An 82,708-nucleotide genomic window follows, 5' to 3' on the forward strand; every position below is an offset into this window, starting at 1 on the left:
TTTCGACTGATAATACCGAAAGTCATTCACCCGCAGCATCTGACCTCGTCAACAGCCAAAAGTATGCAACAGATCCCGTTGATGAAGGTCTCTTCCGGCGGATTGGCCGCCTCGTCAAGGGAATAGATGTTCAACTCGGCCTTGATCTCGGCGACGGGGCCTTCGGTTCCACCATCCGCTTCCGGAGAACGTCGCAGCAGCAACCAATGCTCATTGGTCTTGGTTCGAAGCTCGAAATACCCTTCCGGGACTTCCGTCTCATCGTCATTGTGAATGAGAAGGTATTTCCCGCCCTCTCCCTTGTCAGGACCCAAAGCTCCGATATCGGTCACGTATTCAAAGGCAGCATCGTCCAGAAGTCCGAGCAATCCGGGAGGAATGTCGATGACGACCGGACCCTCCGAAACATCAACGTTGGCACCGATGTATATCGTGGTCGTATTCGGCGTCAGCCAGATCGACCGTGCATCCATGAGCGTCTCGGTAATTACGATGTCGTTTGGCCGAGCGCCGACCTCTTCATAGCCCTGAAACATCGCCCGCAAGGAGGCGATTTTCATCCCGTCCAGAAAGGCTGTGGTGGCTCGGATCAAGTCGAGATTGTCGAATACCTTCTCGACGGTCTCCGGCGATGGCATTCCGTCGAAGAATTCCAGTTTGCCCAGCGTCTTCGTCGCAACCTCATCTGGTGTAATGACGCTTTCGGGCACATCAGTGGCGAACTCTGGCGCGGCGTGGACGGTGAAAGCGAAAGCTGCGGTCAGGACCGTTGCGGTAAGTAGTATGCTTTTCACGTGACTTTTCTCCTGACGGAAATCTAAACGGATCAATTGACCTTGATGACGTCGGGCAGCTTCCAACCGCTCTCTATCCAACCTTCCGACGGGCCGTAGAGGCGGAAGAGCAGAAAGAAATCTTCACCAGTCGGTATCCAGTTGCTTTCCATCCCTTCAGGTGCCCGAGGTGCGAAGTAGACATCGACCGAACCATCTTCATTCTTCTGCATATCAGGGAGATCGGGCGTTGCGAGGCCAACCCGTTCGTTGCCTTTAACAAAGCCCTTTGTTTTCATGCTGTAGACGATCACTGACCAGAAATCTTCGGCGGGTGTATCCGCGGGAACATTGAGCTTGTAAGTATCTTTTCCGTTCAGCATGCCGCCCTCGCTGTCGGAAAGTCCGGTCAGATAGAATGTGCCGCCGCCCAGCTTCTTGGGGAGGTAGGTAATCCATGAATAGGAACCGCCAGCACGGTCGTCCACCAGAACCATGTCCTCCGTCACATAAGGAAAGCCCGCTTCGGGCTGACCATCTGCGAAGGCCCAGACGCCCCACTTGCGATCCTCCCAGAGTGAAACGACCGAACGTGTAACAAAATGCTCCTGCATGGTATCATAGGCGCATTGCAGCCCGTCCAGCATTGCAGCCTGCATTTCTTCGCCCGGCTCGAACGGCGCACCCCGAACCATGCCCAAGGACGCGAGCATCCCCATCATCACCTTGTCCTGTTCCAGAACAGGTTCGCGCTGGATCACCGTGTTCATGTCCTCAAAAAAGGTCATGTCATATACGGGCAGTGTGTTGATCGGGTTTTCCTTCACATCAATGAACGTGGTCAGAGACGGGTCTTCGGCCTTTGAAAGAGGATAGACCTGAAGCGTCTGCGCATAGGTTGCCTGATCTTCGCTCGTGCCTCCGTCCTTGGCGACCGGCCTGAACGCGAAATGGACGCCGTAGGTGTTCGATTGATAGACATAATAACCGTCCGTCGGGAGTTCACCTTCATATCCAGGCGGCACGATGAGGTACTTCCCGCCCTCACCCGCATCATCACCGGACGTGCCGACATCGGCCAAAGGAACCTGCCATGCGTTCGTGATTGTCCCGAAGAAAGCAGCTTTGTCGCCAGCGGGTGGTACATCGATGACCACAGGTTCCTCGACCGCGTACCCGCCGCCGAACACATAAGGCGTAACGTCATTGGCCGTCAGAAAGCCGTGCCGACTATCCATCGGTTCGCTCATGTAGGCAATCACGCCATGGTCAGCCCCAGCGTCACGCTGAATCGCCAACTCGATATCGTAAACCCCAACCGCAGGCATCGCCCAGATCGCTGCCTCGCAGGCCCGTCGCACGACGGTATCGCGAGCGATATCCGACATCTCGGCTGCCGCAGGCCCCGAATAGAGCACTGCAACCAGTCCCCCAGCCAGCATATAGTTGACCGAACGGGTCTTCAGTTTCGCTGCCAAAGCCATCGGCGTCTCTCCTTCCTGAACATGTCGCATTGGAGAGTTAGATTGCCAAATCACATGCAAATATGTGTATCATTTCACGACACATTACGGATTCAGTGCGCATATATGCCAATAATTGCCCCGATGATCTCAGCCAAGGCGCTCGGCACCATGCCGCAGTTTGCGATTGAGACATGTGGCCAGAAGCCATTGGAGCGGGCAATGGCACGTGCGGGGCTGCCGCACCATTTTATCGACAAGCGCGAAGGTTACATTCCGAAATACGCTCTCGCGACGTTCATTCATGAGGTCGGTCATGCCGCCGGGCAGGAGAGTATCGGCCTGCTCTGGGCACCGCACCTTACGGTTTTGGATTACGGTGCCTGGGGAGGCTACGTTTTGTCAGCGCCAAATCTTGGGGCCGCTCTGGCACGTACGGCAAAAGCGATCTCTTACCATTCCAGCGCCGACAAGATCGACTTTCAGGTGCGGGGGCCTCGCGCATGGTATGGTTACCGCTTCGGGTTGAAGAAGCACACTGCCTACACCGACATTGCCTTCTCTGCCGTCGGCGTCTTTATGAGTGTGTTCCGGCGGTATCTCGGCTTGGATTGGGTGCCGGAGCGGCTTCTTATCGATACCGAAATGCCTGTCGGCGGACATCAGGCAAACGAGGTTTTCGGATGTCCGGTCCTCTGGAATCAACACGCTCTCGGAATTGTCTTTTTGAGCGATTTGTTGCGATCTCCCGCAACAGATCCGAACCCAGCTATAACGATTGAGGACGTTGCCCGAGAGAGGGCGGGCGGGCCCCCCAGCACACTTTTCGATAAGGTTGCATCCGTGGTTCGACTACAACTCGACGAAGGGTCAATTTCTGTCGAACGAACCGCAAGGAGCCTCGATATCAGTGCGCGAACCTTGCAACGAGGATTGATGTTGGACGGGTGCACATTTCGCGACATCGTAAATCTGTCTCGGATCGACCGTGCAAAGGAATTGCTCCGACATGGCGGCGTGCCAGTTTCTTCCATCGCATTCGACCTTGGGTATTCGACACCTAACAACTTCAGCCGAGCTTTTAAGTCACAAACCGGTCTATCTCCCAGGCAGTACGCGAGGGTACACAACGTTGAAGTCACGTAGTTTGGACAAGTACCTTTGCGTCCCGACAACGATGAATAGAACACTTCAAATTTCTAGCATTGTCTGACCTCAGCACCAATTCACTTTCAAACGGGACCACTGGCACTCAGAACATGCCATTGTCGTGTTTGCTGGTCTTGGGAATGACCTGCAGCACATCCCAGTGCTCAACAATCTTGCCGTTGTCGTCCAGCTGGAAAATGTCGATCCCTGCATACTCAAGGTTGTCTGGCCAGATTTGGCGGCAGTGCAGAACCACCAGATTACCTTCGGCGACCGAGCGTTTAATTTCTACGCGCTTGCCGGGATAATCGCGTGCCATTTCTTCAAAATAGGAAATGAAGCCCTCTTTGCCCGACACAACCTCGGGATTGTGCTGGATATAGTCGTCTCCGACATAGGTCTCAATCGCTTCCCGCGGCTTGCAGTCGTTGAACATCATTTCATAGAACGCTGCGACATTGCTCTTGTTCGCTTCAAGATTTGGCATGGTAACTTCCTCAGAACGGGTAATGCTGATGCGGGTCCTCGATTGTCACCCAGCGAATTGACGTGAATGCATCTACAGCTGCTTTACCACCAAACCGACCATAGCCAGAATCCTTGACACCCCCAAACGGCATCTGGGCCTCATCGCCCACGGTGGGGCCATTGATGTGGCAAATTCCGCTTTCGATCCGATCCGCGACGGACATTGCGCGCTGGATGTCCGAGCCATAGACCGACGCCGAAAGACCATATGCGGTATCGTTGGCGATGCGGATCGCTTCCTCGTCATCCTTTACGCGTATGATCGGTTTTACCGGGCCGAAGCTCTCTTCAGCGTAAACAGTCATGTCGGATGATACGCCGTCGATCAAAGTCGCTTCGACAATCGAACCATTGCGGCCGCCACCCGCGATGACCTTCCCGCCCTTGGCGGTCGCATCTGCAATGATCTTGTCCATTTTCTCGGCGGCCTCAGGAGTGACAAGAGATCCCAGAACAACCTGGTCGCGCGGATTGCCGGCTGGCAGTGCATTTGCCTTTGCAGCGAAGGCCTCAATGAACTTGTCCGCAATGCCCTCATGCACGATGATGCGTTCGGTCGACATGCAAATCTGACCCTGATTCATGAACGCCCCAAAGGCGGCACCGTTGACAGCTCCTTCGATGTCCGCATCATCCAGCACAATCATCGGTGCCTTTCCGCCCAGTTCCAGCAGAACCGGCTTCAGATTCTCGGCAGCCTTCTGCGCAATGATGCGCCCTACGCCGGTTGATCCTGTGAAGTTGATATGGCGAACTTCCGGCGCGGCGATTAACGCGGCGACGATGTCCGCGGCATCTTCCGGTGCGTTGGTGATTACATTCAACACACCATCCGGGAAACCCGCCTGACGGAACGCCTCTCCAATCGCAAGGTGAGTCGCAGGGCACATCTCGGATGCTTTCAAAATCGCGGTGTTGCCACAGGCGATGGCCATTGCGACGGCGCGTGTTCCCAGTATGATTGGCGCATTCCAGGGCGCGATGCCAAGGCAGACCCCCAGGGGTTTGCGTTGTGCCATCGAAAGGGTGCCTGGCTTGTTGGACGGGATGATCTCTCCGGTGATCTGCGTCGTCATCGAAGCCGCCTCGCGCAGCATACCCGCCGCCAGCATACAATTGAATCCGGTCCAGGGGGCGGTTGCACCAGTTTCCTCTGTCGCGGTGGCAATAATCCCGGACGCCATGTCTTCGAGCACATCTGCAGCCTTTAGTAAAAGCTCGCGACGTTCTGCCGGGCTGGTTCTTGACCAGGCGGGAAAGGCTTCACCTGCGGCCTTGGCTGCCGCCTGTGCATCCGCAACTGAAGCCGCAGGAGCAGTGGTTGCGACTTCACCTGTCACCGGGTCGCGCCGCTCGTAGACACGCCCATCCTTTGCGGCGATGTCAGCACCGCCGATCAACATTGAAATTGTCATTTTGAATGCTCCTGAAGCCTTACGAAATTTCGTTAGATGTCGCATCGATATGAGCCCGCATACCTCCGTCGCAGGCTATATTGACACCACGCAGCCACACCGACCCATCGGACAACAAGAATTCAACAACCGGTGCGATGTCCTGAGGCGTTCCCGGGCGATCCATAATTTTCATGTCCTCTTCGGCCCGCTCACCCAGGGTTTCGAGAAAATCGCCAAGGATCGGAGTATCGACAGGCCCGGGGCTGACAGAGTTCATGCGGATACCACGGTCACGCCACGTCCAGCGATTTTCATGGGTCCAGGCCACCAGTGCCTGTTTACTGAAGAAATAGCTATTTTCAGCTGTGATCCCGTTGTTAGCGCAGAAATCGCCAACACCGGCATGATCCAGATTGGCCACCGCCTGAATTTTTGCAACCTCGCTTTCCCAACCAATCCCCGCCAGCGAGGCAAGGTTCACGATCGAGGCGTTGTCGGCGAGGCTGTCAACCAAACCAAGTGTCAGGCGTTTAAGTGCCACCAGATTGACTGCAATCACGACCTCAACCGGTGCGGTCGGTGGCACACCTGCGATGTTTGCCAGCCCGTCGGCTTTTTCGCTCTTCAGCTCTTTGATCAGCGCGTCAAGTGCGGCCTCATCAGTCAGATCTACTTGGTGAAACGCGTCCACTTCGACCATTGGAGTGTTGCGGTCAACACCGATGACTGTTGCACCCTGAGCCTTTAGAACGCGGGCAGTTTCTTCGCCTATACCCGACGCTACGCCGGTGACGATGATTTTCTTTCCTGTCAACATCAGGTTTTCTCCCATTAGGGTTTGCGATTAACGATATATCCGGTAGGGATGGCCTCCCCCGGCAGACGAGGGCCAATCCACCCCCAAAGACCATTCGGCAAGAACAGGGCGAACAGCACCGCAATGGCTCCCAACGCAACGAGGTACCAGGCGCCGTAGGCTCCGAACCAGGTCTCGATTAGGAAGAATAACACCGCGCCGATAATGGCGCCTTCGACCCTGCCCAGACCGCCAACGAGCACCATGAACAGCATGTAAGCAGTCCAGTGCACGCCAAAGAAAGCGCGCGGCTGAAAATTTGAGGCAGATGCCAGCCACAACGCACCCGCGGCCGCCGTGCCAGCAGCTGCAAGCACAAACACGATCCTTTTGGTCCGCATCACATTTACGCCGATGGACCGCGCGCCAAGTTCGTCATCCCGAATGGCGGTAATGGCAGCCCCCATGCGTGACCTCAACAGCACGATCAGTGCAACAAAAATGGTAATCGTCACGGCCAGTGCCAGCCATAACGTGATCGCAGAGCGGGTCTGGATATCATAGACATTCATCTGGATCAGCGAGATCCCTGTTTCGCCCTGAATGAGCGGATCGAGGTTCACACAAAGATGTGCCAGCGATGACAGAACCCACATACCAATTGCGAACTCACCATCTTTCAGAGTGAGCATGAACAGCGACGTTACCCAACCCAACCCGGCCCCAAGAACGATCGATGCCAAAATAGCCAAGTATGGGTCCAAACCTGCGTTCGACAGTCGGATGGTCGTATAAGCGGCAAACCCAAAAAACAGCGTCTGTCCGATCGAGACAAGCCCGGCAAAACCAGCAAGCGCATTCCACATGACGGCCAGAAGGATGTAGACCAAAAGAGCCACGGCGCGACCTGCGCCTCCGACACCCAACACAAAGGGAACAACAGCCATCATAATTGCCGCGATGACGAGCAGCGCCATTGTCATGCGCGCCGTTGGGCCACCGCGCGTAACAGTCAGATGAGAAGAGGTCATGCCGTTACTCCTTTTCGGTTCAGGCCCAATAGGGTTTTGATGTTGAATGATCCTCCACGAAGCCGGATAAATACGGCCGCTAGGAACGCGAGATGCCCACCGATCAGGAATCCTTGCGGGTGGATCATGGCCGCCAGGGATTGTGCAACGGCCAGGATCATGGCGCCTGCCATAACGCGCCACAGCGACCCCAGGCCACCGATTACCACAGCTTCAAAGGCAAACAGCAACTGAGCTGATCCCCCATAGGGTCCCCAGGCGCTGCGCAATCCCATTGCGGTGGCAGCTATCACACCCGTAGCGAGTGCGATTCCAGTCGCAATGGCGGCGGTTCGAGATGTATCAATGCCCAGCAAAGATGCGGTTGCCCGATCCTGACTGACGGCCTGAATGCGATGGCCAAGTGTGGTGTGGCGCAGTATCCACTCCAGCCCTGCAATAACCACAAACGCGGCGATCAGGATGTAGACGCTAAGTTTGCCGATGAAGATGGAACCGGGAAGTTCAAAAGATGCCCAGCTCAGGTCTCCGACCAGCGGCGCCAAAGAAAGACTGTCGGCCCCGAATACCTGAAACATCAAGTTTTCGAGAATGATAGACAATCCAAACGTGGCTAGGATCGGTAAAAGTTCGTCACCTCCGGAAGCGCGCGACAGCACACCGCGGTGCAGGATGATGCCGACACCGAACATGACTACCGCCATGACTACGATCCCGACAGGCAACGGCAGCCCAAAGCTATCGCCAAGAAGCCACAAACCGTAAGCCGCGAGCACGATCAGCGCGCCGTGGGCCAGGTTGATGATGTTCATGACCGAGTACATAAAGGCCAGCCCGGTGGCCAGAACGGCATAGTAACCACCCAGCAGGATGGCAGTGATCAATTGCGAGGTCATTGAGGGCCCCCTTGTTCATGGCCAAAGCTGGCTGACGCGAGCTGTTCCAAGTCGGTGTCATTCGGTTTGGTTTTCAGAGTGACATGGCCTTCGCACATCACGACCAGTTCGTCGGCCAAGGACAGCGCCCTGTTCAGGTCCTGTTCGACAATCAGCAGGGCCAGCCCCATCTCGCGCAGCCTCAGCAATGTCTCATAGGCGAACTCAACGGCAGCCGGAGAAAGGCCCAGTGACACTTCGTCCAGCATGATTGCGACCGGGTCTCCCATCAGGGCGCGCCCGATGGCCACCGCTTGCTGTTCACCACCCGACAGTTTGCCGGCCGGTGACCGGTCCAGTTTGGCAAGGTTGGGAAATGCTTCGTAAATGGCCTCGATGTTCCACGGCCCTTCCCGCGATGTAGACGTGCCCAGCATCAGGTTTTCACGGACGCTCATTTTCGGGAACAGCCTGCGCCCCTCGGGAACAAGTGAAAGACCCGAACGAGCGCGGTGATGGGCTGACAGGTTCGAAACATCCACTCCAAACAGAACCACGCGGCCCGACGCCGCCTTGTGATCACCCGCGACCGAACGCAAAAACGTAGTCTTTCCTGCACCATTGGCGCCAAGCAGGAACATCATTTCACCGGGGCGCACCGAAAGCGACACCCCGTGAACCGCTTTCAACTGTCCATGATTTGCATGGATATCTTGTATCTCAAGGGTACTCATGCGGCGGCTCCGAAATAAGCAACCTGAACTTCTGGCGCATTGACCACTTCCTGCGGATCGCCGTCGGCCAGCACCTGGCCCTCGGCCATACAGACCAGCCGCGTGCAGGTTTCCAGAAGAAGGCGCATGATATGTTCGATCCACACGATAGTTACCCCACGCGCATGGATGGACTTGACCAAAGCAACCAATGCGTCGCCTTCGGTATCGGTCAAACCCCCACCTATCTCATCGAGCAATAAAACCTTGGGATCCGTGGCCAAAGCGCGGCTTAACTCCAACCTTTTGCGATCCAGCAGCCCCAGCGTTTCAGCGGGCCGGTTGGCAACATGGGCCAATCCTGTCTCTTCAAGCACGGCCCAGGCTTCGTCAATCGGATCCTCGGCGTGGGTTGTGCGGCCGTGGTTCACGGCCACCAACACATTTTCGAACACTGTCATATGGCTGAAAGGCTTGGGAACCTGATGGGTTCGCGCCAATCCGCGATGACAGCGCTCAGCAGTGTCGAGTTGGGTGACGTCCTCTCCCATCAGGTACACACGACCACCCGTTGGGAGGAGAGCACCCGTGAGCAGGTTCATATACGTTGTCTTTCCCGCACCGTTTGGGCCGAGAATTCCAACGATCTCACCGCTCTCGAGATTGAGTGAAATGTCGTCAAGCACCTTGTATTCTCCAAAGGACATTGCAATTCCCTCGGAACGTAAAATTGATAAAGAGGACGTCATATCGGGCCTCATGCGTTATAGGGACGCAATTCGCCCGTTACCGGAACATTGGTGTCGGTGGCATTTTCGGTGATCACATAGTCAAAGCTGTGTTTGCCACCTTCAGAAGCCTGCCATTGCGTTCCAATGATTGGACCATTGGCGACGTTTTTAACCGGACCAGAGTTGAAATCGACTACGCCACCGATGCTTTCGGCTCTGAGATTTGGCAGCGCTTCTGCGACCGCGTCCTTATCCTTCGGATTGCCCGCTGCGGTCAGAGCTGCCATGGCAACGTCGATGGCCGACAGTGAGGCACCAAGCTGTTGGGTCCACTGCTTGCCAGAGGCTGCTTCGTAGCCATCGCACAATTCCGCCCCGGTCAGGCCAGTCGTCGGCGAGGTGTAGGGGAAATCACGGTGCCAGTAGCAAGCCGAAGACATGTTGTTGCCCAGGCCGCCAAGTGCCTCGATGTCCGAGGGAAACAGACCAGTCTTGGCAAGTTGCACAATCTTGACCTGACGGTGGAGACCCTGCTGAGCCGCCTGCCTCCAGAATGCGGCGAAATCCGGTGGGATCGGGAAGGTGTTAAAGATCTCCACACCTTCTTCGCGGAACAAACGGATTTGCTGCGAGTAATCGGTCGTTCCGGTTTCATAAGCGCCCGGATCGATGATTGTATAGCCCGCTTCTGCCAGTTTAGGGGCAAGAACTGCTCGAATAGCATTGCCGTCGGCGTCGTTTGGATACATCACGCCAACTTTTTTATTGGTATCCATCAAATCCCATTGGGAAATATAGGCCTGATAAAATTCATCCACACCGAAGCCGAAGTGGTAGGAATACTTGAATGGCGACGGCTCGCCCGGTTGCGCACCACGACCAAAGTACCAGGCCTCCCAGGGCATCACGGTCGAGATGCAGGGCACGCCGGACGCTTCGCAGGCATCGGAAACCGGATTGATGGTTTCTGGCGTGGACACAGCGACCATGATGTCAACGCCATCATTATTGATCAGGTCACGCGCCAGTTGACCTGCGCGGGCCGGGTCTGATTGAGTGTCACGATTGAGAATTTCAACGGCATAGCCCTGGCCATTGATCGTCACGCCCGCGGCCAGAGCCTCGCGCGCCCGTTCTAGTACGTATCCATCAGTCTGGCCAAAACCTGCAAGTGGTCCGGAAACCGGGCTGATAAATCCGACCTTCAGAGATGTTGATGATTGGGCCAGCGCCTGACCTCGGCCCAATGCAAAACTGCCAAAGGCGGCCCCCGCACCCATAAGTAGATTGCGGCGTGAAAGGTCAAAGGTCATTGCTTTTTCTCCCGTTTCCATTGAGATTTCCTGTCAAGGTGAACTCTTGCTGGTGATCCAACGGAGTTCGGTGAATTCGTCCAACGCCCAGCGACCGCCAAAGCGGCCATAACCGCTGGCCTTGACACCGCCGAACGGGGCATGGGGGTTGTCATCGATCGTGGGGCTGTTGATGTGGCAGATGCCGGTCTGAATACGCCTGGCGATGTTTTCCGCGCGTTTGATGTCGCTGCCAAATACTGCCGAAGACAGGCCATATTCACTGTCATTGGCGACAGTAACTGCCTCCAGGTCGTTACGGACGCGCGTCACCGAAAGGATCGGACCAAAAACTTCTTCCTGGTAAAGCCGCATCTCGGGTTCGACATGGTCTACAAGTGCAGGCTCAAAAAAGGCACCACGCGCTTGCCCGCCACCTATCAATGTTGCGCCCTTTCCGATTGCATCGCCTATCAGCCCCGAAAGCCGTTCAGCCGCTGCTATACTGATCACCGGACCAACCTGAGTGGTCTCGTCCGTCGGGTTGCCCAGCTTGAGCGCCCGACGCCCCCGCTCAATCTTTTGAACCAGCTCGTCCGCCACAGCATCGCTGACGACAAGGCGTTCAGTGGACATGCAGACCTGCCCCTGATTGACATATGCGCCCCAAAGCGCTGCTTCTGCCGCGGCATCCAGATCAGCATCGTCCAAAACGATCATCACCGCCTGTCCGCCCAATTCCAGAAGGGAACGTTTGAGATGTTTTGCGCAGAGTTCGGCAACCCGCCGCCCAACCCGCGTTGAGCCTGTGAAGTTCACTCGCCGAACAACCGGTGACGCAATCAATGCCTCTACAATCTCCTCGCTGTCTTCTGGACGGGTCAGCAACACACGTGCAACCTCTTCCGGGATACCGCCTGCCAACAGCGTCTCACCGAGCAATCGAAACGTTCCGGGCGCAAACTCGCTACCTTTCAGCAGAATTGTATTGCCGCACAGCAATGGTGCTGCGATGGCTCTGACACCGAGGATCAGCGGTGCATTCCATGGCGCGATCCCCAGGCAGACCCCGCACGGCACTCTTTCCGCGCGGCTGGAATACCCCCTATTGTCCGGAACTGGTTCCATCTGGTTGAACCTGTCTTGATACGATGCAACTTCGCGCAGGATTTCGGCGGCGAATACCACATTATGGCGCGCCCATTCCGCCGGCATCCCCAGTTCCTCAGCCATCGCAATCCGAAAAAGCTCAGCCTTCTCCTCGATTGCGCCAGCAACTGCCTTCAGCAACTGAGCGCGCGTCTGAATTGTCTGCGTTGACCACACCGGAAAGGCAGAAGCAGCCTGCCCTGCAAACCTGCGGCAGTCATTCGCGGTGACAGCCTGCTCAGCGCTCAACTTCTTTCCCGTCGCCGGGTTGATGTGCTCAATTACCGGTGCGTCTTCGAGGTTGGTTATGGTCGATAATGTGGTCATTTACGCGTTACCGGGTATATCCCGGCCTCCCTTGTCATTCATTATGAGCGAAGTATAATATCATTAAATGTAAATATCTGGGCATTTATTGTGATTTTCTGGCGATATACTGATGATTGAACGATACGCTACCATACAGGAAGAGCCTGAGGCCCTTCATGACCGCATGATTCGCCGCCGATTTCCGGATAGCTGTTGCACCCTGCTGTTTCTTGAGCGCGGACAACTGAATTTTGATGAGGCCGGCACAGGGATCTCAGCACCCGCTCTCTGTTTCTGGCCGCAAAATGATCATACGGCGATCAAGCTTGGCGCCGGTTCCCATGCGTGGATTTTCGGGCTGAGTGACACCATCATTCTGGATGCAATCGGGGCAAGATCGGAATCGGTTCACCTCAGAATGCTGATTGAAAAACCATTTCAGGCGCAATTGTCCGATGTGCGCGTATTGGGGCAGGTTGTGGCACTTTGCGATTGGTTGGTGAGCGAAATCAACAACACCAATAATCAGTCCCCGATGTCCATGGCCGCTTTTCTGAGGTTGATGCTCATCGGAGCATTACGGGTCCACAGCCCGCAGTCACAAAACAACAAGGCCGAGCAAACCGATCTCTTGCGCCGGTTTCGACACCTGGTCGAACTGCACTATCGCGATCATTGGCAGGTCACGACTTATGCCGATGATCTCGGCATCGCGTACGACCGATTGCACCGGATCTGTAAACGCGAGACGGGCCGCAGCCCGGCTGAATTGGTGCATGAACGCCTGACCGCCGAAGCAAAGGCCAGACTGGAAAATTCAGGCTTTCCGCTGAAGAAAATTGCGGAAGATCTGGGTTTCCCGGATGCCAGCCGCTTTAGCCACTTTTTCAAGCGACGCACGGATATGTCCCCAGGCGCCTACCGTGCGATTGTTTCTCGCCCTGATGGGGAAGATCTGGGCGAGCTGCGCCGGGGATTTGCAGACTGGCCTTGAAAACGCCTCTTCGCCTCAGGTCTCCAGTCCCATTCTGTCCAGGGCTTTATTGACTGCAATGCCGAAAACCTGTGCCTGAGGGGAGAGTACCTCGTCAGGCCGGTGCATCAACCCCACCGGGCCGCGCGTGATGGACGTGTCAAAGGGCAATGCCACAAGTTTGCCATCCGCTATTTCGTTGGCGACAACCCCCGCCGATATGATCCAGATCGCGTCAGAATGACGGGTGTAGACCCGGCCAAAAGCACCCGACACGGTTTCAATGCGATTTTCGATGTTTCCTACGCCGTGTGCGATCAGGTACCTTTCCACCAAAGGTCGAATGGCTGATCCTTCGGGAGGATAAATCACTTGCCAATCGCCAATTCGTTTTATGTCCGGAGCAGCAAGCAAGGGGTGCCCTGCACGCACTACAAATTGAACGCGCTCTTCATAAAGCTGAGTAAACGATACACCTTGCATTGTTTCCGGCCGCCCCAAGCGCCCAATCACCAAATCCAAATCTCCGATACGAAGACGCTCCATCAGATACCCATGCGGGCCATCCATGATCCGCAGGGTCGAATTGGGCGCCAACTCTGCAAAATCGGCAGCTACTACCGGCATCAGACGAGCGGCGACGGACGGCAAGGCACCCACCGAAAGCCGGGTCTTGCCTTGCACCCCGACCTGCTCAACCCCGGTCAGACCCTGTTGTAGCGCCGCGAGCGACATTTCTGCAAAATGCAGAAACACCTCACCCTGACGCGTCAGTCCGACGCCTGCACGATTGCGCGTTAACAGAGTCGTTCCCATTATATCCTCAAGTTCCTTTAACGTCTTGGATATGGCTGGCTGGGTCAGAAAAAGCTTCTCAGCCGCAATCTTGAAGCTTCTCTCCCGGCAAATTTCGATGAAACACTGAATGTGACGAAACTTGATACGGCGGTCGATCATTTACTTTCCTCTTTTGGAAACTAAATTCGATTTATCTTCATTTTACTTTGCAATTTCAAGCAATCAATATGCTGCTAAGAACTTTCACGGAGGAAACGATGCGTACTCAGGTCGTCATTATCGGCGGTGGCCCGTCCGGGCTTCTTCTTAGTCAGCTACTACATCGCAAGGGTATCGATACGGTCGTATTGGAGCGGAAAACAAAGGACTATGTTCTGGGCCGTATCCGCGCAGGCATTCTGGAGGTCGGCTTTGTTGATCTGATGCGCGAAGCCGGGGTGGCCGAACGTATGGACAAAGAGTGCTTTGTTCACGACGGCACCGTTATTTCGTACGGCGAGTCACAGTTCAGCATAAACTTCAAGGAATTGACAGGTAGCCATGTCGTTGTTTACGGCCAGACCGAAGTTACGCGCGACCTGTACGAAGCGCGAGAAGCGATGGATGGAAAGATTGTCTTCAACACTGAGGACGTCCGGATTCATCAAGCCGACAGTGATGCACCCTATGTAACCTATGTGGTGGACGGAACCGAACACCACATCGACTGTGACTTTGTCGCCGGGTGCGACGGCTTCCACGGTGTGAGCCGTCAAACCATTCCTCTGACCATCCGCAAGGAGTACGAAAAACTGTACCCATTCGGCTGGCTGGGCGTTCTGTCAGAAACACCTCCGGTTAATCATGAACTGATTTATGCCGGTTCGAACCGTGGTTTCGCCCTGTGCTCAATGCGCAATGACAACCTCAGCAGGTATTACATCCAGTGCTCGCTTTCAGATGCGCCCGAGGATTGGACAGACGCCGCCTTCTGGGAGGAGCTCAAACGGCGAATACCAACTGAGTATGCGGAACAGCTGGTTACAGGACCGTCGATCGAGAAATCCATCGCACCACTACGCTCATTCGTGACCGAGCCGATGCGGTGGGGGCGACTGTTCCTTTGTGGTGACGCTGCCCATATCGTTCCGCCGACTGGGGCCAAAGGGTTGAATACCGCGGCAAGTGACATCCATTATCTCTACAATGGGCTTCTTCAGCATTACGAGGAAGGCGACAGTGAAGGCATTGATCGCTACTCGGAAAAAGCATTGGCGCGCATCTGGAAGGCCGAGCGTTTCAGCTGGTCGACTACCAACTTGCTGCACCGCTTCCCGAAGCAGAACGATTTTGACCTAAAAATGCAACAGGCTGACATCGACTTTCTGAGGGAAAACCGCGAGGCCCAATCGGTATTTGCCCAGAACTATGTGGGGCTGCCCTACTGATGCAGGTTGCGGCGCTGGATAAGGTGCGTCTGCACTGGCGTGAGGATGGTGATCCCGACGGTTTTCCTGTCGTATTCGCTAACTCGCTCGGCACCGATCTTCGGCTTTGGGACAAGGTAATTCCACTCTTGCCGAAAGACCTGCGACTGATCCGCTTTGACAATCGAGGGCATGGCTTGTCGGAATGTCCAGCCGAACCATACACAATGGAAATCCTGGCGGATGACGTGGAGGCATTACTGAGTCATCTTGAAGTCCGGGTTTGCGCCTTCGTTGGCCTGTCGATCGGTGGCATGATCGGGCAAGTGCTCGCTGCGCGACGTCCGGATTTGATCCGCGCACTTGTACTGTCCAACACCGCTGTGAAGATGGGCGAGGCGCAGATTTGGAAGAACCGCATTGCCACAATCAATGAAGATGGCATCGAATCCATAGCCGATCAAATCATGGATCGCTGGTTTTGTCCGGAATTTCGCGCCACGAATGAATTGACCGCCTGGCGAAACATGCTGACCCGAACTCCGATTGCGGGTTATCTGGGATGCTGCCACGCGATAGCGGGTACAGATCTGACGCATTCGACTGCAGGGGTCCGCCTTCCGGCTCTGGGCATCGGTGGGTCAGAAGACGGGGCCAGCCCACCGGACATAGTTCGGGCCACTACTGAGCTGATACCAGGCGCCCGATACGTAGAAATACCGGGAGCGGGGCATTTACCCTGTGTGGAGAAACCCGCTGAATTTGCGAAACATTTGACAACATTCTTGAGGGAGCTTCTGGAATGAGTAACCGATACCAAATAGGTATGTCCGTACGCCGGAGAGTGCTGGGCGACGCGCATGTGGATCAGGCCGAAGCCACCAAGACAGAGTTCGAAGAGCCATTCCAGACTCTAATCACCGAAGGTGCGTGGGGAACGGTCTGGGCAAACGATGGGATCAGCGACCGCGAACGGTCGATGCTTACACTGGCACTGCTGGCGGCTTTGGGAAACTTCGAAGAAATCCCCATGCACATCCGCGCTACGGCAAACACCGGTGCAAGTAAACAGGACGTTTTGGAAGCCTTTCAGCATGTGGCCATCTACGCAGGTGTTCCGCGTGCCAATCACGCGCTGAAACTGGCAAAGCAAACTTATGATGAAATGGAACAAGATTGATGGGGAAGCGCGCTCAGACCCCCAATGATTTAAGAGGAGAGATCCGACCATGTTGAACCCCGGTGAATTCTACCAACGCAACCGCGAGTGGCAGCCGCCCGCTCTGACGCCAGATTACAAAACTTCCGTAGCGCGTTCGCCGAAATATTCGCTGATCAGCCTGCAAAATTCTGCAAGCGAGATCACTGGCCCGGTATTTGGTCACGATGATATCGATCCGATCGACAACGATCTCATCCTGAATTATGCCAAGCCCGGCGAAAGCCCGATCGGCGAGCGGATCATCGTGCATGGCCGCGTACTGGATGAGAATGGCCGCCCAGTCCCGAACACGCTCGTCGAGGCCTGGCAAGCAAATGCCGGCGGAAGATATCGTCACAAGAAAGATACGTACCTTGCCCCAATAGACCCGAATTTCGGGGGCTGCGGCCGGACCCTGACTGACGAAAACGGATACTACTTTTTCCGGACTATCAAGCCCGGTGCCTATCCGTGGCGCAACTGGGTCAACAACTGGCGGCCCGCGCATATCCACATGTCCATTTTCGGCACCGGGTTTGCACAGCGACTGATCACACAGTGCTATTTCGAAGGCGATCCGCTGATCGAAAAATGCCCCATCGTCAACGTCATTCCGGACAAGGCGGCACGTGATCAGTTGGTCGCCGCGCTGGATCTGAACGCGACCATTCCGCTGGACACGATTGCCTACAAGTTCGACGTCGTCTTGCGGGGACGCCGTTCAACACTCTTTGAAAATCGTCTGGAGGGGAACTGATCCATGGTCCAGAAACTTGACTATCTGAAAGAAACTCCGTCGCAGACCGCCGGTCCCTATGTGCATATCGGTCTCGCGCCTGGTGCTGCCGGATTTAAGATCTACGATCAGGAACTTGGCTGGGATATCGCCGGGCCCAACGCCAAAGGTGAACGTATCCGCGTCGAAGGCGTCGTGGTCGACGGCACGGGCTCACCAATCAAGGACGTGCTGATAGAGGCGTGGCAAGCAAATAGTGAAGGCGTTTATGCCCACCCCGAGCATCCCGGCGAAACCGAAGAAGGATTTCGTGGGTGGGGGCGGATTATCACCGACTTTGAAACCGGTGAATGGGGATTTGATACGGTCAAGCCTGGTCAAGTTCCCGGGCGATCGGGCACAGTTATGGCTCCGCATATCAACCTGTGGATCGTGGCACGTGGCATCAATATTGGCCTCAATACACGCCTCTATTTCAGCGACGAAGAAGAAGCGAACGCCAAAGATCCGGTCATCAACCTGATCGAGTGGGAAAATCGCCGACAAACCCTTATTGCTCAGCGCCGCGAAAGGGACGGTCATACTGTCTATCGTTTTGATATTCGCCTGCAGGGCGAAAATGAGACGGTTTTTTTTGACATCTGAGTACCAGGCCTGCCTTACCCTTATCTCCCCGGGGCGGGCCGCCCAAACAGAATAGGTCAGATCCATGACTAAGCCCTGTATTATTTGCGTCGCAATCACCGGCTCGTTGCCCACCAAGGAAAACAACCCAGCCGTTCCGATTTCGATCTCCGAGCAGATCGAAAGCACGCAGGAGGCGTTCGAAGCAGGTGCAAGCATAGTGCACGCCCATGTTCGCAATGATGACCAGACGCCCAGCAGCGACCCGGATAGATTCGCCCGGCTCAAAGAAGGGCTGGAAGAACATTGCCCGGGTATGATCATTCAGTTCTCAACCGGCGGGCGTTCAGGTGCAGGCCGGACACGTGGAGGAATGCTGCCGTTACGCCCCGACATGGCCTCGCTCTCCGTAGGGTCCAACAATTTTCCCACTCGCGTCTATGAGAATCCACCGGATCTGGTCGACTGGCTGGCGGACGAGATGTGTACATACGGGATTACGCCGGAGGTCGAAGCGTTTGACCTTTCTCACATCCTACAAGCCATAAAAATGCATCAGGACGGCAAGCTGTTCGGCAAACTGTATGTGCAGTTCGTAATGGGCGTGAAAAACGCGATGCCAGCCGACAAGGCGGTATTCGACTTTTATGCAAAAACTCTGAAGGACCGCGCACCCGACGCCGACTGGTGTGCCGCCGGAATTGGACCAAACCAGATAGTCCTGAACGAGTGGGCCATAGCCGCCGGAGGCCATACGCGCACCGGCCTTGAAGACAACGTCCGCATCGACCGCAACACTCTGGCACGCTCCAACGCCGACCTGGTAAAGCGTGTCACCGCACTATGTGATAAACATGAGCGGCCTGTCGCCACTTGGCAGCAGGCGAGAGAGATTCTGCGACTTTCAACGCCCGGAGTGTGATCCGATGAGCACCAAAAACATCCTTTGCGCTTATAACGGTGCAGACACTGCGGTCAGTAGCCTGCGCTATGCGATCAGGATTGCCAAGCATCACAATGGCTGGCTGACTGGAATAGTGCGGCACGGGCGACCAGTGTTGGAAACTCGCTTTGGAGGCCAGATCCCAAAAGAAGTCATCGACATCATGCATGAAAATGACGCCAAGCGGATCCGGAAAGTCGCAATAAGTTTTGAACGGGAAACATCGGACTGTGGCATTTCAGAACGCTCAGATTTCATTGAAATCGAGGATGAAATGGATCTGGCTCTTGGAGAAGTCTCGCGCACCTTTGACCTGATCGTTACAGGTGTCCCGGAACGCGAAATGAAAGCGGAACACCTAACGGCTCATCCCGATACGATTGCTTTGAGAAGTGGCAGACCGGTCCTGGTCGTTCCGGACGCTTATGCAAGAGAAGGTCTGGCAGATCACGCACTGGTAGCCTGGGACGGCAAACGCTCTGCCGCCCGGGCGATTGGGGATGCCATGCCAATACTCGAAGAAAAAGCCAGGGTCAGCATACTTTGTGTGGGTAAGTCAGCACCTGCAAACACAGATCAGCTTTTGCGGAACCTCAGTCGCCACGGCATCAATTCGGAGTTACTCACCAGGCCCAAAACCCACTCTGTGGGCCAAACCGTGCTGGACACGGCACGGGAAATCGGCGCACAGTTGATCGTGATGGGTGCCTATGAACATAGCAAATTCTCGCATGACTTGTTCGGCGGTGCGACCACGGATGTGTTGGCTGGCACACACGTGCCGGTTTTCATGTCGCACTAATCAACCATGAGTGACGTGTTTTCACACCCCTGGCTTGGCGGTTTGTTTGATGACCCGCAAACCCGGAAACTTCTGTCTGCAGATGTTCAGTTCAGGCACATGCTGGAAACCGAAGCGGCCTACGCTGACGCGCTCGGACACGTCGGGCGGGTATCTCCAAACGTGGCCAAGCAAACGGCCGATCTTATCAAAGTGCAGCAACCGGATTACTCGGCACTACGCGATGGCACAGCACAGGATGGTGTTGTCGTACCAGCCTTCGTCCATACGCTTCGTGCACAACTGCCACAGGAATACCAAGACGCCCTTCATCACGGCATGACTTCGCAGGATGTGATTGACACCGCATTGGCCCTGACTCTCAAAGACATCTTTCCCCTGTTCGCCTGGCGTATTTCAGATCTGATTGAGTGTCTGAAATCACTGGAAGAATCACAAGGTGCAAGCAGGCTGATGGGCCGCACGAGGATGCAAGCTGCCTTGCCGATCACGGTGGCTGATCGCCTGCGCAGTTGGCGATTGCCGTTTGATGATCACCTGGAACGGCTGAACCAGATGGAACCGAGGGTTTTGAGGTTGCAACTGGGTGGGGCCGTGGGGGATCGCGCGGCGTTAGGGGATAAGGCAGAGGCGATTTCCGCCCATATGGCGGCATCGCTGGGCCTGCGGGAATCTCGGGCCTGCTGGCACAACCGTCGTGACGGTATCGCCGAATTCGCGGGATGGTTGTCGCTGGTTACAGGAAGCCTTGGCAAGATCGGCCAGGACGTTGCTCTGATGGCGCAACAGGGCGTGGACGAAGTGACATTAGAAGGCGGTGGCGGGTCATCGGCTATGCCGCACAAACAGAACCCCGTAACAGCAGAGCTATTGGTTTCGCTTGCACGATTCAATGCGGTTCAGCTTTCGGGCATTCATCAGGCACTGGTCCACGAGCAGGAGCGGTCAGGTGCGGCCTGGTCTCTCGAATGGATGATCCTGCCGCAAATGATTATTTCCACAGGTCGGTCCCTGACGGCTGGAGCCTCATTGACCTCTCAGATATCGCGGCTTGGCAGCCAAGGCTGAGAGAAGAGTATTGCAGCAGTGTGCCATCTTTCGCACGCATATTACCCACATTGCTGGAACCAGCAGGCACGCAATACGCACCGAACCCTTGTACCTCATGCGGGGTAAAGTAGCCGAAATTGGCCAGTCAACATTTGGCACACAGTGTTGAGGAAATTGAGAAAGAGGTACAATGACACGCAGCCGGGATCCATTTCACATTCATCCGGAATTGCGGTCGGCGATAACTGACCCGGAACAATCCTTCTTCCGATCCTTTACTACTGAGGTTCTGGCCAAAAAATCTCAGGAGCTCGGACTGCCACATTGGTGGTACCCGGACGAAGTCCGCGAAGCAAAACGGCTGGAATTCTTGGCCGGCCGAATGGACGACGACCTCTGGGTTTTCACTTATGGATCACTCATGTGGGACCCGGCATTCAAATTCGCTGAAGTGCGAAGGGCGTATTTGCCGAACCATGCACGGAAATTTATTCTCAAGGACATTTACGGAGCGCGAGGCACAACTGAGGCGCCCGGCTTAATGGCCGCCCTGGATAAAGGCTCCGGATGTCATGGGCTTTTGTTCCGAATTGCCCAGGACACTCTTGACGAAGAAACCGCAGCGATCTGGAGACGCGAACAAGTTGGACCTGCATATATTCCAACTTTTATCACTGCACTTGTTGATGACACGGCGATTGAGGCACTCACTTTTTTGGCAGATCATGATGCAGATTTGATCGTGTCAAATATTTCTCGGCAAGATCAGGTTCGCTTCATGGCGACTGGGACGGGATTTGCCGGTTCGAGTGTCGAGTATTTAAGGGGAATTCAGAAGAAATTCGCCCTTCTGGGTATCTATGATGAAGATGTCGAAACCCTTCTTCGCGATGTAGAAGCCCATTTGTCCTTTAACTAAGTCGGCGCTTCGAACTGAGACGTTTTCACCGTCAGAAACGCCGCCCTTCAAACACATTGGTTCCCCCAACTTAAGCCCACCTACATTCGCACAAGGGCATCCAGCACCCGAAATCCACTGGCGCTAAGGTCGTGTTACATCAACCCGAAAGCACGCCCGGCAACCAAAGGGTCAGTGCGGGGAACGCGATCAACACGCCGACCCGCAGAATTTCCGCGCCGAAGAAAGGGAGAACCCCGATAAATGTGTCACGCATCGGAACATCCGGGGATTGAGCGGAAATGATAAAGACATTCATCCCCACAGGTGGTGTGATCAATCCAAGTTCGACCACGATCAGGGCGAGGATACCGAACCAAATCTTCAAATCCTCGGTGTCCATTCCAAAAGGCGACAATTCGGCTGTGGCATAGTCACCGCCATTGATCTCAACCAACACCGGCCAGAAAAACGGAATGGCAAGCAGGATCATCGACAAGCTGTCCATCAAACACCCTAACAATATCAGAGCCAGCAACAACAGAAGAAGGGTCAGCATTGGCGTCAGGGTGGAGTTGGCCATCATTTCGGCCATGGCCTGCGGCACGCCCCCACGCGACATGAAAATCTTGAGCAGCTCCGCCCCCAATAGAATGAGATAGATCATCCCGGCTGTACGGGCGGTTTCCAACAACGCCTCGCGCCCGTCGTTGAGCGTAAACTGACCACGTACCAACCCGAACAGCGTGACCATAACCACACCAACGGCTGCAGCCGGGGTCGGGTTGAACAATCCCAGGTAAATACCACCAATCACCACACCAAACACCAGCCCCACCGGCAACACGTTCAGTGTCGCAGAAATCAGTTCGTCGCGTGAGGCAGCATCGCCTTTCGGGCCGGCTTCGGGTTTGACCAACACATAAATCAGAATAGTCAGAATGAAGAACGCTACCGCAATCAATCCGGGTATCAACGCCGCCATGAACATCGTGACCACGTTGGCCTCAACGATGATTGCATAGATGATCAGCACGACCGAAGGTGGAATCAGGATGCCCAAAACGCCGCCGGCTGCGATTGTCCCGGTACCCAGCGTCGAGGAATAGTTGTACTTCTTCAGTTCCGGTAGCGCGACCCGACCCATAGTTGAAGCGGTTGCCAGTGACGAACCGCAGACTGCTCCGAACCCGGCACAGGCGGCGATGGCTGACATGGCCACACCCCCGCGCATCCATCCAAGCCAGGCATTCGCGGCACGGAACAAATCTGCACTCAAGCCTGAACGTGACGCGATTGCGCCCATCAGCACAAACAGAGGCACAACCGACAGATCATAGATCGAGAATTGCCCGTAAGCGAGATCCTTGAGCTGACTCAGAACGATCATGGGACCGTTCAACAGGGCAATTCCAACGCCACCAACGACGATCATGGCATAGGCAATTGGCATACGAATGGCGATCAGAAACACAAGGGTTCCGAGCCCCATCAAGCCGATAGTAATGCTGTCCATTGTTTCAGACCTCGCTTCGGGTAAGCTTTCGCAGTGCTTCTCCCAGCGTGATCAACGCCGCCAGAAACAAAAGCGCCAAGGATATCAATGCGGGGAGGAACGCCCACCAGATTGGAATTTCCAGGATACCTGTGAATTCCTCATACTCACGATAATCCGAAAGCCCCGCACTCATCCGCCAAATGAGAAGAGCAGCAAACAACAGTGCTATGATTGCAGCCACCACTGACATCAGCGCGACCGACCGGGGACCTGCACGCATCGTAAAGATATCCGCTGACACGTTGGCTCCAACCAACTGGCAATAGGGCAAGAAACAAAATGCTGCTATTGCGGCCCCCATCTCGGTCAGTTCGAAGTCCCCCGGGAAGGGTTTGTTGATTATCATCCCAGTCAGGATTGACCAAGCGTTGACCAGAACCACCCCGACCAAAACCAAGCCGCCAACCAACGCCCAGCCAGTAATCAGGTGGCGCGCAAGGTCCATAGACCTTGCGACACCAGATGTTTGCTTCCCCGACATTGTTCAGTTCGAGGCCATGTTTTCGGACACAAGCGCAACCGCGCGGTCGTAAAGCGCCTGCCCGTCGATGCCTTTTTCGTTCATTTCCGCGATCCAGCGTTCGACCACCGGTTCCATCGCAGTTTCGAACTGAGCCCATTCGGCGTCGCTTAGCTGGATATGTTCGTTGCCGGATTTGGTGGCAATTCCAATCCCGAATTCTTCGGCCCCGTCCCAGATACGACCCACTTCGGCATGCCATTCCGGGCCGGAAGCATCTATGAAAATCTGCTGGATATCGTCGGGCAAGCTCTCCCAGCGATCCTTGTTCATCACAACGGAAAAGGACGTCGTGCCCAGACGTTTCCCGTCCGGTCCTTCGATCTGGTACTGAGTTTGCTCATGCACTTTCAGGGGCGGGATAATTTCAAATGGGATGAGAGCGCCATCAATCACCTTTTTTGACAGCGCCACAGGAATTTCCCCAACCGATGTTTTGACCGGGCTCGCCCCCAGGGATTCAAGAACCCATGCACCGGTTCTGGAAGGAATGCGGATTTTCTTACCGGCCACGTCCGCAGGCGTTCTCACCAGATCCGTTGCCATATGCAAAGCGTTGCCGCCGTGTACATGCTGGAACAAGGCGTGAAGGCCTTTGAAATCCTTGCTCAATTCTTCTGTGTACATCGCCTGCATTGCCTTATTTACAGCGGCGCTATCTCCCTGATGGACGCCCGGCAATTCAAACACTTCAGTGCGTGGAAACGAACCGGCGGCATAGGCATTTACCATCCAAACCATATCCACGACCCCATCACGCGCTTGACGAGGAAGCTGCGGGGGCTTGCCACCAAGGGTCATCGAGGGGAAAATCTCGATTTTTATGCGCCCGTTGGACGCCTCCATGATGCGTTCGGCCCATGGTTCCAGCATTTGAGAATGTGCTGGAGCTTTGGGGCTCAGAAAGTGATGCAATTTGAACTCAAACTCTTCGGCAAAGCTCACTTGTGCTCCGGCGAGTGCAACAAAAATGCCAGTTGCGGCGCCTTTAACAATCCCTGTGAATTTCATTGGACCTCCTCCTTCAAAATTCCAAGAAATGGATTAGCCTGGAACTTGTCGGAGAGTTTAGTTACTGAATGTTGGCATTCAAAATGAATTCTGCGGCTTTTTAGTTTCCGTTATTAGCATGTTTGAGCAGATTGCCTGCTGCCAGACTGGTCCGTTGACAGGGGGTTTGGGACAAATGGCAGTGGGATCTATGAAGAAGCCGCCAATATGTCAGGCAACGCGACATCCGCATCAGTTGGCAGCGATAGCGAGCCTGCCGGCGCCTCGGGGTAATCACGATTGATGCGAATGAACCGGGCGTTTTGGAAATGAGTTCCTATTCTCTCCATTGGCCACCGAACAACGCTGGGTGTATTGAAACCTGCACCGATCTCAACCACCGCCAGCCTCAGGCCATTGACACTCTGCAGCCAGTTGGCGAAGGCCTTTGATTGCGGAACGTAAGGGGTCTCTATAAACCATCCACCCCCTCGCACGTTCATGAACACCGTCCCGCCGCAATTGGGGCACACCGCGAGAGACGATTTGTTTTCAACCTTTTGAGTTTGTCGGTTGACGGATGGCAGCATCGCGTCGACCAGAGGGACCCCATCCCAGGTTTGGTCTGTGCACGGCGTCAGACATTGGAACAATTCATAATCGCCTTGGGGTGTATAGATGCGCGTCGGATCAAATCCATTTTTGTAGAAATACCGGTCGACATTTGAAGTCATGACAAAATAGTCCTTATCGCCAACCAGCTTGAGTAAATCCTGATACGCTTTTGTCTGGCGCGCCCTGTACACGTGGTCCAGAGCAACCGACAGGTAACCCCATTTGAGCGCCTCGTCTTTGAAGGGGTAACCCATCATTTGATATTGATTGCGGGCACCGTACTGCAGCATTCCGGGGAACCGGTTGGCAAATGCAACTTCGTCGGTGTAGTCCAACCCTGCCGCAGCTGACATCCCCGCACCAGCTCCGATCAGTACTGCATCAGAATCCCTTAGCGTTTGCGCGACCATTTCGACGGTATTCAAAGCAGTTCCCATTGTCTCGCTTCCTGCTCGTAAATCCTTGTGGCAGCGTCGCCAAAGGTATTGAAAATCACGTGACTTAGCCCATTGGGGTTCCTGCCGACCCAATCAATCACTGTTGCAAGTGCGATCTTTGCAGCGGCTTGCGCCGGGTATCCGAAGACACCGGTCGAAATACCGCACAAGGCCACCGAACGGGCCCCGGCCTCGGAAGCCAAGGAAAGACAAGACTGATAGCAATCCGCCAATTGGGTTTCTTGTCTTGTCGTCAGTCGCGACCCGGATTGGACAATGGGACCCACTGTATGCAGGACGTATCGGGACGGCAGATTGTACGCGCGCGTTATTTTGGCGACACCGGTCACCTCACCATGCCCCTGCAATTGCATTATCCGATGGCAATCTTCCCTCAGCTGCGGGCCAGCCGCACAATTGATCACGTTGTCGATACAGGCATGGAACGGCTGAAAGCATCCAAGCAATTCCGAATTGGCAGCATTGGTGATGGCATCGACGCGAAGCGTTGTTGTGTCACCGTCCCAAATGCTGATCCGTCCGCTGACATTGGAACCTCCTCCCAATCGCTGCAACGCTTCTGAGCCCGTTACGGTTTTCTTCGACAGCTCGTGCTGAAGCAGCCGGTCAGTCGCATCGAGCAAGTTTGATGGCAAGTTTCCTGGACTGCGAACCGTCAACGCTGCCTGCACCCACCTTCGGCGCTCCTCAACAGACTGAGGAACGGCATATCTTTCAAGAAATCGCGCGGATAGGCTATCGTGCTTAAGGGCATCCACGACATCGTTTAACGCAACGTGTGGATTCCCGGTCGCGGGAACAAACGCTTCGTAAAGGCGTATCTCTTGCTTATAAGCAGACAGTTTCAATTCATAACCCCGGGTGTTTTATGGTGAGCTCAGCAGGCCAGAAAGCCTGCTGAGACTAAGCCGAGCGCTTAGAACTTGCCGTTTTCGTGCGCCATCTCTGATGGAATGTCCGAGATCACGTCCCAATGTTCGACGATTTTGCCGTCCTCAACGCGGAACAGATCGAAAAACGCAGTCGGGGTGCCAGCCAAAGTGCCTTCTGACGCGGTAAAGACAAAGTTGCCTTCGGCAACGACCAGATGGGTTTCATCGTATTTCATGGTGATGCCCTGCTCGGCCCAGGCGGTCAGAGCTGCACCCAAACCATCCAGCCCATCGGCAATCTGGCTATTGTGTTGGGTATAGGTTTCCGTCGAGATGAAGTCGGTGATTTGATCACCTTTGCCATCACGCAGAATCGTGTTTACGAAATCGACTACCAACACTTTGTTTGCTTCGGTCTTATTCAGATCGACGATCTCGACTGCACCATCGGTTTGCGTGTGACCAGACGGGTTGGGTTCGGAAACGGCCGCCAGATTGTCCCAATGCTCGACAACTTTGCCATCCTCTACACGAAACACGTCAAATCCAACCAAAGCATCGGCACCAAAGGCCTGAGCATTGGAATATGTGTTGTGCAGGACGACCAGATCACCCTCTGCCAATACACGGTGCGTGGCTACTTCTATACCGCTTTCTTTCAGACCGGGGATAAAGCCCACAATTGGCGCCGCACCGGTCGGAACCGCTGGGTTGTGCTGGATATATCCCGGCGCAAGAAGCTGCTCGGCGGCCTCGGGATCGAAGTTGGTGAAAATGGCAGCGACGGCGTTCAGGACGATTTCTTTGGGGGTCATTTCCGGTTCCTTTGATTCTCGGTTGCGTTGTTGTGCGCTTTAAGTATCATTTCCGCACCAAGTATCAATTACGCACCAAAAAGGAACCAAGTATGCTCCCGGTAACTGCGACGACCGACGAAGAAGGCAAATTGTGTCCGGTTCGAAATGTCCTCGCCAACGTGACAAGAAAATGGCAGACGTTGCTGCTGCTGGCGCTTGAAGATGGTCCGATGCGTTTTGGCGAGCTAAAACGGATAATTGGGGACATCACCCAAAGAGTGCTGACCGAAAACCTGCGTTCAATGGAGCGCGACGGCTATGTCACACGCATTGTGCATTCCGGACCACCGCTGGCAGTCACTTACGAACTGACTGAATTGGGCAAAGATCTGGTGGATGTCATGAAGCCCCTCGTTTTATGGGCCCAGGACCATTTCGAAAGGGTCGAAGAAGCCCGCGCCATGTATGACGGCTGACAATCACCTGGTTAATAGAAGACGAAACTACGCATCGAAATGCGTCCGATATCGATCGTCTCATTAATAAACACAACGGTGGACCAGGTCAGTGGGGAAGGCTCATGCTTAGCTGCCCCACTTTGGTTTTCGCTTGTTCAGAAAGGCATCAATTCCCTCGGCGGCTTCAGCGCTGTCCCAGGTATCCGCCAGCCGACGGATCGTGTCGTCGATGACTTCCGCGTCGATCCGGGGGCCCAAAGACCGTGCCAGTTGCTTAGCCGAACCTACTGCCTCCGGAGCTACAGACAGATAGGGGGTAACCTGTGCCTCTACCGCCTCGTCCAGCTCCTCCGGTTCAACAACTTCGGCGACAATGCCGATTGTCTTGGCTTCATCCGCGTCAAAAATGCGTGCAGACATGAACACGCGCCGCGCCATGCCCTCTCCCATACGCGATAGTACATATGGTCCGATGGTCGCCGGGATCAGCCCCAATCGCGTTTCGGTCAGCCCGAATTTGGTTGATCTGGTGGCAACGGTTACATCGCAGACACACGCCATTCCAACACCACCCCCGAATACGCCGCCATGAATTCGCCCAACCAGGGGCGTCGGCATCTCATTCAGGGCATTTAACATTTCCGCCAGCTTTCGCGCTTCGCGTATCCTGGTTTCGCGATCCGCTCTAATCTGATCCATCATCCAGCCAAGATCGCCGCCCGCACAGAATATGTCTCCGGCACCGGACAAGACCATGGCACGGTTTTTTGGATCGGAACCGATGGTTTGCGCCAATTCCGTTAACTCCGAAATCATCAATGCGGACAACGCGTTGCGTTTCTCGGGTCGGTTCAAAGCCACATAGACAACACCGCGATCATCAATGCTTAGAGAAAGAGTCTCATAATTGTTCATGTTCCGCTCCTCAGGGATTTCGCAAACTGAGCAACACGTTGCAACCGAACGGCATCGAGCCCTGTTTCGAACCCGCGTTCAGCGACGATTTCCGCGACGTCTTCGGTGGCAACATTGCCTTTGGCACCCGGCGCATAGGGACAACCACCCAATCCACCGACAGAGGCATCAAACACGCGAATCCCCCGATCCAGGCAGACCTCGATATTGTCCAGGGCTCTTCCCTTGGTATCGTGAAAATGCCCTGCCAACCGGTCTGCGGGCACGACCTCGGTCACTCGATCCAACATCAGAGAAACGCTTTCCGGTGTGGCCTGTCCAATCGTGTCGCCCAAGCTGATCTCGGAGCAACCAAGATCGGTCAAAGCCTGCGCTACCAAAGCCGTTCGAGCAGGATCAGTCGGCCCATCATACGGACAGTCCGTCACACAGGACACATAGCCGCGCACTGGAACAGCATGGTCCTGGGCCAACTCCAATACTGAGGCAAACCTTTCAAGGCTTTCGGACACCGAACAATTGATATTCTTTTGACTAAATCCTTCGGAGGCTGACGCAAAGATCGCCACCTCATTTGCCTGAGCACGCAACGCGTCCTTCATCCCGCGTAAATTCGGCGTTAAAACTGCGTAGCTTACGTTGGGTTTCCGATTGATCCCGGCCATCACCTCGAACGCATCAGCCATCTGTGGAACCCACCTAGGACTGACAAAGCTGGTCACTTCGATCTTTTTAAACCCGCAATTGCTGAGCATATCAACCAAACGAACCTTGTCTTTTGTATCGATCTGAGTTTTTTCGTTTTGAAGCCCGTCTCGCGGACCCATTTCGAAGATCGTCACCCTATCACTCATCACGTGCCCCTGGGGTTGATTGATAGCCAAGGAATCTCTGCGCTTCCTGGGCAGTTTCAAAGATGTGAAGTTGCCTTTGGGGGAAAAGCCGTTCACCCAGCTTCACGCGCATGAAAGCAGAGTTCGCGTATCTGGTAACAGTCTGATAATATTCGGATTCAAGCCTCTGAACCATCGCGGCATAGATTTCTTCGATATCCTCATCGATCACCGTGTCATCATAATTGACGATGGCATCGACCGGTCCGGCCAAACCGTCACACAGCTCGACCACGCGCCTGCGTATAGCTTCGACATCGGCTGGCCATTTGATCCGCATTTTGCTGAGGTTGATAAACAATCGTTTACCTTCGCCGTCCAGACCAATTCGCGACGGTAAATCCAAATGCAGAAGTTCCGAACGCAGTTCCATCTGTTCATCCAGAAAAATCCGCGGATCCATTTTCTTAAGATCGCGGATAAGAGGTTCGAAGGCGATATGCGCAAGAACATCCCGTTCCAGATCAATTCCCGGTGCGATCTCGGTCAGAGCGAGTCCGTCCTGATCAAGTTCGAAAACGCAACGTTCGGTCACAAACAGGACCGGTTTGTGTTCTGCCTGCGCGCGCATTCCTGAGAACGTGACCTGTGACACCGCCTGATGGAATTTACGAGCCTTCCCTTCATGAAGAATAGCCAGCTGACCGTTCTCGATGCCAACTTTTAGCCCACCGGCCGTAAAAGTGCCTGCAAATACGACTTTATGTGCGTTCTGAGAGATATTGATAAACCCGCCTGCACCGGCAAGCCTGGAACCAAAGCGCGAAACATTCACATTGCCACTTTCGTCCGCTTCGGCCATTCCCAGAACCGCAAGGTCCAGCCCGCCGCCGTCATAAAAATCGAACTGGTTGTTTTGCGGAATGATCGTGTCGGTGTTGACTGCGGCCCCAAAATCAAGGCCTGAAGCTGGTTCGCCTCCAATCACACCCGGCTCGGCCGTCAAGGTCACGTGCCGCAACAACCCTTCTTCCCGTGCGACGGCGGCCACACCCTCCGGCATACCGATCCCAAGGTTCACGATACCATTGACCGGCAGCTCGAATGCTGCCCGCCGCGCGATAATCTTGCGTACATCCAACGGCACCGGGCTTGCCTCGCCCACCGGCGCCCGAAGCTGACCCGCAAATTGTGGCGAATAGACAGTGGCATAGGTCTGAACGTGGTGTGCCGGCTCCGACACAACCACAGCATCGACCAAGGTCGATGGCAACACAACGTGTCTTGGGTTCAGGGAATTGTCCGCCGCCAAACGTTCGACCTGCACAATCACGACACCGCCCGAATTCCTAACAGCCATCGCTTGTGCCAGGTTGTCGATCGTCAGTGCCTCTCGTTCCATCGAGACATTACCAAGAGAGTCGCTAGTGGTGCCCCGCAACAAAGCGACATTCAGCGGAAGTCCACGGTAAAACAGCAGTTCTTTTCCCGCCAGCGTGACCGGTTCGACAAGGTTTTCGGTGGTTATCTCGTTGATCCGCCCACCGTCCTGTGCCGGATCGACGAACGTGCCCAGTCCAACATGGGTCAGTGTGCCGGGTTTACCCGCCGCGATGTCGCGATACATCTGGCTGATCACGCCTTGCGGAAGATTATACGCCTCAATTCGATTTTCTAGCGCCAGCTGTGCGACCTTGGGGATCAGTCCCCAATGCCCACCGATGACGCGTTTTAGAAGCCCTTCGTGCCCTAACCTGTTCAGACCGCGCGACTGTCCATCGCCCTGCCCGGCTGCAAAAAACAAAGTTAGATCGCGCGGTTCTGCCGTGCTGCAGAACCGGGCCTCAAGCGCGTTCAACAGCTCATCAGGAACACCGATACCGACAAAACCCGATGTGGTCACAGTGTCACCGGACTTGATCAATGCTGCGGCAGCTTGCGCTGTAATAACCTTGTTTACCATGAGTTTCCCCGTATCAGTGCGCGGTCCAGCCCCCGTCAACAGGCAGGGCGGTTCCCGTCATCGACGCGGCGGCTTCGGAACACAGAAATACGGCCAAAGCCCCCAATTCAGTTGTATCGACAAATCGCTTTGTTGGCTGAGCCGCCAACATGACATGCCGGATCACTTCATCCTCGGTAATGCCGCGTGCTGCAGCGGTGGCGGGTATTTGCTTTTCCACCAACGGCGTGCGCACGTAACCGGGACAGATCGCGTTACAGGTTATGCCCTGCTCGGCTACTTCCAATGCCACGGTCTTGGTCAGGCCAACCACACCGTGTTTGGCCGCCACATATGCGGACTTGTAAGGTGACGCGACAAGCCCATGCGCCGATGCGAGGTTTATGATCCTCCCCCAACCGCGCTTTTTCATTCCGGGAAGCGCCGCACGTATTGTGTGAAATGCCGAAGACATGTTGATGGCGATGATCGCATCCCATTTATCCACCGGGAACTCATCCACCGGGGCGACATTCTGTATGCCTGCATTGTTGACCACAATGTCTACAGAGCCGAGCTTGTTTTCTGCACCTGATATCATAGCCTCGATCTGAGCCGGATCGCGCATGTCAGCGCCGTCAAACAGGACGCGCACACCCCATTTGTGTTCCAGATCACGAACCACAGGCTCTGCGAGCGAGGCCGGTTCAATACCGTTCAGCACAATATTGGCCCCGGCCTCGGCAAGGGTTGCCGCGATAGCAAGCCCGATCCCACTGGTCGAGCCAGTTACAATGGCAGTCTTTCCTTTCAACATGTGCTTTTCCTTTTCGATTATCTGCGTGGTGACCACGCAATTTCTTCGTTTCGGGATGCAAGTGTCGGCGCCGCCCGGTCGGGGCATTTCTCTGCGCCCTCCACCCAGAACGGCGAGCGAATGGCCCGCAGCGCACCTTCGGTCGGATGGTCAATGTCCAGAAACAGGCCAACATCCGCCAGGTGGGCGTCCTCGAGAAGATCTGTCAGCGCATTTATTGGTGTGCAGGGAACGTCCAGCCCGCGCAGAACCTCAAGCCAATCAGAGGTTGTTCGTTTGGGCATTTCCTCTGCGACAACCGCATACAGCTTACCGATATTGTCACTGCGTGCCGCGGAATCCTGAACCCACTCGGCAGTTGCCAGCTCTGTTCTTCCAACAAAATTCAGAAAGCTGGCCCAATGTTTTCCATTGTATGGCAGCACACCTATGAACCCATCTTTGGTGGGAAACGGCTTGCGATGTGGTGACAGCAGCCGCTCATACCCTACGCCACCCAATGGTGGACGGAACGTCTCTCCTGCCAGTTGCTCGGACATCAGAAAAGAAACGATACCCTCGAACATCGGTGCTTCGATGAAGCATCCCTGCCCCGTTTTCGCCTGATGCGCGACGCCGGCAAGCACTGCCATCGTCAGATGCATTCCGCCGACCTTGTCGCAGATGATCGTTGGCAGAAATCTGGGTTCATCGTTCTGGTTGCGGTTCAGATGGGCAACGCCGGACGCCGCCTGAATGATGTCATCATAGGCTGGGTGTTCGGCATTGCGTCCGCCACTGCCATACCCTGCGGAAACACAATAGACGAGTTGCGGATGAGCAGCCCGTACTGTTTTCGGATCCAGCCCAAGTCTTTTGGCGGCCCCGGGGCGCATATTGTGCACCAGAACATCGGCATTCGCCAAAAGCGCCATAAACCTTTCCCGATCCTGATCTTCCTTCAGGTTCAGCGAAATCGAACGTTTGTTGCGGTTGTAGTTCAAATACCCCGCGCCCATTCCATCGGAGCGGGCAGGCCTGACATGTCGAAATATATCGCCCGATGGCGGCTCCACTTTTATAACATCGGCCCCGAAATCGCCCAGATACTGTGTGGCCAGAGGACCAAGAACCACAGCCGTCAGGTCCAGAACGCGAACACCTTTGAGAAGATCGTACATGGTTTTCTCCTGACTGATTTAGCTCAGTCCATCAGACCGGGCAGGAACAACGAAATTTGCGGAAACGCGAGCAGCAGGGCCAAAATTATGATCTCGACCAGAATGAACGGAGCTACACCCTTGAAGCACTCGCCTACGGGAACTTTGGTCAGACTTGAGGCCACAAAGATGTTGAGCCCAAGCGGCGGTGTAACCAGTCCTATCTCAACCGTTTTGGTGATGATGATCCCGTACCAGATGCCATCAAACCCGAGCTGTGAAATCAGGGCAAAAGTAACCGGAACGGTCAGCACCAGAATGGCCAGTTGGTCCATTAGCATACCAAGGATAAGGTAAACGAAGACCAGGATGATCATTACTGTCCAGGGCTGCATTCCAGCATCGCGGATCGCATCCAGCAGGTTTTGCGTTGCCTGTGTCAGTGTCAGGAAATAACCAAACATCAATGCGCCAGAGATGATCGCAATGATCATAACAGTCGTGCGCACGGTTTCCGTCAGTGAGGCCAGAAACTCCTTGCCCTGAAGCCGTTGCATCAGGAGGACAATTATCAACGCCGACAAGGAACCGATGGCGCCCACCTCTGTCGGAGTAGCAATGCCACTGTAAAGCGCGCCAATCACGATGGTCATCAGCAGGAAGACAGGCCAAACCGTACGGATCGAGGCAATTGCAGCTGGGCGGTCGAAATTTGGACGTGCGGGGACAGCTTCGGGCTTCAACGCACCCATCACCATGATTGCGGTCGTATATCCAACCACAGTTAGCAATCCCGGCCCGACCCCGGCAATCAGCAACTTGCCAATCGAAACCTCTGTCAGAATACCGTAGATGATCAGAATGATTGAGGGCGGGATCATGATCGCCAGCGTGCCTGAAATGGCGATGACACCCACCGACAGACGATCAGAATATCCAACTTCACGCATGGTCGGGTAGGCTGCCGTGGACATGGTCGCGGTCGAGGCGGTACTGGAGCCGATCACGGCTGCCATGAAGGCGCTCGCCATCACACAGGCGACGGCAAGACCGCCGCGGACACGACCCAGCCACAGATCACAACAAACAACGATATCACGAGCCATACCGGACTTGGCCATGAACTGCGACATCAGCACGAACATCGGTACCGTCAGCAGAACATAGTTCGCACTTTCCTCGTGCAGCACATCGCCCAGAAAACTGGTTACAAGGGCTCCACCCCCCGTAATCCACAACCCAAGTACGGCTGAAGACATCAGCGCGAACGCAATGGGCATTTCCAATACGATCAACAGGATAAGAGCGGCAACGCCGATAAAAATTTCCATGAGTTCCCCTCCCTCTTACAATTCGTCTTCGTGGCTGCCGACGATGACCGGGCGGCCCAGAAATCCATATTGAACGGCGTTGATAAGCAAACGCACCGAAAGCACACCGGCACCGATCGGTACCCAGACTAATGACAACCAGACCGGCCAATCGATGACCCCGAAGATCACGTCACCTTCGTGCAAAGTTTCCATTGTGCGCTTGAAAGACGCCTGCGTCATAAGGGCAAAAACCAACGCGGCGAGAAGGTTGTTCAACGCATAGAGCGGACCTTTCAGCTGCTCTGGCAGAAACCGCGTCGCGACATTGATCCGGATCATCGCCCCATTGCGCTCACCCCAGGACAGGGCCAAGACGCCAACGATAACCATCAGATAATACGTAGTGAAATCAAACTGAAACGTCAGCGGCGACTTGAACGCATAGCGCCCGATGGCATCGCAACTTACCAGGATCATCATCACGAAGACCGAGATCCCGGCGATCCAACTGAGCAAATTCTCAAGTTTTTCAAAGACATTGAGCATCATCAACTCCTCGGTCACGTTGGAAGAAAAAGAGGTGCCGCCCGCGAATAAGCGGCACCAGGTGGGGAGGATCAGTTGCCCTCGGCGGCAGCCACAGCCGCTTCGAATTCAGACACAACCTCAGCTGCATTCAAACCACGGTCTTCCATACGGGCGACCCAGGCGTCTTTGACCGAAGCCATCATTGGTTCGAGCGCCGCAAGCGTTGCGTCGTCGAACTCGTAGACAGCGATTCCGAGATCGCTAAACTCCTGCAGGGCTTCAGCAACCTTGGCGTCCTGATATTCGCCAAGATGCGACACTGTCTCATCCCCGGCCTGGATCAGAGCCTTTTGCTGGTCTTTACTCAGCGCGTTGAATGCGTCGGCGTTCATCACGGCAGTAATTGCAAAAGTCCCGAATGCGCCGTTCGTGCTGGTGGAGCCTATAACTTCCTGAAGATTATATGGTTTCACGCTGCCGGGCGGCAGCAAAGACCCGTCCAGCGTACCCCGCTGAATCCCCAGATAGATATCGGGCGCCGGCAAAGATACTGGCGTGCCCTCGAAAGCTTCGACAGCCAGATTCAGGGTTCCGGATGACCGAATTTTCATGCCCTTCAGATCATCAGTGGAAGAAATCGGGTCACCCGCCAATACCAGTTGGTATGCTGGCAACACTGCCGCAAACAGCGGCACAACGCCATTTTCGTCGAACTCATGGCGCAATGCGCCTTCCTTGACCAACTGCCAGTATGCCTGGCTTCCGGGCAGGGATTCTCCGGTCATGCCTGCAATCATCGACGCACCGTTCAGTGGCATCCGGTCGCTGACATAACCAATACCGACATAGCCGGCCTGAACTGCATTATCCCGAACCTTTTGCAGAATGCCCTTGGCCTTAGCCAGTTGACCTGCCGGGAAGTGGCGGAAATCAACCTCGCCACCTGTCAATTCCTCTGCCCGGTTCATCCAGAACACCATGCCCTCTTTCGAAAGGTAGTGTTCCAGCGGAAAGCTGTCGGCAAAGGAAATTGTCTCAGCTTTTGCCTGTGTCGAGGCCGCAAGAAGCAGGGCCGCTGCCGCAGCCTTGAAAGTGGTTGTGATTTTCATGGTTTCGGGGCCTCCTCACCCCGGGATGTGGATTATGTCATCCGTTGAGGAGCGTCATAGATCGACGCGCGCGCCTTCGCCGTAGGGCGGGCCATAAACGACCATGACGCGAATGGGTTTGTCGCCTTTGGCGACGAAAATGTGCGGCATCTCGGCGGGAAAGAAACAACCCTCACCCTGTCCGATCACACGGGTTGTCTCACCGATGGTAACTTCGGCCTCGCCGTCCAGCATGTAACAGAACTGATCAATCCCCGGATGGAAATGAGGAGTTGCACCCTGACCAGGATCAATGGTGCCGATCACAACTTCCAGATGCTTGGTCCCCTGTTTCGGACCAACCAATCGGCGGTTGACAGTACCAGTATGCCCTGCGGGTTCATACGCTTTGGCGTCACACTCGCGAATAAATAGGTTCGTTACATCAACAGTCATGGTCGCTTGTCCTAAATGGGGTTGAATCATTTGGTTTTCGACGCTGCTCCCGCGCTTAGTCCGGCAGACTGAAGTGCTTGAACAATCTCGTCTGCGGTTTTGTGCAGGCAGTCAGCGAACTCGAGATATCGGCCTTCCATGCGGTAGTTCGGTCCTGCTACGGAAAGACCAAGCTGGCGGCCTTCCACTTCGATAGGGACGCCAATGCCTGTTACGTCTGGTGTGTATTCTGAGAGATTAAGAAAATACCCTTGTGCAATCCCCTCTTTGATCCGTTTTTTCAACGTATCCTGATCGCTGATGGTGTTTTCGCGCAGGTCGACGAAACTAATTCCCTGCAATTCCGCACTCAATTTCTCTTCGCGAAACGTCGACAATATCGCCTTGCCACCGGATGTTGCATATACAGGTCTGCGGCTGCCCACTTCGGCAGAATAACGGATGGATTGCCGGGATTCCGCAACCGCCAGATAAATCACGTCATCTTTTACCCGGGACGCAAGAAGCGCAGTTTCGCCTGTTTCGTACGCCATTTTCCCAAGGAATTCATTGATAAGCGCCGTAACAGGATCGCCGAAAGCAATGGCCTCGCCCGTCGCGAGCAATTTGCGGCTGGGATAGAACCCACCACGCTGACGCACCTCATACAGATACCCTCGAACAGATAGGGTCTCGATCAGATTATGCGTGCTGGATTTAGGCAATCTCAGCGCTTCTGATATTTGCGTCATTGTCATCGGTCTCTTTTCCTGCGCGAACAGCTCTAACAGCGTAAGTAAGTGATCCGCTTGCTTCACAATCATGAACTTTTTTTCACACTCCTGAACTTAGATTTCAAGGTATTTTTTTGTCAGTGATGGTCTTAATGGGAGATTCCCCCGCAATTTCATCCTGATATCTTCGGTATTTTTTTGACTTTCCGCAGCCGAAGTTACCCGCACTGTACGGGATACCAAAGCCGAATCGTCGATTCCCGGTACCTGCTGCGGCTTTGATGGAGCCGGCATCCCCTGATCATCCGTCTGGTAGATTCTAGAGATGAAAGGGGGTCGCCAAGTTATAGACCTTGCTGTCGCTGAACCGTTGAATTCCGGACGCAAACATCTTTGATGGGGGATCTCGCGATTTTGTTCGGATGTATCGCAAACTTTAAGGCTCATTTGGCGAGCATGCGGAATCTGACGTTGTTTCCGCAAAGGGATCTGTTGCACAAGGGCCTCAATAACCGCGCCGAAAACAGCCACCTCCCATTCCAAAAGCGGGAACGGACGATGCAGAGTTTTCGGTCCCCAGGAGGTTTGCAGAGGTTCGTGACAACTCATTCAGCCGTTCGAAATTGCTTCTGTGTCCCCGCACTCCGGCGCTCAGTCATAACAATCCGATATCACCGCCTCGAGGCAATTGATGTCTGGGATGCCGCTAATCGAGCCGCTTGAAATCCGAGCATCAGCATTCCTTGGTAGGCCGGAAGTTAATGTGACAACACCGAAAAATATCTTTCCAGATAATCCGATCGAACCCTTGATTTCGGCTTCGCTGCAGGCTCCTTTCCCACCTTACGCTCATAAAGTGGCAATTATGATCGTCACCTGAGTAATTGCGGGTTCATTCCATCACACTCGATAAGTATCGCTTATCAGATATGATTGCTTTTGCCAAAAAGGGTGCGCAGAATAGCACCCATGACAGCCCCCGCGCCCTATCTGCCCAGCCCCTCCCCGGCCCTCTCAGTCGAAGATCAGAAGGCGTTGACCGATCTGTATGTGCGCGGCACGCCCGCCAACACGCTGCGCGCTTATGAGCGGGATCTGCTCTATATCACGGCTTGGAAATCCGCGCGCTTTGGCACGGCGCTGGACTGGCCGGAATCCGAAGCCATCGCCCTCGCCTTCATCCTCGATCACGCGCGTGACCTGAGCGACGCACTGGAAACGGATATGGCGCGCGAAACCGCAGAAGCGCTAATTGCTCAGGGGCTGCGCAAGTCCCTCATCTGCCCGGCTCCCTCGACACTGGACCGGCGCATAGCATCCTGGCTGGCCTTCCACCGGATGAAGAACCTTGCCAGCCCCTTTGGCACGCCGCAAGTCAAACAGGCTCGGTCCAAAGCCCGCCGCGCCGCCGCTAAGCCCCCGACCCCGAAATCGGCCCACCCGATCACGCGCGACGTGCTCGAGCAGTTGCTGGCCACTTGCCGAGGCAGCCGTCGGGACTGCCGCGACAGGGCCATACTGATGCTGGGCTGGGCTTCCGGCGGGCGCCGCCGGTCGGAACTGACCGGCTTGATGCACGAGGATGTGTCGCTCAAGGAATTTGAGGAAAAAGGTCGGGTCTGGATTTCATTGCTGGAAACCAAGACCACCAGCAAGGGCGACACGCCGCGATTGGTGCTGAAATCCCGCGCCGCACAGGCGCTGGTGCATTGGATCGAAGTGGGCGAGATTCGGGACGGCCCCTTGTTCCGGCCAATCTCCAAGGCCGACCACGTGCTGAGCCGCCGCCTCAGCCCGGATGCGATCTATCAGATCGTCAAACACCGGTTGCAAATGGCTGGGCTGCCGGAGGGTTTTGCCTCACCGCACGGGCTGCGCTCGGGCTTCCTGACCCAGGCCGCACTCGACGGTGCCCCGATCCTGGCCGCCATGCGCCTGTCCCTGCATCGTTCCATGGCCCAAGCACAGAAATATTACGACGATGTGGACATCGCGGATAACCCGGCGACTGATCTATTGGGGTGAGCACATACTGACTTCTTAAAGAATTCCCAGCTTGAGGGAAACTCCGGCTGCTGTGCCTATGTCTTGTTTCCTGTCGCATCCGTTAACGTGGCCAGCGCGGAAACATGTCGCGGCAGGTCGCAGCGGGAATGCAGGATATCAACAATGATCACCGCGTCCGGCTGATCCAGGTAGACCAGGAAGTGCTCTCCCGCCCGTACATATCTGAGATCAGCTGCCTCCTCTACCAATATAGAACAGCTGCGGCTGGCCGCCCTGCCCTCCGTGATGGCCTGACAGCGCGCTATCAGTTCTTGTTCATAAAGATCGGCTTGATGCCGTCCAAACTTGTCGATGGTCCATCGGGCAATTTCCACCAGGCTGGCTTCAGCACGGCGTGTCAGTCGAAAGGGTTTGGTCACGCTTTGGTTCGTGCCCTTACAAAGGCACGACGGATCGCATCCGTACCGCCGCCTTCTGCCAGATCTCCTGCCTGAGCCTGGGCTACGCCCTCCTGCAGGCCTTGTCTGAGAGGCACCAGTCCCGCCTCTTCCCGCTCCAGAAGACGAAGACCGGCGCGCAACGCTTCACTGGCGTTCTGATAGCGACCGGACGCAACCAGGTCCTGCACCAGTTGATCCTGCGTTTCTGTAAGTACGACATTGCGGGTTACCATGGCTTAAGCCTCCTGATTGGCAATATATGCCAACGAAGGTACTTGTTCAACAATTGAAGTTTCCACACCCGGTAGTTTAATCAAGCCGTTCTTATTGCCGGCCTGACAGAGCAAATAAGTGCTCACCGCCGTGGCAGGGTTAACCATCGCCCCTACGCTTTCGCAAATTCCAAACACAGGGCCGACCTCCTTGCCCCGAACACCGCCCATCCGATTACCTTTGATATTCTCGAACAGCAGATGGTCACCATTCAAGGTTCGTGCCGGGACAACCGTGACCGGATCATCCTGTTACTGGGCTGACCTCGGGTAGATGGCAGCATTCGGTGATCGGCGGGATCTTTTTGGGGGATGTGTCGCTGAAGGAATTCAACGAGAATTACATAAATTAATTGTCGCTGCTGGTAGTTGATACCACCCAAAAAGACAAGACTCCACGGTTGGTGCGCAAGGGCCGCGCAGCGAAGCCGTTGGTGCATTGGATCAAAGTGGGTCGGATCGAGGACAACCCCCTGTCTCACTCGGTCTCGAAATCTGGCTGGATGCGGAAACGCCGCCTCAACCTGGACGCCATCGCCCAGATCGTCAAACACCGACTGAAGGTGACAGGACTACGAAGGATTATACCTCACCGCATTGGCTACGTTAGGGTTTCCTGACCCAAGCCGCGCTGGACGGCGCCCCGCCCTGGCAAGTCAGTGAACTTGCCGGCACCTATCAAGAATCCCCACCAATTCGGTTTTTGAGCGGCGTGAGGCTCAACACTCATTTGATTTAGTCATCTGCAACTTGAGCAAACTGAGCGCATTGCAGTATTTCTGACAGGATTTCGCTTGGCTATAAGGACAAAGTGGTCGACGTCAGGAAACCCTCTGAACTGGAACTTCGAAGCCAAACTTTTACTGCAACCATGCAACCTCCAAGCGCCTCTTAAGTACCCAATGGAGACGTGAGTTAACAGCTGTTAACTTCAGAACGCTTGTGCAGGCTTCGTAGCGACCCACAAGTTATTGATTTTTCTCTTGACATGAATCGGAATACGAGTGCCTAAATGTACTCAAGTTGCGCAACCAAACAAAAATGAGCAGGAAAACTGCAACTATGCTACAGACCACACCAATTGCTGCGACGACGCAGTCTCACGTTACACGTGAAATCTCTGATCGTCTACAAGTTGCACTGACGACCCACTTAACTCAGGCGTATTCTCCTGAACTGTCAAAGACCCTCAGACTCTTCAGCGCGACAGAGGTTGCCGACCTGTTTGGCACAACCGGACAGTTCTTGCGAAAGGGCCATGCTGAGGGCTCTCTTCCGGAGCCGGAAGTCAACAAGAACGGCCGTCGCTTTTACTCCGGAGCCGAAATCAAAGCGATGCGCCAGATCCTTGAAGGCAGTTCCAGAAAGCCCGGAAAATACCTTCCCGGCCGTCGCGATGCCGACCAGCTTCAGGTTATTCAACTCATGAACTTCAAGGGTGGCAGTGCAAAATCCACTTCAGCCATTCACCTTTGCCACTATCTTGCGCTTCAAGGTTATCGCGTTCTGGCTATCGACCTTGACCCACAAGGCAGCTTGACCGGATTCTGCGGAATTCAGCCAGAAATCGAGTTTGAGGGGAATTCGATCTATGATGCTCTGCGCTACGAGGACCCGGTCCCGATGTCCGAGTGCATCCGGACCACTTACTTCCCTGGCTTGGATCTTTCCCCCGCTCAGTTGATCCTGTCAGAGTTTGAAACGGAAACCGCTGTCTACGCCCGAAAAGGCGTTCCCTTCTATAATCGACTTGCCAGCGCAATCGAAGAAGTCGAAGCAAACTATGATGTAATCATTATCGATAGCCCTCCTTCATTGGGTTTCTTGACGCTAGCAGGATTGTTTGCGGCAACATCCGTGATCGTGCCGCTGACACCGAGCATGTTGGACGTGGCCTCCACGCAGCAGTTTCTTGAAATGACTTCGGCATACTTGGAAGAGTTTGAGAACTCCGGGATTCCGATTGTCCATGACAATTTCCGGTTCCTCATAACACGGGACGACCCCTCGGATACCCCATCACAGCAAATTGTAAGTCTGATGCGGGCGCTGTTTCAGGATCGGGTGATCGGAGCAACTGCGCTGCGAAGCACGGCGATTGCCGATGCCGCGATGCTGAAAATGACAATGTACGAAGTTGTTCGATCAGAAATGACACGGTCAACCTATGACCGCGCCCGATCAAGCATGGATGCCGTCGGGCACGAAGTCTCAAACATGATTCAAACCGCGTGGGGCCGTTGAAATGGCACTTAAACAAAACAAAACCAGCATGGCTGCAGCGATTGCGGCGGCAGCCGGAAACCCGCCCATTCCGCCTACGAAAACCGAGCGTGCCAATGCCGCGCTTCCACGAGGCACCATAGCTTCCGTCCGTGTTGGCGCCGGCGGAATCCAAGAAATCGATACCTCGCTCATATTGCCTTGGGGTCCAAAGGACAGGCTTGGAGTCGAGTTAACACCTGTTAACTCAAAGGCCGAGCCGAACGTCGATGCGGCTGTTCTAGAACTAGCCGAAAGCATCAATGAAGCAGGCGGCCAACAGGTCCCGGTCCTCTTGCGACCTTCCGAGGAGGTAGATGGTCACTTCGAGGTTATTTATGGCCGCCGTCGCATCCTGGCCTGTCAGCATCTAAACCAGCCTGTACGCGCGCTGGTACGGACTCTCGATGACAAAGAGGCGCTTCAGGCGAAAGGTCTGGAGAACTCTTCTCGTGTTGATCTCAGTTATTATGAGAGGGCTCGGTTCGCCCGCGAAATTCTCAACCAGGGATATGACCGTTCGGAAGCGATCACAGCACTTGCTATATCCAAGAATACGCTGTCGCAATTGGAGCGGATTACCAACGACATTCCTAACGATCTCGGGGATATGATTGGGCCGGCACCTAAGTCTGGTCGCCCGAAATGGACTTCTCTCGCTGAAGCATTGCGAAAGAAGGCAATTACAGCGAATAGTGCAAAGAAAACTCTGGAAAAGCTCAACGCATCTGATTCCGATGATCGATTGAACGGGCTCTTAGGTAGCTTAACTCCTAAGAAAGAAGCACAAGAAATCCGACCGGCACCTGACGTTGTCATCAAGACCAGCAATTCCACTGTGAACATGACGATCAAAAGATCAGGAGAGAATGAATCCTATACGCGTTGGCTTGAGGAAAACCTTGGTCAATTTATTCAGGAATCCTACGAGCGTTTCAAAGAAGGCGCCGAGGAAAAAGCGAGTTAACAACTGTTAACTCTACATGAGGCAACGAGCAAAAGGAGGAAGCAAAAAGAAACCCCCGAAACCTAAGGCTCCGAGGGCTGAAAACCAACTAGTGGTTATAGATTTGACACCTAAACCCTAACAGCCCGCGAATCACGAGACAACAAAAAACGCCTCTGGGTGAACAGGTTTTCTTTGTCTGCTGACAAAAACTAATGAAAACACTAAAAACATTGGCTCCAAATGGAGCAACCATGTCGGAAACGGCAGGGCAGGGGACTTGTACGCCAAAAAAATGGATGCTTCTTCGGGCCGTTGAAGAGGCCAGAGAACCTCTTGGGGTAAAATCCACAACTCTCAATGTCCTGAGAGCGATGATTTCCTTTATGAGTGGGGATCAGATTTCTGCGGATCAGGATGATCATCATATCTGCTTCGCTTCCAACGTAGCGATCGCCAAACGAACTCATGTCAGCGTGCAGACTGTTGAACGCCATATCTCGGCGCTGGTTGAGCTTGGGCTTATCCGTCGCGTCATGAGCGCAAACGGTAAACGTTGGGCACGTCGGAACCGACAGGGCAGGGTGGTCACTGCAACTGGACTGTCCTTGATGCCTTTATCTGAACGGCACTCTGAGCTCATCCAGGAAGCCCAGAGGCACGCTGATCGAGTTCTCGAGTTCACTGTACTCCGCGACAAGGTATCGGCCGCTCTGGCGCACCTCAGAGAGCTCGTAGCAGACGACACCGCGATCTCAGATTTGATGACCACCGTGCGTAATGCTCTGCGTCGCAAACCAGAAGCAAATGTACTAGGCGAACTTCTGGCGGAGATCTCTGTGGAAATCTCCCAGATAAAACAGGCAGACACAGAAAATTTGAGGGCCAATGACCATGAAAATGAGGGGCACAAAGAGGACTCTTTGAATCCGATAGTTAAGAAAGAACAACAATCTCAGATTCTAGTTTCTCCAGATCAAATGGAGCGCAGCTTTCCACGTTTGTGCTTGGAACTTCGCTTTGCCCGGGATCAGTCGCATTGTGACCGACTTATGGACGATATCGCAGAATACCTACGATTTGGTCAGACATGGTATGCTATGAAATCGACATATGGCCCAGCTCTCCGTTTCATGGTGCTCGGATATATTTTTCAACGAGCTGAGAATATAAAATCTCACCAAGCCTATTTGATCTCACTGATCTCGAAAATCGATCGGGGAGATATGCAACCAACCGCATTGTTGACGCATAATTCAAAAATCCGCGGAAGTGCAGGCCATACCCATGATATCTCATCTCGCCCATGAGCTCAGAGCAACAGATGTAGTTCATGCCATCGGTCTATTGTGAACTGAATGCCAATGTATTACATTGTACTACACTGCGGAAACAGGTGATTGCGATGAGTACCAGCCCATATTCAATCCGTCTCGATGAAGACCTGAGAAAGACCCTGGAACGGGAAGCTGCGATCGAAGATCGACCGCCTGCACAACTCGCCGTACGGGCAATTAGAATGATGTTAGAATCCAAAGCCGCTAAACGTGCAGCCATTGATGCGGCTGTTGAAAAAGCAGACCAAGGCAAGTTCATCACGGCAGACGAAATGAATGCCTGGACAGACAGCTGGGATACCGAGAATGAACTTTCGGCTCCGGCAGCAAGCGGGCAATCCAATAGCCAATGAAAATTGTATTTCTCGAAGATATGGCCCGGGACATTCAGTGGTTCCGTTACTACTTCACGTCAGTTTTTCCTGAAGGCAGCGAAAGGGCACGAGCTCAGCTCAAAGCCATTCAGCTTACTCTTGCAGCCAACCCTTATGCAGGTCACCCGAGTGACACACGCCGAGACATACGGGAGCTCTCAGTGCCGCGAACCCCATTCACGCTGATCTATCGTGTAATGCCCACCCAGATAGAAATTCTGCGTCTATGGGATACCCGGCAGGGCGCAGGTTACTGAAACCAGGAGTTTAAATTGGCGGCATCAGGCGGGCAGGGTAGGGGCAAGCAACCGAACCTACTCTGCTGATCGATCGCTAGATTCTGAACAGAGGGCGGAGAGCGGAAGTTCGCTGCAGCCGCACGGGGACTCAGATTGCAGGCAAAAAACAGACCTAAAATTCGCAATACTATGCTTGCTCTACATTGGAGAGAAAGGTCGCTTCGGCAAAGGGCAATCTAAACAACGCGGCATCAAAATACGCTCCCGATCCTCTCACTTGGTGCTCTAAACTGGCTTGGTGATTCAAAAGTTGACGGTGCAAGAATAATGGTATTCGTGGAATTTCCTTGCAGAACTAACAGTACGGTGTTGAGATTGTTTCTGTCATTGGGAGGCTGGTCGGATATTGATTTGGCCAACGCAATTAGATCCACTAGCGACTTTGAGCGACCGCCTCCAACGACGAATTGACGAGTATCGCGCTGTGAATTTCGGCACGACACATAGGGGAGGAAAGAAATTGAAAAATCTGACGACAACGCTGGCGGGATCGCTGATAGCATTTGCGGCTTCGGTAAGTGCGGCCCAAGCTGAGAAGCTGACGTTTTACTGCTCGGCACAGGAAGATTGGTGTCAACTCATGGCGCGCAGTTTCGAGGATGCCACCGGCATAGACGTCAATATGACCCGCAAGTCGTCGGGCGAGACGTTTGCACAAATTCGCGCGGAAAGTTCTAACCCTAAAGGCGATGTATGGTGGGGCGGTACCGGTGATCCCCATTTGCAAGCGGCCGAAGAAGGCCTGACGATGGAATACGTGTCGCCGATGCGTGACCAGCTTCACGACTGGGCGATCTCGCAGGCTGAAAGTGCAGGTAACAAAACCATCGGAATTTATTCAGGCGCACTCGGCTACGGCTACAACTCCGACCTCTTGGCCGAGAACAGTTTGCCTGAGCCTGCATGTTGGAAAGACTTGCTGAAGCCCGAGTATAAAGGGCACGTGCAAATGGCGAACCCGAATTCCTCGGGCACCGCTTATACGACGCTTGCCTCGATGGTTCAGATATTTGGCGAAGACGACGGCTTTGAGTTCATGAAGGGCCTACATTCGAACATCAACCAATATACCAAGTCGGGTTCAGCCCCAATCAAGGCCGCCGGTCGGGGTGAGAACACCATCGGTATCGTATTCATGCATGATGCGGTCAAGCAGGCCGTATCAGGTTTTCCGGTCAAGGTCGTGGCCCCATGCGAAGGCACAGGCTATGAGATCGGCTCGATGTCGATCATTGATGGCGCTCGAAATGAAGAAGAAGCCAAAAAGTTCTATGACTGGGCGCTCAGCCCCGAGGCCCAGAACCTTGCGCTTGAGGTTAACGCCTTTCAGGTTCCCTCCAACAAAAATGCGGAAACCTCTGAAAGCGCGCCTGACATGAGCCAGATCAAGCTGATCGACTATGACTTTAAAAAGTACGGCTCGTCAGATGAACGCAAGCGTCTTTTGCAGAAATGGGACGAAGAGGTCTCTGTGCTGCCTCAGTAAGTGACTGAAACCACGTCAAAAACGAACCACCCGGTTCTGATCTTCTGGATTGTTGCCGGGTGGATCGGTTTCTGTCTGCTGCCATGGTTCATGGTAGAGGATGGCATTTGGTCATTCGTATGGCAGGTCGATGGATATCCGTTCGATGAAGATTATGCGCCCGCCGCTTTTCTGATCGGACAAGGCGAAAAGCTTTGGCTTACGCCGCTTTTGGTCCCGCTTGCGTTGCCTTTGTTGGTATTCGGCAAACCGAAGTCCGATCCGCAATACGCGCGCATCCTGATTTTGGCTGGTGCCTTGGGTTTTGGCTGGTTGATTGCGCAAGGGTTCTCAATTGGCATTCGCGGGTTCAATTTCGAATGGATGAAGGCACTGTTCGGAGAACCAAAGATCCGCCAGTTCGGCATGGGATACGGCGCGATGATCTGCGCCACAGCGTTCCTGTTCCTTTTAACTCAGGGTATTGCGGCGCGCGGCGCCATCAATGGCGACGTTTTCGTCGTCAGCGCAATTGGTGGCGTAATCACCATTGTTACAGTTTTCGTCTTCTTTCCAATTGCGAAGATGTTGTTTGCCGCCTTCGTTACTGAAGATGGTGCCTATTCAGTTTCGGTTTTTGCCTCGAAGTTCTTTGATGACCGACTTTGGGGCTTGGGTTGTTTTGCCGGTGCCAAATGCGGTGCCGCGTGGAACTCTCTGTTTCTTGCAATTCTTGTGGGTTTCATCACGACCGTGCTTGGCCTTTGTTTCGCGCTTGTCGTCACACGGTCGGGATTCCGCTTTAAACGCGGGATGCGCGCGCTGACGGTCTTGCCGATTATTACACCGCCTTTCGTGATTGGTCTGGCACTGATCCTACTGTTTGGGCTTTCCGGGTCGGTCACCAGATTTGTTGCCGAGATCTTTGGCGTGCAGCCGACGCGCTGGCTATACGGTATGCCCGGAGTGCTGATCGCTCAGACGCTGGCATTTACGCCAATCGCCTTTCTGGTCTTGATCGGGGTGGTCGAAGGGGTGTCACCTTCGATGGAGGAGGCCGCCCAAACCCTTCGAGCCAATCGTTGGCAAACCTTCAAAACCGTGTCCCTGCCTCTGATGCGCCCGGGCCTGGCTAATGCTTTTTTGCTGGGGTTCATCGAATCCATGGCCGATTTTGGCAACCCACTTGTCTTGGGCGGAAACTTCGATGTGCTTTCGACTGAGATATTTTTTGCCATCGTCGGTGCGCAGTACGATCAGGGCCGGGCTGCTGTTCTGGCCATGGTGCTTTTGTTCTTCACACTTTCTGCCTTCTATGCGCAGCGCGCGTGGTTGGGGAAAAAGAGCTATACCACCGTTTCCGGCAAGGGCGACGCGGGTGTACATCCCTTGATGCCAAGGGGCCTTGCTATACCGGTTCTGGGCATTGCAATTGCCTGGGCGGTATTCACTGCCGTGGTTTATGGGATGATCATCTACGGAAGTATTGTCGAATTGTGGGGCGTCGATAACTCGCTGACGTTCAAACACTACGTCACAGCCTTCTCGGTCCGCTTCGAGGAAGAGGGTATTCGCTGGACCGGAGCCGCCTGGGACAGTTTCTGGACCACAATCACCATCGCCGGCATTGCCGCGCCGCTGACGGCCGCCGTGGGGTTGGTCACGGCCTATCTGCTGACAAGGCAAAGTTTCGCCGGCAAGAATGCGTTTGAATTCGGAACGATGCTCTCTTTCGCAATTCCCGGCACGGTTATTGGAGTCAGCTATATTCTGGCATTCAACGTGCCCCCGATTGAGATCACTGGCACGGGCGTTATCCTTGTCGTCAGCTTTATCTTCCGCAATATGCCGGTTGGGGTCCGCGCGGGTATCGCGTCGATGTCGCAATTGGACAAATCCCTCGACGAGTCCTCGCTAACGCTTGGTGCGAACTCGTGGCAGACATTCAGGCGCGTGATCCTACCGCTTTTGCGGCCGGCCATCCTGGCTGCGCTGGTCTACAGCTTTGTCCGGGCAATGACGGCGATTTCGGCGGTGATATTCCTCGTTTCCGCCGAGTATGACATGGCTACCAGCTATATTATAGGTCGGGTCGAGAACAACGATTACGGTCTTGCAATCGCGTACTCCACAACGCTGATCTTCGTGATGTTGGCGGCAGTCGGGATGTTACAAATCCTCGTTGGCCGTGTTCAGATCGGGCGACGTACACAACTCGGAGCAGAGAAAACGACATGACCGAAACGACTATTGCAAGTAAGGCCGCGCCTGTTCGTTTCGACGGTGTTTCGAAAGTGTTCGGCAAGGATGTGGTAGCCGTTGATGGCATCGATCTGCACGTCCAAGCGGGCAAACTGGTGACGCTTTTGGGACCCTCAGGCTGCGGTAAAACGACGACGTTACGCATGATCGCAGGTCTGGAAATGGCGACCTCGGGCCGAATTCTGATCGGCGACCGAGACGTGACCAAATTACCCGCTACCGACCGTGACGTGTCGATGGTATTCCAATCCTACGCGCTTTTTCCTCATATGAGCGTGCTAGAAAACGTCATGTATGGGTTGACCTTTTCCGGCTTCGACAAGCGCGAGTCCCGATCGCGCGCGCTGCATGGGTTAGACTTGGTTGGCCTGAAGGGCTTCGACAATCGTTTGCCAAGCGAACTTTCCGGCGGGCAGCAACAGCGCGTTGCCGTCGCTCGTGCATTGGTTTTGGAGCCACAGGTTTTGCTCTTTGACGAACCTCTCTCAAACCTCGATGCGAAACTGCGTCGCCAAGTGCGCGAAGATATCCGTGCCATTCAGCAAGATCTCGGTTTGACCGTCGTCTATGTGACTCACGATCAGGAAGAAGCCCTTGCCGTTTCAGACGAGATTGTCGTCATGCGTAACGCTGCTATCGCTCAGATCGGAACACCGCGTAAACTCTATGATGCGCCGGTTGACCGGTTCGTGGCCGATTTCATTGGTGAGGCTAACCTGATCAATTGCACTATCCTTTCCGTCGAAGGCGGCTTAGCCAAGGTCGAGATCGAGAGCTATCAACACACCCTCCCCTCTCGCGGTCTAACACCAGGACCAGCAACGCTGGCCGTGCGCCCGTCACGGATTTTGATTGGATCTGATACCGGCATCCCGGCCAAAGTTGCCAAGGCGACCTATGTTGGTGTGAGGATGGAGTACACTCTGGCCGGTGCCTTCGGGCAGGTATTTGCTGTGCAGGACGACGTGGACGAACCGCTGGAAATCGGCTCGGAAGTCAAAATGTCTTTTGCCGGACGCGGCCCCGTTCTGTTGCCGGAAGGGTGATGTGGGTAAGCTTTTAGTCGTCTCTCACCCGGAGGTCGTCGTCGAACCGGAGACACCGGTCACCGAATGGGATTTGAGTGAAATTGGCCGCGCCCGAGCTGACACATTTGCACAAAGTAAGACCATGTCGTGCGTGACAGACATATGGTCCAGCACCGAGCGAAAAGCGTCCGAGACAGCGGCTATCCTTGCAAAGCCATTGGGGCTGGTCGCGAAATCCGAACCTGGACTGGGAGAAAACGACCGAAGCACTACCGGATTCCTTCCTCCCTCGATATTCGAGTCCGCCGCTGACACCTTTTTCGGGGCACCCAATTCCAGCTTCCGCGGCTGGGAAACAGCCCATGCTGCTCAATTGCGTATCGTTCGAACAGTCCTGTCAATCGTCAAAAACCACGACGGAAGAGACCTGGCCATTGTAACCCACGGCGCGGTCGGAACACTGCTTTGGTGCCATCTGGCAGGGAAGGAAATTGACCGGCGGTTTGATCAACCTGGGCAGGGCCACTTCTGGCGCGCGGATATTAAGTCCCTTCAACCTGAGTTCGGGTGGCGCCCGATTGCCTGAAAGACGTCATTCGTTCCAAGCGTCGTCGCAGATCATTTTCAAGGTCTCAAACACGGCCGGTGTACCCGCGATCACGCGACCACCGTCCCGGATCATCCCGTCGGCGTCTTGATCCTCGATCTCGCCACCTGCTTCGGCAATCATCAACTGACCGGCTAGGCAATCCCAGGCGTTCATGTGCTCTTCAATGTACCCCAAAAGACGTCCCGCCGCGACATAGGCCAGCGAAAGCGCACCGCTTGCATTGCGATGATAGAGAGCGCCACGTTCGATAAGGGCCGCAATCACCGGAATGACCTTTGATGCTTCGACCCGGTTCGAATAGCCGATTGAGACGGTTCCACTTGCAAGTTCCACTCTTGAGGCAACCTGCATGGCGTGTCCATTCAAAGTGGCACCTTCGCCTCGAACCGCCACGTAAGTTTCACCAACGTTTGGCTCGAAAATCACACCGACCTGCGTCTGACTGTCCGAAACGCCCGCTAAGACAATCGTCCAGGCCGGAATGCCATTGACGAAGTTCGTTGTCCCATCAATCGGATCAATCACCCAGTCAAAACCGCTGGAGCCAGCTTTTTCGGCGTGTTCTTCGCCATAAATCCCATCATCGGGAAAAGAGTTCATGATCTTTTGACGAATGAAGGTTTCGACGTTGCGATCCGCCTCGCTGACCCAGTCCTGCGCGCCCTTTTGATCAATGGCCAAGGTGTCTCTGGCAGCAAAATACTCTAGTGCAAGCGCGCCCGCCTCTTCGGCTACCGCGACGGCGAAGTTTCTTCGTGCAATGATGTTATGCATTGGTCGGCTCACTTCCTGCTGAGTGCATCACCACATCTACGGGAAGGGGTGTCGGAAAACAAAACAGTGTTTGTCAGGTCAAAATCCACCTTCTTCGCGTCAAATGTGTTTCTGTCGGAAGAATATCCTTATTTAAGCACTCATTCACTTCCACACAGTGGAGCCGCACGTTGCTCGTGACCAACGTCGGCTTTCTTTAGAGAACGCTGCATCGCTGCGATTGAAGTTGTAGCGACGGGCCTGTGTGGATGGCTCCTGCATTGCGGAGAACGTAGAATGTGTTCACGGATGAAGTGCCATCCCTCGAAAACACCCCACTCGCACAATCCTTTCTGCGCAGAGTCAGTCGAAGTAGTGCACCAGCGGGTGGGCGGCGCGGAAGATCTCTATCAGCAGATCGATTACTTCGTCGTTAAGCAGCAGAGCGTCTGGCAAATCTTTGCGGCATCCCAGGCCAGCCATTTTCAGATAGGGCGCGGCGGGATCGTTACTTGCAAAGCCTTCCGGCACAGTACCCAACGCCTTTCGCGTGACAATTCCGTCTGGGAAAGCCTTCTTAAACGCAGGGTCGTCCAAGATGGCTGTCAGGCCGCTCGGATCATCGATCAAACGCGTCCGTATTCGGACGAGCGCGTCCTTGGAGGGTTTGAAAAGTGCAGCTCCTGTGGAGCAATTTTCTGGCTCGATGTGGAGATAGTAGTAAGCGTCCGTCCTTGCTGCACTGACGGTCCATAGAGTGTGTCGATAGTGTCCACCATTGAAAGTGGACATCTTGAGGGCAGATATGGGGGCAAGAAGGGTCAGAAGAAGCGGTTCTGGTCAGACGATGAGAAGGGGTCGATCTGTGCGCAAACCTGCGCGCCGAGGCTATCGGTAGCGCAGGTCGCGCGGCGGTACGCCATGAACACCAATCTGATCCACAAGTGGTTGCGTGATCCAAAATTCGTACCTGATCTGAAGGCTGTCGAAGAACAGACTGCCCCTGAGCCGTGCTTCCTTCCAGTTGAGGTCGTTGACCGGCCTTTGAGCGAAGAACCGGCCCCCACGCTTGTGGCCAATGCCGCTTCCGGCCACAGCGCGATTGAGATCGACATCGCGGGCGGTCCTCAGCTGAGGATTGTCGGTAGCTACGATCCCGAAGCATTGGCTCGGCTCATCCGAGGCCTTTCTGCATGATCCCTGTCCCGGCGAACACGCGCGTCTGGCTGGCTGCCGGTGTGACCGACATGCGGCGTGGGTTCACAACGGCATTGTCAGATTAAACATACTTGAGGCGGGTAGGGCGGTTTCGTAGCGTCTGTCCATGACAAAACGCTCCCCATTTTGCTATTTCAAAACGAGCCCGGAGATCATCCGCCTAGCGGTGATGATGTACGTTCGGTTTCCACTTTCGTTACGAAACGTGGAAGACCTACTCCATGAGCGAGGCATCGACGTGAGCCACGAAACCATCCGGTTTTGGTAGAACAGATTTGGTCCGTTGTTTGCCGCTGAGATCCGCCGAAACCGCGTCCATTGTCTCCGCGCGTATTCCAATTGGCGGTGGCACTTGGGCGAGGTTTTCGTGAAGATCAACGGTGAGAGGCATTACCTTTGGCGGGCGGTTGATCACGAAGGTGAGGTGCTGGAAAGTCACGTCACGAAACGTCGTGATCGTAAAGCCGTGAAACGCTACGGAAAACCTGAAGCAATTGTATCTGACAAGCTCCGGCCCTATGGTGCTGCGATGAAGGTCATCGGCAATGCTGACCGTCAGGAAACCGGCCGATGGAAAAACAATCGAGCTGAGAATTCTCACCTACCTTTCCGACGAAGGGAGCGGGCGATGCACCGCTTTCGCCGCATGCGAATTTTGCAGAAATTCGTCTCCGTTCACGCTTCCGTCTTCAACCACTTCAATCAAGATCGCAGCCTTTCACAAAGGCGCCATTTCAAGCTGATCCGGACCGCGGCTCTCGCTGAGTGGCGCGGTCTTTGCACTGTATAAAGGACAGTGATGTTGGCCTAGGAGAGACCAGTTCGAATTCGTCTGACAGCACCCAATTCGGCGTGGCAACCTCAGTCAAATGAAAGCAACCTGACAATGCTCAAGTCCCAAAAAAGGTAACACTTTGTTCAGATGAAAGTCTGCTTCCTCAAATTTTATTACTGTTGAAGTCAGAGAGGCATGAACAAAGACCCGCAACAGCAGTCGGAATGTCTTCCTCATGGGTGCAGCCAAAACCCAATAACAGCCCATTCAAGTCCCGCCGCTGCATACAATAATATGAGAGCGCATAGGCCGCCACGCCGTGTCCATCCAACGCATCCAGCATTTCCGTATCCGGCAGGTTGGCAGGCAGGTCTGCAATCACTCTCAGCCCGCTGGTATTCTTGTGCAAGGTCACAAGCGGGTTGGAAATGCGAGCAAAGCTGTCAATCATCGCTTTGCGGCGACGTGTATAGGCACTGTGCATGCGTCGGATATGGGTGTTCAGATATCCCTGCTCAATAAATTCTGCCAACACCGCCTGCAGCCAAGTGTTGGGGCCGCGGTCAGTGACGGCGCTGAGCGCCATCAGCGGCCTGGCCAGCGCCCGGGGTGCAATGATGAAGCCAAGCCGCAGCGAGGGGAAAAGCGCGTTGTTGAAGCTGGAGACGTAGATGGTACGCGCATGGTGGTCGTCGCAGTAGATCGCCGGGTCCGGGCGCCCGCCGAACATAAACTCATTGTCCAGATCATCCTCGATGAGCCAGGCATCATTGCGGCGGGTCCAGTCCATCCATTCTAGCCGCTGGGCAATCGGCATCACGGCGCCCAGAGGATACTGGCAGGAGGGTGTCAGATAGGCCAAACGTGCCCCATCAGAATCCGGGCCGTCAGGCGGAACGGCGGCACCGGTTTCCGTCACCGGGACAGGCACGATCGCTCCGCATTGAGCCAGAAAGCTCATCCGTACCACCGGGCTGGATGGATCCTCCATCAACACTTTGTCGCCAGGGTTTAGCAGCAGAGCAGCAATCAGATTCAGCGACTGCTGGGAGCCGGTAGTGACAATGACCTGACTCGGGCTGCATTTCAGGCCGCGCCGGTTCAGTACGTAATCACAGATTGCCTCACGCAGGGGCACAAAGCCGCCGGGCTGGCCATAGGCCATCATCGTACTGTCGAGCCGGTTGCGGATTCGGTTTTCGATCCGGCCCCAGATCTTGTGCGGGAACAGATCTATGGCAGGAATGTTGGCCAGGAAGGGGCGCACCAGGACCGGATCGAAGTAAGATGAATCCAGCCCCTCTGTTACCGCTTGGCCGCGTTTCGATAACGTTGGTGGAAGGGCGGTTTCCGGCACGTTCATGACGCTGGCGTTAAGGCCTGGAAACTCCGGGTTGACGAAAGTTCCGGAACCGGTTCGGCTTTGCAGGTAACCCTCACTAGCCAATTGCTCAAATGCGGCGACAAGGGTGCTGCGGGCTATTCCGTGGTGTTCTTTTAGCCAGCGGGTTGAGGGCAGTTTCTGCCCGGGTTTAATTTCCCCGTTCTGGATCATCCGGCGCAGGTGCTGAACCAGTTGCAGATAGAGTGGTGTGCCAGCCTCGCGATCCAGTTTCAAAAATGGCAGCGGAGCAAAATGCTTGGTTTGCCCTGGCACGTGCGAACTCCAAATTGGTTTGCAACATTTAATCTAAATGGACGTAGCAAATAAAGCCACTTTCTGCCAACAAATCTGTGAATGCCCTGTCTTGGGCACATGAACAACAAGAAGGCTGTATGGCCCTGCTGGGGCCGGAGCAGCCAGCAGGGGAAAACATGTCTGACATCATCAATCACTATGTGAAAAAGGCGGCCAAAGGCTTCATAAGCCGCCGAGAATTCATCGGCCGCCTTGGCGCGCTGGGTGTGGCCGCTGCCAGTGCCAACAGCCTTCTGGCCTCTGCTGTGCGCGCCGAGGGTCCGAAAAAGGGTGGTTTGATCCGTGCGGGCCTGCAGGGCGGCGCCAGCACCGATAGCCTGGATCCGGCGCTGTCGGCTAGTTCCGTGACTGCCAACGTGCTCACAGCTTTTGGCGATTTGTTAGTGGAAGTCAGCCCGCAGGGTGAGATTGTTCCCCGTCTGGCGGAATCGGTCGAGGCGTCCGATGACGCAAAGACCTGGACCTTCAAGATTCGCAAGGGTGTGGAATTTCACAACGGCAAAACGTTGACGCCGGACGACGTACTTAAGACCATGCAGCGCCACTCAAACGAAGAGGCACAATCCGGTGCGCTGGGTATCATGCGTGGCATCGAGTCGATGAAGGTGGATGGCGATTATTTTAGCGTTTCCCTGGATACGCCGAATGCAGACCTTCCATACCTGATGGCAGACTACCACCTGGTGGTTCAGCCGGATGGTGGTATGGCGCACCCGGCTGCAGGCATTGGCAGCGGCCCCTACACTGTCGAGGTCAACGAAGCCGGCACCCGCTACGCATTCAAAAAATTCGCCAATTATTGGGACGAGGACCGCGGTCACGCCGATGAGATCGAGATCCTGGTGCTGAACGATGACACCGCCCGCGCGGCAGCGCTGCAGAGCGGTCAGGTCCATTTCATCAACCGGGTTTCGCCCAAGATCGCCAAGTTGCTGGGTCGCGCGCCTGGCCTGCGGATCGAGACCATATCGGGTCGCGGCCATTATGTCTTTGTCATGCACACCGACACGCCGCCGTTTGCCAATAACGACCTGCGAATGGCGCTGAAACTGGCGGTCGATCGGCAGGAGATGGTCGACAAGGTGCTGCGCGGATTTGGCAGCGTCGGCAATGACATGCCGATCAACGCTGCTTATCCGCTGTTTTCCGGCGATATCGAGCAGCGCAGCTTTGATCCGGATCAAGCCCGCCATTACTACCAAAAATCCGGTCACGATGGACCGATTGTGCTGAAAGTGTCGGACGCCGCATTCCCCAGCGCGGTGGATGCCGCAGCGCTGTATCAGCAAAGTGCGGCCAAGGCAGGTATCCCGCTTGAGATCCAGCGCGTGCCTAGCGATGGCTACTGGTCCGAAGTCTGGAACAAGGAGCCATTCTGCGCGTCCTATTGGGCAGGCCGTCCGGTGCAGGATCAGATGTACTCCACTGCCTATAAATCGGATGCCGACTGGAACGATACTCGCTTCAAGCGCGAAGACTTCGACGCACTGCTGTTGCAGGCCAAGGCAGAGCTTGATCCGATCAAACGTACATCACTCTACCACGAGATGGGTCTGATGGTGCGCGACGAAGGCGGCGCCATAATCCCGATGTTTAATGATTTTATCGATGGGGTCAGCGAACAGATCGGCGGTTGGGAAGGCGATCCGGGTGGTGGCACCATGTTCGACGGCGCTCTGGTCAAGACTTGGCTGCTGTAGTCAAAGCTCTCGTAGACAGCGGCGGGCGGCCCCAAAACAACCCTTCGCTGTATTGAGAAGTTCCATGAAATTGGTCACCTACAATATCCGCTACACTCTGGGTATGGACGGGGTTTATGACTGCGCTCGTATCGCCGATGAAGTGCGCGGCGCCGACATCATCGCCTTGCAAGAGGTCGAGCGCAACTGGCGCCGCAGTGGCATGGAAGACCAGCCAGCACAATTGGCGGGCTTCCTGCCCGACTACCATTGGAGTTATTTCCCGGCGTTCGACATGGACGCCAGCAGCGTTTGCACAGACGGCAGGGTTGAAAACCGCCGTCGCCAGTTCGGCGTGATGTTGCTGTCTAAATACCGCATCTTGGAGGTGCGCCGCCACCTGTTACCCAAGATTGCCACCGCTTGCAGCCTTGGGATGGAGACTGGTGCGCTGGAATGTATCCTGGACGCCCCGGGCGGTCCGCTGCGGGTCTATTCTCTGCATTTATCGTCTGCGTCCCGGCGAGAAAAGTTGCTGCAGGTGCAGTACCTGATTTCCCTGCATCAGGGTGCGCAGGCTCGTGGCGGATCTTGGACCGGATCGCCGCCGAAGCATGACCCTATCGAGTTGGCAAATTTCCACGCCATGGATTGGTCTCAGGGTGAACATGAGCCGAAAGCGCCCCACAGTACAATTATGTTGGGCGATTTCAATTTAGTTCCTGACAGTCCTGAATACACTGCTTTAACCGGCGAACCTGACATAGCGACCGGCTATAACCTACACTGGGACAGCCTTGCGGACAGCTGGATCGTTGCAAAGAACAGATCCGATGGCCACGGATTTACGTGGTGGCCCGACCCGCCCGATCGCGCACCTGCACAGCCTTTGCGGCTGGACTATTGTCTGATCACTCCCGAATTCGTCCATTTAGTAGAGAGGGCATGGGTGGATTGCAGCGCAACTGGCTCCGATCACCGCCCCTATTGGGTTGATCTGCGCATTGAATGATAGCATTTTTTGCCAACTTCCTGATGGATTCCATATCCAAGACCGGAGTCGACCCCTTCTTCCTTCAGCACCATTTGGCTTCAAATCACCAACTAACCCGGCAAATGTAACGAGTGAGCTTGTGGAGCCCGCCAACGTTTTTGGTTCGGATCGGCAATGTTCCAGAATTCGATGATTTTTGATCGGTTATCTGAAAGCCGGCCCATGCGCCCATAGTGTTAGCGAGTGGCGCATGCCGCATTGCACAGGTACCACCTGATGCAAGGTATAGCTGGGGAAGATGCTGACACAGCCTTGAGCGCGGTTAGCCGACAGGATTTGGGCGCTTGGCATCACCTCGAGGTCGCCCCCTTCGTAAGAATTTGGCAGGCTGAGTTGTAGCACCAGTGTGAGCTTGCGTTTGCGCGCCATAGGGCCTTCGCCGATGTCAGAGTGCCACGCGAAATGGCCGCCGTCAGAGGCGTCATAGCTTGCGACCTGCGGGCTTTCGGCAAACTCGCGCAGGTCGAAGCCAAACTGATCGACATTGGATTTGCGGACAATTTCGATCAGGCGATCCATGACCCATCCAAGCCTATCGACGTCATCAAGCCAGACCAAATGTGCCTTGCGGAGGTAAGGGTTGCGCGTTTGGCCTACCAGTCGCGCCTCTTTGGACGGGGCCGCCGTGATGGCCGCAATGATGCGGTCACATTCGCCTCCGCTGAACGCATCTGGCAGGGAATAGAGTGCCGTCATCTAAGGCGTCTTTTTAAGAATAGACTGGTTTTCATTCGGCTGCCCTCGCATGAATTTGTGCCATGACCATCTGTTTGATTTTGGTGGATGATGTTCGCGGATTGTAACGCACCTGAGCGATCTCTTTGCCCATTTCTTTCAGGTAGGCATCAACATCGAGGTTGTGGCGTTTACTGCCCCAATCCTCGCCGATCACAAAGATATCCGCACCTACCGCTTTGCAGCCTGAAACGTATTCGAGCGCATGATAGGGACGTACAATATCCACACAACTGAGTGCCTCAAGCATCTCAACCCGTTGTTGCAATGGGATAACCGGAACGTTCGGCTTATACCGGTTCACGACCTCATCAGAGGCGACGCCAACGGCTAGGATGTCGCCCAATGATTTGCAGTGATTTAACAAGGCCAGATGGCCAACATGAAGCAGGTCGAAGGTGCCAACGGTATAGACGATCATTTTCGCTTTATCCTTTTGCCCACCCGTCATCGGTGGTAGCACGAGGCATCTGAATGCGCGTGTGCGTATTTGTTCATTTTTTTCAAATAATTAAGCTGAGATACCTCCAGGCGTTCAGACGTCTGGAGTCGGTTAATGACTTGAAACCGCGCGTTTCAAATGCACTCAGAATGGATAGCAGAGATTGCCTGTCAAACGTTGACGAGGAGTCACTCCAACTAACTCAAAGGATGTCGCATGACAATCGAAAACGCTGCCACGCCCAAGCCACCGATCTTGTCGTACATCAAAGATCTGCCAAACATCTGCTCGCTCGCGGGACTGGGATGTTCTTTGCTGGCGATTTATTTTGCGATAATAGAGCTTTATCCTGCGGCGATGATTGGCATGATTTGGGCTGTTGGGTTTGATTGGGCGGATGGGTTGATTGCCCGTCGGATGAAAGGTCGCACGGGCGATGATCGCGCGTTTGGTGGCACGCTTGATTTGTTGATCGACATTGTCAGCTACGGCGTAACACCTGCCGTATTGATCCTAAGTTACGGTGAGTTCAGTCCTTGGTTCCTGCCCGTCGTGTTTGCCACTTTGGTCTTTGGTGCGATCCGTTTGAGTTATTTCAGCACTTTCGGGTTGTCGGGCGATGCAAAATACACGGGGCTCGCAATTGATAACAACAGCATCAGTCTTGTCTTTATTGTTATGTTTGCAGGCTACTTTGAGCGCCCGACATTTGCGATTATTCTAGCGATGAGCGCCCTGTGTCTCGCGGTGTTGAACGTCTCACAAATCAAGACGCCCAAACTGTCCGGAAACCCAGTCAATGTTGCCATTCTGGCGCTGTACACGCTCTTGGCGACCCTGTTTTACAGCTGGTCCTTGCTGCAATCATAGGAAGAACCTACCTGATCGACGTTGCCAACTTGAACAACGCGTTGCCACAGAAAGAAAATTGAACGGCAGCGGCTTTAGTTCATTGGCTGCGAGTTTGAGTATTGCGGGACTTTGCTCATGCGGCGAATATGGGGTCTGCTCCGGCTGGGGGCAGAATGACACCCTAAGGCTGGGCGTCATTGATTTTTCCACCTGTATTCGCCTGTGAGCAGGATATGCGCCCATCCGAGTGGCGAGATATGCGCCAGAAGGTCTGGTGAACAGTCGAGACCAGCACGCTTTCGCGTTGTGACGGCATGGCCAAGGTGCTTGGTATTCCAGTAGATGATGATCGCGGTCAGCAGGTTTAACCCGGCCATGCGATAGTGCTGTCCTTCAGAGGTTCGGTCACGGATTTCGCCTTGGCGACCTATGCGGAGGGCGTTTTTCAAGGCGTGATGAGCCTCGCCTTTGTTCAGGCCAATCTGGGCTCGGCGCTGCATATCCGCATCGAGCAACCATTCGACGATGAATAATGTCCGTTCGATCTTGCCAACTTCGCGAAGGGCAAGGGCCAACTCATGCTGACGCGGGTACGAGGCAAACTTTTTCAACAGATGGCTGGGCGACAGAACCTACAAAACCACATCTTTGGGAAAGTGGCAGCCTTTCAAAGAGATCATACTTAAGCCTTGTCGAAATCAATTCCATGGGAACAAACGTCAGATCACTCAAGCTCGTCAAAAGAAGGCCCCGAGTTTGCGACAAATTCATCCAACCAAACGAGCCGGATTTTCTCTTAGATCAGGCCGCCAACTGGCCCAAAACTTCTGGCGACGGAAATTGCCTCAGGCGAACCACTTTCAACCAGGCTAAGCCAATAACGTAGCTAAGCTAAGGTAAATAAAATGGTGCGGCTCTTTCAGTCGCTCCACTTCCGGTTCTATCTTCATTACCGAGTGTTGGCTTGCGTTGCTTTGAGTGTTTTGAAGAAGCGTCAGAAGAACTGCATTCAACGGTTCGATTGGATGGCTTCTCTGCAAAGAATTTTTTTGACTGGAACCGCTTTTGACCAAGGTTTTTTTGAAAGCCAAACAATCCTAGAACAAACTGGTGCGTACGAACGAATTTACTAGCGTTTGGGTCCTCTTTTGCGTCTTCTGTTTCGATTTTTTTCATTGAGACTGGCTCCTGTTTCAGACCGCCTTCCCGATGGTAACACCGTTTCGTTGCTCTGGTGCTTAAAAAGTGCTCCTTTTGACAACTCGTTAGTCAGCGATTTCGTTGACCAACCGTGTCTCTAGCAACTGACCATTCCTGTACAAGACGGGGTAGGCAATGGAGGCGATGTGACTGTTAAATTCCCGGAATGCCCGCAATGTTTCGAGATGAATATCGCTGGTCTCGAAGCTTTCTGTTGTCCCGTGCTGCAAGCGGCGGAGGTGCCGTTTGCGGCTGTCCCGCTCCACGCGTTTAATCTCGGTTTTTTCAAGGCTGAGAAGCCGTGCGCTTTCCAGATCGTCAGAAATCAGCACATTTGATGCCAACTTCATGTTGGCCAGAATACCCTCGTGCATTTGAACAAGTTCCGACCAGCCTTCCTGCGAAAATGTGGACCCCTTGGCGCGCATTTCACCTGCCAAAACGGCCAGGCGCTTTGCGACAACATCGCCCGCCGTTTCAAGCCGGATCGCAAACTCCATAAGGTCACGTGCGGTCTTTGCATCCTGTTTTTCATATCGTTCTGGGGGTATAGCGGCAACAAAAGCGCGTATGCCCGACAGGCAGCGGTTTACATCCTCGTCAATGGCCTGAACCGCGCGAATCTGATCCTTGTTGCCGCTGCGGTACAGTTCCAGGGAAGGACGGAACATGGTCTCAATAAGGTCGCTCATCCTCAGCAGCTCACGCTTGAGGCTCGGCAGGGCCTGGCTGGGGTTGGAAACGTTTTCCAAGTCCAGTGCGCTGACTGGTCGCGCAGGCTGCGAGTTCTGTTCTTTCTTCTGATCCGGCAGTAGACCTTCGAACATTCCCTGCAGCCGCCCGCAAAATGGAAGGGCCAGAACCAGCAGTGACAGGTTGAACGCAAGATGCACATTGACCAGCATCTGGCCCCCTTGCGGGTCCCCCAATAGTCCGGTTCGCAAAGCGAGGTTTGCTGCAAACAAGGTCGCCAAAGCCCAACTGCCCCGCAGCGCCAGATTGGCATATGGTATGCGCCGGGCAGTAACGGGCATCCCACGCGTCAGCCAGACCGGAATGAAGGCCGAGCCGAAATTCGCCCCAAAGACCAATGACATACCGGCGGCAAACGGGATTGCACCAATCTGTACAAGCGTCACGCACATAAGGATGGCCGCGACCGACGAATGCATGACAAAGGCCAGCGCACCGCCGACAAGGAAGGCGGTAATATAGTCGCGGGCCAGGTAGTCGGCTACGGCGGGCAAAAATGCGCTGTCGCGGATGGGGTCCATTGCCTCGCGCAGGAACCTGAGCGAGATCAGGATAAAGGCCACGCCTATCAGGATGCGCCCAAGCTGGCGGGCTTTCTTGGCTTCGGTTTTTACGAACAGATAGCCGCCAATTGCCAGTAGCAGCGGCACAAGCCAGTCCATCCGGAAGGACAGGATTTGAATGATCAACGCCGAGCCCAGATCGCCACCCAGCACAATCGCCAGCCCGGCCGGAAAATTGAGCATCCCGCTGGCCGCAAAGCCCGAAGTCAACAGTGCCACCGCGGCTGAGCTTTGCAACACAATCGCCATCATCACGCCCACCAGCGAAGCATGCATATAATTACGCTGCTGCGTCATCACTCGCTGGAACGACGCGCCATAGCTGCGTTCTATCCCGGTACGCACCATGCGGACTGCGTACAGCAGCAGCATGGTTGCCCCGGCCAGACTGATCAGGAAGGTGACAATTGCCATACTTCACTCCAATTTCAAACTTGGCTCAGGTCACCGCGGTTTTCGTGCGATTGCCCAAAAAATCAACCTTCTTCGACCACGACACCGCCGGCGCGTGTTCCAGTCGAATTTACAGCACTCCTTTCGGCAATGCTCCGGTCCGTGAGGGCGGAGCATTGCCCCATTGTCCGACATTGCGTGGCGGATGCGGCTCGGCTGATCAAATCTCGCCCTCGATTGCAGCAACCACGATGTCGATGGCCTGGTCCAACTCCACTTGGGAAATTGTCAGCGGCGGCGACAGGGTCAACACGCATCCCTGGCTGATCTTGTAGCTCAGCCCCGCTTCGAGACAGGCATAATAGATCCGTTCCGCGCGTGCATTTCCAGGGGTCTTGGTAACGCGGTCCTCGACAATCTCGATCCCGAACATGAGGCCACGGCCTCGGATGTCGCCGATGATGGGAACATTCTGGAGCGCATCCATCAGGCGGCCCATCGCGTGTTCGCCCAATTCCGACGCACGCTCGACCAATCCCTCATCTTCGATAATCTGCAGCGTGGTTAATGCGGCGCGAGCGGTGACAGGGTTCTTTTCGTGTGTGTAATGCCCGATAGCAAAATCGCCGCAAACATCCAAATTTTTGCGGGCGATGCAGGCGGCGATAGGAAGGATACCTCCGCCCAGTGATTTGCCAATGGTGACAATATCGGGGACGATCTCGTCATGCTGGAACGAGAACATCTGCCCGGTCTTGCCCAGCCCCGTCGGAATCTCGTCCAGGATCAGCAATGCACCATGGCGGTCGCAGATTTCGCGCACCCGTTTCCAGAAACCCGGCGGCGGCACAATTGGGACGGCGCGCATCGCTTCGGCCACCACGGCACAGATGTCGCCTTCGCGTTCTAGTACATAATTGATCATGTTGGCACAGGCTTCTGCGCTGGCCTCAAGCGTTGCATGCCCATATGGGCAACGGGTGGGGTGGAAGGGGGCCACATGCTCGGTTCCTGGCAATAACGGCCCAGCGATATGGCTGCGGAATGTGGCCTCGCCACCAACGCTCGCTGCGCCAAAACCTGCACCATGGAAGGCGTCCCAGAAACTGAGCGTTTTGAAGCGACCCGTTGCTGCGCGGGCGATTTTCAAGGCCACTTCGTTTGCGTCCGAACCGCCGGTGGTGAACAGCACCTTGCCCAGATCGCCGGGGGTGATGGCGACCAGCTTTTCGGCCAGTTCCACAGCCGGGTCATTGGTGAAGCGGCGCGGAGCAAAGGGCAGGTCGTCCAGTTGATCCTTGATCGCCTGCACTAACCGAGGATGGCCATAGCCGATGTGATGCACCGAGTTGCCATGGAAATCCATGTAGCGGCGGCCATCCATGTCTTCGATCCAGATCCCTTCTGCTTTGGCAATCGTGCTAACGCAGGGGCTGGACAAGGATTGATGCAGGAACACATCCGCGTCGCGTTTTAGCAGTGGCGACGATTTGGGTCCGATAGACTTCTTCAGCCAAGTACTGCGGGCTTCCGAAGTATTCGATTCCCCTTCGGTATGGACAATCTGTGGCATATCCGGTCCTCGCTGTCGCTTCGTAAAAGATGCGGACCCCGAAAGGTCCGCCAGTAGGGGGAGGAATTTTGAAGCCCCGCCCGCTAACGGGAAGGGCAGGAATGTCAGCCGGGCCAGGGCAGTGAATAAGTTTTGACGTTGGTAAAGAACTTCATCGCTTCGATGACGCCTTCTTTGACGCCGTTACCGCTGTCTTTGATGCCGCCAAAGGGCGACATTTCGATCCGGTAACCCGGTTGTTCCCAAATGTTGCAGGTGCCCACATCCAACCCGTTGATATAGGAAATTGCACGATTCAGATCGTTTGTACACACACCCGAGGACAGGCCAAATTCCGTCGAGTTCGAAATGGCCATCACCTCTTCATCATTGTCGGGAACACGCACGATGGGGACGATCGGGCCAAAGGTTTCTTCCATTACCAGTTCGCTGCTATGCGGTACTTTGTCGATCACGATGGGTGGCAGCAGCGCGCCCTGACGACCAGGGTGATAGAGGATTTCCGCGCCCTCCTTCTCAGCCTGATAGACGCGGTTTTCAAAGACTTCCGCCGCCTTGTCGTGGATAACGCAGCCAAGTTCGGTTTCAGGATCCTGCGGATCGCCAAACTTGATCTTCTTGGCTTTCTCCAAAACCAGCGGCACGAACTTGTCCGCTACACTTTCCTGAACCAGTATCCGCTTGACCGCCGTACAGCGTTGGCCGGAGTTGCCGGTCGCGCCCGCAACCGCAATTGTTGCCGCCTTGTCCAGATCAGCGTCGCTGAGGTCATTGAGAATAATTAGGGGGTCGTTGCCGCCGAGTTCCAGCGCCTGGCGTTTGTAAACTCCCTTTTCGGCAATCATCTTGCCGACCGGCACACCGCCGGTGAAGGTGATGATGTCAATATGCTCGTTGGTGATCATTTCATCGCCGATGTCGCCAGGCCAGCCGGTGACAACCTGGAACATCTCGGGCGGCAATCCCGCTTCATAAAGAATGTCGGCTAAGGTCAGCGCCGTCAGCGGAGTGAGTTCTGTCGGTTTGCAGACCATGCAGTTGTTAGTAGCAATAGATGGAGCAATTTTGTGGCTGACCATGTTCAGTGGGTGGTTGAACGGGGTAATCGCACTAATCGCCTTCACCGGCTCTCGCGTCGTGAAAATTTTGCGTGCCTTGCCGTTATGGGTCAGATCGCAAGAAAAAATCTCACCATCATCCTTCAGCGCCTCGGCGGCGGCGAACTGGTAAACATCCTGCGCGCGTTTAGTTTCGTAGATTGCATGCTGGTGGCAAATGCCCAGTTCCAGCGTCAGCCATTTGGCAAGGTAATCACGCTTTTCCCCGATCAGCTCACCCGCGCGCTGAAGGATCTGGCTGCGTTCATACCGGGTGAGTTTCGGCTTGTAGTTCGCCGCAATCTCGAAGGCCTTGCGTGCATGTTCAGCAGTTCCGGCCGGGACATGACCCACTACCTCGTTGGTATAGGGGTAGAGCACCGGAACGGTTTCGTCGGTAAAGACAATTTCACCTCCGATCCGCATCCCTTCGTTTCGTATTTCGGTATTCGACATGGTTTGATCTTTCATGATTTACTGTGCCGCTGCTGTGGTTGCATAGAAAAAGGCATCGAAGTTGCGCAACACCGGCTGGTTCGGCAAATCGATGACGCGGTTTACGATGAAGGGCACCTCTTGCTCGGTCAAACCGCCATGGCTGCGCAGTGGCTCTTTCAGGGCCGCCAGATCATGACGATGCTCGGATGTGCCGATGCAGATGTTTTCGCCGGAGACCATCACGATGTCGCCAATCCGGTCGCCAGGCAGTTCGAATTGCTCGATGGCTTCGGCCTTGGTCAGAACATGGGTAATCCCCTCGGTCGCTCTGAGTTTGGCGATGATATCGTCCTGATCCGAACCTTCGGGCAGGTAGGCAGTGGCGAACGAGCCCAACGCGCCGTGATGCACCACGTATGGGTCGGTAATCGGCAAGATGACCCGCGCTGCGTCCTTACCAAGCCATTCGTCCATCAGATCCTGTGCGTAGACAACGGCGGGGGACCCATCAGCCAGATGCTTCGGCTTCATGCCATGATCGGCGGTCACAACGATGGCGGCACCCAGCTCGTCAAGCTCGCCCAGATAGCGGTCAAACATGGCATAGAAATCAAGTGCACCCTGCTGTTCGGGGGCGAACTTGTGCTGAATATAGTCGGTGGTCGACAGATACATCACGTCGGGTTTGAACTCTTTCAGCAGCTTGACGCCGGCGGCGAATACAAACTCGGACAGTTCGGCCGAATAGACCTCGGGGACGTCCATGCCCAGCCATTTGCTGGCATTGTCGATGCCGTGCTCGGCCATAGTCGTCTCGCCTGAGCGTTCCGAAGAAAAGGCCACGGCTCGACCTTCGTCAAATTTCAGCCCCGCACCAAGCAGCGCACGCAATTTATCCTTGGCGGTGACCATGGCAACACGGAAGCCAGCATCGTAGAACTGCGAGAAAATGGTCGGCGCGCGCAAGAAGCGCACGTCGTTCATCATGACCTCTTCACCGCTGTCAGGGTCGATCAAATAGTTGCCGCAGATACCGTGCACGATAGGCGGCCGGCCGGTGGCGATCGACAGGTTGTTGGGGTTGGTGAAGGACGGGATCACAGAATGGGCCAACCGGTCGGTACCGGTCTCGCGCATCCGCTTAAGGTTGGGCATCAGACCCTTGGCTATTGCGACTTCCAGGTATTCCGGCTCGCACCCATCAAGGCAGATGGCGATTGCGGGCACTTTTGGCGTCGGATAGACGCGCTCGTTTGCTTCAACAGGAGTTTGGATGGTCATCTTGTCATGTTCCTTGATAGTTAAGCTGCCAGTTTGGCGCGTTCTTCCAATGCCCGGAGGGGGGGTGCGGCGCTTGAAACACCCATCTCCTCCATTGATTCCTTTGCTGCGGTCACAACTTTGCGCATGACGTGCTCGTCCATCTGGCCGATACATCCGACACGAAAACTGTCGACCACCGTCAGCTTGCCCGGGTAGATGATGAAACCCTTAGACTTCATCAGGGTATAGAACTGGTCGAACACAAAGTTCTCGTCCGCAGGGCAGAAAAAGGTGACGATGATTGGGCTGAGCCAGCGATTGTCCAGCAATGTCTCAAAGCCCAGCTCGCGCATTCCCGCGACCATGACATCACGGTTGCGAGTATACCGCTCGCCGCGGCCAAGAACGCCTCCTTCGGCGGTATGCGCCCTGAGTGCCTCGATGAACGCCGCCACCACATGGGTCGGAGGGGTGAACCGCCACTGACCGGTCTTGTTCATATGCGCCCATTGCGCGTGCACGTCCAGGCTCAGCGAATGGCTGTTGCCCTCCGCGGCCTCAAGCTCGGATTTTCGGGCGACGATAAAACCGAAACCGGGCACGCCCTCGATACATTTGTTTGCCGAGGATACCATGGCCTCGTACCGGATCTCGCTTGGTTTCAACTCGATCGCTCCGAAGGCAGACATCGAGTCGACCAGGAGCTTGCGCCCGGCGGCATAGGTGACCTCGGAAATCTCTTCGACGGGGTTCAAGATGCCTGAACTGGTTTCACAGTGAATCGCAACCACATGCGTGATGTCGGGGTCATCGGCAAGAATGCCGGCAACTTCGTCGCCGCGCGGCGGCAGGTAATCGCCCTTGTCCAGAACTACATGTGCGCGGCCCAGGTATTCCAGGGTCTTTGCGGAGCGTTGCCCATAGGCACCATTTGCTAATACCAGCGCCTTGCCATCGCGCGGAATGAATGATGCAAGCATCGCTTCGACCGAAAACGAACCACTGCCCTGCATCGGGACGCAGTCGAAATCATCAGCTCCCTCGCCAAGCAACGCCAGCAGGCTGGATCGCACCTCTTGCGTCATGGCGCGAAAATCGTCATCCCAACTGCCCCAATCCTTTAACATGGCCTCTTTTACGGCATAGGATGTCGTCAAAGGACCGGGCGTCAGAAGGTAAGGTTCACCGAGGCGCGGTTGTTCGATTTTGGGATTGGAAGGCGTCATAACCAGGCTCCAGAAAAGTATTTTCAAGAACACAATTGCAGCAAACGTTGCTATATGTGAAATTGCAAATATCAATCTAATTATAAGCACAGCCTATGAGCTGACTTCGGAGGAGCGCCATGCGACACAGCCAGCTCAAAGCCTTTCACTATGTAGCCAAGCATGGGGGATTTTCGCGTGCTGCAGAGGCTCTTTTTCTGACGCAGCCTGCAATTTCGGAGCAGGTGCGAAAGCTGGAACAGGATCACGATTTGTTGTTGTTCCAGCGCGAGCGCAAACGTGTGACCTTGACCCCCGACGGCGAGCAGCTTTACCGATATACCAAGCAATATTTTGAGATCGAAAGTCAGATCGAGGACTACCTCTCTGAGACCAAGGCTGTGGTCGATGGAGAGTTACGCATCATCGCCGACTCCGCGCACCACATGACGGCCTTTCTGGGTCCCTTTCAGAAAAAAAACCCAAATGTCACGATCACCGTGCGCTCGGGGAATAGCGAGGAGATTCTGGAAGAGCTCAGGGCGTATAACGCGGAAATTGGCGTAGTAGGCAGCCTTTCTCCGGGCAAAGATATGGATGTCTTGAGTCTTGGTTCTACTGAGATCGTGGCCTTTGCCGCACAGGGTGTTCTTTTGGCATCGAAACCGACGCTGTCGCTAGAAGAGTTGTCAAATCTACCGCTTATATTCCGCGAAACAGGGTCGAAAACGCGCCAGAAACTGGAAGATGAGGCCAAAAAACACGGGATCACGCTGAAACCAGCGATTGTAGCGGAAGGGCGCGAGGCGATAAGGGAACTTGTGGCCTCCGGCGCAGGTATCGGTTTTGTCTCGCAGGCGGAATATGGCCATGATGACCGTCTCCGGCAAATCAAGCTTAAAGGCATCAACCTGCAGATGGGCGAGAGCATCATATCGCTGTCGCAGAGGCGCGAAGTGAAGATCATCCGCGCCTTCACAGATTTTGCGCAGCGTACCTTGGAAGAAATCCCCGCCAACGATTGATTGGCGGGGCTTGGTATCAATGGTGGCAGCTAGCGCCTTCGCCAGCCTTGAGTGCGTTTTAGAATTCCTTTGGACGCAATCAGGTGAATAATCCGCGCCGTTGCGTTGGTGTAAAAGATCATCATGCCCATCGCCGCAGCCGGTGCGATATCTCCGGCATCATCCATGTTCAGCACCGCGATAGATGCCAGCGTCGTTTTAGGTGAGTAGAGGAACACGACCGCCGAAACGGTCGTCATCGCATTGACAAACAAATAGATTGATATGTCCAGAACAGCTGGAAGACATACCGGAACTGTCACTCGTGCAAATAGCTTCATTGTTGGCTGCTTGAGCGAGGATGATACCGACTCAAATTCTCTGTCCATCTGCTTTAACGCGGTCACAGCCGTTAGGTGTGACACCGTATAAAAGTGAGTCACCGTACAGATCACCAAAATCGCCATCGTTCCGTAGATCCCGTTCAGGGGATTGGACGGGCTGTTAAAAAAGAAGATGTAGGAAAGGCCTAGCACCATGCCCGGGATTGCCATAGGCAGCATCGCGAACATCTGAAAGATTGATCGACCTGTTCTGAACCCGTTCGACTTTTCAACCAGATATGCACCAAAGAAGACGACTGAAGTACCGATCACCGCCGTCAAAAGCGCCAGCTTGATCGAGTTAATGTAGGAGCCCCAACCGCCACCATCCATCTTGTTGAAATCGTAGTTCTTCAGGCTCAGGCTCAGGTCGTAGGGCCAAAACTTGATTAGCGCTGCGAATTGGCACACAGCCAGCAGCCCAACGATGAATAAACCGATCAGACAGCAATAGACTAGAAAGAACCGATCTGCCTTTCGATTTGGGGTTGGCTGGTACGGGACCGACCGGGCCGACAATAAGGCAACCTGCTTTGATTGCACCATGCGGTCGATCGCGAACGCCAGGATTGCCGGGATCACCAGAACGACCGAGACTACGGCACCCATTTCAAAGTTCTGCTGGCCGATCACCTGCTTGTAGATATCAACCGCCAGAACGTTGAACTGACCTCCAATAACTTTTGGCAGACCAAAATCAGTTATGACCAGATTAAATACGACGAAAGCGGCAGAGATCAGACCATATCGCGCGCCAGGAACGGTGACCGTCCAAAAAGTACGCCACGGCGTCGAACGCAGGCTGACTGCAGCTTCGTATAGTCGTGCATCAGAGATCGCCAGCGCCGTTGAAATGATCAGGAAGGCGTGCGGGAAGGTGAAGAACACCGAGCCTATTACGATGCCAATCGGACCATAGATACTGGCGCCGAACAGCAACTCTTTTATCATGCCCTGATTGCCGAACAGATAGACCAGCGCGATCCCGGGCAACAGCGAAGGCACCAGGATCGGAGCCATCGCAATCAGACGAAACACACCCTTGAACCGCATGCAACTCCGGTTCAGCGCATAAGCGAACCAGAACGCCAAAGTTACTGTGACAATGGTGCTAATTACAGAAATCCAAAGGGAGTTCTTGATAGAATTGAACAGTGCCGGGGTTGAGAAGTAGTTGACGAAATTTTCCAAGCCTCGCGATTGAACTGGCCTCAGCTGAACCCGCCGGAACTGATTGGAATCGAGCGTGACCCAATCCGTATTGTCCTGCAGCGTAGAACCGACAAGAAACCGCCCGGTGTCGCTCGTGTTACGGATTTGGTACATGACCGGACTGCGAAAGCTGAAATCGGGAAAAAGCTCGGTTACTGATAGCCGCCCGTCTGAGCCGGTAGACAGTTCGGTGCCGGAAAAAGCCCCGATTTGTTCGTTCAGTGCGTCGCCCGACAGAATGGTTCCGTCGAACTGGCCTGCGTCATCACTGACTTGGAACTCGTATTGCGACAACTCCATCCGATAGGTGGAGAAGGATTTAGAGAGCATCGTGTAAAGCGGCAGGACCAACGTCGCGACCAGATAGAGCGCGATCACGATCATGCTGCCGCGCATCAGGATGTCATCCCTGCTGAGCTTGGGTTTGATGTCAGGCCCGGCTGGAAGGGTACCCGGGTTGATTGAAATCTCGCTCATGCTGCTGTCTCCGGAACATCAAAGGCCATCAGCCGGTTTTCGGGTAGCTCAATCACCATGGTCCGACCCTCTTCCAGTTCTAGACGGCGCACGGCATTGATCGAAAAATCCGCGATCAGTTCCGAAGATCCAAATCGCTCGTTACTTAAGCGGCAGCGCCAGAACGAACCGAGGAATTCCATTTCATCAAGAGTGACGTCAATGCAATTCCTGTTGCCGCCGGTATCGAGATAACCAGCCTCATGCGGAATGATATCTTCCGGCCGGATTGCTGCAATCGCCGGCATACCGTCGTTGAAATTGTGGCCAAGGCACGCAAAGGTCTTTTCGCCGACGCTCAGTCGACCACCTTTGGTGACCTGTGATTGGATCTGGTTCATTTCTCCGATGAAGTCCGCCACGAACAAGTTAGCAGGCTCGCGGTAGATTTCTGTGGGTGATCCCACTTGTTCAATAACCCCATGATTCATGACAACGATCCGGTCCGCCATGGCCAGAGCTTCTTCCTGATCATGTGTCACCATCACGGTGGTTACGCCCAGTTTGCGCTGTAACTCCTTGATCTCATGCCGCAGGTGAACACGCACTTTGGCGTCCAGTGCCGACAGGGGTTCGTCCAGCAGCAACAGGCCGGGGTTGGTTGCGATGGCACGGGCCAATGCAATCCTTTGCTGCTGACCTCCTGACAACTGCGCAGGGTATTTCTTGCCCTGGTCCGGCAGTCCAACCAGATTCAAGAGTTCGTTTACACGAACCGCGATATCCGACTTGCTGCGGCCCGTGTTTTCAAGGCCGAAGGCGATGTTCTTTTCAATCGTCAGATTTGGGAACAGCGCATAGGATTGAAACACAATCCCGAAATCACGCTCGGACGGGGGCAGATTGGAGACGTCTTTGCCATCTTGCATGACCGTACCTTTGGTCTGCAAATCCAATCCGGCGATTGCACGCAGAAGAGTGGTTTTCCCACAGCCGGACGGACCGAGGAAACAAATGAATTCGCCTTCGTTGATTTCAAGGGAGATATCCTTGAGCGCTAGAAAGCTGCCGAACGCTTTCCACAAATTCTGGATGCTGAGATACAGTTCACCGGGTGGTGTTTTCTGAAGCACGGGAGAGGTCCTCACATCTGCACCTCGGGCACGGCCGAAACTGGCCAGTCTGATCCGGGTGAGTAAGTTGTTTGTTGGGGAACAAGAGCATGGTGTGCAGGAGGGGCACAAAAGCCCCTCCTGCTAATGGGATTACTTCGCTTCCGACTTTCCGTCATAGCGAGACTGCCATTCCTTCAATATTGCCGCGCGATTGTTGGCAGCAAACTCAAAGTCATTTTCGATCATTGCATCCAGAAGACCCTCGGGGAAGTGCTCAACTGGTTTTGCAACACCCGGATAGGCCACGACTGCATAACCGGTATTATACATTTCGTTGGCCTCTTTGGTGACCGTGAAATCAACCAGCTTCTGCGCGGCCTCGAGATTTGCGGTACCAGCAACAATTGCGGTTGCTTCCATGTCCCACCCTACGCCCTCAGAAGGTACGATGACCTCAAGAGGTGCTCCGTCTGCTTTGGACTTGGCCCCACGGAAGGCAAAGGAAATGCCAATTGGGATCTCGCCTGCGGCCGCCAGTTTGCAGGGTTTAGAACCTGAATGGGTGTACCGCGCGATGTTCTCATGCAATGCATCCATATAATCCCAACCGCCATCTTCGCCGAACATCTGAAGCCAGCTTGAAACATCAAGGAAGCCGGTCCCTGATGAATTCGGGTTCGGCATGATGACCTGATCCTTATACATCGGGTCGGTGAGGTCCTTCCAGGATGTCGGCGGTGTCAGCCCGGCCTTTTCGGCCTCGACTGTGTTGTAGCAAACCGAAGCAACCCAGGCATCCATGCCAACCCAGGCCGGAGGATTGTCGCCATCAACAAACTTCACATCCAGTTCTTCAACGCCAGCCGGCGCGTAAGGTTCCAGCATACCCTCCGACTTGAGCAAAAGCAGCGACGTGGCCGCCAGACCCCAGACGACGTCTGCCTGAGGGTTGTCCCGTTCTGCCAGCAATTTGGCGGTGATGATTCCGGTCGAGTCGCGAACCCAGTTAATCTTGATGTCAGGGTTGCTTTGGTTGAACGTCTCGGCGTATCGGGCCAGATCTTCCGCCTCGACTGCGGTGTAAACAGTCAGTTCTGTTTCTGATGCTGCTACCGTCGCGGTCAGCGTGCCGACGGCAAGAGCGGTAAGAAGTGATGTTGCGTGTCTCATTGTTATCCTCTGTTGGTGATTTTTGGAATGGTTCGCCATTCTCGTGCGGCGTTCTCATTCAGATTAGTGCCAACAGTTTGACAGATATTATTTTCAAGAAAAATCGATTATACCTTCAACATCATAAGCCAACCTTATGGAAGAACTATCGTCGACCCCAGGATTGTTGTGATCGGTTCTAAATTTGCAGTGGTAGGTTTTAAACGTTTGAAATCCGTGCCTTGCTTGTGCTTAGTGCTGCCCTGTCTTAACGCCGCCGGCACGCACAAGCGTTTGTGCAAAGGTGGGATCGGCATTAATCATGCGGTGGTCCAGCATCTTGCGGGTCAGGTGAAGCAGCGTTGGCGTGTTTTCGGGCCGCTCTGCGTTGGACATTTCTTCGCCATCCTCGTCCATGCCAAAGAGTACCTGCGGCAGCCCCGCGCCAAACTCGACCAGACGGTGTTTTTTTGTGCGCAAAATGCCCAGATTTGCCTGTCGAGAGGTCAGGCCTAGCTCAACCATCCACGACGTCGGCTTTACCGGATTGCCAAAATCGAATTCGGAAAAGCTGTGTGTAGCGCCTTCCGTTTCGGTGTCAGCCAAAATACCAAGCAAGCTTCGCCCGTTCATTGAAGAGGGGATTTCCGAACCCACTCTTTTGAGAATGGTGACGGGTATATCAATGGATTCCGTGAACCCGGAATGCACTCGCCCGTGCATATCAGGACGCGCGGGATCGCGCACAATCAAGGGCACATGATAGGCGGCATCATGGAACGTGCCTTTCCCCCACAGCCCGTAGTCGCCGAGCATCTCGCCGTGATCTGCGGTGACGATCAGAACGGTATTGTCCCACTGACCGGAGGTCCTGAGCCAGTCTAATACGCGCCCGATATGATGATCGACCTCCGTTGCTAGAGCCAGATACAGCGATCTCAGCTGGGCGATGGTTTCCGGATCATTCTTCAGATCGGGGAAGCCGACAACCATGCTTGAGATCGGTTGTTTATCCTGCGCCGGGGCAAGGAAAGGGTGCCAGTGTCGGTCTCCCAATGGATCGCGGGTTGAACGCGGCGGGGGCATATCCTGTGGATCGTATAGCGTATTGTAGGGTGCAGGCGCCACAAACGGAGGGTGCGGCCGAATATAGTTCAGCGTGGCAAACCATGTGGATTCAGCATCCTGCATCTTCGACAGGAACTGATCCGACAGAAACGCCGTATCGCTTTGTTCAGCCGGATACAAAGCCAGATCGCCGACGTTCGGGCCGTTGGGTCGATAGGTGTCGGGGTAGGGGGGTAGCTCAACGCCCCGCTGCGACAAATGCGAAAGCCAGGCGTCAACATCCGATTCCATACGCATTCTCACCACCTCCTCAAAGCCCGGAAGCAACTCCTCGTAGCTTTCAAGCCTTGGGTCATCGAGGGGTAGAACCCGGGGATCGTGGGTCGTGTCAGAATACCCAAACATACGTGGAACGTACCCAGCCTTCCGCATCGCACGCGCCAAATTCGGGGTATCGTGCCGGAGCGGCGTGCCGTTTCGGACTGCCCGGTGATTGAAAGCATATTGCCCGGTGAACAGCGATACCCGGCTGGGGCCGCAAGGAACTGTGACGGCAAAATGGTTGGCAAAGCTGACGGCGCTTTCCTGAAGTCGTCGCAGGTTAGGCAACTGCGCCACCCGTCCGAGTCCATCCTGCCCCAGAAGATCATAGCGGAACTGATCGATGACGATCAGCAATACATTCGGGCGTGTTTCTGTATTCTCTGTCTGCAAATCCCCCTCCTACCCCTCAACTTGCCATCGCCAGGGCTACAATCCCGATCGCCACGATGCTCGCAGCCAGAAGCCTGTTGGATTTTGGCCCTTCGCCAAACCACATGACACCAATAATCGACGCAAAGATAACGGAACTTTCTCTGAGTGCTGACACCACACCCAATGGTGCGATTGTCTTTGCATAAAGTACAAGCCCATAGGCCACGCCCGAGATGACACCACCCGCGAGGCCAGCCCAGACATAACGTCTGGGCAGAGTCACGACACGCTGCCACCTGGTAGTGAAGATGAAAACTGCCACAAAAATCTCCGCCACGAACAGTGTTGCGATGTACCCCAGTGTGTTCTCGGACAACCGGATGCCAATACCATCCACAAGTGAATAGGACGCAATCATCAAGCCGGTACCAAAGGCGGCTGCTACGGCGATCCAGTTTGTGTGTCTCCCTAATCCTGCAAGGGACAGGCACCCAATACCCAATGAGATACAGATAATGCCGATCCATGCGACGGACTGCAGAACTTCGCCTGCGAACAGTATCGCGCCCACAGCGACCAGAACCGGTGTCATTCCGCGTGAGATTGGGTAGACCACCGACAGGTCGCCATGTTTGTAGGCGGTGTTCAGAAACCAGTAGTACCCCCAGTGGATCAGGGTCGAGCCAACGATAAAGGGAAAAGCCGCCCAGACCGGCAAGCCAGTGAATGGTATTACAAACATCGCTGGTATCGCATGGCCAAGCGAAATCAGCCCCAGAACAATGGCTTTGTCCGGCGCGCCTTTGACAACGGCATTCCAAAGCGCGTGCAGAAATGCAGCGGTCAAAACAATGAAAAGCGCGTCAATTGTCATTAGAACCTGACGAAATGTGGTGAACGCCAGCGACGCATCAAGTTTCGAACCTCGGGGCGCTCATCCGGGCGCGCTCGCATGCTGGAGTTTGCCCGAACCTTTGTTTGTACTTCTGCGACAGCGTGGCATTGGACCCAAACCCGCAGGCCAAGGCAACCTCGGTCAGCGTCAGATTGGTGAATCTGACAATTGCCTGGGCCTTTTCCAACCGTTCCTCCAGGTAGTAGGCTTTTGGGGTAAGTCCTGTCGCTGTTACAAATTTCCTTTCAAGTTGGCGCACCGAAATCCCTACTTCCTCAGCAATGCTCTTAATCTGGAGGGGTTCTTCCAGATTATACCGAAACAGTTCTATAGCCTTGTCAACAACGCTGTTACCGGTAAATGCATTGTCGGCCCGAGCTATATCGTGTGCGCAAGTGGTGCATATGCCGAACTGCGGTCTGTAGCACAGGAATTTCCGGTTCAACCGGGACTGCTCCTTTGGGGTAAATGTGTGGCTGGTGATCTTTGATAGCAGGTTGAGCAGAGAGAACCTTAATCCTGCCGACCAGATCGCCTCACAGGCTTGGCTGTCGTCGGATGTGGGCGAGATATCTGGGAACTGTTCTTGCAGTGCACTCAATACTGAGGACGAGGCAGCGACATCCAAGCCGCAGAGAAGCCCGGTATGTGCCAGAGGGGTCAACGCCGCCTCAACTGCGCCCAGAACCCGGCCCGCCCTGAGTTGCGAACGCGCCACGCGGCCAAGATGGTTTTGCTGATCAGGAGGCAGAACCGGTCCTCCGAGCAAAAACAGATAGCCACATCGCGCCGCGTGGTCATCGATGCGGCTGGTGCTCAAATTTACTCCGCAATCGCTCTGCACATCAGCGCCAGCAAACGACAGAACCGAGACTCTGAGCTGTTTGTCAGGGGCAAGTTGGTTCGCGGTCTTCAGATAGGCCAACCCCACCGAAAGCTGATCCAGAGGCAATCCATCCCAGCACAAAAAGCCGATGTCGTTGACACGCGTCGTGTCGGGTTCGATGACCGAACAGTGTTTCATCCTGATCTATGCCAACTGAGTGTCATCCAAACCTAGCCGTCCGTTTTAGGCCGTTCGCCTTTTGCATCGTAAGGGGTTCGTAAATGGGCCGTAGCTGAGAACCGGGTTCCGGCAAGGTCAATTTCGAACGTCCCGCTTCGTATATAATCCGCCGTTACCCGCTGGGGCGCGTCCAACTGGCACAGTGCAACGGCTGCACCCAGCGTGTGACCGTAGGCGGCCGAACGGACCTCACCCATTTCGACCCCGTTGCACAACACGGCCTCACCCCCCCACAGCTGCGGAGCACCATCTTCCAGCACCAGTTGCACGATCCGGGTTTTCAGGTGGCCGGGGTCCGCTTTTGCGGCCAGCAGTGCCTCTTTCCCGATGAAGCCGCCGGGCTTGTCATAGTCCACGGCAAAGTTCAGACCAGCCTGGATCGGCGTGATGTCCGGGGTCAACTCGCGGCTCCAGGCGCGGAAGCCTTTCTCGATCCGCAGGCCTTCCAGCGCATAGTATCCCGCATCGCGAATACCATACTCGGCCCCGACGCGCATCAGGTCTTCGTAAACGCCAACGGTGAATTCAACCGGAACCACCAATTCCCAGCCCAATTCGCCGACATAGGTCATGCGGTTGGCCAGAACCGTCGCATAGCCCAGATCGATTTCCTGAACGGAAGCAAACGGGAAGGCTGCGTTCGACAGGTCCGCCTTCGTCAGCTTTTTGAGAACATCGCGCGACTTTGGACCCATCACCGACAGCACCGACCATGCAGCCGTCACATCCGTCAGGAAAACATGGGCATCTTCGCTGAAATTCTTGCGGATCCAATCCGCGTCGTGAATGGATTGGGCCGATCCCGTGATCAGCATAAACTCCTGCTCTTTCAGTCGCAGAACCGTCAGGTCGGATTCATACCCCCCACGTTCATTCAGCAAGCCTGTGTACACTGTCTGGCCCACGGGCACGTCAACATTTGCCGCGCAGATTCTGTTCAACTCGCTGCAAGCATCGCGTCCTTGCACCTGCAATTTCGAGAACGAGCTTTGGTCAAACAGCGTTACTGCTTCGCGAGTGGCCTTGTGTTCTTTACCAGCATTGTCATGCCAATTCTGACGACCGAAACTATATTTGATCTCGGCTTTTTCACCGTCTTCGGCAAAATAGTTCACCCGCTCCCAGCCCATTTTTGACCCGAATACGGCGTTCTTCGCTGCCAGTCGGTCATACAGGGCCGAGCGGCGGAAGGGGCGAGCCGTGTCTAGTTCCCGGTTGGGCCAAGGCATCGCGTAATGCAGGCCCAGTGTTTCCTTGACCCGGTCATGCAGCCAAGTCTTGTTGTTGTTGAAATTCGCAAACCGTCGGATATCCACCGCAAACAAGTCCGAGGTCGGAGCGCCTTCGACAATCCACTCAGCCAGCGCCCGTCCGGCACCTCCTGCGCTGGCGATGCCCATGCTGTTGAAGCCCGCGCCGACAAAGAAACTCTTCAGCTCGGGCGCTTCACCCAAAAGATAATTGTTGTCGGGCGTAAAGCTTTCAGGTCCGTTATAGAATTGCCGCACGCCTGTCTCGGCCATGCTGGGCACTCGGGTGAGTGCGTTTTCCATGAGAATTTCAAACTGGTCCCAGTCATCCTCCAGAAGCTGGAAAAAGAAGTTGTCTGGTATGCCGTCCATACCCCAAGGCTTGGCATCCGGCTCAAAGCCGCCCATGACCAGACCGCCTGTCTCTTCCTTGAAATAAATATAGCCATCTGGATCGCGCAGAACGGGCAGGTCGGGCTTCACACCTTCGATCTGCTCGGTCACGATGTAGTAGTGTTCGGCAGAGTGCAGAGGCACATTGACTCCGCACACCTTGCCCAGTTGACGTGCCCACTGTCCACCGCAGTTCACCACGATCTCGGCATTGATCGTGCCCTGATCGGTGACCACACCGGTGACGGTGCCATCTTTGGTCAGAATGTCAGTGACCTTGATTCCTTCGATCACCTTCGCGCCACCCATGCGCGCGCCTTTGGCCAGAGACTGGGTCAGATCAGTCGGGTTGGCCTTACCGTCACCGGGCATCCACAGCCCGCCTTTGACGTCGTCCACCTGCATCACCGGCCATTTGTCCTGCGCCTCCTGCGGGGTGATAACCTGGACCTCGACCCCCTGCGCCTGCGCGGCAGCAGCGGTGCGCATCAGCATGGTCATGCGATCGTCGGTCCGTGCCACTGTGACCGAGCCGCATTCCATCCAGCCGGTGGCGAGCCCGGTCTCGGCCTCAAGCTGTGAATACAGCTCGGTCGAATAGCGGATCAGGTTGGTCATCGCGGGCTGGCTGCGCAGCTGACCGACGAGGCCCGCTGCATGCCAGGTTGTGCCACAACTCAATTGGCCCTGTTCCAGCAGCACAACATCTCGATGCCCCATCTTCGTCAGGTGATACGCGACCGAGCAGCCAACGATACCGCCCCCCACGATGACAAATTGCGCGCTTTGCGGAAGTTGGATGTCGGCCATTGCGTTGCTCCGTACAAGAGGAATCGGGTTTGCACCCACCTTATTGCTGCTTTGCAAAACTTGGCAATATTTTTCTTTTCTTGGCGTTAAACGCTGACAACATCCACGGGTTGGTCCCCAATCACTTCCGAAATGCCTTTAGGTAAATCGCCGTCAACCACTAGAGTTACATCCCCGGGCAGTGGTTTCATCGCAACTTGCCCCACCACATCGAATTTGCTGCTGTCCGCCAATAGGAACGGGCGCTGCGACCGCTCTATCATCATGTTGCGCAGGTTGGCGCCTTCCAGCGAAAAATAGGTGAACAAAGCCCGCGCGCTGATCCCGCCCACCCCGATCAGCGCATATTCTGCATTGTACCGGGACAGGTGGTCCAGCGTATCCAAGCCCATTGTTGCATTCTCTGAAAAATCCAGTAGCCCGCCCAGAAGAGTGACTGTCGCCGCAGCCGGTTCCAGAATAGAAGCTATAGTTAAATCATTGGTATATATCACCAAATCCCGACGAGCTGCCGCTAGAACATGTGCTGCAGCAAGCGTCGTAGAGCCATTGTCAATAATCACACTCGCTCCATCCGGAATTGTGCTGGCAACATAAGCGCCAATGCGCTCTTTGCCTTCACGGTTGGTTTGGGTGCGATCGGCCATAGGGGGTTCGTGCGTTCGCACCCTTGTCGCTCCGCCGCGCACTTGGTTGAGTTTGTTTTCCTGCGCCAGTTGTTCGATGTCCTTGCGCACGGTTTCCCGTGACACTCCAAGCCGTTCTGTCAGAGATCGGATTGAAACCGCAGGTTGACGCGAGACTTCTTCTAGGATTATTGCGTGTCGTTCGGATGGTAGCATCGGATGATCTTCAGGTTCAGTTTCGCTCAATCATGCCAAATTTTGCAAATATCGTCCAGCCCAGTTCAGTCCAGATGATTACGTTGCAATGCCAGTATTACGAAGCCAAGCCGAGTTGCGGTTGAGCGATCTGCCTCCCTGATAAACGGGTATTGCCCAATCCAGTTTAGAATGTGCCCGCTTTCGGTCCAATGTTGCAACCAAGTAGAAATGTCACTGGTTCTGCAAAGTAGAAATGTCCCATTTGTCGCGAAATGGAAGTGCAACCTGGCAGGGTGGAGACCTCAAACATCGGAGCCCTGGCTGGCTGCGCGCTTCTCTTTCGCCACCTTCGCGAGCTTTGAATTCCAGCCGTTGTTGCGCAGACCTGTTGGAGTGTAGCGTGTGGCCTGGGTGCCGGCGCGGCGCTTCTTCGGTGGTGCCTTGTCCTGCTCTTGCTTGATGTGCTCCAGCACTGCGCTTAGTCGCTTGTTCCCGGTGATCGCCGCGTGGCTCACGCGTTGGTCTTTGTCGTAAGCAGAGTAGGGCAGTGGGACGCCCTTTGACCGGAATTCTAACGTGCCGTCCTGAAATTCGTAGCTGTCCACATATTTGCCAACGAGACCACGGGTGAGGTCGTTCTCTTCAAGCGTGATCCGCTTGCGGTCGTAGCGCAGCACCAGATTGCGGTCGACATAGCGCTCATCGCGCCAGCACAGGATGTCCCGCAGACGGTCGGGCTCGACATTCAGGGCCCGGTGCAGATTGTCCGGACGTCGCGGCGATTTGGCAAACCTGGCATTATAGCGTTGCATGAACTCCGTCAGGAAGGCGTTTCCGACTTCCATGTCCGAGATGCCAGCGAGACGCAGTTCCTTCACCAGCCGATCTTGTAGCGTGCGATTTGCGCGCTCTACACGGCCTTTGGCTTGGGAACTGTTCGCGCACAGGATCTCAATGTTCAGCTCGTTCAGCGCGCGACCGAACTGGGTCATACCATGGCCCAACTTTGCACCTTGCTGCGCCAACTGAAACACGGTGTGCTTGTCGGAATAGAAAGCTACAGGGCGACCGTGCTCGGCCAGGTAGCCTTCAAGCGCTTCAAAATAGCTGAAGGTGCTTTCCGACGTCACGAACCGCAGCTGCATCAATGTGCTGGTCGCGTCATCAATGAAGACAAGCAGCGTGCAGGGCGGCGCGCGATCTTCGAACCAGCGATGGTCAGATCCGTCGATCTGGATGAGCTCACCATAGCAATCCCGGCGCAGGCGCGGCTGATGGAACACCTTACGTTGCTCCCGAGAGAGCCAAATTCCATCTGCTTGCATCATTTGCGCAGCGTCTCGCGCGACACTTTCAAATCATGATGTTACAACAGCATCTCAGCCGCCGGTGTCGGGCCGAAATCAGCGTATCGTTCTTTGACGAGTGCCAACGCAAACTCACGAACGGCCGGATCAATACGATTGTTGGATCTACGGTCGCGCGCTTTGTGACGAAGCGCAGCCGGGCCATCAATCTGGAAAACCTTGAGCAAATGGTGAACTTGCCTGCGGCTCAGGTTCAGAACATTTGCGGCGGAAACCACCGTCATGCGGCCTTGGGAAACCTGGCTCAGCACTTCAATACGATTAAGCTCGCGCTCGCTCATGACAACCAATCCCACCGTCTGGACCTGTCCCGCTTTTGTGCCGCCCCAGGTGCTCGTTTAGGCCACTTTCCTTTCGAACGCGACGGGGCTTTTCCA

General features: G+C 54.8%; 77 protein-coding genes and 5 pseudogenes. 30 read left to right on the plus strand and 52 right to left on the minus strand.

Annotated features, from left to right (window positions below):
• Window positions 1–26: 26 nt before the first annotated feature.
• On the minus strand, window positions 27–794 hold the full coding sequence (locus tag AC2FJZ_RS17210; protein ID WP_496779147.1) for a DUF1254 domain-containing protein: 768 nt from the start codon (window positions 792–794) through the stop codon (window positions 27–29).
• Between the two features lie 32 nt (window positions 795–826).
• Window positions 827–2,257, minus strand: coding sequence for a DUF1214 domain-containing protein (locus tag AC2FJZ_RS17215; protein ID WP_496779149.1), 1,431 nt, complete (start codon window positions 2,255–2,257; stop codon window positions 827–829).
• 123 nt (window positions 2,258–2,380) lie between these two features.
• On the opposite strand from AC2FJZ_RS17215, the gene AC2FJZ_RS17220 reads away from it, so the two are divergent.
• Complete coding sequence (locus tag AC2FJZ_RS17220) at window positions 2,381–3,382, plus strand: AraC family transcriptional regulator (RefSeq protein ID WP_496779151.1); 1,002 nt, start codon at window positions 2,381–2,383, stop codon at window positions 3,380–3,382.
• Window positions 3,383–3,488: 106 nt separating this feature from the next.
• On the opposite strand, the gene AC2FJZ_RS17225 is transcribed toward AC2FJZ_RS17220, so the two are convergent.
• From AC2FJZ_RS17225 to AC2FJZ_RS17265, 9 genes are read right to left on the minus strand one after another with little or no spacing between them, the layout of a single operon-like run.
• Window positions 3,489–3,872: a nuclear transport factor 2 family protein gene (locus tag AC2FJZ_RS17225; protein ID WP_496779153.1), complete on the minus strand. Its 384-nt coding sequence runs from the start codon at window positions 3,870–3,872 to the stop codon at window positions 3,489–3,491.
• Window positions 3,873–3,882: 10 nt separating this feature from the next.
• Window positions 3,883–5,328, minus strand: a complete 1,446-nt coding sequence (locus AC2FJZ_RS17230) for an aldehyde dehydrogenase (protein ID WP_496779155.1) — start codon at window positions 5,326–5,328, stop codon at window positions 3,883–3,885.
• Between the two features lie 19 nt (window positions 5,329–5,347).
• Window positions 5,348–6,127, minus strand: a complete 780-nt coding sequence (locus tag AC2FJZ_RS17235; RefSeq protein WP_496779157.1) for a coniferyl-alcohol dehydrogenase — start codon at window positions 6,125–6,127, stop codon at window positions 5,348–5,350.
• Between the two features lie 14 nt (window positions 6,128–6,141).
• A complete protein-coding gene (locus AC2FJZ_RS17240; protein WP_496779159.1) occupies window positions 6,142–7,137 on the minus strand; it encodes a branched-chain amino acid ABC transporter permease in 996 nt (331 codons plus the stop codon).
• A complete protein-coding gene (locus AC2FJZ_RS17245) occupies window positions 7,134–8,033 on the minus strand; it encodes a branched-chain amino acid ABC transporter permease (protein WP_496779161.1) in 900 nt (299 codons plus the stop codon). The genes AC2FJZ_RS17240 and AC2FJZ_RS17245 overlap by 4 nt, the downstream gene beginning before the upstream one ends.
• Window positions 8,030–8,746: an ABC transporter ATP-binding protein gene (locus AC2FJZ_RS17250; RefSeq protein ID WP_496779163.1), complete on the minus strand. Its 717-nt coding sequence runs from the start codon at window positions 8,744–8,746 to the stop codon at window positions 8,030–8,032. The genes AC2FJZ_RS17245 and AC2FJZ_RS17250 overlap by 4 nt, the downstream gene beginning before the upstream one ends.
• Window positions 8,743–9,432, minus strand: coding sequence for an ABC transporter ATP-binding protein (locus tag AC2FJZ_RS17255; RefSeq protein WP_496779165.1), 690 nt, complete (start codon window positions 9,430–9,432; stop codon window positions 8,743–8,745). Before AC2FJZ_RS17255 ends, AC2FJZ_RS17250 begins: the two co-directional genes overlap by 4 nt.
• Before the next feature lie 50 nt (window positions 9,433–9,482).
• A complete protein-coding gene (locus AC2FJZ_RS17260) occupies window positions 9,483–10,769 on the minus strand; it encodes an ABC transporter substrate-binding protein (RefSeq protein ID WP_496779167.1) in 1,287 nt (428 codons plus the stop codon).
• Window positions 10,770–10,802: 33 nt separating this feature from the next.
• Complete coding sequence (locus tag AC2FJZ_RS17265) at window positions 10,803–12,224, minus strand: aldehyde dehydrogenase family protein (RefSeq protein ID WP_496779168.1); 1,422 nt, start codon at window positions 12,222–12,224, stop codon at window positions 10,803–10,805.
• Between the two features lie 112 nt (window positions 12,225–12,336).
• Here AC2FJZ_RS17265 and AC2FJZ_RS17270 point away from each other — a divergent pair, with 112 nt between their 5' ends.
• Window positions 12,337–13,200 (plus strand): AraC family transcriptional regulator, encoded by an 864-nt coding sequence (locus AC2FJZ_RS17270; protein WP_496779170.1) that lies wholly within the window; start codon window positions 12,337–12,339, stop codon window positions 13,198–13,200.
• A 15-nt stretch (window positions 13,201–13,215) separates the two neighbouring features.
• On the opposite strand, the gene pcaQ is transcribed toward AC2FJZ_RS17270, so the two are convergent.
• Window positions 13,216–14,136 carry a pca operon transcription factor PcaQ gene (gene pcaQ, locus AC2FJZ_RS17275; RefSeq protein WP_496779172.1) on the minus strand — a complete coding sequence of 307 codons (921 nt, stop codon included), beginning with the start codon at window positions 14,134–14,136 and terminating at the stop codon, window positions 13,216–13,218.
• Window positions 14,137–14,234: 98 nt separating this feature from the next.
• On the opposite strand from pcaQ, the gene pobA reads away from it, so the two are divergent.
• The 9 genes from pobA to AC2FJZ_RS17320 all read left to right on the plus strand — a co-directional run bounded on the left by pobA (window position 14,235) and on the right by AC2FJZ_RS17320 (window position 21,658).
• Window positions 14,235–15,404 carry a 4-hydroxybenzoate 3-monooxygenase gene (gene pobA / locus AC2FJZ_RS17280; protein ID WP_496779174.1) on the plus strand — a complete coding sequence of 390 codons (1,170 nt, stop codon included), beginning with the start codon at window positions 14,235–14,237 and terminating at the stop codon, window positions 15,402–15,404.
• Entirely contained in the window at window positions 15,404–16,189 is a 786-nt protein-coding gene (gene pcaD / locus AC2FJZ_RS17285) for a 3-oxoadipate enol-lactonase (protein ID WP_496779175.1), read from the plus strand. Before pobA ends, pcaD begins: the two co-directional genes overlap by 1 nt.
• Window positions 16,186–16,563: a 4-carboxymuconolactone decarboxylase gene (pcaC, locus tag AC2FJZ_RS17290; protein ID WP_496779177.1), complete on the plus strand. Its 378-nt coding sequence runs from the start codon at window positions 16,186–16,188 to the stop codon at window positions 16,561–16,563. The genes pcaD and pcaC overlap by 4 nt, the downstream gene beginning before the upstream one ends.
• A gap of 49 nt (window positions 16,564–16,612) precedes the next feature.
• Window positions 16,613–17,341, plus strand: coding sequence for a protocatechuate 3,4-dioxygenase subunit beta (pcaH, locus tag AC2FJZ_RS17295; protein ID WP_496779179.1), 729 nt, complete (start codon window positions 16,613–16,615; stop codon window positions 17,339–17,341).
• 3 nt (window positions 17,342–17,344) lie between these two features.
• Window positions 17,345–17,965, plus strand: a complete 621-nt coding sequence (gene pcaG, locus AC2FJZ_RS17300) for a protocatechuate 3,4-dioxygenase subunit alpha (protein ID WP_496779182.1) — start codon at window positions 17,345–17,347, stop codon at window positions 17,963–17,965.
• Between the two features lie 64 nt (window positions 17,966–18,029).
• On the plus strand, window positions 18,030–18,866 hold the full coding sequence (locus AC2FJZ_RS17305; protein WP_496779184.1) for a 3-oxoadipate:acetyl-CoA acetyltransferase: 837 nt from the start codon (window positions 18,030–18,032) through the stop codon (window positions 18,864–18,866).
• 4 nt (window positions 18,867–18,870) lie between these two features.
• A complete protein-coding gene (locus AC2FJZ_RS17310) occupies window positions 18,871–19,689 on the plus strand; it encodes a universal stress protein (protein WP_496779186.1) in 819 nt (272 codons plus the stop codon).
• A 6-nt stretch (window positions 19,690–19,695) separates the two neighbouring features.
• Window positions 19,696–20,757 (plus strand): 3-carboxy-cis,cis-muconate cycloisomerase, encoded by a 1,062-nt coding sequence (locus tag AC2FJZ_RS17315; protein WP_496779188.1) that lies wholly within the window; start codon window positions 19,696–19,698, stop codon window positions 20,755–20,757.
• Window positions 20,758–20,929: 172 nt separating this feature from the next.
• Window positions 20,930–21,658, plus strand: coding sequence for a gamma-glutamylcyclotransferase (locus AC2FJZ_RS17320; protein ID WP_496779190.1), 729 nt, complete (start codon window positions 20,930–20,932; stop codon window positions 21,656–21,658).
• A gap of 139 nt (window positions 21,659–21,797) precedes the next feature.
• Here the strand turns inward: AC2FJZ_RS17320 and AC2FJZ_RS17325 are convergent, their stop codons facing one another.
• The 6 genes from AC2FJZ_RS17325 to AC2FJZ_RS17350 form a co-directional block, all read right to left on the minus strand.
• Entirely contained in the window at window positions 21,798–23,153 is a 1,356-nt protein-coding gene (locus tag AC2FJZ_RS17325; RefSeq protein ID WP_496779192.1) for a TRAP transporter large permease, read from the minus strand.
• Window positions 23,154–23,157: 4 nt separating this feature from the next.
• Window positions 23,158–23,640, minus strand: a complete 483-nt coding sequence (locus tag AC2FJZ_RS17330) for a TRAP transporter small permease subunit (RefSeq protein WP_496779194.1) — start codon at window positions 23,638–23,640, stop codon at window positions 23,158–23,160.
• 39 nt (window positions 23,641–23,679) lie between these two features.
• On the minus strand, window positions 23,680–24,726 hold the full coding sequence (locus AC2FJZ_RS17335) for a TRAP transporter substrate-binding protein (protein WP_496779196.1): 1,047 nt from the start codon (window positions 24,724–24,726) through the stop codon (window positions 23,680–23,682).
• Window positions 24,727–24,914: 188 nt separating this feature from the next.
• On the minus strand, window positions 24,915–25,757 hold the full coding sequence (locus tag AC2FJZ_RS17340) for an SIR2 family NAD-dependent protein deacylase (RefSeq protein ID WP_496779198.1): 843 nt from the start codon (window positions 25,755–25,757) through the stop codon (window positions 24,915–24,917).
• Complete coding sequence (locus AC2FJZ_RS17345; protein ID WP_496779286.1) at window positions 25,742–26,536, minus strand: protein-ADP-ribose hydrolase; 795 nt, start codon at window positions 26,534–26,536, stop codon at window positions 25,742–25,744. The genes AC2FJZ_RS17340 and AC2FJZ_RS17345 overlap by 16 nt, the downstream gene beginning before the upstream one ends.
• A 158-nt stretch (window positions 26,537–26,694) precedes the next feature.
• The gene (locus tag AC2FJZ_RS17350; protein ID WP_496779200.1) at window positions 26,695–27,465 is read right to left on the minus strand and encodes a nuclear transport factor 2 family protein; all 771 of its coding nucleotides are present in this window, start codon (window positions 27,463–27,465) and stop codon (window positions 26,695–26,697) included.
• Between the two features lie 92 nt (window positions 27,466–27,557).
• Here AC2FJZ_RS17350 and AC2FJZ_RS17355 point away from each other — a divergent pair, with 92 nt between their 5' ends.
• Window positions 27,558–27,923 (plus strand): winged helix-turn-helix transcriptional regulator, encoded by a 366-nt coding sequence (locus AC2FJZ_RS17355; protein WP_496779202.1) that lies wholly within the window; start codon window positions 27,558–27,560, stop codon window positions 27,921–27,923.
• Window positions 27,924–28,031: 108 nt separating this feature from the next.
• Here AC2FJZ_RS17355 and AC2FJZ_RS17360 read toward each other — a convergent pair whose 3' ends face one another.
• The 10 genes from AC2FJZ_RS17360 to AC2FJZ_RS17405 all read right to left on the minus strand — a co-directional run bounded on the left by AC2FJZ_RS17360 (window position 28,032) and on the right by AC2FJZ_RS17405 (window position 37,739).
• Window positions 28,032–28,820 (minus strand): crotonase/enoyl-CoA hydratase family protein, encoded by a 789-nt coding sequence (locus AC2FJZ_RS17360; RefSeq protein WP_496779204.1) that lies wholly within the window; start codon window positions 28,818–28,820, stop codon window positions 28,032–28,034.
• Entirely contained in the window at window positions 28,817–29,674 is an 858-nt protein-coding gene (locus AC2FJZ_RS17365; protein WP_496779206.1) for a hydroxymethylglutaryl-CoA lyase, read from the minus strand. Before AC2FJZ_RS17365 ends, AC2FJZ_RS17360 begins: the two co-directional genes overlap by 4 nt.
• Complete coding sequence (locus AC2FJZ_RS17370) at window positions 29,667–31,616, minus strand: acyl CoA:acetate/3-ketoacid CoA transferase (protein WP_496779208.1); 1,950 nt, start codon at window positions 31,614–31,616, stop codon at window positions 29,667–29,669. Before AC2FJZ_RS17370 ends, AC2FJZ_RS17365 begins: the two co-directional genes overlap by 8 nt.
• Window positions 31,617–31,629: 13 nt before the next feature.
• On the minus strand, window positions 31,630–32,412 hold the full coding sequence (locus AC2FJZ_RS17375; RefSeq protein ID WP_496779210.1) for a 3-hydroxybutyrate dehydrogenase: 783 nt from the start codon (window positions 32,410–32,412) through the stop codon (window positions 31,630–31,632).
• Between the two features lie 17 nt (window positions 32,413–32,429).
• A complete protein-coding gene (locus AC2FJZ_RS17380; RefSeq protein ID WP_496779212.1) occupies window positions 32,430–33,572 on the minus strand; it encodes a CaiB/BaiF CoA transferase family protein in 1,143 nt (380 codons plus the stop codon).
• A gap of 23 nt (window positions 33,573–33,595) precedes the next feature.
• Window positions 33,596–34,882 (minus strand): TRAP transporter large permease, encoded by a 1,287-nt coding sequence (locus AC2FJZ_RS17385; protein WP_496779214.1) that lies wholly within the window; start codon window positions 34,880–34,882, stop codon window positions 33,596–33,598.
• A 15-nt stretch (window positions 34,883–34,897) separates the two neighbouring features.
• Window positions 34,898–35,410, minus strand: a complete 513-nt coding sequence (locus AC2FJZ_RS17390; protein WP_496779216.1) for a TRAP transporter small permease — start codon at window positions 35,408–35,410, stop codon at window positions 34,898–34,900.
• A 71-nt stretch (window positions 35,411–35,481) separates the two neighbouring features.
• Window positions 35,482–36,501, minus strand: coding sequence for a TRAP transporter substrate-binding protein (locus AC2FJZ_RS17395; RefSeq protein WP_496779218.1), 1,020 nt, complete (start codon window positions 36,499–36,501; stop codon window positions 35,482–35,484).
• A gap of 54 nt (window positions 36,502–36,555) precedes the next feature.
• A complete protein-coding gene (locus tag AC2FJZ_RS17400; RefSeq protein WP_496779220.1) occupies window positions 36,556–36,936 on the minus strand; it encodes a cupin domain-containing protein in 381 nt (126 codons plus the stop codon).
• A 26-nt stretch (window positions 36,937–36,962) separates the two neighbouring features.
• Window positions 36,963–37,739: an IclR family transcriptional regulator gene (locus tag AC2FJZ_RS17405; protein ID WP_496779222.1), complete on the minus strand. Its 777-nt coding sequence runs from the start codon at window positions 37,737–37,739 to the stop codon at window positions 36,963–36,965.
• 405 nt (window positions 37,740–38,144) lie between these two features.
• On the opposite strand from AC2FJZ_RS17405, the pseudogene AC2FJZ_RS17410 reads away from it, so the two are divergent.
• Both AC2FJZ_RS17410 and AC2FJZ_RS17415 read left to right on the plus strand, forming a co-directional pair.
• Window positions 38,145–38,372: pseudogene (locus AC2FJZ_RS17410) on the plus strand (DDE-type integrase/transposase/recombinase); the annotation flags it as partial.
• Between the two features lie 246 nt (window positions 38,373–38,618).
• A complete protein-coding gene (locus AC2FJZ_RS17415) occupies window positions 38,619–39,674 on the plus strand; it encodes a tyrosine-type recombinase/integrase (RefSeq protein ID WP_496779224.1) in 1,056 nt (351 codons plus the stop codon).
• Between the two features lie 56 nt (window positions 39,675–39,730).
• Here the strand turns inward: AC2FJZ_RS17415 and AC2FJZ_RS17420 are convergent, their stop codons facing one another.
• Genes AC2FJZ_RS17420 through AC2FJZ_RS17430 form a run of 3 tightly spaced genes read right to left on the minus strand, consistent with a single transcriptional unit; the run spans window position 39,731 to window position 40,584 of the window.
• Complete coding sequence (locus AC2FJZ_RS17420; RefSeq protein ID WP_108862329.1) at window positions 39,731–40,075, minus strand: type II toxin-antitoxin system RelE/ParE family toxin; 345 nt, start codon at window positions 40,073–40,075, stop codon at window positions 39,731–39,733.
• On the minus strand, window positions 40,072–40,329 hold the full coding sequence (locus tag AC2FJZ_RS17425) for a type II toxin-antitoxin system ParD family antitoxin (protein ID WP_496779227.1): 258 nt from the start codon (window positions 40,327–40,329) through the stop codon (window positions 40,072–40,074). The genes AC2FJZ_RS17420 and AC2FJZ_RS17425 overlap by 4 nt, the downstream gene beginning before the upstream one ends.
• 3 nt (window positions 40,330–40,332) lie before the next feature.
• On the minus strand, window positions 40,333–40,584 hold the full coding sequence (locus AC2FJZ_RS17430; protein WP_496779229.1) for a hypothetical protein: 252 nt from the start codon (window positions 40,582–40,584) through the stop codon (window positions 40,333–40,335).
• 846 nt (window positions 40,585–41,430) lie between these two features.
• Here AC2FJZ_RS17430 and repA point away from each other — a divergent pair.
• From repA to AC2FJZ_RS17475, 9 genes are all read left to right on the plus strand, one after another.
• The gene (gene repA / locus AC2FJZ_RS17435) at window positions 41,431–42,612 is read left to right on the plus strand and encodes a plasmid partitioning protein RepA (RefSeq protein WP_496704136.1); all 1,182 of its coding nucleotides are present in this window, start codon (window positions 41,431–41,433) and stop codon (window positions 42,610–42,612) included.
• 1 nt (window position 42,613) lies between these two features.
• Window positions 42,614–43,597, plus strand: coding sequence for a plasmid partitioning protein RepB (repB, locus tag AC2FJZ_RS17440; RefSeq protein ID WP_496779231.1), 984 nt, complete (start codon window positions 42,614–42,616; stop codon window positions 43,595–43,597).
• Window positions 43,598–43,791: 194 nt separating this feature from the next.
• Complete coding sequence (locus AC2FJZ_RS17445) at window positions 43,792–44,886, plus strand: helix-turn-helix domain-containing protein (RefSeq protein ID WP_496779233.1); 1,095 nt, start codon at window positions 43,792–43,794, stop codon at window positions 44,884–44,886.
• A 23-nt stretch (window positions 44,887–44,909) separates the two neighbouring features.
• Window positions 44,910–45,266, plus strand: coding sequence for a CopG family ribbon-helix-helix protein (locus AC2FJZ_RS17450; protein WP_496779235.1), 357 nt, complete (start codon window positions 44,910–44,912; stop codon window positions 45,264–45,266).
• 20 nt (window positions 45,267–45,286) lie between these two features.
• Complete coding sequence (locus tag AC2FJZ_RS17455; protein ID WP_496779287.1) at window positions 45,287–45,544, plus strand: type II toxin-antitoxin system RelE/ParE family toxin; 258 nt, start codon at window positions 45,287–45,289, stop codon at window positions 45,542–45,544.
• 502 nt (window positions 45,545–46,046) lie between these two features.
• Complete coding sequence (locus tag AC2FJZ_RS17460) at window positions 46,047–47,072, plus strand: ABC transporter substrate-binding protein (RefSeq protein ID WP_496771511.1); 1,026 nt, start codon at window positions 46,047–46,049, stop codon at window positions 47,070–47,072.
• Window positions 47,073–49,289: an ABC transporter permease gene (locus tag AC2FJZ_RS17465; protein WP_496779237.1), complete on the plus strand. Its 2,217-nt coding sequence runs from the start codon at window positions 47,073–47,075 to the stop codon at window positions 49,287–49,289.
• Entirely contained in the window at window positions 49,286–50,359 is a 1,074-nt protein-coding gene (locus AC2FJZ_RS17470; RefSeq protein WP_496779239.1) for an ABC transporter ATP-binding protein, read from the plus strand. Before AC2FJZ_RS17465 ends, AC2FJZ_RS17470 begins: the two co-directional genes overlap by 4 nt.
• Window position 50,360: 1 nt before the next feature.
• Window positions 50,361–50,927, plus strand: a complete 567-nt coding sequence (locus AC2FJZ_RS17475; RefSeq protein ID WP_496779241.1) for a histidine phosphatase family protein — start codon at window positions 50,361–50,363, stop codon at window positions 50,925–50,927.
• Between the two features lie 6 nt (window positions 50,928–50,933).
• On the opposite strand, the gene AC2FJZ_RS17480 is transcribed toward AC2FJZ_RS17475, so the two are convergent.
• Entirely contained in the window at window positions 50,934–51,725 is a 792-nt protein-coding gene (locus tag AC2FJZ_RS17480) for an inositol monophosphatase family protein (RefSeq protein WP_496779243.1), read from the minus strand.
• A 342-nt stretch (window positions 51,726–52,067) separates the two neighbouring features.
• Entirely contained in the window at window positions 52,068–52,496 is a 429-nt protein-coding gene (locus AC2FJZ_RS17485; RefSeq protein WP_496779246.1) for a DUF2461 family protein, read from the minus strand.
• Here AC2FJZ_RS17485 and tnpA point away from each other — a divergent pair.
• The 3 genes and pseudogenes from tnpA (at window position 52,473) to AC2FJZ_RS17500 (ending at window position 53,712) form a co-directional block, all read left to right on the plus strand.
• The gene (gene tnpA, locus AC2FJZ_RS17490; RefSeq protein WP_496779248.1) at window positions 52,473–52,901 is read left to right on the plus strand and encodes an IS66-like element accessory protein TnpA; all 429 of its coding nucleotides are present in this window, start codon (window positions 52,473–52,475) and stop codon (window positions 52,899–52,901) included. The genes AC2FJZ_RS17485 and tnpA overlap by 24 nt on opposite strands.
• Window positions 52,898–52,966: pseudogene (locus AC2FJZ_RS17495) on the plus strand (IS66 family insertion sequence element accessory protein TnpB); the annotation flags it as partial. The gene tnpA and the pseudogene AC2FJZ_RS17495, both read left to right, overlap by 4 nt.
• Before the next feature lie 62 nt (window positions 52,967–53,028).
• Window positions 53,029–53,712, plus strand: a pseudogene (locus AC2FJZ_RS17500) (IS6 family transposase).
• 148 nt (window positions 53,713–53,860) lie between these two features.
• On the opposite strand, the gene pdxR reads toward AC2FJZ_RS17500, so the two are convergent.
• The gene (gene pdxR / locus AC2FJZ_RS17505) at window positions 53,861–55,354 is read right to left on the minus strand and encodes a MocR-like pyridoxine biosynthesis transcription factor PdxR (RefSeq protein WP_496779250.1); all 1,494 of its coding nucleotides are present in this window, start codon (window positions 55,352–55,354) and stop codon (window positions 53,861–53,863) included.
• Between the two features lie 158 nt (window positions 55,355–55,512).
• On the opposite strand from pdxR, the gene AC2FJZ_RS17510 reads away from it, so the two are divergent.
• Window positions 55,513–57,096, plus strand: coding sequence for an ABC transporter substrate-binding protein (locus tag AC2FJZ_RS17510; RefSeq protein WP_496779252.1), 1,584 nt, complete (start codon window positions 55,513–55,515; stop codon window positions 57,094–57,096).
• 64 nt (window positions 57,097–57,160) lie between these two features.
• Entirely contained in the window at window positions 57,161–58,087 is a 927-nt protein-coding gene (locus AC2FJZ_RS17515) for an endonuclease/exonuclease/phosphatase family protein (RefSeq protein WP_496779254.1), read from the plus strand.
• Window positions 58,088–58,273: 186 nt separating this feature from the next.
• Here AC2FJZ_RS17515 and AC2FJZ_RS17520 read toward each other — a convergent pair whose 3' ends face one another.
• Window positions 58,274–58,825, minus strand: coding sequence for a 2OG-Fe(II) oxygenase (locus AC2FJZ_RS17520; protein WP_496779256.1), 552 nt, complete (start codon window positions 58,823–58,825; stop codon window positions 58,274–58,276).
• Between the two features lie 31 nt (window positions 58,826–58,856).
• Window positions 58,857–59,285, minus strand: coding sequence for an FAD synthase family protein (locus tag AC2FJZ_RS17525; protein ID WP_496779258.1), 429 nt, complete (start codon window positions 59,283–59,285; stop codon window positions 58,857–58,859).
• Between the two features lie 237 nt (window positions 59,286–59,522).
• On the opposite strand from AC2FJZ_RS17525, the gene AC2FJZ_RS17530 reads away from it, so the two are divergent.
• The gene (locus tag AC2FJZ_RS17530) at window positions 59,523–60,176 is read left to right on the plus strand and encodes a CDP-alcohol phosphatidyltransferase family protein (protein WP_496779260.1); all 654 of its coding nucleotides are present in this window, start codon (window positions 59,523–59,525) and stop codon (window positions 60,174–60,176) included.
• A 176-nt stretch (window positions 60,177–60,352) separates the two neighbouring features.
• On the opposite strand, the pseudogene AC2FJZ_RS17535 reads toward AC2FJZ_RS17530, so the two are convergent.
• The 7 genes and pseudogenes from AC2FJZ_RS17535 to AC2FJZ_RS17565 form a co-directional block, all read right to left on the minus strand.
• Window positions 60,353–60,787 (minus strand): annotated as a pseudogene (locus AC2FJZ_RS17535) (Tn3 family transposase); the annotation flags it as partial.
• A gap of 262 nt (window positions 60,788–61,049) precedes the next feature.
• Entirely contained in the window at window positions 61,050–61,334 is a 285-nt protein-coding gene (locus AC2FJZ_RS17540) for a hypothetical protein (RefSeq protein ID WP_496779262.1), read from the minus strand.
• 89 nt (window positions 61,335–61,423) lie between these two features.
• Window positions 61,424–63,088 (minus strand): Na/Pi cotransporter family protein, encoded by a 1,665-nt coding sequence (locus AC2FJZ_RS17545; protein WP_496779264.1) that lies wholly within the window; start codon window positions 63,086–63,088, stop codon window positions 61,424–61,426.
• Window positions 63,089–63,287: 199 nt separating this feature from the next.
• On the minus strand, window positions 63,288–64,640 hold the full coding sequence (gene pbfA / locus AC2FJZ_RS17550) for a (R)-1-hydroxy-2-aminoethylphosphonate ammonia-lyase (RefSeq protein ID WP_496779266.1): 1,353 nt from the start codon (window positions 64,638–64,640) through the stop codon (window positions 63,288–63,290).
• A gap of 104 nt (window positions 64,641–64,744) precedes the next feature.
• On the minus strand, window positions 64,745–66,208 hold the full coding sequence (gene phnY, locus AC2FJZ_RS17555; protein WP_496779268.1) for a phosphonoacetaldehyde dehydrogenase: 1,464 nt from the start codon (window positions 66,206–66,208) through the stop codon (window positions 64,745–64,747).
• A gap of 3 nt (window positions 66,209–66,211) precedes the next feature.
• Entirely contained in the window at window positions 66,212–67,456 is a 1,245-nt protein-coding gene (gene phnA, locus AC2FJZ_RS17560; protein ID WP_496779269.1) for a phosphonoacetate hydrolase, read from the minus strand.
• A gap of 20 nt (window positions 67,457–67,476) precedes the next feature.
• The gene (locus AC2FJZ_RS17565; RefSeq protein WP_496779270.1) at window positions 67,477–68,664 is read right to left on the minus strand and encodes a 2-aminoethylphosphonate--pyruvate transaminase; all 1,188 of its coding nucleotides are present in this window, start codon (window positions 68,662–68,664) and stop codon (window positions 67,477–67,479) included.
• 119 nt (window positions 68,665–68,783) lie between these two features.
• Between AC2FJZ_RS17565 and AC2FJZ_RS17570 the strand changes: the two genes are divergently transcribed.
• Window positions 68,784–69,668: a LysR substrate-binding domain-containing protein gene (locus AC2FJZ_RS17570; protein WP_496779272.1), complete on the plus strand. Its 885-nt coding sequence runs from the start codon at window positions 68,784–68,786 to the stop codon at window positions 69,666–69,668.
• Between the two features lie 29 nt (window positions 69,669–69,697).
• Here AC2FJZ_RS17570 and AC2FJZ_RS17575 read toward each other — a convergent pair whose 3' ends face one another.
• From AC2FJZ_RS17575 to AC2FJZ_RS17615, 9 genes and pseudogenes are all read right to left on the minus strand, one after another.
• Window positions 69,698–71,719 carry a putative 2-aminoethylphosphonate ABC transporter permease subunit gene (locus AC2FJZ_RS17575; protein WP_496779274.1) on the minus strand — a complete coding sequence of 674 codons (2,022 nt, stop codon included), beginning with the start codon at window positions 71,717–71,719 and terminating at the stop codon, window positions 69,698–69,700.
• Window positions 71,716–72,831, minus strand: coding sequence for a putative 2-aminoethylphosphonate ABC transporter ATP-binding protein (locus AC2FJZ_RS17580; RefSeq protein WP_496737690.1), 1,116 nt, complete (start codon window positions 72,829–72,831; stop codon window positions 71,716–71,718). The genes AC2FJZ_RS17575 and AC2FJZ_RS17580 overlap by 4 nt, the downstream gene beginning before the upstream one ends.
• A 132-nt stretch (window positions 72,832–72,963) precedes the next feature.
• Window positions 72,964–73,983 (minus strand): putative 2-aminoethylphosphonate ABC transporter substrate-binding protein, encoded by a 1,020-nt coding sequence (locus tag AC2FJZ_RS17585; protein WP_176865287.1) that lies wholly within the window; start codon window positions 73,981–73,983, stop codon window positions 72,964–72,966.
• A gap of 231 nt (window positions 73,984–74,214) precedes the next feature.
• Window positions 74,215–75,744 (minus strand): sulfatase-like hydrolase/transferase, encoded by a 1,530-nt coding sequence (locus tag AC2FJZ_RS17590; protein ID WP_496779276.1) that lies wholly within the window; start codon window positions 75,742–75,744, stop codon window positions 74,215–74,217.
• 16 nt (window positions 75,745–75,760) lie between these two features.
• Window positions 75,761–76,600, minus strand: a complete 840-nt coding sequence (locus AC2FJZ_RS17595) for an EamA family transporter (RefSeq protein WP_496779278.1) — start codon at window positions 76,598–76,600, stop codon at window positions 75,761–75,763.
• 37 nt (window positions 76,601–76,637) lie between these two features.
• On the minus strand, window positions 76,638–77,645 hold the full coding sequence (locus AC2FJZ_RS17600; RefSeq protein WP_496779280.1) for a GlxA family transcriptional regulator: 1,008 nt from the start codon (window positions 77,643–77,645) through the stop codon (window positions 76,638–76,640).
• A gap of 32 nt (window positions 77,646–77,677) precedes the next feature.
• A complete protein-coding gene (locus AC2FJZ_RS17605; RefSeq protein ID WP_496779282.1) occupies window positions 77,678–80,140 on the minus strand; it encodes a GcvT family protein in 2,463 nt (820 codons plus the stop codon).
• 86 nt (window positions 80,141–80,226) lie between these two features.
• Window positions 80,227–80,982, minus strand: a complete 756-nt coding sequence (locus AC2FJZ_RS17610) for a DeoR/GlpR family DNA-binding transcription regulator (RefSeq protein WP_496779284.1) — start codon at window positions 80,980–80,982, stop codon at window positions 80,227–80,229.
• Between the two features lie 284 nt (window positions 80,983–81,266).
• Window positions 81,267–82,627: pseudogene (locus AC2FJZ_RS17615) on the minus strand (ISNCY family transposase).
• Between the last annotated feature and the right edge of the window lie 81 nt (window positions 82,628–82,708).

The organism is Ruegeria sp. CDSA079 (assembly GCF_059612245.1).

Coding starts and splice junctions, on each gene's coding strand:
- AC2FJZ_RS17215 (WP_496779149.1), bottom strand. CDS start 2,257: ATGGCTTTGGCAGCGAAACTGAAGACCCGTTCGGTCAACTATATGCTG.
- AC2FJZ_RS17220 (WP_496779151.1), top strand. CDS start 2,381: ATGATCTCAGCCAAGGCGCTCGGCACCATGCCGCAGTTTGCGATTGAG.
- AC2FJZ_RS17225 (WP_496779153.1), bottom strand. CDS start 3,872: ATGCCAAATCTTGAAGCGAACAAGAGCAATGTCGCAGCGTTCTATGAA.
- AC2FJZ_RS17230 (WP_496779155.1), bottom strand. CDS start 5,328: ATGACAATTTCAATGTTGATCGGCGGTGCTGACATCGCCGCAAAGGAT.
- AC2FJZ_RS17235 (WP_496779157.1), bottom strand. CDS start 6,127: ATGTTGACAGGAAAGAAAATCATCGTCACCGGCGTAGCGTCGGGTATA.
- AC2FJZ_RS17240 (WP_496779159.1), bottom strand. CDS start 7,137: ATGACCTCTTCTCATCTGACTGTTACGCGCGGTGGCCCAACGGCGCGC.
- AC2FJZ_RS17245 (WP_496779161.1), bottom strand. CDS start 8,033: ATGACCTCGCAATTGATCACTGCCATCCTGCTGGGTGGTTACTATGCC.
- AC2FJZ_RS17250 (WP_496779163.1), bottom strand. CDS start 8,746: ATGAGTACCCTTGAGATACAAGATATCCATGCAAATCATGGACAGTTG.
- AC2FJZ_RS17255 (WP_496779165.1), bottom strand. CDS start 9,432: ATGTCCTTTGGAGAATACAAGGTGCTTGACGACATTTCACTCAATCTC.
- AC2FJZ_RS17260 (WP_496779167.1), bottom strand. CDS start 10,769: ATGACCTTTGACCTTTCACGCCGCAATCTACTTATGGGTGCGGGGGCC.
- AC2FJZ_RS17265 (WP_496779168.1), bottom strand. CDS start 12,224: ATGACCACATTATCGACCATAACCAACCTCGAAGACGCACCGGTAATT.
- AC2FJZ_RS17270 (WP_496779170.1), top strand. CDS start 12,337: ATGATTGAACGATACGCTACCATACAGGAAGAGCCTGAGGCCCTTCAT.
- pcaQ (WP_496779172.1), bottom strand. CDS start 14,136: ATGATCGACCGCCGTATCAAGTTTCGTCACATTCAGTGTTTCATCGAA.
- pobA (WP_496779174.1), top strand. CDS start 14,235: ATGCGTACTCAGGTCGTCATTATCGGCGGTGGCCCGTCCGGGCTTCTT.
- pcaD (WP_496779175.1), top strand. CDS start 15,404: ATGCAGGTTGCGGCGCTGGATAAGGTGCGTCTGCACTGGCGTGAGGAT.
- pcaC (WP_496779177.1), top strand. CDS start 16,186: ATGAGTAACCGATACCAAATAGGTATGTCCGTACGCCGGAGAGTGCTG.
- pcaH (WP_496779179.1), top strand. CDS start 16,613: ATGTTGAACCCCGGTGAATTCTACCAACGCAACCGCGAGTGGCAGCCG.
- pcaG (WP_496779182.1), top strand. CDS start 17,345: ATGGTCCAGAAACTTGACTATCTGAAAGAAACTCCGTCGCAGACCGCC.
- AC2FJZ_RS17305 (WP_496779184.1), top strand. CDS start 18,030: ATGACTAAGCCCTGTATTATTTGCGTCGCAATCACCGGCTCGTTGCCC.
- AC2FJZ_RS17310 (WP_496779186.1), top strand. CDS start 18,871: ATGAGCACCAAAAACATCCTTTGCGCTTATAACGGTGCAGACACTGCG.
- AC2FJZ_RS17315 (WP_496779188.1), top strand. CDS start 19,696: ATGAGTGACGTGTTTTCACACCCCTGGCTTGGCGGTTTGTTTGATGAC.
- AC2FJZ_RS17320 (WP_496779190.1), top strand. CDS start 20,930: ATGACACGCAGCCGGGATCCATTTCACATTCATCCGGAATTGCGGTCG.
- AC2FJZ_RS17325 (WP_496779192.1), bottom strand. CDS start 23,153: ATGGACAGCATTACTATCGGCTTGATGGGGCTCGGAACCCTTGTGTTT.
- AC2FJZ_RS17330 (WP_496779194.1), bottom strand. CDS start 23,640: ATGGACCTTGCGCGCCACCTGATTACTGGCTGGGCGTTGGTTGGCGGC.
- AC2FJZ_RS17335 (WP_496779196.1), bottom strand. CDS start 24,726: ATGAAATTCACAGGGATTGTTAAAGGCGCCGCAACTGGCATTTTTGTT.
- AC2FJZ_RS17340 (WP_496779198.1), bottom strand. CDS start 25,757: ATGGGAACTGCTTTGAATACCGTCGAAATGGTCGCGCAAACGCTAAGG.
- AC2FJZ_RS17350 (WP_496779200.1), bottom strand. CDS start 27,465: ATGACCCCCAAAGAAATCGTCCTGAACGCCGTCGCTGCCATTTTCACC.
- AC2FJZ_RS17355 (WP_496779202.1), top strand. CDS start 27,558: ATGCTCCCGGTAACTGCGACGACCGACGAAGAAGGCAAATTGTGTCCG.
- AC2FJZ_RS17360 (WP_496779204.1), bottom strand. CDS start 28,820: ATGAACAATTATGAGACTCTTTCTCTAAGCATTGATGATCGCGGTGTT.
- AC2FJZ_RS17365 (WP_496779206.1), bottom strand. CDS start 29,674: ATGAGTGATAGGGTGACGATCTTCGAAATGGGTCCGCGAGACGGGCTT.
- AC2FJZ_RS17370 (WP_496779208.1), bottom strand. CDS start 31,616: ATGGTAAACAAGGTTATTACAGCGCAAGCTGCCGCAGCATTGATCAAG.
- AC2FJZ_RS17375 (WP_496779210.1), bottom strand. CDS start 32,412: ATGTTGAAAGGAAAGACTGCCATTGTAACTGGCTCGACCAGTGGGATC.
- AC2FJZ_RS17380 (WP_496779212.1), bottom strand. CDS start 33,572: ATGTACGATCTTCTCAAAGGTGTTCGCGTTCTGGACCTGACGGCTGTG.
- AC2FJZ_RS17385 (WP_496779214.1), bottom strand. CDS start 34,882: ATGGAAATTTTTATCGGCGTTGCCGCTCTTATCCTGTTGATCGTATTG.
- AC2FJZ_RS17390 (WP_496779216.1), bottom strand. CDS start 35,410: ATGCTCAATGTCTTTGAAAAACTTGAGAATTTGCTCAGTTGGATCGCC.
- AC2FJZ_RS17395 (WP_496779218.1), bottom strand. CDS start 36,501: ATGAAAATCACAACCACTTTCAAGGCTGCGGCAGCGGCCCTGCTTCTT.
- AC2FJZ_RS17400 (WP_496779220.1), bottom strand. CDS start 36,936: ATGACTGTTGATGTAACGAACCTATTTATTCGCGAGTGTGACGCCAAA.
- AC2FJZ_RS17405 (WP_496779222.1), bottom strand. CDS start 37,739: ATGATTGTGAAGCAAGCGGATCACTTACTTACGCTGTTAGAGCTGTTC.
- AC2FJZ_RS17415 (WP_496779224.1), top strand. CDS start 38,619: ATGACAGCCCCCGCGCCCTATCTGCCCAGCCCCTCCCCGGCCCTCTCA.
- AC2FJZ_RS17425 (WP_496779227.1), bottom strand. CDS start 40,329: ATGGTAACCCGCAATGTCGTACTTACAGAAACGCAGGATCAACTGGTG.
- repA (WP_496704136.1), top strand. CDS start 41,431: ATGCTACAGACCACACCAATTGCTGCGACGACGCAGTCTCACGTTACA.
- repB (WP_496779231.1), top strand. CDS start 42,614: ATGGCACTTAAACAAAACAAAACCAGCATGGCTGCAGCGATTGCGGCG.
- AC2FJZ_RS17445 (WP_496779233.1), top strand. CDS start 43,792: ATGAAAACACTAAAAACATTGGCTCCAAATGGAGCAACCATGTCGGAA.
- AC2FJZ_RS17450 (WP_496779235.1), top strand. CDS start 44,910: ATGCCATCGGTCTATTGTGAACTGAATGCCAATGTATTACATTGTACT.
- AC2FJZ_RS17455 (WP_496779287.1), top strand. CDS start 45,287: ATGGCCCGGGACATTCAGTGGTTCCGTTACTACTTCACGTCAGTTTTT.
- AC2FJZ_RS17470 (WP_496779239.1), top strand. CDS start 49,286: ATGACCGAAACGACTATTGCAAGTAAGGCCGCGCCTGTTCGTTTCGAC.
- AC2FJZ_RS17480 (WP_496779243.1), bottom strand. CDS start 51,725: ATGCATAACATCATTGCACGAAGAAACTTCGCCGTCGCGGTAGCCGAA.
- AC2FJZ_RS17485 (WP_496779246.1), bottom strand. CDS start 52,496: ATGTCCACTTTCAATGGTGGACACTATCGACACACTCTATGGACCGTC.
- AC2FJZ_RS17510 (WP_496779252.1), top strand. CDS start 55,513: ATGTCTGACATCATCAATCACTATGTGAAAAAGGCGGCCAAAGGCTTC.
- AC2FJZ_RS17515 (WP_496779254.1), top strand. CDS start 57,161: ATGAAATTGGTCACCTACAATATCCGCTACACTCTGGGTATGGACGGG.
- AC2FJZ_RS17520 (WP_496779256.1), bottom strand. CDS start 58,825: ATGACGGCACTCTATTCCCTGCCAGATGCGTTCAGCGGAGGCGAATGT.
- AC2FJZ_RS17525 (WP_496779258.1), bottom strand. CDS start 59,285: ATGATCGTCTATACCGTTGGCACCTTCGACCTGCTTCATGTTGGCCAT.
- AC2FJZ_RS17530 (WP_496779260.1), top strand. CDS start 59,523: ATGACAATCGAAAACGCTGCCACGCCCAAGCCACCGATCTTGTCGTAC.
- AC2FJZ_RS17540 (WP_496779262.1), bottom strand. CDS start 61,334: ATGAAAAAAATCGAAACAGAAGACGCAAAAGAGGACCCAAACGCTAGT.
- AC2FJZ_RS17545 (WP_496779264.1), bottom strand. CDS start 63,088: ATGGCAATTGTCACCTTCCTGATCAGTCTGGCCGGGGCAACCATGCTG.
- pbfA (WP_496779266.1), bottom strand. CDS start 64,640: ATGCCACAGATTGTCCATACCGAAGGGGAATCGAATACTTCGGAAGCC.
- phnY (WP_496779268.1), bottom strand. CDS start 66,208: ATGAAAGATCAAACCATGTCGAATACCGAAATACGAAACGAAGGGATG.
- phnA (WP_496779269.1), bottom strand. CDS start 67,456: ATGACCATCCAAACTCCTGTTGAAGCAAACGAGCGCGTCTATCCGACG.
- AC2FJZ_RS17565 (WP_496779270.1), bottom strand. CDS start 68,664: ATGACGCCTTCCAATCCCAAAATCGAACAACCGCGCCTCGGTGAACCT.
- AC2FJZ_RS17570 (WP_496779272.1), top strand. CDS start 68,784: ATGCGACACAGCCAGCTCAAAGCCTTTCACTATGTAGCCAAGCATGGG.
- AC2FJZ_RS17575 (WP_496779274.1), bottom strand. CDS start 71,719: ATGAGCGAGATTTCAATCAACCCGGGTACCCTTCCAGCCGGGCCTGAC.
- AC2FJZ_RS17585 (WP_176865287.1), bottom strand. CDS start 73,983: ATGAGACACGCAACATCACTTCTTACCGCTCTTGCCGTCGGCACGCTG.
- AC2FJZ_RS17595 (WP_496779278.1), bottom strand. CDS start 76,600: ATGACAATTGACGCGCTTTTCATTGTTTTGACCGCTGCATTTCTGCAC.
- AC2FJZ_RS17600 (WP_496779280.1), bottom strand. CDS start 77,645: ATGAAACACTGTTCGGTCATCGAACCCGACACGACGCGTGTCAACGAC.
- AC2FJZ_RS17605 (WP_496779282.1), bottom strand. CDS start 80,140: ATGGCCGACATCCAACTTCCGCAAAGCGCGCAATTTGTCATCGTGGGG.
- AC2FJZ_RS17610 (WP_496779284.1), bottom strand. CDS start 80,982: ATGCTACCATCCGAACGACACGCAATAATCCTAGAAGAAGTCTCGCGT.